This is a genomic window from Chroococcus sp. FPU101, from assembly GCF_017312365.1.
Lineage (GTDB): Bacteria > Cyanobacteriota > Cyanobacteriia > Cyanobacteriales > Microcystaceae > Chroococcus.
The window spans coordinates 57672-172436 of sequence record NZ_BLJI01000004.1 but is presented as its reverse complement, the minus strand read 5'-3'; the positions used below and the strand labels follow the sequence as shown (position 1 = coordinate 172436).

126 protein-coding genes, 4 tRNA genes and 4 pseudogenes (2 of these 134 running past the window's edge) are annotated in these 114765 nt (G+C 38.4%); 72 read left to right on the top strand and 62 right to left on the bottom strand.

All coding sequences use genetic code 11. The features are described 5' to 3' along the window. Positions 1-2030, top strand: partial view of a bifunctional metallophosphatase/5'-nucleotidase gene (locus tag CFPU101_RS06790; RefSeq protein WP_206814565.1) — the 3' portion only. The gene continues 652 nt to the left of window position 1, outside the view; the window shows 2030 of its 2682 coding nt (coding positions 653-2682); its start codon lies beyond the left edge, outside the window; its stop codon occupies positions 2028-2030. A gap of 109 nt (positions 2031-2139) precedes the next feature. Here CFPU101_RS06790 and murD read toward each other — a convergent pair whose 3' ends face one another. Beyond that, positions 2140-3492 (bottom strand): UDP-N-acetylmuramoyl-L-alanine--D-glutamate ligase, encoded by a 1353-nt coding sequence (gene murD, locus CFPU101_RS06785; RefSeq protein WP_206814564.1) that lies wholly within the window; start codon positions 3490-3492, stop codon positions 2140-2142. A 143-nt stretch (positions 3493-3635) separates the two neighbouring features. Further along, positions 3636-4949 carry a bifunctional UDP-N-acetylglucosamine diphosphorylase/glucosamine-1-phosphate N-acetyltransferase GlmU gene (glmU, locus tag CFPU101_RS06780; protein ID WP_242577802.1) on the bottom strand — a complete coding sequence of 438 codons (1314 nt, stop codon included), beginning with the start codon at positions 4947-4949 and terminating at the stop codon, positions 3636-3638. A 218-nt stretch (positions 4950-5167) separates the two neighbouring features. On the opposite strand from glmU, the gene msrA reads away from it, so the two are divergent. Beyond that, entirely contained in the window at positions 5168-5839 is a 672-nt protein-coding gene (gene msrA / locus CFPU101_RS06775) for a peptide-methionine (S)-S-oxide reductase MsrA (RefSeq protein ID WP_206814562.1), read from the top strand. Positions 5840-5879: 40 nt separating this feature from the next. Here the strand turns inward: msrA and CFPU101_RS06770 are convergent, their stop codons facing one another. From CFPU101_RS06770 to CFPU101_RS06755, 4 genes are all read right to left on the bottom strand, one after another. Continuing rightward, positions 5880-6596: a molybdopterin-dependent oxidoreductase gene (locus CFPU101_RS06770; protein WP_206814561.1), complete on the bottom strand. Its 717-nt coding sequence runs from the start codon at positions 6594-6596 to the stop codon at positions 5880-5882. Between the two features lie 9 nt (positions 6597-6605). Beyond that, entirely contained in the window at positions 6606-7199 is a 594-nt protein-coding gene (locus CFPU101_RS06765) for a cytochrome b/b6 domain-containing protein (RefSeq protein ID WP_206814560.1), read from the bottom strand. Positions 7200-7392: 193 nt separating this feature from the next. Next, positions 7393-8715: a dolichyl-phosphate-mannose--protein mannosyltransferase gene (locus CFPU101_RS06760; RefSeq protein WP_206814559.1), complete on the bottom strand. Its 1323-nt coding sequence runs from the start codon at positions 8713-8715 to the stop codon at positions 7393-7395. Between the two features lie 193 nt (positions 8716-8908). After that, positions 8909-10201, bottom strand: coding sequence for a D-alanyl-D-alanine carboxypeptidase (locus CFPU101_RS06755; protein WP_206814558.1), 1293 nt, complete (start codon positions 10199-10201; stop codon positions 8909-8911). Positions 10202-10333: 132 nt separating this feature from the next. Between CFPU101_RS06755 and plsX the strand changes: the two genes are divergently transcribed. The 4 genes from plsX (at position 10334) to CFPU101_RS06735 (ending at position 14162) form a co-directional block, all read left to right on the top strand. Further along, on the top strand, positions 10334-11389 hold the full coding sequence (gene plsX, locus CFPU101_RS06750) for a phosphate acyltransferase PlsX (protein WP_206814557.1): 1056 nt from the start codon (positions 10334-10336) through the stop codon (positions 11387-11389). Positions 11390-11453: 64 nt separating this feature from the next. Further along, complete coding sequence (locus CFPU101_RS06745) at positions 11454-12434, top strand: beta-ketoacyl-ACP synthase 3 (RefSeq protein WP_206814556.1); 981 nt, start codon at positions 11454-11456, stop codon at positions 12432-12434. A gap of 81 nt (positions 12435-12515) precedes the next feature. After that, positions 12516-13397, top strand: a complete 882-nt coding sequence (gene fabD, locus CFPU101_RS06740) for an ACP S-malonyltransferase (protein ID WP_206814555.1) — start codon at positions 12516-12518, stop codon at positions 13395-13397. A 93-nt stretch (positions 13398-13490) separates the two neighbouring features. After that, positions 13491-14162, top strand: coding sequence for a phosphatase PAP2 family protein (locus CFPU101_RS06735; protein ID WP_206814554.1), 672 nt, complete (start codon positions 13491-13493; stop codon positions 14160-14162). Here CFPU101_RS06735 and CFPU101_RS06730 read toward each other — a convergent pair. After that, positions 14109-15122 carry a diacylglycerol kinase family protein gene (locus tag CFPU101_RS06730; protein ID WP_206814553.1) on the bottom strand — a complete coding sequence of 338 codons (1014 nt, stop codon included), beginning with the start codon at positions 15120-15122 and terminating at the stop codon, positions 14109-14111. The genes CFPU101_RS06735 and CFPU101_RS06730 overlap by 54 nt on opposite strands. Positions 15123-15510: 388 nt before the next feature. Between CFPU101_RS06730 and CFPU101_RS06725 the strand changes: the two genes are divergently transcribed. The 3 genes from CFPU101_RS06725 (at position 15511) to CFPU101_RS06715 (ending at position 18055) form a co-directional block, all read left to right on the top strand. After that, on the top strand, positions 15511-16743 hold the full coding sequence (locus CFPU101_RS06725) for a serpin family protein (RefSeq protein ID WP_206814552.1): 1233 nt from the start codon (positions 15511-15513) through the stop codon (positions 16741-16743). Positions 16744-16828: 85 nt separating this feature from the next. Next, complete coding sequence (locus CFPU101_RS06720) at positions 16829-17308, top strand: YbjN domain-containing protein (RefSeq protein WP_206814551.1); 480 nt, start codon at positions 16829-16831, stop codon at positions 17306-17308. 66 nt (positions 17309-17374) lie between these two features. Next, positions 17375-18055 (top strand): lipoate--protein ligase family protein, encoded by a 681-nt coding sequence (locus CFPU101_RS06715; protein WP_206814634.1) that lies wholly within the window; start codon positions 17375-17377, stop codon positions 18053-18055. A gap of 2 nt (positions 18056-18057) precedes the next feature. On the opposite strand, the gene CFPU101_RS06710 is transcribed toward CFPU101_RS06715, so the two are convergent. Beyond that, positions 18058-18528, bottom strand: a complete 471-nt coding sequence (locus tag CFPU101_RS06710; RefSeq protein ID WP_242577801.1) for a hypothetical protein — start codon at positions 18526-18528, stop codon at positions 18058-18060. Between the two features lie 108 nt (positions 18529-18636). Here CFPU101_RS06710 and CFPU101_RS06705 point away from each other — a divergent pair, with 108 nt between their 5' ends. Then, positions 18637-19200 (top strand): Uma2 family endonuclease, encoded by a 564-nt coding sequence (locus tag CFPU101_RS06705; protein WP_206814550.1) that lies wholly within the window; start codon positions 18637-18639, stop codon positions 19198-19200. Positions 19201-19204: 4 nt separating this feature from the next. Here CFPU101_RS06705 and CFPU101_RS06700 read toward each other — a convergent pair whose 3' ends face one another. After that, the gene (locus tag CFPU101_RS06700) at positions 19205-20068 is read right to left on the bottom strand and encodes a dienelactone hydrolase family protein (protein WP_206814549.1); all 864 of its coding nucleotides are present in this window, start codon (positions 20066-20068) and stop codon (positions 19205-19207) included. A 146-nt stretch (positions 20069-20214) separates the two neighbouring features. Between CFPU101_RS06700 and CFPU101_RS06695 the strand changes: the two genes are divergently transcribed. Then, positions 20215-20700, top strand: a complete 486-nt coding sequence (locus tag CFPU101_RS06695) for a glutathione peroxidase (RefSeq protein WP_206814548.1) — start codon at positions 20215-20217, stop codon at positions 20698-20700. Between the two features lie 92 nt (positions 20701-20792). Here the strand turns inward: CFPU101_RS06695 and CFPU101_RS06690 are convergent, their stop codons facing one another. The 3 genes from CFPU101_RS06690 to CFPU101_RS06680 all read right to left on the bottom strand — a co-directional run bounded on the left by CFPU101_RS06690 (position 20793) and on the right by CFPU101_RS06680 (position 23543). Beyond that, a complete protein-coding gene (locus tag CFPU101_RS06690) occupies positions 20793-21305 on the bottom strand; it encodes an inorganic diphosphatase (RefSeq protein ID WP_206814547.1) in 513 nt (170 codons plus the stop codon). Between the two features lie 644 nt (positions 21306-21949). Then, complete coding sequence (locus tag CFPU101_RS06685; RefSeq protein ID WP_206814546.1) at positions 21950-22909, bottom strand: DUF362 domain-containing protein; 960 nt, start codon at positions 22907-22909, stop codon at positions 21950-21952. A 1-nt stretch (position 22910) separates the two neighbouring features. Then, a complete protein-coding gene (locus CFPU101_RS06680; protein WP_206814545.1) occupies positions 22911-23543 on the bottom strand; it encodes a type I restriction enzyme HsdR N-terminal domain-containing protein in 633 nt (210 codons plus the stop codon). Positions 23544-23635: 92 nt separating this feature from the next. Between CFPU101_RS06680 and CFPU101_RS06675 the strand changes: the two genes are divergently transcribed. The 4 genes from CFPU101_RS06675 to ftsY all read left to right on the top strand — a co-directional run bounded on the left by CFPU101_RS06675 (position 23636) and on the right by ftsY (position 27591). Next, positions 23636-24430: an endonuclease/exonuclease/phosphatase family protein gene (locus CFPU101_RS06675; protein WP_206814544.1), complete on the top strand. Its 795-nt coding sequence runs from the start codon at positions 23636-23638 to the stop codon at positions 24428-24430. 13 nt (positions 24431-24443) lie between these two features. After that, entirely contained in the window at positions 24444-24827 is a 384-nt protein-coding gene (locus CFPU101_RS06670; protein WP_206814543.1) for a DUF2358 domain-containing protein, read from the top strand. Positions 24828-24882: 55 nt separating this feature from the next. Beyond that, on the top strand, positions 24883-26073 hold the full coding sequence (locus CFPU101_RS06665; RefSeq protein WP_206814542.1) for a TRC40/GET3/ArsA family transport-energizing ATPase: 1191 nt from the start codon (positions 24883-24885) through the stop codon (positions 26071-26073). Positions 26074-26217: 144 nt separating this feature from the next. Next, a complete protein-coding gene (gene ftsY / locus CFPU101_RS06660) occupies positions 26218-27591 on the top strand; it encodes a signal recognition particle-docking protein FtsY (RefSeq protein WP_206814541.1) in 1374 nt (457 codons plus the stop codon). 44 nt (positions 27592-27635) lie between these two features. Here the strand turns inward: ftsY and CFPU101_RS06655 are convergent, their stop codons facing one another. Next, entirely contained in the window at positions 27636-28826 is a 1191-nt protein-coding gene (locus CFPU101_RS06655) for a bifunctional 2-polyprenyl-6-hydroxyphenol methylase/3-demethylubiquinol 3-O-methyltransferase UbiG (protein ID WP_206814540.1), read from the bottom strand. Between the two features lie 145 nt (positions 28827-28971). Here CFPU101_RS06655 and CFPU101_RS06650 point away from each other — a divergent pair. The 3 genes and pseudogenes from CFPU101_RS06650 (at position 28972) to CFPU101_RS06640 (ending at position 32940) form a co-directional block, all read left to right on the top strand. Next, a pseudogene (locus tag CFPU101_RS06650) lies at positions 28972-29548 on the top strand (Uma2 family endonuclease). A gap of 118 nt (positions 29549-29666) precedes the next feature. Further along, complete coding sequence (locus CFPU101_RS06645; protein ID WP_206814539.1) at positions 29667-29996, top strand: hypothetical protein; 330 nt, start codon at positions 29667-29669, stop codon at positions 29994-29996. A gap of 241 nt (positions 29997-30237) precedes the next feature. Continuing rightward, complete coding sequence (locus CFPU101_RS06640) at positions 30238-32940, top strand: phycobilisome rod-core linker polypeptide (protein WP_206814538.1); 2703 nt, start codon at positions 30238-30240, stop codon at positions 32938-32940. A 92-nt stretch (positions 32941-33032) separates the two neighbouring features. Here the strand turns inward: CFPU101_RS06640 and CFPU101_RS06635 are convergent, their stop codons facing one another. The 3 genes from CFPU101_RS06635 to murA form a co-directional block, all read right to left on the bottom strand. Beyond that, the gene (locus tag CFPU101_RS06635) at positions 33033-33941 is read right to left on the bottom strand and encodes an ROK family protein (RefSeq protein ID WP_206814537.1); all 909 of its coding nucleotides are present in this window, start codon (positions 33939-33941) and stop codon (positions 33033-33035) included. Beyond that, entirely contained in the window at positions 33938-34471 is a 534-nt protein-coding gene (def, locus tag CFPU101_RS06630) for a peptide deformylase (protein ID WP_206814536.1), read from the bottom strand. Before def ends, CFPU101_RS06635 begins: the two co-directional genes overlap by 4 nt. Positions 34472-34568: 97 nt before the next feature. Beyond that, positions 34569-35903, bottom strand: a complete 1335-nt coding sequence (gene murA, locus CFPU101_RS06625; protein WP_206814535.1) for a UDP-N-acetylglucosamine 1-carboxyvinyltransferase — start codon at positions 35901-35903, stop codon at positions 34569-34571. 174 nt (positions 35904-36077) lie between these two features. Between murA and CFPU101_RS06620 the strand changes: the two genes are divergently transcribed. From CFPU101_RS06620 to CFPU101_RS06575, 10 genes are all read left to right on the top strand, one after another. Continuing rightward, positions 36078-36161: transfer RNA gene (locus CFPU101_RS06620), tRNA-Leu, on the top strand. Between the two features lie 11 nt (positions 36162-36172). Next, positions 36173-36958 (top strand): RNA methyltransferase, encoded by a 786-nt coding sequence (locus tag CFPU101_RS06615; RefSeq protein ID WP_206814534.1) that lies wholly within the window; start codon positions 36173-36175, stop codon positions 36956-36958. 53 nt (positions 36959-37011) lie between these two features. Continuing rightward, entirely contained in the window at positions 37012-37359 is a 348-nt protein-coding gene (locus CFPU101_RS06610; protein ID WP_206814533.1) for a rubredoxin, read from the top strand. Positions 37360-37439: 80 nt separating this feature from the next. Then, positions 37440-38447 (top strand): photosynthesis system II assembly factor Ycf48, encoded by a 1008-nt coding sequence (locus CFPU101_RS06605; protein ID WP_206814632.1) that lies wholly within the window; start codon positions 37440-37442, stop codon positions 38445-38447. Positions 38448-38530: 83 nt separating this feature from the next. Then, entirely contained in the window at positions 38531-38776 is a 246-nt protein-coding gene (psbE, locus tag CFPU101_RS06600; RefSeq protein WP_206814532.1) for a cytochrome b559 subunit alpha, read from the top strand. A 30-nt stretch (positions 38777-38806) separates the two neighbouring features. Beyond that, a complete protein-coding gene (gene psbF / locus CFPU101_RS06595) occupies positions 38807-38941 on the top strand; it encodes a cytochrome b559 subunit beta (protein ID WP_106455913.1) in 135 nt (44 codons plus the stop codon). 12 nt (positions 38942-38953) lie between these two features. Then, positions 38954-39073, top strand: coding sequence for a photosystem II reaction center protein L (locus tag CFPU101_RS06590; RefSeq protein WP_013324414.1), 120 nt, complete (start codon positions 38954-38956; stop codon positions 39071-39073). Positions 39074-39120: 47 nt separating this feature from the next. Next, positions 39121-39240, top strand: coding sequence for a photosystem II reaction center protein J (locus CFPU101_RS06585; protein WP_106455915.1), 120 nt, complete (start codon positions 39121-39123; stop codon positions 39238-39240). A 125-nt stretch (positions 39241-39365) separates the two neighbouring features. Then, positions 39366-39980, top strand: a complete 615-nt coding sequence (locus tag CFPU101_RS06580) for an antibiotic biosynthesis monooxygenase (RefSeq protein ID WP_206814531.1) — start codon at positions 39366-39368, stop codon at positions 39978-39980. Positions 39981-40070: 90 nt separating this feature from the next. Beyond that, positions 40071-40517: a cupin domain-containing protein gene (locus CFPU101_RS06575; protein ID WP_206814530.1), complete on the top strand. Its 447-nt coding sequence runs from the start codon at positions 40071-40073 to the stop codon at positions 40515-40517. 36 nt (positions 40518-40553) lie between these two features. Here CFPU101_RS06575 and CFPU101_RS06570 read toward each other — a convergent pair. From CFPU101_RS06570 to hisF, 3 genes and pseudogenes are all read right to left on the bottom strand, one after another. Beyond that, positions 40554-40626: transfer RNA gene (locus CFPU101_RS06570), tRNA-Ala, on the bottom strand. 62 nt (positions 40627-40688) lie between these two features. Beyond that, positions 40689-40889, bottom strand: coding sequence for a hypothetical protein (locus CFPU101_RS06565; protein WP_206814529.1), 201 nt, complete (start codon positions 40887-40889; stop codon positions 40689-40691). A 61-nt stretch (positions 40890-40950) separates the two neighbouring features. Continuing rightward, positions 40951-41732 (bottom strand): annotated as a pseudogene (hisF, locus tag CFPU101_RS06560) (imidazole glycerol phosphate synthase subunit HisF). A gap of 57 nt (positions 41733-41789) precedes the next feature. On the opposite strand from hisF, the gene ruvB reads away from it, so the two are divergent. Both ruvB and CFPU101_RS06550 read left to right on the top strand, forming a co-directional pair. Then, entirely contained in the window at positions 41790-42857 is a 1068-nt protein-coding gene (gene ruvB, locus CFPU101_RS06555) for a Holliday junction branch migration DNA helicase RuvB (protein WP_206814528.1), read from the top strand. Positions 42858-42967: 110 nt separating this feature from the next. Beyond that, positions 42968-43801 carry a choice-of-anchor W domain-containing protein gene (locus tag CFPU101_RS06550; RefSeq protein ID WP_206814527.1) on the top strand — a complete coding sequence of 278 codons (834 nt, stop codon included), beginning with the start codon at positions 42968-42970 and terminating at the stop codon, positions 43799-43801. 65 nt (positions 43802-43866) lie between these two features. Here the strand turns inward: CFPU101_RS06550 and CFPU101_RS06545 are convergent, their stop codons facing one another. The 3 genes from CFPU101_RS06545 to bioD all read right to left on the bottom strand — a co-directional run bounded on the left by CFPU101_RS06545 (position 43867) and on the right by bioD (position 45712). Next, the gene (locus CFPU101_RS06545; protein ID WP_206814526.1) at positions 43867-44607 is read right to left on the bottom strand and encodes a DUF561 domain-containing protein; all 741 of its coding nucleotides are present in this window, start codon (positions 44605-44607) and stop codon (positions 43867-43869) included. A gap of 60 nt (positions 44608-44667) precedes the next feature. Beyond that, positions 44668-44838: a hypothetical protein gene (locus tag CFPU101_RS06540; RefSeq protein WP_206814525.1), complete on the bottom strand. Its 171-nt coding sequence runs from the start codon at positions 44836-44838 to the stop codon at positions 44668-44670. A 190-nt stretch (positions 44839-45028) separates the two neighbouring features. Next, a complete protein-coding gene (gene bioD, locus CFPU101_RS06535) occupies positions 45029-45712 on the bottom strand; it encodes a dethiobiotin synthase (RefSeq protein ID WP_206814524.1) in 684 nt (227 codons plus the stop codon). A 236-nt stretch (positions 45713-45948) separates the two neighbouring features. On the opposite strand from bioD, the gene CFPU101_RS06530 reads away from it, so the two are divergent. From CFPU101_RS06530 to CFPU101_RS06520, 3 genes are all read left to right on the top strand, one after another. Continuing rightward, complete coding sequence (locus CFPU101_RS06530) at positions 45949-46941, top strand: ribose-phosphate pyrophosphokinase (protein WP_206814523.1); 993 nt, start codon at positions 45949-45951, stop codon at positions 46939-46941. A gap of 117 nt (positions 46942-47058) precedes the next feature. Next, positions 47059-48321 carry an FAD-dependent oxidoreductase gene (locus CFPU101_RS06525; RefSeq protein WP_206814522.1) on the top strand — a complete coding sequence of 421 codons (1263 nt, stop codon included), beginning with the start codon at positions 47059-47061 and terminating at the stop codon, positions 48319-48321. Positions 48322-48600: 279 nt separating this feature from the next. Continuing rightward, positions 48601-48855 (top strand): helix-turn-helix domain-containing protein, encoded by a 255-nt coding sequence (locus CFPU101_RS06520; protein ID WP_206814521.1) that lies wholly within the window; start codon positions 48601-48603, stop codon positions 48853-48855. A 58-nt stretch (positions 48856-48913) separates the two neighbouring features. On the opposite strand, the gene CFPU101_RS06515 is transcribed toward CFPU101_RS06520, so the two are convergent. Both CFPU101_RS06515 and CFPU101_RS06510 read right to left on the bottom strand, forming a co-directional pair. Next, positions 48914-49291 (bottom strand): hypothetical protein, encoded by a 378-nt coding sequence (locus tag CFPU101_RS06515; protein WP_206814520.1) that lies wholly within the window; start codon positions 49289-49291, stop codon positions 48914-48916. 111 nt (positions 49292-49402) lie between these two features. Further along, positions 49403-49771, bottom strand: coding sequence for a phasin family protein (locus CFPU101_RS06510; RefSeq protein ID WP_206814519.1), 369 nt, complete (start codon positions 49769-49771; stop codon positions 49403-49405). Between the two features lie 151 nt (positions 49772-49922). Here CFPU101_RS06510 and CFPU101_RS06505 point away from each other — a divergent pair, with 151 nt between their 5' ends. Beyond that, positions 49923-50837 (top strand): tetratricopeptide repeat protein, encoded by a 915-nt coding sequence (locus CFPU101_RS06505; protein ID WP_206814518.1) that lies wholly within the window; start codon positions 49923-49925, stop codon positions 50835-50837. Positions 50838-50840: 3 nt separating this feature from the next. On the opposite strand, the gene CFPU101_RS06500 is transcribed toward CFPU101_RS06505, so the two are convergent. Continuing rightward, positions 50841-51719, bottom strand: a complete 879-nt coding sequence (locus CFPU101_RS06500) for an alpha/beta fold hydrolase (protein ID WP_206814517.1) — start codon at positions 51717-51719, stop codon at positions 50841-50843. Positions 51720-51727: 8 nt separating this feature from the next. Here CFPU101_RS06500 and CFPU101_RS06495 point away from each other — a divergent pair, with 8 nt between their 5' ends. The 3 genes from CFPU101_RS06495 to CFPU101_RS06485 all read left to right on the top strand — a co-directional run bounded on the left by CFPU101_RS06495 (position 51728) and on the right by CFPU101_RS06485 (position 53992). Beyond that, a complete protein-coding gene (locus tag CFPU101_RS06495; RefSeq protein WP_206814516.1) occupies positions 51728-52648 on the top strand; it encodes a histone deacetylase in 921 nt (306 codons plus the stop codon). Next, complete coding sequence (locus CFPU101_RS06490; RefSeq protein ID WP_206814515.1) at positions 52645-53277, top strand: Uma2 family endonuclease; 633 nt, start codon at positions 52645-52647, stop codon at positions 53275-53277. The genes CFPU101_RS06495 and CFPU101_RS06490 overlap by 4 nt, the downstream gene beginning before the upstream one ends. A gap of 130 nt (positions 53278-53407) precedes the next feature. Beyond that, positions 53408-53992, top strand: coding sequence for a general stress protein (locus CFPU101_RS06485; protein ID WP_206814514.1), 585 nt, complete (start codon positions 53408-53410; stop codon positions 53990-53992). A 74-nt stretch (positions 53993-54066) separates the two neighbouring features. On the opposite strand, the gene hisC is transcribed toward CFPU101_RS06485, so the two are convergent. The 5 genes from hisC to CFPU101_RS06460 all read right to left on the bottom strand — a co-directional run bounded on the left by hisC (position 54067) and on the right by CFPU101_RS06460 (position 60445). Then, positions 54067-55107, bottom strand: a complete 1041-nt coding sequence (hisC, locus tag CFPU101_RS06480; protein WP_206814513.1) for a histidinol-phosphate transaminase — start codon at positions 55105-55107, stop codon at positions 54067-54069. A gap of 77 nt (positions 55108-55184) precedes the next feature. Further along, the gene (locus tag CFPU101_RS06475; protein ID WP_206814512.1) at positions 55185-55865 is read right to left on the bottom strand and encodes a TVP38/TMEM64 family protein; all 681 of its coding nucleotides are present in this window, start codon (positions 55863-55865) and stop codon (positions 55185-55187) included. Between the two features lie 130 nt (positions 55866-55995). Further along, positions 55996-57792 (bottom strand): iron uptake porin, encoded by a 1797-nt coding sequence (locus CFPU101_RS06470; RefSeq protein WP_206814511.1) that lies wholly within the window; start codon positions 57790-57792, stop codon positions 55996-55998. Positions 57793-58203: 411 nt separating this feature from the next. Next, a complete protein-coding gene (locus CFPU101_RS06465) occupies positions 58204-59568 on the bottom strand; it encodes a cobyrinate a,c-diamide synthase (protein WP_206814631.1) in 1365 nt (454 codons plus the stop codon). Positions 59569-59806: 238 nt separating this feature from the next. Continuing rightward, complete coding sequence (locus tag CFPU101_RS06460; RefSeq protein ID WP_206814510.1) at positions 59807-60445, bottom strand: histidine phosphatase family protein; 639 nt, start codon at positions 60443-60445, stop codon at positions 59807-59809. 506 nt (positions 60446-60951) lie between these two features. Between CFPU101_RS06460 and CFPU101_RS06455 the strand changes: the two genes are divergently transcribed. The 3 genes from CFPU101_RS06455 to mutY all read left to right on the top strand — a co-directional run bounded on the left by CFPU101_RS06455 (position 60952) and on the right by mutY (position 63530). Continuing rightward, positions 60952-61908 carry an RNA polymerase sigma factor, RpoD/SigA family gene (locus CFPU101_RS06455; RefSeq protein WP_206814509.1) on the top strand — a complete coding sequence of 319 codons (957 nt, stop codon included), beginning with the start codon at positions 60952-60954 and terminating at the stop codon, positions 61906-61908. A gap of 132 nt (positions 61909-62040) precedes the next feature. Further along, on the top strand, positions 62041-62394 hold the full coding sequence (locus tag CFPU101_RS06450) for a DUF760 domain-containing protein (protein ID WP_206814508.1): 354 nt from the start codon (positions 62041-62043) through the stop codon (positions 62392-62394). Positions 62395-62432: 38 nt separating this feature from the next. After that, a complete protein-coding gene (mutY, locus tag CFPU101_RS06445) occupies positions 62433-63530 on the top strand; it encodes an A/G-specific adenine glycosylase (protein WP_206814507.1) in 1098 nt (365 codons plus the stop codon). Between the two features lie 11 nt (positions 63531-63541). Here the strand turns inward: mutY and CFPU101_RS06440 are convergent, their stop codons facing one another. Further along, entirely contained in the window at positions 63542-64366 is an 825-nt protein-coding gene (locus CFPU101_RS06440; RefSeq protein ID WP_206814506.1) for an SDR family oxidoreductase, read from the bottom strand. Positions 64367-64507: 141 nt separating this feature from the next. Here CFPU101_RS06440 and CFPU101_RS06435 point away from each other — a divergent pair, with 141 nt between their 5' ends. The 7 genes from CFPU101_RS06435 to CFPU101_RS06405 all read left to right on the top strand — a co-directional run bounded on the left by CFPU101_RS06435 (position 64508) and on the right by CFPU101_RS06405 (position 68510). Beyond that, entirely contained in the window at positions 64508-65188 is a 681-nt protein-coding gene (locus CFPU101_RS06435) for an SRPBCC family protein (protein ID WP_206814505.1), read from the top strand. 108 nt (positions 65189-65296) lie between these two features. Continuing rightward, positions 65297-65524 (top strand): ferredoxin-thioredoxin reductase variable chain, encoded by a 228-nt coding sequence (locus tag CFPU101_RS06430; RefSeq protein ID WP_206814504.1) that lies wholly within the window; start codon positions 65297-65299, stop codon positions 65522-65524. Positions 65525-65675: 151 nt separating this feature from the next. Next, complete coding sequence (gene psbZ, locus CFPU101_RS06425) at positions 65676-65864, top strand: photosystem II reaction center protein PsbZ (protein ID WP_206814503.1); 189 nt, start codon at positions 65676-65678, stop codon at positions 65862-65864. A gap of 117 nt (positions 65865-65981) precedes the next feature. Beyond that, positions 65982-66566, top strand: coding sequence for a 6,7-dimethyl-8-ribityllumazine synthase (gene ribH, locus CFPU101_RS06420; protein WP_206814502.1), 585 nt, complete (start codon positions 65982-65984; stop codon positions 66564-66566). Positions 66567-66609: 43 nt separating this feature from the next. Beyond that, a tRNA-Gly gene (locus CFPU101_RS06415) sits at positions 66610-66681 on the top strand. Between the two features lie 160 nt (positions 66682-66841). Further along, positions 66842-67249 carry a hypothetical protein gene (locus tag CFPU101_RS06410; protein WP_206814501.1) on the top strand — a complete coding sequence of 136 codons (408 nt, stop codon included), beginning with the start codon at positions 66842-66844 and terminating at the stop codon, positions 67247-67249. Between the two features lie 10 nt (positions 67250-67259). Beyond that, positions 67260-68510: a glutamate-5-semialdehyde dehydrogenase gene (locus CFPU101_RS06405; RefSeq protein WP_206814500.1), complete on the top strand. Its 1251-nt coding sequence runs from the start codon at positions 67260-67262 to the stop codon at positions 68508-68510. Here the strand turns inward: CFPU101_RS06405 and CFPU101_RS06400 are convergent. Then, a complete protein-coding gene (locus CFPU101_RS06400) occupies positions 68501-69271 on the bottom strand; it encodes a YebC/PmpR family DNA-binding transcriptional regulator (RefSeq protein ID WP_206814499.1) in 771 nt (256 codons plus the stop codon). The two genes, CFPU101_RS06405 and CFPU101_RS06400, sit on opposite strands and share 10 nt — an antisense overlap. A gap of 150 nt (positions 69272-69421) precedes the next feature. On the opposite strand from CFPU101_RS06400, the gene CFPU101_RS06395 reads away from it, so the two are divergent. Further along, positions 69422-69769, top strand: coding sequence for a hypothetical protein (locus CFPU101_RS06395; protein ID WP_206814498.1), 348 nt, complete (start codon positions 69422-69424; stop codon positions 69767-69769). Beyond that, positions 69766-69942 (top strand): hypothetical protein, encoded by a 177-nt coding sequence (locus tag CFPU101_RS06390; protein ID WP_206814497.1) that lies wholly within the window; start codon positions 69766-69768, stop codon positions 69940-69942. Before CFPU101_RS06395 ends, CFPU101_RS06390 begins: the two co-directional genes overlap by 4 nt. Positions 69943-69974: 32 nt before the next feature. On the opposite strand, the gene CFPU101_RS06385 is transcribed toward CFPU101_RS06390, so the two are convergent. From CFPU101_RS06385 to CFPU101_RS06365, 5 genes and pseudogenes are all read right to left on the bottom strand, one after another. Then, positions 69975-71261 (bottom strand): glutamyl-tRNA reductase, encoded by a 1287-nt coding sequence (locus tag CFPU101_RS06385; protein WP_206814496.1) that lies wholly within the window; start codon positions 71259-71261, stop codon positions 69975-69977. Between the two features lie 274 nt (positions 71262-71535). Next, positions 71536-72573, bottom strand: coding sequence for a class II fructose-bisphosphatase (gene glpX, locus CFPU101_RS06380; RefSeq protein ID WP_206814495.1), 1038 nt, complete (start codon positions 72571-72573; stop codon positions 71536-71538). A 140-nt stretch (positions 72574-72713) separates the two neighbouring features. Next, positions 72714-73697, bottom strand: coding sequence for a carbohydrate kinase (locus CFPU101_RS06375; RefSeq protein WP_206814494.1), 984 nt, complete (start codon positions 73695-73697; stop codon positions 72714-72716). Positions 73698-73742: 45 nt separating this feature from the next. Further along, the gene (locus CFPU101_RS06370) at positions 73743-73928 is read right to left on the bottom strand and encodes a hypothetical protein (RefSeq protein WP_206814493.1); all 186 of its coding nucleotides are present in this window, start codon (positions 73926-73928) and stop codon (positions 73743-73745) included. Positions 73929-74102: 174 nt separating this feature from the next. Continuing rightward, a pseudogene (locus tag CFPU101_RS06365) lies at positions 74103-75265 on the bottom strand (transaldolase). Between the two features lie 180 nt (positions 75266-75445). Here CFPU101_RS06365 and CFPU101_RS06360 point away from each other — a divergent pair. Further along, positions 75446-76660, top strand: coding sequence for an acetate kinase (locus tag CFPU101_RS06360; protein ID WP_206814492.1), 1215 nt, complete (start codon positions 75446-75448; stop codon positions 76658-76660). A 14-nt stretch (positions 76661-76674) separates the two neighbouring features. Here the strand turns inward: CFPU101_RS06360 and CFPU101_RS06355 are convergent, their stop codons facing one another. From CFPU101_RS06355 to CFPU101_RS06340, 4 genes are all read right to left on the bottom strand, one after another. Continuing rightward, positions 76675-77781 carry a hybrid sensor histidine kinase/response regulator gene (locus CFPU101_RS06355; RefSeq protein ID WP_206814491.1) on the bottom strand — a complete coding sequence of 369 codons (1107 nt, stop codon included), beginning with the start codon at positions 77779-77781 and terminating at the stop codon, positions 76675-76677. A gap of 42 nt (positions 77782-77823) precedes the next feature. After that, positions 77824-78258 carry a response regulator gene (locus tag CFPU101_RS06350; protein WP_206814490.1) on the bottom strand — a complete coding sequence of 145 codons (435 nt, stop codon included), beginning with the start codon at positions 78256-78258 and terminating at the stop codon, positions 77824-77826. Positions 78259-78522: 264 nt separating this feature from the next. Then, a complete protein-coding gene (locus tag CFPU101_RS06345; RefSeq protein ID WP_242577799.1) occupies positions 78523-79896 on the bottom strand; it encodes an ATP-binding protein in 1374 nt (457 codons plus the stop codon). A 43-nt stretch (positions 79897-79939) separates the two neighbouring features. After that, positions 79940-80158, bottom strand: a complete 219-nt coding sequence (locus CFPU101_RS06340) for a DUF433 domain-containing protein (protein ID WP_206814489.1) — start codon at positions 80156-80158, stop codon at positions 79940-79942. A 135-nt stretch (positions 80159-80293) separates the two neighbouring features. On the opposite strand from CFPU101_RS06340, the gene CFPU101_RS06335 reads away from it, so the two are divergent. Further along, the gene (locus CFPU101_RS06335) at positions 80294-80986 is read left to right on the top strand and encodes a response regulator transcription factor (protein ID WP_206814488.1); all 693 of its coding nucleotides are present in this window, start codon (positions 80294-80296) and stop codon (positions 80984-80986) included. Between the two features lie 102 nt (positions 80987-81088). Then, entirely contained in the window at positions 81089-81382 is a 294-nt protein-coding gene (locus CFPU101_RS06330) for a hypothetical protein (RefSeq protein WP_206814487.1), read from the top strand. Here the strand turns inward: CFPU101_RS06330 and CFPU101_RS06325 are convergent. From CFPU101_RS06325 to CFPU101_RS06300, 6 genes are all read right to left on the bottom strand, one after another. Beyond that, positions 81356-82612, bottom strand: a complete 1257-nt coding sequence (locus tag CFPU101_RS06325) for an ATP-binding protein (protein WP_206814486.1) — start codon at positions 82610-82612, stop codon at positions 81356-81358. The genes CFPU101_RS06330 and CFPU101_RS06325 overlap by 27 nt on opposite strands. Further along, entirely contained in the window at positions 82605-83921 is a 1317-nt protein-coding gene (locus CFPU101_RS06320; RefSeq protein ID WP_206814485.1) for a serine/threonine-protein kinase, read from the bottom strand. The genes CFPU101_RS06325 and CFPU101_RS06320 overlap by 8 nt, the downstream gene beginning before the upstream one ends. Positions 83922-83943: 22 nt before the next feature. Continuing rightward, complete coding sequence (locus CFPU101_RS06315) at positions 83944-84372, bottom strand: hypothetical protein (protein ID WP_206814484.1); 429 nt, start codon at positions 84370-84372, stop codon at positions 83944-83946. Positions 84373-84389: 17 nt separating this feature from the next. After that, positions 84390-84863, bottom strand: a complete 474-nt coding sequence (locus CFPU101_RS06310; protein WP_206814483.1) for a hypothetical protein — start codon at positions 84861-84863, stop codon at positions 84390-84392. A 68-nt stretch (positions 84864-84931) separates the two neighbouring features. After that, positions 84932-85249 (bottom strand): hypothetical protein, encoded by a 318-nt coding sequence (locus CFPU101_RS06305; protein ID WP_206814482.1) that lies wholly within the window; start codon positions 85247-85249, stop codon positions 84932-84934. A gap of 113 nt (positions 85250-85362) precedes the next feature. Beyond that, positions 85363-85926 carry a 5-formyltetrahydrofolate cyclo-ligase gene (locus tag CFPU101_RS06300; RefSeq protein ID WP_206814481.1) on the bottom strand — a complete coding sequence of 188 codons (564 nt, stop codon included), beginning with the start codon at positions 85924-85926 and terminating at the stop codon, positions 85363-85365. A gap of 95 nt (positions 85927-86021) precedes the next feature. Between CFPU101_RS06300 and CFPU101_RS06295 the strand changes: the two genes are divergently transcribed. Further along, positions 86022-86312 (top strand): putative quinol monooxygenase, encoded by a 291-nt coding sequence (locus CFPU101_RS06295; protein ID WP_206814480.1) that lies wholly within the window; start codon positions 86022-86024, stop codon positions 86310-86312. Here CFPU101_RS06295 and CFPU101_RS06290 read toward each other — a convergent pair. Next, positions 86309-86602: a hypothetical protein gene (locus CFPU101_RS06290; RefSeq protein WP_206814479.1), complete on the bottom strand. Its 294-nt coding sequence runs from the start codon at positions 86600-86602 to the stop codon at positions 86309-86311. The genes CFPU101_RS06295 and CFPU101_RS06290 overlap by 4 nt on opposite strands. 227 nt (positions 86603-86829) lie before the next feature. Between CFPU101_RS06290 and CFPU101_RS06285 the strand changes: the two genes are divergently transcribed. From CFPU101_RS06285 to CFPU101_RS06235, 11 genes are all read left to right on the top strand, one after another. Beyond that, on the top strand, positions 86830-88221 hold the full coding sequence (locus tag CFPU101_RS06285; RefSeq protein ID WP_206814478.1) for a malic enzyme-like NAD(P)-binding protein: 1392 nt from the start codon (positions 86830-86832) through the stop codon (positions 88219-88221). 69 nt (positions 88222-88290) lie between these two features. After that, positions 88291-89037: a D-alanyl-D-alanine carboxypeptidase family protein gene (locus tag CFPU101_RS06280; protein ID WP_206814477.1), complete on the top strand. Its 747-nt coding sequence runs from the start codon at positions 88291-88293 to the stop codon at positions 89035-89037. Positions 89038-89041: 4 nt separating this feature from the next. Next, positions 89042-89872: an SWIM zinc finger family protein gene (locus CFPU101_RS06275; RefSeq protein ID WP_206814476.1), complete on the top strand. Its 831-nt coding sequence runs from the start codon at positions 89042-89044 to the stop codon at positions 89870-89872. A gap of 46 nt (positions 89873-89918) precedes the next feature. Further along, entirely contained in the window at positions 89919-90314 is a 396-nt protein-coding gene (gene queF, locus CFPU101_RS06270) for a preQ(1) synthase (RefSeq protein WP_206814475.1), read from the top strand. A gap of 245 nt (positions 90315-90559) precedes the next feature. Further along, positions 90560-91399: a septum site-determining protein MinC gene (minC, locus tag CFPU101_RS06265; protein ID WP_206814474.1), complete on the top strand. Its 840-nt coding sequence runs from the start codon at positions 90560-90562 to the stop codon at positions 91397-91399. Positions 91400-91436: 37 nt separating this feature from the next. Next, positions 91437-92237, top strand: a complete 801-nt coding sequence (gene minD, locus CFPU101_RS06260) for a septum site-determining protein MinD (protein WP_206814473.1) — start codon at positions 91437-91439, stop codon at positions 92235-92237. Between the two features lie 39 nt (positions 92238-92276). Beyond that, positions 92277-92561 (top strand): cell division topological specificity factor MinE, encoded by a 285-nt coding sequence (minE, locus tag CFPU101_RS06255; protein ID WP_374191933.1) that lies wholly within the window; start codon positions 92277-92279, stop codon positions 92559-92561. Between the two features lie 6 nt (positions 92562-92567). After that, the gene (locus CFPU101_RS06250) at positions 92568-92765 is read left to right on the top strand and encodes a hypothetical protein (RefSeq protein WP_206814472.1); all 198 of its coding nucleotides are present in this window, start codon (positions 92568-92570) and stop codon (positions 92763-92765) included. An 82-nt stretch (positions 92766-92847) separates the two neighbouring features. Beyond that, complete coding sequence (gene ppc / locus CFPU101_RS06245) at positions 92848-95895, top strand: phosphoenolpyruvate carboxylase (RefSeq protein ID WP_206814471.1); 3048 nt, start codon at positions 92848-92850, stop codon at positions 95893-95895. Positions 95896-96045: 150 nt separating this feature from the next. Next, the gene (locus tag CFPU101_RS06240; protein ID WP_206814470.1) at positions 96046-96369 is read left to right on the top strand and encodes a hypothetical protein; all 324 of its coding nucleotides are present in this window, start codon (positions 96046-96048) and stop codon (positions 96367-96369) included. A 3-nt stretch (positions 96370-96372) separates the two neighbouring features. After that, positions 96373-96900 (top strand): GIY-YIG nuclease family protein, encoded by a 528-nt coding sequence (locus CFPU101_RS06235; RefSeq protein ID WP_206814469.1) that lies wholly within the window; start codon positions 96373-96375, stop codon positions 96898-96900. 1 nt (position 96901) lies between these two features. On the opposite strand, the gene CFPU101_RS06230 is transcribed toward CFPU101_RS06235, so the two are convergent. Further along, the gene (locus CFPU101_RS06230; RefSeq protein ID WP_206814468.1) at positions 96902-97792 is read right to left on the bottom strand and encodes a hypothetical protein; all 891 of its coding nucleotides are present in this window, start codon (positions 97790-97792) and stop codon (positions 96902-96904) included. Positions 97793-98550: 758 nt separating this feature from the next. Here CFPU101_RS06230 and polA point away from each other — a divergent pair. Continuing rightward, positions 98551-101487 carry a DNA polymerase I gene (gene polA, locus CFPU101_RS06225; RefSeq protein WP_206814467.1) on the top strand — a complete coding sequence of 979 codons (2937 nt, stop codon included), beginning with the start codon at positions 98551-98553 and terminating at the stop codon, positions 101485-101487. A 23-nt stretch (positions 101488-101510) separates the two neighbouring features. On the opposite strand, the gene CFPU101_RS06220 is transcribed toward polA, so the two are convergent. Further along, on the bottom strand, positions 101511-102224 hold the full coding sequence (locus tag CFPU101_RS06220) for a hypothetical protein (protein ID WP_206814466.1): 714 nt from the start codon (positions 102222-102224) through the stop codon (positions 101511-101513). Positions 102225-102593: 369 nt separating this feature from the next. Here CFPU101_RS06220 and CFPU101_RS06215 point away from each other — a divergent pair, with 369 nt between their 5' ends. Together CFPU101_RS06215 and CFPU101_RS06210 are read left to right on the top strand one after the other, a co-directional pair. Next, positions 102594-102740 (top strand): hypothetical protein, encoded by a 147-nt coding sequence (locus CFPU101_RS06215; protein WP_206814465.1) that lies wholly within the window; start codon positions 102594-102596, stop codon positions 102738-102740. Positions 102741-102934: 194 nt separating this feature from the next. After that, a tRNA-Leu gene (locus CFPU101_RS06210) sits at positions 102935-103016 on the top strand. 46 nt (positions 103017-103062) lie between these two features. On the opposite strand, the gene CFPU101_RS06205 is transcribed toward CFPU101_RS06210, so the two are convergent. From CFPU101_RS06205 to CFPU101_RS06190, 4 genes are read right to left on the bottom strand one after another with little or no spacing between them, the layout of a single operon-like run. Further along, positions 103063-103674 carry a hypothetical protein gene (locus tag CFPU101_RS06205; RefSeq protein WP_206814464.1) on the bottom strand — a complete coding sequence of 204 codons (612 nt, stop codon included), beginning with the start codon at positions 103672-103674 and terminating at the stop codon, positions 103063-103065. A 20-nt stretch (positions 103675-103694) separates the two neighbouring features. Further along, on the bottom strand, positions 103695-104168 hold the full coding sequence (locus CFPU101_RS06200; protein WP_206814463.1) for a deaminase domain-containing protein: 474 nt from the start codon (positions 104166-104168) through the stop codon (positions 103695-103697). Between the two features lie 8 nt (positions 104169-104176). After that, a complete protein-coding gene (locus tag CFPU101_RS06195) occupies positions 104177-105322 on the bottom strand; it encodes an iron-containing alcohol dehydrogenase family protein (protein ID WP_206814462.1) in 1146 nt (381 codons plus the stop codon). A gap of 24 nt (positions 105323-105346) precedes the next feature. After that, a complete protein-coding gene (locus CFPU101_RS06190) occupies positions 105347-105871 on the bottom strand; it encodes a Ycf51 family protein (protein WP_206814461.1) in 525 nt (174 codons plus the stop codon). 25 nt (positions 105872-105896) lie between these two features. Here CFPU101_RS06190 and CFPU101_RS06185 point away from each other — a divergent pair, with 25 nt between their 5' ends. The 4 genes and pseudogenes from CFPU101_RS06185 to lipA all read left to right on the top strand — a co-directional run bounded on the left by CFPU101_RS06185 (position 105897) and on the right by lipA (position 109712). Then, a complete protein-coding gene (locus CFPU101_RS06185) occupies positions 105897-106514 on the top strand; it encodes a 7-carboxy-7-deazaguanine synthase QueE (protein ID WP_206814460.1) in 618 nt (205 codons plus the stop codon). Beyond that, positions 106515-107188 (top strand): annotated as a pseudogene (gene queC / locus CFPU101_RS06180) (7-cyano-7-deazaguanine synthase QueC); the annotation flags it as partial. 45 nt (positions 107189-107233) lie between these two features. Next, positions 107234-108733 (top strand): glycosyl hydrolase family 57, encoded by a 1500-nt coding sequence (locus tag CFPU101_RS06175; RefSeq protein WP_206814628.1) that lies wholly within the window; start codon positions 107234-107236, stop codon positions 108731-108733. 64 nt (positions 108734-108797) lie between these two features. Beyond that, the gene (gene lipA, locus CFPU101_RS06170) at positions 108798-109712 is read left to right on the top strand and encodes a lipoyl synthase (protein ID WP_206814459.1); all 915 of its coding nucleotides are present in this window, start codon (positions 108798-108800) and stop codon (positions 109710-109712) included. A 14-nt stretch (positions 109713-109726) separates the two neighbouring features. On the opposite strand, the gene CFPU101_RS06165 is transcribed toward lipA, so the two are convergent. The 8 genes from CFPU101_RS06165 to CFPU101_RS06130 all read right to left on the bottom strand — a co-directional run bounded on the left by CFPU101_RS06165 (position 109727) and on the right by CFPU101_RS06130 (position 114010). Then, complete coding sequence (locus CFPU101_RS06165; protein WP_206814458.1) at positions 109727-110113, bottom strand: hypothetical protein; 387 nt, start codon at positions 110111-110113, stop codon at positions 109727-109729. Between the two features lie 180 nt (positions 110114-110293). Further along, on the bottom strand, positions 110294-110455 hold the full coding sequence (locus tag CFPU101_RS26240) for a DUF4365 domain-containing protein (RefSeq protein ID WP_206814457.1): 162 nt from the start codon (positions 110453-110455) through the stop codon (positions 110294-110296). Further along, positions 110442-110744: a DUF4365 domain-containing protein gene (locus CFPU101_RS06155; protein WP_206814456.1), complete on the bottom strand. Its 303-nt coding sequence runs from the start codon at positions 110742-110744 to the stop codon at positions 110442-110444. Before CFPU101_RS06155 ends, CFPU101_RS26240 begins: the two co-directional genes overlap by 14 nt. A 204-nt stretch (positions 110745-110948) precedes the next feature. Beyond that, a complete protein-coding gene (locus tag CFPU101_RS06150; RefSeq protein WP_242577798.1) occupies positions 110949-111104 on the bottom strand; it encodes a hypothetical protein in 156 nt (51 codons plus the stop codon). After that, positions 111105-111368, bottom strand: a complete 264-nt coding sequence (locus tag CFPU101_RS06145) for a hypothetical protein (protein WP_206814455.1) — start codon at positions 111366-111368, stop codon at positions 111105-111107. A gap of 228 nt (positions 111369-111596) precedes the next feature. Beyond that, a complete protein-coding gene (locus CFPU101_RS06140) occupies positions 111597-111917 on the bottom strand; it encodes a hypothetical protein (protein WP_206814454.1) in 321 nt (106 codons plus the stop codon). Between the two features lie 81 nt (positions 111918-111998). Then, positions 111999-112967, bottom strand: a complete 969-nt coding sequence (locus CFPU101_RS06135; RefSeq protein ID WP_206814453.1) for a M48 family metallopeptidase — start codon at positions 112965-112967, stop codon at positions 111999-112001. Positions 112968-112999: 32 nt separating this feature from the next. Then, positions 113000-114010: a LysR family transcriptional regulator gene (locus CFPU101_RS06130; RefSeq protein ID WP_206814452.1), complete on the bottom strand. Its 1011-nt coding sequence runs from the start codon at positions 114008-114010 to the stop codon at positions 113000-113002. Between the two features lie 284 nt (positions 114011-114294). Between CFPU101_RS06130 and CFPU101_RS06125 the strand changes: the two genes are divergently transcribed. Then, positions 114295-114765, top strand: partial view of a four-carbon acid sugar kinase family protein gene (locus CFPU101_RS06125; RefSeq protein ID WP_206814451.1) — the start only. Its footprint extends 855 nt past the window's final position; 471 of the gene's 1326 nt are visible here — the first part of the coding sequence; it begins with the start codon at positions 114295-114297; the stop codon falls past the right edge of the window.

Below are 114765 nucleotides of genomic sequence, written 5' to 3'. Positions count from 1 at the left end.
ATCCCGATTTAGATAAGGTAATTCTGGCGACACATATGCAGCAGTTAAGCATCGAACAAGCATTAGCCCCCTATATGAGAAATGTTGATATTATCGTTGGAGGCGGTTCTAACACTCGTTTACTCGATAGTAACGATCGTTTGAGGGCTGATGATACTAAACAGGGCGATTATCCAATTTTTACCACAGGGGCAGACGGAAACCCAATAGCAATTGTTAATACTGATGGAAACTATAAATATGTTGGGCGGTTAGTCATTGATTTTGATGATAATGGCGTAATCATTCCCAGTAGCTATAATCCCATTATTAGCGGGGCTTATGCTACTGATGATCAAGGAGTTGCCGACTTAGGAGGAACTCCTGATCCAGAAATTGTCGCCATTACTCAAGCTTTACAAACTCAAATTAACGCCCTAGAAAGTCAGACTTTCGGTGTTACTAACTTTTATCTTAATGGGAATCGTGCGGGAACGGGTGTTGATGGTGTCCGAAACCAAGAAACCAATTTAGGTAACTTAACCGCCGATGCTAACCTAGAAATTGCCCAAGACTATGATCCAACAGTAACTATATCGATTAAAAATGGTGGTGGTATTCGGAATAGTATCGGTCAAATTATTGTACCAAGTAACGCTGATCCGATCCGTTTACCCCCTGCAGCCAACACCTTGACAGGTAAACCAGAAGGGGGTGTCTCTCAACTCGATATCGGAAATGCCCTGAGTTTTAATAATGGTTTAACGCTTCTGACTCTCAACGCAGCCCAACTATTACAGATTTTAGAACATGGCGTTGCTGATAGTACTAATGATCAAGCCAGTTCCCAAGGTCGTTTTCCTCAAATTAGTGGTGTATCCTTTAGTTTTGATCTAACTCGTGTGAATGGCGATAGAATTATTTCAGCCGCCATTAAAGACGAAAACGGGAATATGATCGACGTTTTAGCCCGTAATGGAGAATTAGTAGGCGATCCTAACCGAATCTTCCGTATTGTTACATTAGGATTTTTAGCCGATGGTGGCGATAGTTATCCATTTAATACATTTGATCCACAACAGACGAATCGAATTAATCTAAATCAGCCAGAAGAAGCCCCACGTACAGGTGTTGCGACATTTTCCCCCGATGGTTCAGAACAAGATGCTTTAGCCGAATATCTAGCGAGAAACTATGCCACTTCGAGTACAGCCTATCATCAAGACGATGTACCGAGAACCTTAGATACACGCATTCAAAATTTAGCCTTCCGTTCCGATGCTGTATTTAATTCTAATGCCCAAGTGGGTATCTTTAATATCGAACAACTTAGCCGTACTGGATATGTTAGGGATATTTCAATTGATCCTGTTTTCCTAAATAATATCTCTCTAACTCGTCTTTTTGATGAAACTTATTATCTAAGTGAATACCCAGATGTTCAAACTGCCGTTAGTAATGGTCAATATAGTAGTGGTTATGAACATTACATCAATTTGGGTTTAAATGAAGGACGAAATCCGAGTACTCTGTATAACGAAAGTTATTATCTAACTTCTAACCCTGATGTAGCGAATGCCGTTGCTACAGGAATTTTTTCAACGGGTTTCCAACACTATGTTACATTTGGACAATTAGAACGCCGCGATCCGAGTGAGCTTTTTGATGAACTTGATTATCTCATGAATAATCCTGATGTGGTAAGTTCTATAGCCGTTGATGAATTCCAAAGTGGTTTTGAACACTATTTGAGATATGGTCTAGATGAAAACCGTTTACCCCTACTCTCTTTGTATAACGAAGATTATTATCTGACTTTTAACCCTGATGTGGAGAATGCTGTAGCAGCAGGAAGCTTTATTGATGGTTTCGATCATTATCTTCGATTTGGACAAGGTGAAAAACGCAACCCCAGTTCTTTATTCAATGAAAATCAGTATTTGACTACTTACCCCGATGTCGCCAATGCTATTACTGCAGGTTTTTTCCAAAGTGGTTTTCAACACTATATTTTAGCGGGTCGGGCCGAAGAAAGATTAACTTTGGTGTAAACCTCACCCCTAACCCCTCTCCACCTCACCCTAACCCTCTCCTAAAAGGAGAGGGAACTATAAGGAAAACTTTTATATTGGCGAGGGGAATTAAGCTAACGTTGTTGATCTACAACTGTAAACACAACTGCTTAAAATGATCTCCTCGATGTTCAAAACTGCTGTACTGATCGAAACTGGCGCAAGCGGGCGATAATAAAACCACCTTCGCGCCTTTTTCTTTAGCAACTTCTAAACTTCGAGTCACTGCTTGATCCATCGTTTCGACAATTTCGTATGCACAATAATTGATTTCTGTCAAGCGTTTAGCAAAAGTTGAGGCGGCTTCTCCAATAAGTAAAACACTAGCCGCTTTTTCTTGAATTTTGTTTAGCCATCGGGTATCATCTCCCTCTTTCGCTTCACCACCTGCAATTAAGATCACTGGCGCATCGACAGACGCTAAACCTACTTCAGCAGCATCATAGTTCGTTGCTTTACTATCATTGATGAAATGAACACCCGATACCGTACAAACAGACTCAAGACGATGAGGAACCCCTGAAAAAGTTGCCATAGCAGAAACGATCGCACTTTTTTCCACACCCGCTAACCTAGCCACAGCAACCGCCATCAGTAGGTTTTGTTTGTTGTGATCGCCAACCATCTTAAAAAGATTGACGGGTAAAATCAATTCACCAAAAGCAACCACCCAATTATCTTGGATATAAACCCCTCTAGCTGGATCACACAGTAAAGCATCTTTTCCTTTAACCGATGTCCAATAGGCGTTATGCCACTGACTTAAGCCAATATTTCTCAGATAAGGATCATCCCCGTTAAAAACTTGATGACGCGATCGCTGTAAAAGAGAAGCCTTAATATTATAATAATTCTCTAAAGTTTTATGACGGCTGAGGTGATCAGGAGTAAAAGTTGTCCAGAGTCCAATTTGTGGCGCAAGTTCAGAGGATGATTCAATCTGATAGCTACTCACTTCAGCAATGATCCAATCGTAATTGAGTTGATCGACTAAAGCAAGTTCACAAGCTGCATAACCAATATTGCCACAAGCAGGAGCATTTAAACTCGCCGTTTTAAAGATAGCCGCAATTAGTGAGGTTGTCGTGGTTTTGCCATTGGTTCCCGTAATACCAACCCAAGGAAAAGACTTAAGATATCGCCAAGCTAACTCTAATTCTCCGATCATATTAATTCCTTTTTCTCTAGCTTCGACTAAAATCGGCAGATCCCAAGGTACACCTGGACTAACAACAATTAGACTGGGTAGATTTTCAGGATCGAGAGTTAAAGAATGTCCTAGCTGAACGATAATCCCTTCTTGTTGTAAATCTTGTTGAGTGGCTTCTAATGCTGGAGTATTGGAACGATCGTTCAATTTAACGATCCAGCCTTCTCGTTTTAGACATCTTGCTGCTGCGATTCCCGATCGACCTAATCCTATAATCTCTGCTGTCGCCATCAATTTACCTTACCCTGCGCTCAATATGGGGAATTGTATCTTATTGGTTCTCTTTAAGATGTAACTAACTCTAAACGTAGAGACACTTAAAGCTTGCATCTCCACGCCTGTGACGCACTAACTGACGTAATAGTGTCATTAATTTAATCTTTAGTCGCCATGCGCCATCCTTCGACATTACGCTGTTTTTCCCTAGCGATCCCTAAAGCATCATTGGGAACATCCTTTGTAATAACTGATCCAGCAGCAATAGTCACATCTTCACCCAAAGTAACTGGCGCAACTAAAACGCTATTAGCCCCCGTTTTACTACGATTTCCGATTTTCGTCGGATGTTTTTTCACCCCATCGTAGTTAGCTGTGATGGTTCCTGCACCGATATTGACTTTTTCGCCTAATGTTGCATCTCCTAAATAAGATAAATGAGCAGCATTAGACTTGTCACCGATCGCAGACTTTTTAACTTCGACAAAATTTCCAATTCTACAGGCAGATCCGATTTTAGCCTCACCTCGTAAATGGGCATAGGGGCCGACCTTACTTTGATGTCCCACCTCGCTATCGGTGATCACAGAATACATTACTGTTACATTTTCCCCGATCTGACTATTTTCGATTAAAGTCCCAGGCCCGATCCGACTTCCCGAACCAATAACACTATCACCTCTAAGATGGGTTTGCGGTTCAATGATGACATCTGTTCCTAACTTTACCGTGTCATCGATCGTAATGCTATCAGGATCAATGAGGGTCACACCTTCACGCATCCAGTGTTCTTTAATTCTAACCTGTAGGATATCATGAGCAGTGGCGAGTTGTTTACGATCGTTAATCCCGCTAATTTCGAGATAATCATCGACATCTAAAGCCATTACAGGATCAAGAAAATTTACTGCATCCGTTAAATAATATTCTTGTTGATCATTATTAGATTTAAGATTAGGCAGAATTTCTCGCAATTTTGACCAATTAAAACAATAAATGCCGCCATTAATACGACAATTTTTCCGTTGTGCGTCATTACAGTCTCTTTCTTCGACGATCTGAGTGACTAAATTATGACCATCACAGAAAACTCGTCCATAACCTTTCGGGTTGGGTAAGTTTGCTGTTAATAAAGTGGCTGCGTTTTGATGGGTTTTATGAGTTGCTAAAAGTTGTTGAATGGTTTCTTTCCGTAAAAGCGGAACATCACCATTTAAGACCAAAAGATCGCCCTCAAAATCTTGTAGATAAGGAATAAGCTGCTGTATCGCATGACCTGTTCCTAACTGTTCTTTTTGTTCGACATATTCCAAGTTATCTTTATGCTGTAAGGCTTCTTTGACGCGATCGCCTTGATAACCAATAATAATCATACGCCGTAGCGGGTTAATCATCTGACAACTGTCGATGACTCGTTCCACTAACGATTGTCCCCCCAAATAGTGTAATACTTTGGGGAGTTTGGATTTCATGCGAGTTCCACGTCCCGCCGCCAATATTGCTACCGCTACCATTGCTGCTATGTGTTATGTTTCGACGTTCTTCTCGACAAAAGTATAGCGTGTAATGACACCTTGATGATTCAATTGACCTGTTTGAAATCATGAAAAAAATCTCAGGCAGTCCTCAGAAACTCTTCAGGTACAAGATCTAAGCTAAAAGCTAAGTTAGATTAGGATTTATAAGAACCATGTCTGTTCGCTTTTTGCTACACAGTTTATTTATTATTTCCGTATCTTTTGTTACTTTTTCTTGTAATGTTTCCCATGCGTCGTTTCCCGATCCTGTGACGAATATTTCGACTTCGACTCATGGAAATCAAACGGCAGTTTTAGCGGGTGGGTGTTTCTGGGGAATGGAAGCGGTTTTTGAGCATCTTAAAGGTGTTTCTGAGGTTATATCTGGCTTTTCGGGTGGCAATGCTGAAACAGCGAACTATTATAGAGTGAGTTCTGGACAAACCGAACACGCTGAATCAGTGAAAATTACTTACGATCCGTCGGTGATATCCTATGAACAAATTCTGAAGATTTATTTTTCAGTGGCACATGATCCTACACAGTTAAACCGTCAGGGGCCCGACTCTGGTACGCAATATCGTTCAGCCATCTTTTACGCTACTGAGGAACAGAGACAAGCCGCACAAGCTTATATCGATCAGCTTAACAAAGCCGATACTTTTGGTAAACCGATCGCTACTCAATTAGTTCCTTTAAAAGATTTTTATGCAGCAGAAGACTATCATCAAAATTTTATTGATCGTAACCCGAATTATCCTTACGTGGTAGTGCATGACTTACCCAAACTGGTTCAACTACAGAAACAGTATCCCAACCTTTATAAACAAAATAGCGGTTCTTAAATTAATTGGGTTTGGAGACCAAACCCCTACAATTCATCAATTATAATCCTGCAAACCATTCATACCCGCGATCTTCCCAGTAGCCTTTCATCGGTAATAGCCGATCAACTAAAGTAATTTGAGTCACCCATTTACTTTGTTTATAGCCTAACTTAACGGGAGATGCTAAACGAAGCGGCGCACCATTAGCAACGGGTAAAGGTTCTCCATTTTTCTGATAAACCATCAAAGTTTGTGGATGTAGTGCTGAGGCGATATCCCAACTTTCATAGTAGCCATCAGCCGATTTAAAATAAACATAACGAGCGTTTGATCTCGGTTGAGCTAAACTAATTAAGTCTCGTAATCTTACCCCACCCCACTGAACGATCGCTGCCCAACCTTCTACACAAATATGTCGAATAACCATCGAAGTTAATGGAAAATTCTGGATCTCCGTCATACTGAACTGTTTTGGCTGATCGACTTCTCCATCAATTTTGAGGCGAAACTGTGTAAGATCAATTTTTGGGCTAAAGTCAAAAGTATTAATCAATAACTTATCGGGTTCAATAGCACTTATGGGAAATTCAGGAATAGGATGTTGAGTTAATAGCAGTTCTTCCAACTTTTGATTAAGTGGTTCAAATGTTCGACCCATGGTATCTGATAAAAAAGTTGTACCACAGCTATCGAGTAACAAACCCATTCCAGTAAGACCCGATATTTTAAGCAATTGACGACGGGATAACGTGCGCTTAGGAAAAATTAAACTCATAGCCAACTTTTAAACAAACATAGATTTAATTAGTCGAAAACTACCCACATTCAGCGCAAGTAGAGAATGAATCAAGGTAAAAACAACGATCGCAGGAACCGTAAACAAGTGAGCAACTCGTAAAGTCTGCCAGTCACCAAATAAACCAGAAAGCCAGTAAAATTGTGCTGGTTTATACATCGCAAGACCACTTAAGATCGCCAACAGCAGAACGGGAATAATAGCCGTATAAATTAACCGATGCCATGCGTAGTTCTTACGTTTTAGGTTCTCAATCTGGAGAGTTTTTAGGTCACGTGTACTAGCAAACCGAATTCGCCAACGACGAGTAGCAAAAACATAAATTCCGTACCAAAGTAAGTTTAGCCCATAAAACCACATCGCCGCAAAATGCCAGTGTCTCCCACCTGCTAACCAACCACCCAACAGAAAAAAGTCTGGAACTTCCCAACCATCCCGCCCGCCAAAAACTGGATTAGCATTATAGATCTGTAGTCCGCTAGTCATCATGATCATTAGACTAATAATATTTATCCAATGAAAAGTCTTTGCTAGAAAAGCTTGTTTGGGTGTTTGTGGGCTTTTGCTGTTTGAAGAAGTCATAATTAATCATGAAAAACTTAAATCATCTTTCCTATTGGTAGTTGTACCAGAAAAACCTAAACTTTTCCTGACTATTATCTGAGAATTACCTGAGAATGCTAAAAATAGTCTTTTTTAAAGCCACTGTAGGGGTTTGGTTTCCCAACCCAACCTAAAAACAAACTAATCTAAAAACGTCCCAAATCATCATTAACTAAATCCAGTTATTAAATATCATTCTCATCCCAAATTCTTGTTCAGTTAAAGGAAGACCTAAATAAATCGGTAGCCAATAAACAAATGCTACAGCAATCAAGATTAAAGTAATTATTCCTAAAATTTTATAATTTAATAAATCACTGTATAACCAAGTATCAATTAACCACGCTAAAGCCAGTATTGCAAAAACATAAGCCCCTAAGTAATGATAAATGAAAGTACAGCGACTCACTGCTGACCAAGGTAAAAGATTAGTTAGATAATTAGAAATAATGTAAATGAGTAGAAAAAGATAAAAATTACTTTTCTTAAACAAAATTAAGAGAAAAAATCCGAAAAACATGATAATAGATAAAGTAGATAACCACCACAAAAGCGGATTTCCCATTGCATGGACATCATAGATAATCTTTTGATTGTTGATTGTTTCTGTTTGATAAAAATAAGCAATGGGTCGCCACATGACTAACCAACTATACCAAGGTGAGCAATAGGGATGAATATGAGAATCATTTCCTTTAATTTTTTGATGAAATGCTAAAATTTCTTGATGCACTTCCCAAAAATTATATTGAGGATTCATGATTAAATGCGGTATCCAGAGAAGCGAATAAGTGAATAATGGAATAATGACTAAAGATAAGAAAAGTCTTGACCAGTTTAAAAGTCTAAAATATTCTTTAAATAAAATAATGATTAAAAAAATCCCTAATAAAAAGGCTAATCCGTTCCATTTTACGGCAATAGAACAACCAAGAAAAAATCCAGAAAGAATCAAATAACGATTTTTATTGTTAGTTCGGAGAGATAATAAAAAGCAAAGTTGACCTAATAAACCAAATAAAACCAGATAAATATTATTTAAAGCATAGCGAGATTCGACTAAAAATAAGCCATCTAAAACAACTAAAAAAGTAGCAATTAAACTGTAACTACGTCGTTGAGTTAATTGATATGCGAGCGCACCTACTATAATTGGAATAAATGATCCACTAAACGCATTAATCCAACGATAACTAAAGGTTGAACGCATCGAACCTGTTAAGTTATTAATTGTGTCTGGTGAAGCAGGAACATGAGAACCTAACCAAATTCCAATTGCAATAATATATTGACTTAAAGGAGGATGGGAATTAAAAAAATCGGTACTAATCAAATAATCATTAGCATATTTAGCATAATAAACTTCGTCGAAAACAAGACTATTAAATTGACTAATTTTCCAAAAACGAAGGAATAAAGCCACAATAAATAGGCTAATCATTCCTATTCTGTATTGGACTAAAGATACATCTTTTAATTTATAAATAGAATTCATGTAACAAGCCAAAATAATATATCAGGATTAAAAACCCGCACCTTATAGCTACAGTGGGTTAAAACCAACTAATTGTATTCTTTTTAGTCCATTAAAATAGACTTTTGCTTAAGATGCGAGAATTTATTCTCTGGCTGCCTATAATATTGATTCAATTGTTTAAACCCACTAACCTTAATTTTAAAAATATTTTCTATTCTTTAGCCAATATATTTCGACTTGGATCACCCAAAAAAACTTGAATAACTGGCGAAATTGGGGGAAGAATTGGGGTTAATTGCCAATGAGTTGATAATTGTTGTAAAAGTTGATCTTGTTGATTACGAAAACCTTCAATATTACCGCCAGAATTAAGAATAGCAAACCAAACTTGACCCCGTTCTTTTGTAGGAATCATACCCGCTAAAGCACTTACTTGAGCTAAAGTTCCTGTTTTAATTGCTACACCATAAGGAATTTCGCGCCAGTGCATAGTACCATCTTTATCCCGTCCTCCAACAGGAAATAAATCAGTAACACTCATCTGTTTAGCTACTAATTGTTGTTCTAAAGCTTGAAAAATTTGACAGACAGCGCGGGGCGAAATACGATTATCCACACTTAAGCCCGAACCGTTTACTAACTGTATTTCATCTGGAGAAACTTTAGCAGTTTTAATGATAATTTGTCTGACGGCTTCATGTCCCCCGACTAATTCGGCTAACATTTCCGACATCGCATTATTACTATACAAATTCATTTGTTTAAGTAATTCAGCTAAGGTTAAAGATTGATGTTTTAAAAGTAATTTAGCATTTCTTGGAAGTTGATCTGTTTTTTGAACCCGTCCAGCGATCGCAATTTTGGATCGTATGGTTCCATCAGGTAATTTTGCGTATTGACTTTCGACCACGGTTGACCATTGCTCGGAGTTGATGCCTTGTTTAAACAATTCACCTGCTATTAGAGGATCAGTCTTGAAATTCATAGCAAACTGACCCATAATGAATAAATTTCCTTTAATTTGACGGATACCCGCTTGAGTGAGAGACTGGGCGACTGCGATCGCTTCTTCCCAGACAAACATTGGATCGCCTGTTCCTTCGACAATTAAATCCCCATTAACCACTCCGTTAACTAGATTTCCTGTGTGATAAATCCGCGTCTCAAAACGATGATCTAACGGCCAAGTTTCAACAGAGGCTAAAGTGGTAGCAACTTTAGTTAAAGACGCGGCCGAAGTTGGTACCGTTCCGCCTTGATTAGCTAACTCCGCCCATTCTGTTTCGATCCAAACACGCTGATTTTGAGAACCCAAACCAAGCGCCGATAAGTTTTTTAAATAGTTTGTAACCATTGCTGCTACCGTTGGATCATCTTGAGTCGGTAAAGCAAAAATAGCCGAAGACTCCCAAGACATCAAAGGGATCGGTTGTAAGGGCTGTGGTTGTTGCCCCAAAAGATTCATCAAAAACCCTGGTAACATTAAACTGAGAATATTCCGCATCTTCTACCTCAAATGACGCATAATTGTGTAAAGTGATAATAATTGTTTAAACATTCAATCACTAATCCCTAATCCTTCGGCATCTGTCAAGGGCTTTGGTAAAATCTTTGAAGCTTTTATAACTTTTGATCAATGGCATCAACTCGCGCAAAAATTGCAGTAGACGCTATGGGCGGTGATTATGCCCCTAATGAAATTATCTCAGGGGCGATCCGCGCGGCGGCTGAACTCGATGTAGACATTTTACTCGTAGGCGATGCTCAACACATCGAATCCTATTTACAGCAACACCATCACAGCCCGAAAAATCTAGAAATTGTCCCCTCAGAAGGGGTGGTTTCAATGGAAGAGGAGCCACTGGTGGCATTACGACGTAAACCGAAAGCCTCGATTAACGTAGCAATGGATCTCGTTAAACAAAAACGAGCCGATGCGGTAGTTTCAGCAGGACATTCAGGGGCGGCGATGGCAGCAGCATTACTTCGTTTAGGACGAATTAAAGGTATTGATCGTCCCGCGATCGGTGCTGTTTTACCGACTCTACTCGCTGGAAAATCGGTGATCGTTCTCGATGTTGGGGCGAATGTCGATTGTAAGCCTAAATACTTAGAACAGTTCGCCATCATGGGAACGGTTTACAGTAAATTCGTGATGGATGTCCAAAACCCGAAAGTAGGTTTACTCAATATTGGGGAAGAACCAACCAAAGGAAATGACTTGGCAATTAGAACGCATGAACTACTTGAGGCGAATCAGGGGATCGCTTTTGGGGGAAATGCGGAGGGGCGAGATGTCCTCAAAGGCGATTTTGATGTGATTGTTTGTGATGGATTTGTGGGCAATATATTACTAAAGTTTGCCGAAGCAATTGGCGAAGTGATGCTACAAATCCTCAGAGAAGAATTACCTCAAGGTATTAGGGGACAAATCGGAACCGCTTTGTTAAAGCCGAACTTAAAACGGATTAAACAACGAATGGATCATGCTGAACATGGTGGCGCGTTGTTATTCGGAGTCGATGGCGTGTGTATTATTAGTCATGGAAGCTCACAAGCTCCGTCGATTTTTAATGCAATTCGTCTAGCAACAGAAGCGATCGATCATCAGGTGATTGAGCGTATTCGCTCATACAATAAGCAGTCTAGCTTTGAGAAAGCAGAAAAGTTATCTGTGAGCAATGAATCATAATTTCTTTTTTCAAGCCAAACTGATAATGAAGATTGATTAAGGGAGGAAAGCGTTGAGATTTGGGATGACGATAACAGGAAGTGGCTCAGCCACACCAGATCAATTTCTAAGTAATAATGATCTCGCTCTGATGGTTGATACCTCTGACGAATGGATTAAAGCGCGTACAGGCATTGGTAAGCGACATTTAGCGTCTTCCTCTGTTTCTCTTAGTCAACTGTCGGCGCAAGCTGCTTCAAAAGCTCTAGAGATGTCGGGACTGGCACCCAATGACCTCGATTTAATCCTTCTTGCCACCTCTAGCCCTGATGACCTTTTTGGAAGTGCTTGCCAAGTACAAAGCTTGATCGGGGCTTCTAGGGCGGTTGCTTTTGATCTGACAGCCGCTTGTTCTGGCTTTGTTTTTGCTTTGGTGACGGCGGCTCAGTATATCCGTACTGGTAGTTATCGCAATGTGTTAGTCATAGGTGCAGATATACTATCACGTTGGGTGGACTGGAACGATCGCGGAACTTGTATTCTGTTTGGCGATGGTGCGGGGGCTATCGTTTGTCAGGCAACTGAAACAGGCGATCGCTTATTAGGCTTTGAAATGTGTAGCGATGGCAGCCAGAATAGTTCGCTAAATCTCGGCTATCAAGGTTTAGAAAAATCGCTTAACACAAAAGCAGAAATTACGCAAGGAAATTATCAATTTATTACCATGAATGGACGGGAAGTTTATCGTTTTGCCGTGGCAAAAGTTCCCGAAGTCATCGAAAAAGCTTTATATCATGCGGGTTTGAGTGCTGCTGATCTCGATTGGTTATTACTACATCAAGCCAATCAACGGATTATCGATGCAGTAGCCGATCGTTTAAAAATAACAAGTGAAAAAGTCATTAGTAATGTTGCTGAGTACGGTAATACTTCAGCCGCTTCGATTCCCATTGCACTAGATGAAGCAATCCGTCAAAGAAAAGTAAAAGACGGTGATATTATTGCGACATCAGGCTTTGGTGCGGGTTTATCTTGGGGATCTGCGATTATTCAATGGGGAAAATAAGCTCATTTGTTGTTGACAAAGGTGACGGTAAAACTCTTTACTAGGATTCTATGCTTTTAATTGATAGTCAACTTTAATCAAATGAGTAAAATAGCGTGGATTTATCCTGGGCAGGGTTCACAAGCGGTCGGAATGGGAGTCGATTTAAAAGAAACTAAAACCGCAACTGCACTTTTTGAACAAGCCGAAAAAATCTTAGGATGGTCAGTTTTAGAAAAATGTCAAGGGGATGAAGAACAATTATCCCAAACTTTGTATACCCAACCTTGTCTCTTTGTAATTGAAAGCATTTTGACCGATATTCTAGTCGAAAAGGGTCATTTACCCGATTTAGTAGCAGGACATAGTTTAGGTGAGTATTCTGCTCTTTATGCCGCTAGAGTCTTTGATTTTGAAACAGGTTTAAAATTAGTTAAAAAACGCGCCGAATTGATGGATCAAGCCGCAGGGGGCAAAATGGCTGCCGTCATGAAGTTTGATCGCGAAAAGCTAGAAAGCCTGATCATTAATACACCAGATCTAGTGATAGCCAACGACAACAGTAGTGAACAAGTAGTCATTTCTGGAACCCCTGAAGCAGTCGATACCGTTCTTCCTCAAATTACCGCTAAACGGGTTGTCGCGTTGAAAGTTTCGGGGGCGTTTCATTCACCTTTAATGCAAGACGCAGCCGAACAGTTTCAGCAGATTTTAGATTCTGTATCGTTTAATGATGCTAAAGTCCCCGTTTTATCGAATGTTGACCCCACACCAACCACCAACGCGCAAACCCTGAAAACACGACTCATTCAACAGATGACGGGTTCGGTTCGCTGGCGTGAAATTATGCTGCAATTACCGAATGAAGAAATTACCCAAGTAATTGAAGTTGGCCCAGGAAAAGTCTTGACGGGTTTAGTTAAACGGACTTGTCCAGATATTGACTTAAAAAATGTGGGAACACTTGCGGATATTAGCCAATAAATTACTAAATCGTTCTATAGTTCGATTTACAGAGAGTGCGCGACTCAGATACCCTGATAAATGATGTCATAAGCAGGAGATTTAAAAGTGGCAATGGATGAGGTTTACATTCGCTTCTACTGGTTAAGTCAGTCTTTGTTCAGCTTTATCCCCTATTTTATCGGTGGATTGGTGGCAGGATCGATCGTATTAGCAAGTAATGTTTTTCTCGCCCGCTACCTCCTTTGGCAATGGTTATTACCCACTGAAAAAGCGATCTTGTTAACCCTTAAAGCGCGTGGCAATTCTGTAGTCAATACTTGGATGGAAGCGATTACTTTTTTAGCCCAAGGACAAGTGACTATACCTTTATTGATTTTAAGTAGTGGTTTATTAATTGCCCATCAACAGGCAGCCGCCGCTTTAATTTTAGCGATTGATTTGGGTGGTTCTTGGCTACTCAATGGTATTTTTAAATCTTTTTTCCGCCGTCAACGTCCTGATCTTTGGGCATCGCCTAACCGTCCAATGGATTATAGTTATCCTAGTGGTCATTCAATGAGTGCCATTTCTTTTTATGGGCTTTTAGCTTTTTATGCCACTCATTTTTTCAGTATCCCTTTAGCGATTACAGTGGCGATCGCAGTTACATTATCGACCATCATCGGATTTAGCCGCGTTTATTTGGGTGTACATTGGCCAACCGATGTTTTAAGCGGTTGGATGGCGGGTTTAATCTGGTTGGTCGCCTGTATTTACGGTTTGGCCCAAATTGGAGCGACTTAACCCCGTTAATTGATAAGAATTTTTTGGATCACTATTGCTATTCTCTACGGTAAATTCTTCCATTAGTTTAGTTGTTGGAACCAGAATTTTAAGAGCATTGGGGACAACTTCTACAGTAATGGGAGTTTGCCCCATACAAGTACCATCAGCATGAACTTCTAGCGGTGGATAACCATTAACCTCAATTTTGGATACTTGATAATTTCTGAGTCGTTCATGGTCAAAAGTTTGACCGCGCATCGCACTCACAAAATGAAGCAAATGATCCCATTTTGAAGGATAGTCGAGATAAATTACATCCAATTTACCATCATTCATTTTCGCATCGGGAGCTAAGGCAAATTCCACCCCATAGCGCGGACTATTACAAATATTCACTTGTAAAGTACGTGGATGCCGTTTGCGTTTGCCATCAAATCGTAAGACTAAACGGTGATGTCTAAACTCGAAAAAGGTCTTAAGTCCACTGAAAATACTTTTAATTGCAGCAAAATGATTCTTTTTGACCCCCTCTTTAACTCCTTCACCACATGGAAATAAAGATGCTTCTAAACCAACACCAACGACCTCTAAAAAATAGTGTCCGTTGACTTTTCCTAAATCAATTGGGCAGCTTTCGCCTTCTATTAACACTCTTACTGCTTGAATTAAATCGGTTGGAATATTAAGACTAGCAGCTAGATTATTACGAGTCCCAAAAGGAATGATACCTAAAACGGTCTGAGTATGAGCCAGTCCGCGTACAACGGCTTCTATCGTGCCATCTCCTCCAGCAACAATCACTAGGGGGATTCCCGAACTTGCAGCCATAGCCGCTAGATTTTGCCCATCTTCCTCTGGCGTAGTTAACTCGACCTCAACCTCAAGGTTATGTTGCTTAAAAACCTCTAGCAGGTCAGTCAGCCAATCGGGATTTAAAGGGGTTCCAGAAACGGGGTTGACAATCAATAGTGCATTCATTTTTTTTAGTTATGATCGAAGCCTAAAGATCTTAAAATCCTGCTATTTGTTTTTTCTTTTTTTACCTTATCAAACCTAGCTAGTTTTTGCACTCATCCATCAGCTAGATTATTTCAATCTCAATCACATTAGGCATACAATTTGACTTAACTATTGTAGTAAATATGTACTTACTGCTAGAGATTGATCACTATCAGATTAATTTACGATTATTAATGAGAGTAATTAACTATTTTTTTAAACTGATATAATGAGATTTCATACCTTAGTATGATCAACGTCATTGGTTTAATTGCTTGCATCGATGAATGATACTGCTTTCTGAGCAAAAAATAAGCTCTACTTTTTGCATAGAGCCTAGCTTTTCATTAGAATTGATTGAATAATTATGAAACGAACAATTTTTTTATCTTTAACTTTTTTGTTTTTGAGCAGTTTATTTCCTTTGATTCACACTCAAGCCAAGCCAATGACTCCATCAGGTAATGTACCTACTTTTATAACTAATCAAAAATTAACTCAATCTAATACTGAGTTTAGCTTTAAGTTATTTTCTAATCTGGTTCAAAAAAGTCAAAATGAAAATGTTTTTATTTCGCCAGCGAGTATGATTTTAGCCCTTTCTCTGCTCTACAATGGTGCAAGTGGTCAAACTCAACAAGATATGTCTCAAGCATTGGGATTTATTGGCTTAAGTTTAGATGAAATTAATCAGGGAAACCAAGCTTTACAAAATGCTTTACAGAAAAATCAAGAACAAATTCAATTAACGATCGCTAATTCATTATGGACAAGGCAAGAAGTTAAATTTAATGAAACTTTTTTGAAAAACAGTCAGCAGTATTATCAAGCAGAAGTTAGTCGTCTTAATTTTACTGATCTAGGATCAGTGAAAACGATTAATCAATGGGTGAGCGATCATACTCAAGGAAAAATTACTCAAATTATTGACTCGATTCAACCCGAAGATGTTCTATTTTTGATTAATGCAATTTATTTTAAAGGAATGTGGCAAACTCCTTTTGATGCAAAATTAACCACACCTCAGACCTTTTATTTAGCCAATGGAAAAACGAAACAACATTCGATGATGTCTCGTGAAGGCGAATATGCTTATTTAGAAACCGAACAATTTCAAGCCGTTAAATTACCTTATGGTGAGGGACAACTCAATTTTTATTTATTTTTACCGAAAGAAAATAGTCATGTAAATCGTTTGCTTGAACCATTGAATGCCGAACAATGGAAACAATTTACAGGTCAGTTTAGAAGAAGAAATGGATTATTAGCAATGCCTCGTTTTAAATTAGAATACGAGACAAATCTTAATGAAACTCTGAAAACATTAGGGATGAATCGTATCTTTCAAAAGGCTGATTTTTCCAAGATGACTAATGCTTCAGTGGAAGTTAGTGAAGTTAAACACAAAACATTTGTTGAAGTCAACGAAAAAGGAACAGAAGCGGCGGCTGTCACATCGATTGGAATTCGTGCAACATCAGCATTACCCTCTCAAGCACCCTTCACAATGATTGTCAATCGTCCGTTTCTTTGTGTAATTCAAGATCGACAAACTGAAACTATACTATTTATGGGTACAATTGTTAATCCTCAAGAATAAAATGAATTCTTAACGTTAACTTAAAATTCATGAGCAAAACCGCAAAGAGTATAATCATATTACGCTTAATTTAATTGAAAAAACTATGACATCTGAAAACCCAGTAATGAACTCTGAAAGATTAGAAGAAATCACGGATAATTTTGTTGCAGATAATAGCACTCATAAAGAAATTATCGAAACAGTGATTTCAAGTCTGGCACAAAACAATAGTGCAATGGTTAGTCAGTCAGAGAGTGGTAATCTTTGGAAATTTGACTATGGTTCTGTAGAAGTATTTGTACAACTATCGGGAGAAACGGACGAAGATTTATTCACGGTTTGGTCATCGGTTTTAAAATTACCCGCTAAAGATGAAGTGGGACTGATGCGTAAGCTTTTAGAGATGAATTGGACTCAAACGTATGAATCACGCTTTGGGATAATGAATGAACAAGTGGTGGTTCTCTCTCAACGAACAGTAGCAGACTTATCGGCTGAAGAAATTTCCCGCGCTATTACCTTGGTCGCTACAATTGCTGATGATAACGATGAGATGTTAGAAGAAACCTTTGGAGTAAATTAAGTACATTTGAACTTAAAAACGACTTGGCGGTATATTCCTTTACTAGAAGCATCTGGACAGACGCAAATGGCTATTGACCAATGGTTATTAGAAAAACATAGCTCAGGTTTACATCCGCCAACACTCCGTTTTTATACTTGGTCACCCGTTGCTATTTCTCTTGGCTATCATCAACGGCGTTATCCGACTCGATGGCATGAAATCATTTGGCAAGGACAACCCATTGATATTGTGCGTCGTCCCACTGGAGGACGTGCAGTACTGCATCAAGGTGATTTAACCTATATGGTGGTATGTTCTGGTTTTTCTGGTTCTCTGAGCCAAGTTTATCAGCAAATCTGCGAGTTTTTGATTATCGGTTGGCGATCGCTCGGTGTTGAGTTACACTATGGACAGGCGAGTCGTAGTTATTTGGAGCAACCGAATTGTTTTGCTACTTCGACTAATGCAGATTTAGTCGATCAATACAATAATAAACTGATTGGTAGCGCACAATTTCGTCAAGGAAACGCCATTTTACAACATGGTTCAATCCTCTTAAATCCTGATTCTGATTTATTTAAGCAAGTTTTTAATACATCTCCGTCTCTTCAATTATCCTTTACTACTATTAATTCAGCAACAATTTTAATGATTACTAATGTCTTATTACAAGCGGCTTCTCAATGTTTTAATATAGAGTTTATTACTCAACCATTATCAGAAAGGGAATGGCAAGAAATTAAAAGTTTAGATCAGAATTTATAATTTTATCTTCTAGGAATAACCGCATTAATTTGATAAGTATAATTTTGACCTGCTAATTTAATTAGCAAAAAAGCAATGGGTGTACCTTTCATTGCTTCTTTTGTTGAATCAAAACCATAAACATCATAAATTAACCAATATTGTTGATCACGAGAAAGTCTACATTCAAACTTCCCTAAAGAATAAGCGATTTGCACACTTCCTTGATATCCATTGACATGATGACTACGATCAGCAGTTTGACACAAATTATTTAATTCTTGATATAAAGATGGCGGAACTGTATTGACATCTCCTCCTCGTCCTAACCATCTTAAAAATAATTGCCAATGCCAAGGTAAAGCAAATTGAAAACCAGTATAAATCAATCCAGCAAATAAACCTAAAATCATTGTCCATTTTAAAGGTTTAAAAACTGTTTGTTTTTGCTTTTTCTGTAAAATATCAGATAAATTTAGTTTTGATTTATTCACATTTTCCATAAAATAAATTTAAAATTAGTATAATAAACGATTTAACATTTCCTATCCTTCGCTTTTCAATCAAATATATAATTGTAGTATTGATTTCTCGATTCAGCCATGACAACGACAACCCGAAAACAGCTATTTACTTTTGAGGAATACTGTACATATGATGATGGCACAGAAAATCGCTATGAATTAGTTAATGGTAGCCTTGAACAGATGAACCCTCCTACCTACAGACATTTATTGATTGCTAAACTTCTTGAACGGACATTTGATGCAGAAATTAAACGGATGAATTTGCCTTTAATCTGTCTCAGAGAAGCGGGAGTAAGAACAGGTTGGAGTAAATCTCGTCTATTGGATGTCTCAGTTCATGACTCAGAACAAGTTAGAGAATGTTTAGATCAATCAGCTATTGATCAAACTCATCCTATTTTAGCAGTAGAAATAGTGAGTCCCGATTCAATTAAACGCGATTATCGCTATAAACGTTCAGAATATGCAGCTTTAGGAATTCCAGAGTATTGGATTATTGATCCGCTAAAAAATCAAATTTCTATTTTAATTTTAGATGAAGGATTATATGAAGAAACAATTTATCTAGGCGATCAAAAAATTGTTTCTTCCGTTTTTCCCAATTTATCTTTAAGTGTTCAAGATGTTTTATGCGTTTAGACTTTTAATTTTTTAGATGTTTTTCTAAAAATACGGTTGTTTTGTGCCACGCATCCTCAGCCGCTTCAGCGTTATAATTCATTCCTGAAGGATTTGCAAACGCATGATTCACATTAGGATAAATGTAAATTTCAGCAGGTTTACCTAATGTTTTAAGCGTTGTTTCAAATTGTTTTACCGTCGTGACGGGTGGATTTTTATCTAATTGGGCAAAAATTCCTAAAATGGGCATTTGTAGCGTTTTTAGCTTTTCTGGATTAGTTTCCATATTTGCCCCATAATAAATCACCGCTGCATCAAGTTCTTTGGGAAATAATAAAGCTGTGTCTAATGATAACCGTCCACCGAAACACCAGCCAATACTGCCAATTTTAGGGGCTTTTTGTTCTTGTTTTAGATATGTGTAAGCTTGATGGAGATTATTTTTGATCATTTCAGGCGATTTAAGGGCATCTGTGACTAATTTCATCGCCATATCTGGATTATTCGCCACTTTGCCGCCATAGACATCAACTGCTAACGCGGTGTATCCTTGCCCTGCTAAATTTTGAGTCATTTTTTTGATATTGTCATTGAGTCCCCACCATTCATGGATAACGATAATTGCGGGTAATGCTTTTGTTTTTTGGGTTGGTGTAGCAAGATATCCCGTTAGTGGTTTTCCGTTAATTGTGCCATAGGTGACGGTTTCTCCTGTAACTGGAACATCTGGATTGTGTGCAATAATCTGTGTAGGAATAGGATGATCGCTATGATGGGCTGACCATAGTTGTCTAGCAGTTTCCTGTGCTACGGTTGGGGAAAATAGTCCAGATAGTAGCAATATGACTAAAAGACTTACTGTAGCTAGTCCCAGAAATTTACGCATTGTTGAGCCTCAATTCAATTGATATTATGATTTATTTTGGCAGTTATGACTTTTAAAAGTCATCTTTTTAGATTTTAGGAAACTCTTAGACAGTTACTCGACTCGATTCAGATAGAATATTAAGTTATGTTTAGAAAATTAAAGCAATGAGTAACAGTATCACCGATATCACCGTTAAAACCATTGATGGAAAAGATAAACCTTTAAGCGACTATTTAGGTAAAGTTCTATTAATTGTGAATGTTGCGTCCTATTGTGGCTATACATCTCAGTATAGGGGTTTAGAACAACTGAACAAAAAATATCAAAACCAAGGATTAGCGGTTTTAGGGTTTCCTTGCAATGATTTCGGGGCGCAAGAACCAGGGACTAATGATCAAATTGCTAAGTTTTGTGAAACAAGTTATGGCGTAAGCTTTGATCTGTTTGATAAAGTACACGCTATTGGATCACAGAAACATCCTTTGTATCAGCGTTTAACCCAGTCAGTTGAACCAAAGGGCGATGTATCTTGGAATTTTGAGAAATTTTTAGTCAATAAAAACGGCGAAATCGTTGCCCGTTATAAAAGTGGTGTGACACCAGACTCTAATGATTTAGTACAAGCGATTGAAAAAGAATTAAATCAATAGTAAAACTAAGGGTTGAAGACCAAAACCCTACAATTAATCGAGTTTTCGTCTAATTTGTAGGGAATTGGTTTCCGAACCCAACATAAATCAATTTATTCCTTATAAGCTTGAATACATTTTTCAACTAAAGCAGAGACTTCATCAACATCTTTCCATCCCAGAATTTCTGTCACTTTTTTCTCTAGGTTTTTATAGGTTCTAAAGAATTCGGCAATTTCTTCTAAACGATGGGGGGCAAGATCTTTAAGGGATTTAACTTCTGCATAGCGAGGATCTTTTGCGGGTACACAAAGAATTTTTTCATCACGATCGCCACCATCTACCATTTCTAGCATACCGATCGGACGCGCTGCAATCACACAACCAGGAAAAGTCGGTTGATCCATAATTACCATACCATCAAGCGGATCGCCATCATCAGCAAGGGTATTGGGAATAAAACCATAGTCATAAGGATATTGTACCGAAGCATACAGCACACGATCCAAAGCAAAGGCGTTTAAATCTTTATCAAATTCGTATTTATTTTTGCTGCCGGCAGGAATTTCGATTAAAACATTAATTAAACCAGATTTAGGTTGAGCAGGAATACGAGATAAATCCACAATTCTCTCCAAAGGCTAGACAGTATTATATGTGGGCAAGCGTAATATCTTGCCCATCAAAAAGCATTCTACCCACAAGTGGGATAATCTGAACAGGTGAAAATAACTGTTTATTCCTTGAGATGAGATTGAGACACTAGAGATGAACTGTTTTGCTGTAAATTGTTATCGGGTGAAGAGTTGTAACTAATGGCTAATAAAGGAATAGTAAAGGTTAAAAGTGCAATAGTCGTTCCTATGAAGCTTGCCCACCTATGACCAGAAGGATCGGAAACTTTGGAAGAAGAACTACTAGATATCATAAAAATTTTTTTGAACTCAATATCGAGAAGGCGTTTTTTGAAAGGATTTCCCAAAATGAACTTTCTCTTATTTTTATTGTACCCAATTTTTATCAAAAACACTAATTAAATTTTTTAACATACCTAAAGAAATAAGTGAAATTACCCTGTAGATTAAACACAGCAAAAATCATTCAACTAAATAAGAAGAATAGCTGGGATGACTACGCAGTCGAAGCCTCAGCCATTCTTTTTTTTGCAATCGGAGGGTGATATTGACTTTATGTCTTTATATAAATGAGATTACGATAGAAAGCTTGATCTTGATGTAGCCAATTTAACCGAACCATCGATAAATGACTGTTATTTGTTGGAATATGTAGTTAAAGGTTCCTTAATTAATCGGATGTAAAGATGTTTAAATGTAGAACGAACCACACGAGGGAAGCCAAAATCAATAGGGACTAAAGCTTCTGGTAATTTCCAATTCTTAATTCTTAACTGTGAAGGACTTAGCAGAGGAAAATCAATTTCAGATTCTGCACAACAATAACCTAGACGAATTTGTGCTGCAATAGTGGGGACTAGATGAGGTTCTACGCCTATAATCTCAATCATCGCACGATCTAAGGCAAATACATCCGCCGAAGCCCCTAAAATTCCTAAAAATTTGGGTTCGCCTCCACTCGGGCCATTACCTTCATGTCCGATAATGCCGTCTATAATGGTTAAATCTGGATTAATGGCTTTTGCGGTTTCTACTAGCATCTCTCCAAAACGGTTAGCATCTTTGCCCGCTTCCATGTGCCACCAAGCTTTCATTTTTCCTGGTACACAACCAAAAAGATTTTTCACTCCCATCGTTAAAGTCAGTTGCACGTGGGATTTAAGTTTCGGTAAATTAATGACGACATCTGCATCCATTGTTTCTTTAGATAAACGCAAATGATTAAACTCATTACTTTCAGTTTCGTAGCGTTTGCCCTTAAACTCAATAATAGGAATATCTAATTCTTTCATTAAAGGTAGATAACCATTGGTTTTAGCCACTCCCATCGCACTCCCAAACGCGGGGCTATCTCCTAAAAATGGTTTGCCCCCTGCTTCAGTGACTAATTTAGCAACACAGTAAACTAATTCGGGGCGGGTGATACATTCTTTTCCTGGGCGACTCCCTGTCAATAAATTAGGTTTTAGTAATACTCTATCTCCCGGTTTAACAAAAGCGGTTATTCCTCCCAGGGGTTCTAGTAAAGTAGTAAGAGAAGAATATAACGCTGAAAGTTCATAGGAATTAGCACGATTTAAACTAACTGTGTACATATTAAGAATTAATCACGATTTGTGTTAAATGTTTGAGAACTCTAAGCACATCATACAATTCATTCCCAGGATTGCGAGTAATGTAAACACGTGAAGTGGCATATTGAGGAATCGTTCCTTGTACCAGTTTAATAAACATAAAACTACCCCCATTTGTAATCATGCCATAATTGGGTTTTTCGGGTTGAGGATTGGCTAACATATAAGCTAGAATTTGAGCTACTCCTTCTTCTACAGAATAAGATAATTTTTTGGCTTCAATCACCATTACCCAAAATTGTTCTTTTAAAATTAATGTATCCATCCTCCCTTTGATTACTATTCCTTCGTCTTCTGTAACAATTTCTACAGGTTCTTCAGAGCGAAGATAAAAAGGCTTTAGATAAAAATCTCCAATAAACAAAATCGGATCTAAAATCGTCATTCTCACTATATCTTCTAAAACAGGAGGATAATCCAGTAAATTCCAATACCCAGCTTTAACCTTATCTAATTGCTGCTTTTCAAAATCAGAGATATCGGGTAAGCTCTCTTGCCATTCATAAAAAAAATCTTGCTCCTCAACTCGCTTGAGATTAAAGTTTCTAATTAAGTCATCCAAGCCAATTGATTGAGCGAATAGGGTTTGTGTCATAATAAAATAAAATAAGTCTGCTCTAAAATCAGGTTAGTTCTAATTATAATTAAAAAATAGTCAAAACGTTAAATCATTAATATCCTTTAACAATGCAACTCAAAATTATTAGTCTCAATATTCGTTATGATAAACCCGATCCTGATGATAAAAATTGGCGATTCAGAAGAAAAGCGATCGCCTCTTTAATTACTCATTATAAACCTGATTTAATTGGTACCCAAGAAGGAAAAGCTCATCAATTATTAGACTTACATCGGATGTTACCAAATTATCAAAGTATTGGACGCGACAGAACAGGAAATGATACGGGTGAACGTTGTACAATTTTTTATAATACTGAGCGTTTAAAGTGTCTAGCAGCAGGTGATTTTTCTCTCAGTGAAACACCAGAAATTCCTGGTAGTGTGACACATCATTGGAAAAATAGTTACCCACGTATGGTGACTTGGGGCCAGTTTCAAACCTTAGAGGAAGACATTAATATTACTCACTACAACACCCACTTAGATCACAATAGTGAAATAGCGAGAAAACTGGGTGCTAAGTTAATTATGGAGCGTTTAAGTGAGTTAGATTTTAAAAATAGCTATTTATTCTTGACAGGAGATTTTAATTCAACACCCGATACAATAGAAAGACAAACCTTTTTACAACCGTTACCAAATGATCTTTTTTTAAAAGATGCCATGTCTGATGTTGAAATTTCTAAACAACTCAGTTTTCATGATTTTACAGACAAACCGTTTTTAGCCATTGATACTATTTATTATGATGGACGAGTCACCTTACAAGAGATTAAAGTTGATCAAGGAAAATGGGATGATCTATTCCCTTCCGATCATTGTCCTGTAATTGGCAAGTTTTTAGTCAACAATTCACATTAATTAAATTGGAATTATGAATATTGTAGAAATCTTACAAGAGGATTATCAACGATTTCCTGTTGATCAACATTACGATCTGTATGCTGATAAAGTTTATTTTAAAGATCCTTTAAATGAATTTCGTGGAATCAATAAATATAAAGCAATGATTCGATTTATGGGAACTTTTTTTCAAAATATCAAAATGGATCTCCATGAAATTTATCGAGAACAAAACATAATTCACCTGAAATGGACACTCAATTGGACAACACCTTTACCTTGGCAACCTCGAATCGCAATTCCAGGGCGAACTGAGTTAACCTTAGACGAAAATCAGAAAATTATTTCTCATGTCGATTATTGGAATTGTTCACGATGGGACGTCGTTAAACAGCATATATTCCCTAAACGCTGATTTTCTCGTCATAATAAAGATAAGTATTGTAAATTTTTCTCAGAAATAGGGACTCATGCGTGTAATTCTGATGACAGGTAAAGGGGGTGTCGGTAAAACCTCCGTCGCGGCGGCTACAGGACTTCAATGTGCAGAACTCGGTTACAAAACCCTTGTTTTAAGTACCGATCCAGCGCATTCTTTAGCCGATAGTTTTGATTTAGAATTAGGACATGAGCCGAAACAAGTTCAACCTAATTTGTGGGGGGCTGAACTTGATGCACTGATGGAACTAGAACAAAACTGGGGGGCTGTCAAACGCTACATTACCCAAGTTTTGCAAGCAAGAGGTTTAGAAGGAGTCCAAGCCGAAGAATTAGCCATTTTGCCCGGAATGGATGAAATTTTTGGCTTAGTACGGATGAAACGACACTACGATGAGGGAACCTATGATGTTCTCATTATCGATTCTGCACCCACTGGAACCGCCCTACGCCTACTCAGTTTACCCGAAGTGAGTGGCTGGTATATGAGAAGATTTTACAAGCCGTTACAAGGAATGTCAGCCGCCTTAAGACCCCTTGTAGAACCAATTTTTAGACCGATCGCTGGTTTTTCACTTCCCGACAAAGAAGTAATGGATGCACCCTACGAATTTTATGAACAAATCGAAGCATTAGAAAAAGTTTTAACCGATAATACTCAAACATCGGTACGTTTGGTTACTAACCCCGAAAAAATGGTGATCAAAGAGTCTTTACGCGCTCATGCTTATCTTAGTTTATACAATGTAGCAACGGATCTCATTGTGGCTAACCGCATTATACCCAATCAAGTCACAGATCCTTTTTTTCAAAAATGGAAAGAAAACCAGCAATTTTATAAACAAGAGATTTACGATAATTTCCACCCCTTACCCGTCAAGGAAGTACCCCTATACTCTGAGGAAATGTGCGGTTTAGAAGCCCTAGAACGCCTCAAAAATACGCTTTTCTCATCAGGAGAAGATCCAACACAAGTTTATTACAAAGAAAATACAATTCGCGTTGTTCAAGACAAAAATAACTACAGCCTAGAATTGTATTTACCTGGAATACCTAAAGAACAAGTCCAACTCAATAAAACAGGAGATGAACTAAATATCCGTATCGGTAATCATCGTCGTAATTTAGTTTTACCGCAAGCCTTAGCCGCCCTAAAACCCTCTGGGGCAAAAATGGAAGATGATTATCTGAAAATTCGGTTTACTGGTGCAGTTGCCGCTTAAAATTGGCAATCAAACCCCTATTAAATTTCTAATCTAATTGTAGTAGGGGTTTAGTCTCCAAACCCAATCTTGAACACTCATAAGTATTTCTCTTTTTTCAGTAAGATAGACATACACCCCTTATATTCTTACCATCGTCCTTGAATGTTTAACTGGTTTCGTCGTCAGCATAGTTCCTCTAATCAACCCCAAGAACAGGAACAAGAACAAGAACAAGAACAACAGCCTATCGTAGTAGAAGATCAAGATACAACCGTTGAGTCAAGCGAAGAAGTAACCGAGAAAAATCAACTCAACTGGGCAAAAGCTGCATTTAAAAATATTCAACAACGCAAAGCACAAGAGACGACAGAAGTCAACCCAACCGAGGCAGAAACTAGCGAGACAGCAGAAGAAACAGTAACCGCATCAGGCCCCGCTTGGATGCAAAAATCAGCCCGACTCGAACAACTCAAAGAAACGGCAATTACATCACCAGCAGACGAACCAGAAACAACGACCCAAACCGATGATATCGATGAAGAATTTGTTTGGTCAGCCAATGTTTTAGCTAAACAAGGACGAAAAGCGGAAGATGTTTCCGAAGAAGAAATCAACTGGCTTAAACGGCTTCGCCGAGGACTTGGTAAAACTAGACGAGGATTAGTTAATCAGCTTAAATCCATTGTAGGACAGGGGCCACTCAATCAAGATGCGGTTTCTGATATTGAATCTTTATTACTACAAGCCGATGTCGGAGTAGAGGCAACTGATCAGATTATAGATGCACTACAAACAAAACTACGTCAAGAGTCTTTACCGTCTAACCAAGCTTTAGAATACCTCAAAGAAATTTTACAAGAAATCCTTGATAGTCCTCTCAAAGATGTAGAAGATATCGGTTTTGAACCCGAAAAAGGTAAGCTGAATATTTGGTTACTGACGGGAGTCAATGGCGTAGGTAAAACCACTACTATCGGTAAACTCGCCAATCTAGCCCAAAAATCGGGTTATAGTTGTATGATTGCCGCAGCAGATACCTTTCGGGCCGCCGCAGTGGAACAGGTCAAAGTCTGGGGCGATCGCAGTGGCACAGAAGTCATCGCTAACCCTGGTAAAAATACTGACCCCGCCGCCGTCGTCTTTGATGGCATCGCAGCAGCACAAGCAAGAAATACTGAACTCTTATTAGTGGATACCGCAGGACGTTTACAGAACAAGAAAAATTTAATGGACGAATTGACTAAAATTCGCCGTATTGTCGATAAAAAAGCCAGTAACGCTCATGTAGAGTCATTATTGGTCTTAGATGCTACCTTGGGGCAAAATGGTCTCCGTCAAGCGCAGGTATTCGCCGAAGCAGCACAACTCAGTGGCGTAGTTTTAACTAAATTAGATGGAACCGCTAAAGGTGGAGTCGCTTTAGCAGTCGTACAAGAATTAAACCTACCCATTCGCTTTATTGGTGCAGGTGAAGGAATTGAGGATCTAAGACCCTTTTCGAGTTATGAGTTTGTCGAAGCTCTTTTAAATGGCTAAATTTAGGGTAAAAAAAGTTGAGGGATCGCCCTTAACCCTTCAAACTATGTCGATAGAATAATTAACTGTTTTTGTTGGAGCGATCGCACTCCGTCTAAACTGAGATCGGTTTCTGGGATGATCTCACCGACAGTTTTTCCATCACACAACTGCATAAACCTAAATTCTTCTGGGGCTAATGTAATCGGTTGATAATCTAAATTAAGCAGTGTTGGACTCGGCCAACCGTGCATACAGGGATGAATTTCAGGAACAGCAGCCAGTAAAAACTGATCATTTGACCAGTCGGTTTTTAGGATAGGTGGTTTACCCAAGAAAAACTCATAGTGAGTAATTTCAGGATCTAAAAGTTCTATCAAACGATATTTTTCTCGCTCGCTTAAATGTTTAGTGCGTTCCAGTAAGTCGGGTGATTTGCCCAATAAACGCTCTAATTGCCAGTATTGGGGATTAGAAAAACCAATAAACTCTAAACCTGAAGCGTCAATCAATTCAAATAGAGTATTAATGTTGTAATCCACTTCTTGAGGATGAACATACATATCAGCAAAAGATTCATCTCTGTGGTTTTCTAATGACCATCGTTCTTTTTCTCGCTTGACAATTCGATTATTTTCTGGCAATGAATTAAAAATCTGACGACCAACAAAAACACCATCTTTGTAATCGCCTTTTCTCTCCCCTTGAAGAAGTGCGATCGCTTGTTGCATTAGTTGAATTTCCCAACGTCCCAACTCAGCATAAACAAAAATATGAAACAACCCACCAGGGGCTAATTTTTTGGCTAAAGCTTGAATTCCTTTAATCGGATCAGGCAAATGATGTAAAACCCCGACACAATTAATTAAATCGAATTCTCCAGAGATTTGATCAGCATTTTCGATATTGATATGATGAAATGAAACAGAAGCATTGTGAGAAGCGATAACCCCTGATCTTTGGCATCTTTCTTGAGCAATTTCTAACGCTTTTTCGCTCAGATCTATCCCGACAATTTCCGCATCAGGATTAAGGAAAATTAGATACTCTGTTCCAACACCAGTACCGCAACCAGCATCTAAAATTCGGACATCGAAGCGGGTTGGTTTTTGTCCAGTACAGAAACTATAAGCAGCAGTCCAATTCCATCGCCAATTATAGCCGGGTGGTGGTTCATCCAGTAAAGGTTCAGGAGGAAAAGGATAAGTATTATAAAGGCGTTGTACCGCTTCTCTACGGGATGTATCGTTGGTCATGAGCTTAATCAATTTTTAGGCGCGTCTTTACTTAGTTTGCCATAGAACGAGCCAGAGAAATGAATGGTAGAAAGCTTTTTGTTGAACATAAAATAAATAATGTAACGACGCATCTTGTTTTATTCTTATCTAAGCTGGATTTTATATGGTTGCTCTATCTGATGAGATCTTTTTAACCGTCGAAGAATATCTTAAGCTCGAAGAAGAAAGCCCGATTAAGCACGAATATATAGACGGTCAAGTTTACGCAATGTCGGGAACGACTGACACTCATAACACCATTGCCTTAAATTTCGCCTCATTAATTCGTAACCATCTACGCGGGACAAACGGTCGGGTTTATTTTGCTGATGTTAAAGCTCAAATCGAAAAAAGAAACCGTTTTTTATTATCCCGATTTGCTTGTTACCTGTAACCCACAAGATCGAGAAACATCGACCTATAAACGCTTTCCAAAACTGATTGTAGAAGTTCTTTCTAACTCTACTGAAGCCTTTGATCGAGGTGACAAATTTAACGATTATCAAACGCTTGATAGTCTAGAAGAATACGTGATTGTTAACACTAAACACCGAAGAGTCGAAATCTTTCGGCGCAATGAGCAGAATTTATGGGTATTACAGACGTATACTCCCATTGACCAAACTTTTACCCTTCAAAGCATCAACTTAACCGCTTCTTTTCTCGAACTTTATGAAGATGCAGAACTGGAATTAATGTAATTTCTGGTTTTGAAATGTTTAAATCAGAGAAAAAAGCAACACTAACGTCACTAAAAAAGCCATATCATACTTAAACCACTATTATTCAGTAAAATAATCAAGAAATTGAGCGAAGACAATGACAGTTCAACGGTGGACAGATGAAATGTTAAATGATTTAGCTGTAAGTGTGATTGAACTTCGAGAGAGTGTCAATACATTAAGAGATAGTGTCCTTAACACGCGAAAGGGTTTAGATACTGTGGGCGATAGTGTAGATGGATTAAGAATCACAGCACAAGCCCTGCTACAAGTTGCGGCTCAACATCAGCGAGACATGGAGTTACATAAACAAGAAATGGAATTATTTAAACAACGACAAGCAAAATCGGATCAGAGGTTTAATATTTTGCTTAAAGAGGTACGATATTTAAGGAGAGCGAGTCAGGGAGATGATTCAATACCATAATCAAGGCGTTTAGTCTACTGTAAAGATTACCTAGGCAATCATCCTTCATCAATTCAAACTCAAAGTTTTGATAAATAATTCTATACAATTTTTAACAAACGTCCTCAGAAAGCACGAAACAGTTTAATCTAGATGCTGACTGAAATTTTAAACATCTGGTTTTAAACAAGATGTTGCGGATCTCATCACTCCAGAAGGAGTAGAAACGCAATCATTGTCAATGGGAGATAGTTAAAATCCAATGAGTGTTAAGGCAAGTGGTGGAAGCTCGTTAGCACGTCCCCAACTTTATCAAACAGTCCCTGTATCAGCGATTATCCAAGCTGAACAGCAAGATCGCTATTTAGCTAAAGCTGAATTAAACGAATTAGTTGCTTACTTTAGCTCTGGTAGCCAACGTCTGGCAATTGCCCAAACGTTAACCAGAAACTCTGATCTCATCGTGTCTCGCGCCGCTAATCGGATCTTTACTGGGGGATCTCCTATGGCTTATCTTGAAAAGCCCCCCGTCGAGCCGATTATGGTTGGTGCAGTCGCCAAAAAAACGGAAAATGTGCGAGAAGGGATGAAACTCGGCACCGTCACTTACGCTGAAGGAGGTAATGGTGGTGGTGGTCGTTTAGGTGGTTTCCGTGCCATCTTCAACTCATCTGGCCCGATCCCCCCAGGGTTCCGTCCTATTAACATTTCTCGTTATGGACCGGCAAATATGCAAAAGTCGTTACGGGACTTATCATGGTTCCTACGCTACACGACTTATGCGATCGTTGCAGGTGATCCCAATATTCTCGTCGTTAATACTCGTGGTCTACGGGAAGTAATCGAGAACGCCTGTTCAACCGATGCCACCATTGTAGCTCTACAAGAAATGCGGGCGGCTTCATTGGAATATTTCCAAAGAGATCTAGAAGGCGCAGAGATTATCAGCGACTACTTTAACATCCTAATTAACGAATTTAAAGCCCCCACACCGTCGAATAAACTGCGTCAGCGTCCTTCCTCGGATCAACAAGGATTGACCCTACCTCAGAGTTATTTCAACGCGGCAGAGAAACGACAAAAATTCGTGATGAAGACGGGTTTATCCGATACTGAAAAAATCTCAGTGATCAAAGCGGCCTATCGTCAAATTTTTGAAAGAGATATTACTCGTGCTTATAGCCAGTCGATTTCCAATCTGGAATCACAGGTGAAAAACGGTACTATTACAATGAAAGAATTTGTCCGCCGTTTAGGAAAATCACCCCTGTATCGCCAACAATTCTTTGAGCCGTTTATTAATAGCCGCGCTCTTGAATTAGCCTTCCGTCACTTCCTCGGTCGTGGGCCAAGCTCTAGAGAAGAAGTACAGAAATACTTCTCGATCGTCTCTGAAGGTGGTTTAGCTGCTCTCGTTGATGCTTTAGTCGATTCTCAAGAGTATTCCGATTACTTTGGTGAAGAAACCGTTCCTTATCTGCGAGGACTGGGAACAGAAGCGCAAGAGTGTCGTAACTGGGGAATGCAGCAAGATCTGTTTAACTACAGCGCACCTTTCCGCAAAGTCCCGCAATTTGTCACCACTTTTGCTAAATACGATCGCCCTCTACCCGATCAACACGTTTATGGTGCTGGAAACGATCCCCTAGAAATCCAATTCGGCGCGATTTTCCCGAAAGAAACCCGTAACCCGAATACAAGTCCTGCACCTTTTAGCAAAGATACCAAACGGATTCTGATTCACCAAGGGCCTGCAATTAATAACCAAAATAGCAACCCCGAAGCTAGAGGAGAATTCCCAGGTACATTAGGGCCCAAAGTCTTCCGTCTCAACAATGAGTTACCCGGTAGCAGTAACGGTGCTAGCGTTAAATTTGGCGAAAGCTCAACGCAAAAAGTCATCAATGCTGCTTATCGTCAGGTCTTTGGACGAATGCCCTACGAAGGACAACGCCTCAGTGTTGCAGAAATTAAACTCGAAAACGGCGATATTAGCCTACGCGAGTTTATCAAAACCTTGGCGAAATCTGAAGCCTTCCGTAAGATCTACTGGACACCATTGTATGTGGTTAAAGCGATCGAATACATTCACCGTCGTCTATTAGGTCGTCCGACTTATGGTCGTCAGGAAATGAATCAGTATTTCGATATTTGTGCCAAAAAAGGGTTCTATGCTTTAATTGACGCAATTATTGATAGTCCAGAATATAACGAAGCTTTTGGCGAGGATACCGTTCCTTATGAGCGTTATCTAACCCCTGGTGGTCTACAACTACGCGGTGCAAGAGTCGGAGCGATCAAAGAAGATATCGGACAACGAGTTGATAAAGAAGAAACTCCACGCTTTATCGAGTTAGGTCAAGTGAGTGCAATTCGTAGTGAACCCGAAATTAAACTCCGTGTTAATCAAGGGGTTAGTACACAGCGCGAACAAACGAAGACCTTTAAACTGACCTCTTTAGCAGATAAAGTAGGCGTGAAAACTGTCATTCGTGCGGCCTATCGTCAAATCTTTGAACGGGATCTCGAACCCTATATCATCCAAGCTGAATTTACCGCACTTGAAAGTAAGTTAAGCAATGGCGAGATTACGGTTAAAGAGTTCATTGAAGGTTTAGGAAATTCTGATCTCTACATCAAAGAGTTCTACACTCCCTATCCCAACACTAAAGTGATTGAATTGGGTACGAAGCATTTCTTAGGACGTGCGCCACTCAATCAAAAAGAGATCCAGAAATATAACCAAATTCTGGCTACTCAAGGGATTCGTGGGTTTATTCGCTCGATGGTAAACAGTATGGAATATCTCCAACTCTTTAGCGAAGATACTGTCCCCTATCGTCGTTTCCCCACCTTACCTGCTGCTAACTTCCCCAACACTGAAAAACTGTATAACAAACTCACCAAGCAAGATAGCGAGGTAGTTGTTCCCAGTTTTAAACCAGTAGTGAAAGTCGGTGGTTAATCACTTTCAAATAAAAAGTCGTTAATGAACAAGAGGTGTAAATCATACGCCTCTTTTTTTTATAGTGGCAGAAAGGGTTTAAAGCTTATTGTTTATGCAGATTTTTGGCTCACCATTTGCCATGCTAATTTTGCCGCCCCGACCATTCCCGCATTATTCCCTAATTGGGCGGTTAGTAATTTTAATCCCACACGCGAAATCGGTAAAACCCGTCTTTCAATTTCTTTTTCTGCTGCACCTAAAAAATATTTAGCACTAGCACTGATTCCACCACCAATAATAATAACTTCTGGCGTTAAAACATAAATTAAACTCGCTAACCCTGCTCCTAACAGCCTGCCGTACTGATGCCAAAATTCGATCGCTTCAAGTTCTCCTTTTTCGGCGGCTAATCCTAATTCGATAGGTTCTTTTCCAGTCAGACGGCGAATCGCACCGATTGAAATATATTGTTCTAAAGAGCCTAGATTTCCGCTATTACAGGGCGGGCCATCTAAATTAATGGTAATCAGTCCTAACTCGGCAGCGGCTCCCTGATGACCTGTAAATAGCTTCTCATCGAGAATAACTGCTCCTCCGACACCTGTCCCTAATGTCAAAAGGATTAAATTTTTATAGTTTTGTCCTGCACCTAGCCATGCTTCCCCCAAACCTGCACAATTAGCATCATTAGCGAGAATAGTCGGTAAATGGGTTGCTGTTTCTAACCATTCTGCTAAAGGGACATCAAACCATCCTGTTAAGTTAATCGCCACTTTAGCAATTCTTCCGGTTGCGTCGGCGGGGCCTGGTGTTCCGAGTCCGATGGCTACACACGTTCCATCAGCATTAATTTGTTGAACGGCTGTAGCAAGTGCTTCTGTAACGGCTTCTGGTGTAGCGGGTTGAGGCGTGGGAATGGTTAAAGAATCTAAACAGGTTCCATCCGCTAAAAAGCGTCCTAACTTAATCGCGGTTCCCCCTAAATCAATTCCAATAACCGTCGATGGCTGATTGCTCATGATGCTTCTTTTAAGATTTGCTCATACTCTTGCTCAGTATAAAGGTCTTGCGTACTTTCTAAACGGTCTAAAAAAACTAAACCATCTAAATGATCTAATTCATGTTGAATAATTCTCGCCACAAAATCACTAAAAACTTGACTGTGTAATTTTCCCTCTCGATCTTGATATTCAACTTTAATCGTCTGATAACGCGGCACTAAACCCCGAAAACCAGATACACTTAAACAACCTTCCCAACCTTTGACCTGTTCATTATAAACATCAACGATTACAGGGTTAATCATGGCGGTAGGTTCCATTTCTGGCGCGTCAGGATACCGAGAATTTGGACGAGAGGCAACAATAAACAAACGATAGGACTGGGCGACTTGTGGGGCAGCTATCCCGACTCCATTCGCCGTTTTCGCCGTATGAATGAGCGCATCAATTAATTTTTGAAGTGTTGGATCACTAATATTTTCGACAGGAGAAGCGATACTTCTTAAAATTTCGTGTCCCAATTGGACAATCTGTAAAACTTCAGTCATGAATGTTTAAGTGATTTATGATGAATAGTTAATTGTTTAAATCAATTAATTCATCTTAATTTTAAAAAAATTAGGTGAGCTTAGCCCACCTAAATACTTAAGACATTACTTCAGTCTTTGTGAGCAAAACGTTAGAAGACTGATCTACTAAAGGATTGACGCGCCGTAAAGAAGCCCCTAATCTTTGTAATTTGGCTTCAATATTGTCGTAACCGCGATCGAGATGATGTAATCCTTGGATAATTGTTGTACCTTGTGCTGCTAAACCCGCTACTACTAAAGCCGCAGAAGCGCGTAAATCAGTCGCCATAACGGGCGCACCAGATAGGAACGGAACACCTTGTACTAAAGCCACATTTCCTTTAACTTTAATATCGGCTCCCATCCGTTTTAATTCAGCCACATGACGCAGACGGTTTTCAAAAACAGTTTCAGTAACGACGCTACTTCCTTCACTGAGGGTTAATAATGCCATGAACTGAGCCTGCATATCTGTCGGGAAACCAGGATGGGGTAAGGTTTCGATATCAGCCGCTTTTAGTTCCCTTGGAATGACACGTAAACGATTAGTGTCTTCAATAACGATTTTTGTGCCAATTTCCTTTAATTTCGCAATCACAGGGACTAAATGTTCGCTTAAGACGGGATAAAGACTAATTTCAGAATGAGTGATCGCACCTGCAATTAAAAAGGTACCTGCTTCAATGCGATCGCTAATAATTGGATAATCAGTCGTGCCTAAACGTTTTACCCCTTCGATAACAATCGTATCGGTTCCTGCGCCTTGAATTTTTGCCCCCATTGAATTACAGAAATTCGCTAAGTCCGATACTTCAGGTTCTTTGGCTGCATTTTCGATGATGGTGATCCCGTCTGCTAGGGTTGCTGCCATCATAATCGTTTCGGTGGCTCCCACACTCGGATAATCTAGATAGATCTTAGCTCCCGTTAAACGTTTCCGACTGCCTTTAACACTGGCGTGGACAATTCCATGCTCAATATAAACATCCGCCCCCATCGCCTGAAGTCCTCTGACATGAAGATCGACAGGTCTAGCACCGATCGCACACCCACCAGGTAGTGGTACTTTGGCCTCACCTAAACGGGTTAATAAAGGCCCAATGACGAAAAAACTCGCCCGCATTTGAGAAACTAGATCATAAGGCGCGTGAGATTGAACCAAATGACGCGCATCAATGTCTAAAGTATTACCGTGTTGAGTAATTTTGATCCCCAAAGCTGATAAAATTTGTCCCATACGAGCAATGTCCGCAAGAGATGGAACGTTACTAATTCGGCATTCATCGGAACACAATAAGGCTCCTGCCATAATCGCTAGGGCTGAGTTCTTGGCACCACTGATGATGACTTCTCCTGATAAAGGAGTCCGTCCCACAATTTCAAGATAGGGTTGATTGTCTTCGATGAGCATGGAATTATCCGTTATTCTAAGTGAGTATTTTATGATTAAATCCTCCAGAACCTAGAGAATCATATCGGATTTTTCGACAATTTTGTCTGATATTCTTTCTAAAAATAGTCATCCTTAAGAAAGATTGACTTATCTTTTTAGATTGATTATAATGATTGTTTGTGTGTAGATACTGCGGAACTGGCGGAATTGGTAGACGCGCTAGATTCAGGTTCTAGTGTTCGCAAGGACTTTCGGGTTCAAGTCCCGAGTTCCGCATCGCCAAAAAGATGATTAGCAGTTTACAGAATCCCCTTGTTAAACAGATCCGTTTATTACACCGTCCTAAAGGAAGACGAGAACTTCATCTATTCTTAATAGAAGGAACACATCTGCTTGAGACGGCCTGCGCGGTGGATAGTTCCATTCTTACCGTTTGCTTTACTCTACAATGGCAAGAACAGCACTTACAATTATCTGAAAAACTCGTAAAAAAAGCGAAAAGAGTTGAAATCGTTACGCCCGAGGTTTTGGAGGCACTAGCAACCACTGTTCATCCTGATGGTGTTATTGCTACAGTCGAACGAAAATCATTTTCTAGCAGTCCACCGTCAACACTTCAATTAGGCTTAATGATTGAACGTATCCAAGATCCAGGGAATTTAGGAACAATTATCCGTACAGCAGCAGCGACAGAAGTTGATCACATTTTTTTAAGTCAAGATAGTGTAGATTTAGACAATCCTAAAGTGATTCGTTCCTCGGCGGGTGAATGGTTTCGTTTACCGATGATGGTGAGTGAAAATTTAGAAGAGTTGATCCAAAATTATCGAGTTCAAGGTGTCCAAATTATCGCTACATTACCTAGTGCCACTAAACTCCATTGGGAAATCGATTACACTCAACCAACTTTAATCTTATTGGGTAATGAAGGAGCAGGATTATCAGATACTTTAACCGCATTAGCCGATCAAACCATTAAAATACCTTTGGGCGGTCAAGTAGAATCCTTAAATGTAGCGATCGCCACTGCCGTCATTTTATACGAAGCCTTACGACAAAAGATGAAAGTGTAACTTTGTGCGATAATTTGTAACAGAGTTTAAAGATTTGCTTAATTTTTAAAGCCATGAGCGAGCGACCCAAAGAACTCACACTGGCAGAACTTGCCTCACCAAATTACGAATGTCGTGCCTGCGGCTACGTCTACGAACCCGATAAAGGGGATAGTAAAGCTGGGATTGAGGCAGGGACTCCATTTGAAGAGTTACCGATTAATTGGAAATGCCCTGTATGTGGTGTTCCTCGTTCCCAATTTACCAATGTTGGGGCGACTAATGCACCATCGGGTTTTCAGGAAAACCTACAGTACGGTCTAGGAGTCAATAACTTGACACCAGGTCAAAAAAGTCTTCTGATTTATGGAGGACTCGTTTTAGCGTTTCTCTTCTTTCTCAGTTTATATACATTAAACTAAGCTGCCATGCGATAAATTTTTCTTTAAATTCAGGGCATCCGAAAAACCCTGCTTTTCTTTAACGGTCTATGAATTTATTAATGAGAAAACTAAAACAAATTGTAATATTACTGATCGTTTGTGTATTGTGTATCAGTTGTAGTCGCCTACCCTCGATTAGCTATAATCCTTGGAAAGTAGTGAACTTACAAACAGATGCCACCTTTTCCGATGTCGCCTTTACCTCAGATAGTCGTCATGGTTGGTTAGTCGGTACCAAAAATGCTCTTTTTGAAACGACTGACGGGGGAGACACTTGGCAAGATAGAAAGCTAGACCTTGGAGACGAAAAAGTTAGCTTTAATGCAGTTAGCTTTAACGGTCAAGAAGGCTGGATCACGGGTAAACCTGCTATCCTATTACATACAGAGGATGGTGGGAAAAATTGGTCACGGATTCCCCTAAGTGACAAATTACCCGGCGCACCCGATGGCATTATTGCCCTAGGCCCGAAAACGGCTGAAATGGTCACTGATTTAGGAGCGATTTACCGTACTACAAACGGTGGTCGCACTTGGCAAGCCTTAGTAGAAGGTGCAGTCGGCGTAGCCCGCACGATTGAACGTTCATCCGATGGTAAATATGTGGCTGTGTCGGCTAGAGGAAATTTCTACTCAACTTGGGCCCCTGGGGATTCAGAGTGGAAACCCTATAATCGTAATTCATCACGTCGTTTGCAGCGCATGGGTTACAGTGAAGATGGTCGTCTTTGGTTAATTGCTAGAGGTGGACAACTTCAATTTAGCAACCCTGACGCAACTAGCCTCGATGATGAAAACGCATGGGATGAAGTAATTTATCCCGAACCTGGCACCAGTTGGGGATTACTCGATATCACTAATCGCACTCCCGAAGAACTTTGGGTTGCAGGTGGTAGCGGTAATTTACTGGTTAGCTTCGATGGCGGGAAAACTTGGCAAAAAGATCGAGAAGTAGAAAGCGTACCCACTAATTTCTATAAAATCGATTTTATCAATTCAGATCAAGGCTTTATTCTTGGCCAAGATGGGATAGTACTCAAGTATACGCCCAAAGCCGAAGCAGCCTAAATCTTGTGTAGAGACAAGATAATTCTCTATTATAGACATTGGATTTTTTTTTCATCTATCACCCTTGTAGGAGAGAACAGATTATGTCAGGTAGTACTGGAGAACGCCCGTTTGGTGACATTATTACCAGTGTTCGTTACTGGATTATTCACAGCATCACCATTCCTATGTTATTTATCGCGGGTTGGTTATTTGTCAGCACAGGTCTAGCTTATGATGCTTTTGGTACCCCTCGTCCTGATGAATACTTTACCCAAGATCGTCAAGAATTACCCATTATTACTGACCGCTATAAAGCGAGTCAAGAAATTAAAGAGTTTAATCAGTAAATCTTAAATCAAATCAGGAGCATTCAGACGATGGCGACCCAAAATCCCAATCAACCCATTACTTACCCAATTTTTACCGTCAGATGGTTAGCGGTTCATACGTTAGCTGTTCCTAGCGTCTTTTTCATTGGCGCAATCACCGCAATGCAATTTATTCAGCGATAGGAGAAGCGAAAAATGGACAGAAATACTAACCCTAACAGACAGCCAGTTGAATTAAACCGTACTTCTTTATACCTCGGTTTACTACTGATTGCTGTTCTAGGTATTCTATTCTCCAGTTATTTCTTTAACTAGACGAATCCGTTCAATCATTTTTATCAAGCAATTAGGAGGATAAAATCATGTTCGCACAAGGCAGAATTCCCCTTTGGATCGTAGCAACGATCGCTGGTATGGGTATTATCACTGTTGTCGGAATTTTCTTCTATGGAGCCTACGCAGGTTTAGGTTCTTCAATGTAATTTCGTTTTTTATTAGGCATAAAACCGCTAAGATTAATCAAAAATCTGGCGGTTTTTCGTATGTGAAAATGACAATGAGCATAAAAGATCGACTAGAGTAAAATAGCAGTTTTCTAAAATTTCAAATGACGATTATTAGTAAAGCTAACGGGTTACTAGCTGAGTTTGCGGTATTTCCTGTAGAACCTGACAATCAATCTAGTCTTGTAGAACACGCCATCCAAAACCTTGAATCTAACCTGAAGCATCATGAGGGTTTTATTTCTGGTGCAGTTCTTCAAAGTCGTGATGGACTAAGAGTAACCAGTTATGTCCAATGGAACAATCAAAAAGCTTATATTCCTACCCAACCCTTCACAGATTTTAATTCTCCAGATGTTCACCTATTTGAAATCTTTGCCGCAGAACCCGAAGAAAGCGTATTGCGTTTATCTTCTGGTATGGATGGATTGATTAACTTTGGAATTTTTAAGATGAAACACCCCTCAAATCAACCTCGATTTATTGAGTTATTTCGTCAAGCTCTTAAAATGGTATCAGGACAAGCAGGACTCATCTCGACTCATGCTCACCGTAGTCTTGATGGATGGCGTTGTATTAATTTCGGTCATTGGAAATCATTAGAAGATTTTACAGCAATGGATACAAACCGCCCTTTTTCTCCTCTTTTTGGGGAAATGCTTGATTTAGCAGACAACGAATATCAGAAAACATTACATGAAGTCGTATTTACTACCTAATAATAGACTTTTCTAGCAAATCACTGATGAAATTTATTTGATATGTTATCAATGACATATTGAAACTGAGATTACAAAGGAAGGTATGTCATGACCGTAAACAACGATTCATTTTCCCAAACTTCTGAAACACTAGATCACAATTCAACCGAGGTTGTGACGATACGTCCTGATACTGAAACGATGACGCGCCAACAATTGCCGTATTTTGTTGGTATCTCGCAAAAAACAGCAGGTGCTAAAGGAATATCAATGAATTTTGTCATTATTCCCCCAAATGGTACAGCGAAACCTCATTATCACCGTGACTATGAAACTGCAATTTATCTGATTAAAGGTCGCGTTGAAACTCGTTATGGTAAAGGTTTAAAAAAATCAGTGATTAATGAGGCGGGTGATTTTATTTTCATTCCTCCAGGTGTACCCCATCAACCCTATAATCTAAGTGCTACCGAACCTGCTCATGCGCTGGTATCTCGCAATGATCCAAATGAGCAAGAAAATGTCGTACTCTACGAGCTAAATCATGAGCATTAGCCTTAAATAGATTCCAAAAAACAAATCTTATAGATATGGAGATAAGCGGACTCGAACCGCTGACTTTCACAATGCCATTGTGACACTCTACCAACTGAGTTATATCCCCTTACAGTCCGTTGATTATTATAAACTCATTTATTAAACTTTGTCAAGTTCCTTAAGCAAAGATTAGCCATGATAAGGAATCTGAGTCAAGTAAGCCAGACAATGACCCATCAGAAAATAGACTACTAACATCGCTGCTGCGGATAGAGCTACCAAAGTTCCAGCCAGCATTAAAGAGAATTCTTGCTGTGTGATCGCTTCTTGCATTAAGTGGAGTGACCACGCCACCAAAGCAACGTCAAATATTAGAATTGGTATCAACATATTTTAAAAAGTGTAAACTTTTTTCTATTCTAATACAGAAATCTAGTAGTCATCTGAGATTTTATAAAGTTTTTGCAACAGGTCGAATCGGGACTTGGTGTTGGGCTAGATAGGATTTCACCTGTTCTATCGTCAATTGACCGTAATGTAACAAAGATGCTAACAAAGCGGCTTCGGCCCGTCCTTCTGTGAGAGCTTGATATATATGTTCACAATTACCCGCACCACCCGAGGCAATGACTGGAATTTCTACTTGTTGCGCGATCTGACTTGTTAACTCTAAGTCATACCCTGCTTGGGTTCCATCTGCGTCCATACTGGTAATTAACAATTCACCCGCTCCTCGTTCGGTCACTTCAACTGCCCATGCGATCGCATCAATTCCCGTATTCTCCCGACCGCCTTTTACATAAACATCCCAGCCTGGATGATCAGGATTTTTTCGCCTTCTTGCGTCAATTGCAACGACAATACACTGTTTTCCAAAGCGATCGCTTGCTTGATTAATAAAATCTGGATTGCGTACTGCCGTCGAATTAATACTGACTTTATCTGCTCCTGCACGTAACAAATTTTTAATATTTTCTAAGGATTGAATTCCTCCGCCAACCTCAAAGGAATAAACACCTGTTCTGCGGTACGATAGACAACATCTATGATCGTATCTCGATCTTCATAGCTTGCGGTAATATCGAGAAAGACCAACTCATCCGCACCCGCTTCGTTATAAAGTCGAGCCAATTCTACTGGATCTCCAGCATCTTTGAGATCTACAAAATTAACTCCTTTCACCACTCGACCTTTATTAACATCCAGACAAGGTAAAATGCGCTTGGCTAACATAAACTTACTCTCTGCCTCTTTTGGTAGCATAAAAACGAGTCGTATCCTCAATCTATTATGGCGATTAAAAGTTTATCCGATTCTTCATCTCATGCCCCGCAACGCAAAGAAGCCAATTTATTATCAGCGAGTCCTGCCATTGAAGAAACAGAAAGCATCGAAGAATCAATTCGTCCGACTACACTAGACGATTATATCGGACAACAAGACCTGAAAAACAGCCTAAAAATCACAATTCAAGCAGCAATTGCCCGAAAAGAAGCACTTGATCACTTGTTGTTGTACGGGCCCCCAGGACTGGGAAAAACTACAATGTCTTTAATTTTAGCAGCCGAGATGGGAGTCAATTGTAAAATTACGGCCGCACCCGCCCTAGAACGTCCGAGGGACATTATGGGACTATTAATCAATCTTAAACTAGGTGACATTCTATTTATCGATGAAATCCATCGTCTTAATCGTGTTACAGAAGAATTACTTTATCCTGCGATGGAGGATTATCGTTTAGATCTCACTACAGGAAAAGGAAAAACCGCCAAAATACAAAGTATTGCATTACCTCGCTTTACCCTGATTGGCGCAACCACAAAAATCGGAGCCTTAACCTCACCATTACGTGATCGCTTTGGACTGATTCAACGGTTACGCTTTTATGAACCCGAAGAACTCACCTTAATTATTTTAAGAACGGCAAAAATACTTAATACAATAATTGACGAAACAGGGGCTAAAGAAATTGCCAGACGTTCACGTGGTACCCCACGAATTGCTAATCGTTTATTAAAGCGAGTTAGAGACTATGTTCAAGTCAAACAAGAAAATTGTATTACTCAACACTTAGCGGCTGAAGCTCTCGAACAATTAAATGTCGATCAAAAAGGACTTGATTGGACAGATCGACTTGTTTTAAATACCATTATTAAACAATTTAAAGGCGGCCCCGTTGGACTAGAAGCGGTTGCCGCCGCGACTGGAGAAGATGCGAGAACGATTGAAGATGTTTACGAACCGTATCTTTTACAAATTGGCTATCTCAATCGTACACCACGAGGTCGAGTCGCTACAGAAGACGCTTATCAACATTTAGGAATCGCAAAAAGTACATCGCAATTACCGCTATTTTAATTATTAAAAAAAAAACGATGATTAATTTACAGTAAATTAACGCATTCTATATAAAAAAATCAGGTTATTATCTTAGTCGTAATTCATATTTTAGAAAACTATACTTAGGTATGAATAATAAGATTTTAACCATCCCTGCAACAATAGGAATTGTGATCGCGGGTGTTTCTGTGCTATCTATTCCCGCTCAAGCTTATGTGTTAAACACAATCGCAGAAGGCACCAATCCAGCAAATCCCTTTATTAACTTACCAAAACTATTCGAGGTAGAATGGCGGGCTGGCACACATGGTTTAGGAGACTATGAAGCAGCGATCGGGCCCAATGGAGCCAATGTAGGAGCCGCTAACCCAACCATCCAAGTTGATTGGCAGCGTAATATGGCGATTTCGTGGTCAATTACCTACAATCAGGCAACAGGACAAGCGACCTTTAACTTTAATAATCAGACTTCGATCTATACATTACCCAGTAATTTAGTGGGTTTACCTTGGGACAGAATGGGTTTATTTGCTAACGTTAAATCTAAAACGGGACAAGTTGTAGCGAATTCTAGAACAACCCTCAACATTAGTACCATTAATGGTGAAACGGTACTGGTAGAAAATTCCCCGACTAATGTTGCTAGTATTAACGCTCGTCTTGGCACTCGGCCGACTTTTAGCAGATATTTTGAAGGAGTAGATGAGGACGACTTTACAACATTAGTACCCATTACATCGGTGACAGGTACGGTTAGTATTGGCTGGAACGCAAATGCTCCTAATCCACAGCCTTTGGGTGTTCGGGGTGCAGGAAGTCATATTGCTATTAAACTCAAAGCCTATGACTCACCTCTAGGCGAAGATGTAGGCGTGGCTTCTGTTCCTGAACCCCATACTTTAATAGGCTTATTATCCGTAGGACTATTAGGGGCTTCTTTGAAATTAAAACGTCAACTTTAAAGCAAAAACGAGACAAAAAAGGTGAGCGATCGCACTTGCCCACCTTCTTTAGTATTTTGGAAAATTTAGCCTCGAACCGTAACAGAACTGTTTTCTAAAGCTTCTACTAAACTCCGAACGCTTGCCATCATGGCAACTGGATCGTTTAGTTGATTAATTGCAGAACCAACCCCAACACCAGACGCGCCAGATGCGATCGCCATAGGAATTGTAACACTCGATAAACCAGAAGCACACAATACTGGAACAGATACAGCACGAGAGATACTGTAAGCTGCCGCTAGAGTGGGTGCCGCTTTTTCGATTAAGCCTAGAGTTCCTGCATTTTTTGGCTGACTGCTGGTACCGCCTTCTGTTTGAATCAAGTTTGCACCAGAAGCTACTAAAGCTTCAGCGAGTTCAACCTGTTCATCTAAGGGCAAAATATGAGGGACTGTAACTGAAAGGGTAATCTCTGGCATCAAGGCGCGAGTTTGCTGAGTTAACGCTAAAACTTCTTGCGCTTCAAACCGTCTGCCTTGAGCATAAAAACTATCAAAATTACCGATTTCCACTAAATCTGCGCCAGCTTCAACAGCTTTTAGCAATAATTCGGGTTCAACGGCTGAAACACAAATCGGAAGACTAATGATTTGACGAACCAAATGTACTAAATCTGGATCAGCAGCAATATCGACAAATGTAGCTCCGCCGATTTCAGCCGCTTTAACAACATTCGTCACGTTCTCAATATTAAAATTGTTCAAGCCGCTAATGACTTTAAGAGCCTTTCTTTGCGCTATAGCTTGTTGTAATTTCAATTGCATGGTTATTCTGATTCTTTTGCTGATAATAGAACCATTGTCCCATTTTATATTCGTTTGCGGTTAAACTTGTGCGAGTGTTTTTTCTTGTTGCTTTTGCTGTCCTACTGTTTTGAGATGTTGTAGTAAAACTTCGATTTCAGCTTGTAGGTGTAGATATTTAACCTGCTGATCGGCTTGATACACTTGCATTACTTTAGTTAGGGAGGGATCTTCTGTAGTAGTTGTTAGCATTGTTCGATCTAAATTGAACTATTATTTTTTAAGTTTGTTCAGAATCTATGATGTACATAGAAAAGAACCAATAGTTATAATTACTTATTGATCTTGGTTTACTTATTGTATCTTAACGAGATCTAATTTTAATCGGGAAAAAGACTAGACAGTTATTTATCTGTCTAATGAGATAGGTCTAATTTCATTATCAAATCTTGTTGAACAAGACTTCTAAATCGTACTGAGCCGCGACTTGTGTCAGTTTAGCCAAATCGTGAGGCTCACTAAAATGAGGAACAACACCTAACACGGGGATATGTGTTAAAGATTGAATCAAATCAATTGGCGTTAAATCGGTAATTTCTTCTGCTGTCGTTGGTTGAACGCAATTAAGAACGATTCCTTTTAGATTAATTTTAGCTTGACGGGCTAAAGCGACATTAGCCACCGCAGCACCGATCGCACCCAATTGCACTGGAACCACTAATACTGTATTTAATCGCCATTCTCCAGCCAGATCCGCTACCGTTAATTCATCAGTGACGGGTGATCCTAATCCTCCTAAAGCTTCAACAATCATAAAATCTTTGTTTTGAATTAAGGAACAAAACGCCTGCCAAACCGTCTTTAAATCGACTATTTTTCCTTCTTTTTGAGCAGCAATTGGCGGAGCAAGAGGAGCAGTAAACTTTAAAGGCGTAACAATTTCAATCGATTGATGAGTGCCAAATAAATCATTATACAATTCACGATCGCCAAAACCCGTCTGCATTAGTTTCATCAAACCCAGAGGTTGATTAGGATAATAATTCAACCAATAGGCAATTAAAGTCGAAGTAAATACAGTTTTCCCTACATTTGTATCAGTTCCAGTCACTAATAAAGCCTTCATAAAAAAACAATTCCTTAAATTTTTGGAGTCAGTGAAAGAGGAAAGCGATCAACCGTATTAACGCTGTGATTTAAGTCACAGTCGTCAGAAAAAAAACAGTTAAAAAAGTTGAACATATATTACACCAGATAAAAAATTAATTAGTTATGATTTAGATGAGATAATTCATTCTCAGAATCGTCTAAAACCTGAGATGATAGAAAAAACTGCCGTAAGTTGAGGGTAAATAGTCTGCTGTGAGCTATTCTGCTACTTTAACACTTCAACCGATGGTTCAACCCCTATCGGATAATCATCGTTTGCGTCTGTTTTCGGGATCAGCAAACGTACCTTTAGCCCAAGAGATCGCCCGTTATTTGGGAATGGATGTCGGGCCAATGATTCGTAAGCACTTTGCTGACGGTGAATTATACATCCAGATTCAAGAGTCGATTCGCGGGTGTGATGTTTATCTGATTCAACCCTGTTGCAAACCAGTTAATGATCACTTGATGGAATTGTTGATCATGGTTGATGCTTGTCGTAGGGCCTCAGCGAGACAAATTACCGCCGTCATTCCCTATTATGGCTATGCACGGGCTGATCGCAAAACGGCTGGCCGTGAATCGATCGCTGCTAAACTGATGGCTAATCTGATCACTGAAGCAGGGGCTAATCGAGTCTTAGCAATGGATCTGCACTCAGCCCAAATTCAAGGTTATTTCGATATTCCTTGTGATCATGTATATGGTACTCCTGTATTAATTGACTATATTAATAGTAAACAGCTAGAAGACTTAGTGGTTGTTTCTCCAGATGTGGGGGGTGTTGCCAGAGCGAGAGCCTTTGCGAAAAAACTCAATGAAGCACCATTAGCCATTATTGACAAACGCCGACAAAGCCATAATGTAGCAGAAGTCATGAATGTGATTGGCGATGTTCAAGGAAAAACAGCCGTTTTAGTCGATGATATGATTGATACGGCTGGAACCATCCTAGAAGGAGCTAAACTGCTGCGGGAAAAAGGCGCAAGACAAGTATATGCTTGTGCGACTCATGCGGTTTTTAGTGGCCCTGCTATTTCACGGCTTTCAAGCGGTATCCTAGAAGAAGTCATGGTAACTAATACGATTCCGCTTGCTTCTGAACAACGATTCGATCAGCTTACAATTCTATCGGTTGCGAATATATTGGGCGAGGCAATTTGGCGGATTCATGAAGATAGTTCCGTGAGTAGTATGTTTCGCTAGTCAATAACCTTCAAAGCATAAATAAATTATAAAATTGATGCTTTGAAGTCTTATCTTTGTAAGTCTTCCGATTTTAGGGTTTTGCTTAATGAAAGCAAATTAATCAGGAGGTGACAAATGATTCTTCAATCCTCATTTCTTTCTACTCATCAAATTATTGATACACAGCAAACCGATTGTTGTATCGTAGGTGGCGGCCCTGCTGGCGTTCTGTTATCATTGCTTTTGGCACGACAAGGCATCTCAGTTACGTTGCTAGAAACACATAAAGATTTTGATCGAGACTTTCGAGGCGATACCATCCATCCGCTAACGATGGAAATTATGGAACAATTAGGATTAGCCGATCGTTTGTTACAATTGCCTCATACAAAAATTGACCAACTGACCTTACGGACAACTGAGCAAGATATTTCTTTTACTGCCGATTTTAGTCATCTTAAAACCCATTATCCTTATGTCACCATCATGCCGCAAGCGCGGTTCTTAGAGTTTTTAATCGAAGAAGCGAAACAATATCCTCATTTTCGGCTGGTTCTTGGGGCTAATGTGCAGGAATTAATAGAAGAAGATGATAGCATTGCTGGTGTACGTTATCGAGGTCAGGGAGGATGGCACGAAGTCAAGGCACTGCTCACAATTGGTGCAGATGGTCGTCATTCTCGTGTTAGGGAACTCGCAGGATTAAAACCCGTTCAATCTTCGGCACCGATGGATGTGTTGTGGTTCCGTATTCCTCGTCTACCTGAAGATGGGTCTGGATTAAATGGACGGGTTGGTAAAGGAAAAATGTTAGCACTTTTAGATCGCTCTGAGCAATGGCAGGTCGCTTATATTATTCCTAAAGGTGGCTATCAGCAAGTCAGAACCGAGGGATTAGCGAAATTTCGTCAAAATTTGGTTGAAGTCATGCCAGAATTCAAAGACAGAGCCGATACTTTACAAGACTGGCATCAAATCGCTTTTCTATCCGTAGAATCAAGTTTTGTACCCTGTTGGTATCGTTCTGGACTACTATTAATTGGTGATGCGGCTCATGTGATGTCTCCTGTCGGTGGTGTCGGGATTAACTATGCGATCCAAGATGCAGTCACAACCGCTAATATTCTCACTCAGCCTTTAAAAAATAAACAGATACAAGACAAGGATTTAGCCGCAGTACAACGACGACGGGAAATCCCAACACGATTTATTCAAGCTTTTCAATCTTTATTACAGCAACGTCTCATTAAAAGTGCTTTAGATGAGCAACAAACTTTTAAAGCTCCAGCATTTTTAAGGCTTCCCTTGTTTCGGAATCTTTTCCCTAGAATTATCGGCTTTGGGCTATTTCCTGTCCATTTAAAGGATGAGTTTTCAGGACTCAAGAACAACATCTAATTAGAAAAATTATGCTAAAAATTCTAGTATTTTATTAGTTTTGTCTACATCGACAAAGCAATATTTTTCGATTAAACTATACCATTTTTCCTTCATTTATGCAAGAAACTGGATGAGGAAAAAATATCTTTAACGAAAAAAAAGCAAATATAGGAAAAATTGATAGCTCAAAGGTTTTCAAGTAAACTTCATATTTGTATACTAATTGAATAATTATCCTACCTTGATTGTTCGTCCGATTATTGTTCCCTAACCTATAGGATAATCACTAGCGAAGATATGAAACGTTTGCGTAAACATCTAACCATGAGTGAAATTGAGCAACATTATCAAGATTGCCAAGATCCGATCGAATGTCGTCGCTGGCAATTATTATTACAAGTTGCTCACTCACCGAACATTCGACAAGCTGCCGAAACGCTAAATATAGATTATGATTACGCGCTAGGCATTATTCGACGATATAATCAACACGGGCCAAAAACTTTAAAGGATCATCGTAAAATTCCTTGGAAGCAACGAGCTAAATGTTGAGTGATGCTAGGAAAGTAATAATAAAAGGTGGGTAGACTCACCTTTTATTATTTTTGTATTATTTAGTTTCTTTATCTGGACAATGATCATCTTGCCATCCGTAGGGGTGCATCGCACAAACCAGTAAATTTCCCCCATAAATCCGACCATGATAGTTTTGACAACCGACACAAGCAGGGTGTGTTGTTGGATCTGGATCTACTCTAGGATTAACTAGCCAATCACTAAGTTCCCCCCAATGATCGGGAAATAAATCATTTTCATCGATCCGCAATTCTAATTCAATTGAAAAAACCTCCTCGATAAATTGTTCGATATCGGTGGCAATTTCGTTATGTATTTCTTCTACTGCGTTTTGGACTTCTTGCACAAACTGTTCAATTCCTTGCGCTACCGAGTCTACAACATCCCAAAATTCTTTTTGCCAGTCGTCCATTGCTGTGATCCTATTAATCTGTAATATAGTTGCCAAAAAAAGCAAGTCAAGAAGCATTCATGCCTAGTATCAGGAAAAAATTAGCTTAATTCCAAATACCCTACAATTGCCTTACTCTCTTTTTAAATTACGGAGTTCATCTTGTAACGATTCTACCTGTTTTCTGAGGTGATCTACGTCATCTGTTGCTGTAGATGGTGATTCTTCATCATCTGAAATGATTTCAATCGGACGCGGTTCTTTACGTTCATTAGTTTCAGGAGATGCGTTAACTTGTTGCTGTGCCTGTTGTACCATCTCATCAACATAACGACGCGCTTCTTCTGCGGTCATTTCTCCGCGTGCTACCATTTCATCAGCAATTTTTTGTGTTTGTGTTTTTAATTCCTGTAGGGTAACTCCTGCTTTTTCCATGCCATACGAAGCAATACCTACTCCTAAGTACACCGCTTTTTGTACCCAATCACCAAGACCTGCCATAATCGTTGATCCTTCTATCACAATTAGCTTACATTTACTAGGATACGAAATCTTGATGGTAAACTGGTATGGCTTTGTTTGACCAATGGTCGTTTGACACCTCTTGAAAAATTTTTCCATAATGAAAAGGAAGATTGAGGCGTGAGTTAAATTGGTCACTTTATTTCAATTCTTAAAGCGAAAAGTCATTCAGGTATCTTGCTTAATTGTCTTCTGCTTCATCTCTTGTCTTTTCAATTCAAAAATTGCCTATGCTCATCCAACAGTCTCGAATGAATTTGAGCAAGGAATTGTCCAAATGCAACAGGGACACTATCAAAAAGCATTACAAAACTTCACAGAAGCTATTGAACAAGGAAAACAGATAGATGCTGCTTATAGCAATCGTTGTGTGGTGTGGCTGAGTCTGGAGCAATACCAACACGCTGATCAAGATTGTACTCTAGCCATACAACACAAGACGAATAATCCTACGGTTTATATTAATCGGGGTTTAGCCTTGTATCGATTGGGACAATATCAAAAAGCAATCACAGACTTTACCACAGCCATACAATTAGATCATGAGGCTTATTTGGCTTATTATAATCGTGGTTTGGCTTATACGGCACTTGGACAACCCTTACAGGCGATCGCCGATTATGATCAAGCTACCCAACAAATGGATCATGCGACTCAAGATCAATTATCGATTGTTTATAACGATCGCGGTTTAGCTTATTTAAACTTGGGTAATTTTACAACTGCGATGTTGAATTTTAACCAAGCGATACAGTTAGATGATCATAATTCACTTGCTTTGTATAATCGAGGTTGCGCGTGTTCTAGGAATAAAAACTATCAACAAGCGATCGCCGATTTTTCCGCAGTGTTGAAACATAATCCTCGTCACGGAGAAGCCTATATCAATCGTGGCATGATTCATCAACGATTAGGCTCTCTTCAAGCTGCCTTAGATGATTTTCGCTTAGGGATACAATATTTGCCGCACCAAGATCATCAAGTTTACAAAATGATCCAAAAACTACGGAAAGTTTTGTCAGAATTTGATACGACAATTGGGTAATGATTAATTTTTCTCTAAAAATTGCTGTATAGCTTGATAGGTTTCATGGGGTGCTTCTTCGGCTAAAAAATGACCGCAATTGATGGCTTTGGCAGTAACATTGATTGCTCGTTGCTGCCAAAGTTCTAAAACATGGTATTTTTTCGCTAAAAATCCTTGTTTTCCCCATAAAACCAACAATGGACATTCGATCTTTTGTTGTCCTATAGATTGATCGTGTTCTAAATCAATGGTAGCCGCAGCCCGATAATCTGAACAGGTGCCATGAATCATCATCGGATCTTGGAAACATCGCTGATATTCGGCTAATGCTTCGGGGGTAAATGCTGTAAAATCACGTCCCCAACTTTTTAAACAATGCTCTAAAAAATAATGAGGATTTGCACCGATTAACGTTTCTGGAAAGGGATGTGGCTGTATGAGAAAAAACCAGTGATAATAAGCTGTCGCCATCTCTTGATCAGCGAGTCGAAAAACGTCATCGGTTGGCACAATATCTAATAAAGCTAATTTTTTGACTTTTTTGGGATAATCTAAAGTCAGACGATGGGCAACTCTAGCACCGCGATCGTGTCCCACCAAATAAAATTTCTTAAAACCTAACATAGACATTAAATTAACCTGATCACTTGCCATCACTCGTTTAGAATAGTTGCTATGATCACCATTGTCTAAGGGCTTATAACTGTCACCATACCCTCTTAAATCTGGTGCAATGACTGTAAACTGTTGGGCAAAAAGAGGGGCGATTTTATGCCACATGACATGAGTTTGTGGATAGCCGTGTAATAACAATAATGGAAAGCCTTGACCCCCCATGACGAAATGAATCGGGATACCATTAACATCTAGGATATGTCTGGTAAAGTGTTCAAATAGCATCTAATACTATGATTTCTGTTATTTATTCTGATGAGTTCCTTCAACATGATACGGGATTATTTCACCCCGAAAAACCAGCGCGTTTAACAGCGATCACTACAGCACTCCATCAAGCAGCATGGGCGGATCAATTACAATGGAATTTACCAATATCTATTGACAAAAGAGACGTTATACCGTACATAGAAAAGTGTCATACCCTAGCGCATATCGATAGAATACGACAGATTGCCGAAAAGGGTGGCGGAATGCTCGACGGTGATACCCCTGTTTCTGCAAAAAGTTATGAAATAGCTTTACTGGCTGTTAGTGCTTGGTTAGATGGTGTTGATCAAGTTCTAACGACACATGAACCCGCTTTTATTTTAGCCCGTCCCCCTGGTCATCATGCGACACAAAAAACAGGGATGGGATTTTGTTTGTTTTCTAATGCTGCGATCGCGGCGCAATATGCTTTAGAAAAACCTAATATTAATCGAGTTGCTATTCTAGACTGGGATGTGCATCACGGCAACGGTACCGAAAATATTGTCGAAAATCACCCGAATATTGCTTATTGTTCCCTCCATCAATTTCCTTGTTATCCTGGTACAGGGCGTGCGAGTGACAAAGGAAAATTTGATAATGTGTTAAATATTCCCATGTTGAGCGAAAGTACGTTGAGTGATTATCAAGTGGCTTTTGAAAAACAAGTTTTACCCTTTTTACTCAAATTCTCTCCAGATTTATTGATTATTAGTGCAGGATATGATGCGAATGAAGCTGATCCCCTGGCATCGATTAATCTTAAACCCAGTGATTATGGCGTATTTACTCAATATCTATTAACTCTCAATTGTCCGATCCTTTTTGGCTTAGAAGGCGGTTACGATTTAGAAGCGTTAGCACAATCTGTTGTCGCAACATTAGAACCATTTGTGAAAAGATGACGATCGCAATTCCGATTAAAGCTATTCAACTAACTGCTGGAAGTGTGATTAGTATCCATCATCTAACTTGGGACGACTATGAAACTATTCTGACGGAACTTGGTGAAAGTCGTTGTTTGCGCCTAACTTATTACCAAGGTACGTTAGAAATTATGTCACCTTTAGCGATTCATGAACGCCCACATCGTATTATTGCTGATATAGTCAAAACGCTTCTTGATATGGAGGGACGAGACTGGGATGATTTTGGTTCGACAACCTTCAAACGCCCCAAAATAGCAGGAGTTGAACCAGATACCTGTTTTTATATCCAAAATGCTGCTCAAATCAGAGGCTGTATCCATATGGATTTAGAAATTTATCCGCCTCCAGATTTAGTAATTGAGTCTGATGTTACATCCTTAACTAATTTTGATGCTTATACAGCCATTGGTGTCCCCGAAATCTGGATTTATAATAATAACCAACTGAAAATATATATTTTTGAAAATGGTAATTACAAAGAAGTATTAAATAGTCCGACTTTTCCCAATCTATCTTTAGTTGACATGATTCCAGTGTGGGTACAACAGGCAATAGAACGGGGAGCCAGTAAAATGCTAAAAGAATTAAGAAACCAAATTAGCTAGTTATTATTTTAACAACACCATCCTGATGATAGAGATCTTGAAACAACTTCGGGTAGAGGGGGTTTTAGGCAAATTGAGGCGAAACTAGAACAAAACGAACTCAATTTGTATTACAAGAGGGGATATGACTATGCAACAATCTTTACGGGCTGTAGGAACCTTTTCTAGTAGACGTGACGCTGAAGCAGCACTGAATGATCTTCGAGATTCTGGCTTTAATATGGATCATGTTTCTGTATTAGGAAAGAATGCAGAAACTGGCGATAATTTAGGTGGAGCGCAGATCAACGAAACCAGCAAGGGAGAAGCAAAAGAGGGCGCGGGTGTCGGTGCCGTTACAGGTACTGTTTTAGGCGGTGTTGGTGGTTTACTCGTTGGTTTAGAAGCTTTACTGATACCAGGGGTTGGGCCTTTCTTGGCTGCTGGAACCTTGGCCGCGACTTTAGCGGGTGCAGGTATTGGTGCTGCTGCTGGTGGTTTGGTAGGTGCTTTGGCGAATTTAGGAATTCCTGAAGATGAAGCAAAGGACTACAATGAACACATCTCTCAGGGTAGATATTTAGTGACAGTAGAAGGAACACTGGATAATATTGATCGAGCAGGTTCAATTTTCCAACGTCATGGTATTAGAGACTGGAATATCTATGATGTAGGCAATAGACGACGTTATGATCGTGGAACAGTAATCCCCGAGAAAATTAATCCAGAAATCTAGATAACATTTGTTGGTAATTTAGTCAAGTCATTAATACGTCAGGGAATCAAATCTCTGGCGTATTAATTATTTAGTTAATCCATAATCTCTTTAATCGCTTCTAATAAACGATCGCATTCTTCATCAGTTCCAATGGAAATCCGAACATAATCGGTAATTCTCGGATGATTAAAATATCGGACTAATACTTTACGGTCTTTGAGATGATTATATAATTCTTTGGCGGACATCCATTGGGGTGAAGCCAGAACAAAATTAGACTCAGAATCAAAAACAATGAAACCCAATTCTCTTAAAGCAGTAATCAAACGACTACGGGAATTTCTAACTTTTTGCCAAATTTCTTGAAAATAAGCATTGTGTTCAAAGGCTGCCGTTCCCAAAGTTTGAGCAATCCGATCTAAATTATAAGAATCCCGTACTTTGTCCATTTGTTCGATAATGGCAGGTGAAGCAACCCCAAACCCAATCCGCATCCCAGCTAAACTATAACTTTTAGACATGGTGCGACTGATAATCACATTGTCGTATTTTTCGAGGAAATCCCAGTGATTCTCGTCACTAAAATCTACATAAGCTTCATCGATTAAAACGATACCGCTTGCTTTTTCACAGGTTTCTTCTAAATACTGACGGTTAAGGTGTAACCCCAATGGAGGGTTAGGAGACGCGAGAAAAATTAATTTAGCGTCACTACAAATAATCGGGGAATCTAATTCAAATTTATCATTAGTGGCAAATTTTGTAATCTTTGCTCCATGTACCTCAGCAATGGTTTCATACAAAGAATACGTTAAATCCAAAAAGGCAACCGTTTCACCCGGATTAACAAAGGTTCGTACTGCAATATTTAGAATATCATCAGAACCATTTCCCGCTAGGATTTGTTTAACGGATACCCCAAAAACCTTAGCCGCCGCTTGACGCAATTTTTGAGAGACTGGATCAGGATACAATCTTACAAGAGCGAGTTCTGTAGAGAGCGATCGAAAGATTTCTTCTGGTGGTGGGTAAGGATTTTCGTTTGTATTCAGTTTAATAAAATCTAAGCTAAGGGGTTGTTCTCCTGGTGTATATCCAGGGGTTTGACTCACACAATCTCGTATCGGTAACATCGGGTTTAGTTTTGATCTACGCAATAAGAACAGTATATCGTTACAAGGTGGCTCAACGTTAGACTAATACAAAAGTATTAATGATTAGATGAATTATTTTCGCTTTGAGAAATCATTTGATTGTCTAAAGCTTTCTTAGCAATGTTTGTTACATATAGTGTAACTGCGACGGTTGCCAATAATCCAATAATATATAAAGACCATTCTAACGGTGTTTTTTCTCGTCCTTGGGTTCCTAGTGTGGCAATATCTCCGACTAAAGAACCGAGATAAACATACATAATCGTACCAGGTAACATTCCGATACAAGAAGCAAGACAATAATCTTTTAGAGAAATTTGCGTTAACCCAAAAGCATAATTGAGAAATACAAAAGGGAATAAGGGGGAAAGGCGCGTTAATCCCACAATTTTCCATCCTTCTTTAGCTACTGCTTCATCAATTGCTTTAAAGCTAGGTTTTTGATTAACCAGGTTGTTTACCCATCCTCTAGCCAAATAACGACCTGCTAAAAAAGAGGCGATCGCTGCTAAATTAGAAGCTACAATGACTAATACTGAGCCTTTGACTACGCCATAAATTGCCCCTGCACCCAAGGTTAAAATTGCCCCTGAAAGCAGTAAAATACTGGCTACAATATAGACCAAAGTGAAGGCAAAGTATCCCCCTACACCTAAACTATCAATCCATTCTAGAAGACGCTGTAATTCATTCTGAATCGGCAAAATGATACTTAAATAATTGACTTCGATGAGCATAAAATTTGTTTTTATCTAATTTTAGATTAAGGTAAATTCAATACAATCACCCAGGTTTGAATCAGGAAACTAAAAAACTCTGCCATTTTCTGACAGAGTTTGGGTGAAAATAAATTATTTGGGTTTGTTCTTAGAACGTAAATGTTCCACGAAGTGTACCAATGAATACATCTTGGTTCTCTCCTAAGAAACGTGCTTGTGAAGGATTTTTAATCCAAATCACACCAGGAGTTAAAGAAATATTATCGGTGACTTGATATTTGTAGAAGACTTCTACGTGAATGGGCGCATCGTAACGGAATTTGACGGGTGTTCCTCTTGAATCTAAACCAGCAACATAAGGAGGTACACCAGCAAAAATACCTAATATGTTGCCAGATTTGAATAAATCAGGGAAGGAAACACCAGCACCGTAACTCCAGACATCGGCATTGCCCCGACCCAACAGAGTAACATTAGAGTACATCCCAAATCCGCTAATACTGAGCCAATCTGTTAATTTGAGAGCCGCTTGTATACCATAGCTATTGACGACCTTTTGTCGAAAATCAAAGGGAATTAAACCCTCAATATAGTCGTCATCAGGAATAGGAGAGCTAAGACTACTATTTAAGTCTGCTGTTGCAAAGTTAGAAAGTTCTGTACCAACTACATTGCCATAAATAGCACTATCAGTACCATGATAGGAGTGTACATAGGTTGCACCAAGAGCTAATCTGTCAAACAAGTTGAAGTTTAACTGACCATAGGCTGCATAATCACCATTGTATAAACCAGCACCTTCTCTGGGATCATTGGCATTGGGAGCTAAATAACCTGCACTAATCGCTGCATTCGGGCCAAGAATACCACCACCAATGGGAAGACTGATACTACCACCAGTACCTGCACCAATTCGGAAGATGGGACTTTCTGAGGCGAAGGTCGATAACGCACCATTACCACCGTCGTAGTCTTCAAAGAATGGATTGGTAGTCGGTAAAAAGTCGCTCGGAATACCACCCCAAGCAGCAACATACAAATTAACTGGGCCAAGAGGTGTATAGTACGCTAACCAGTCAACTGCAACATTATTGTCGGTACTAGGAGCTAAGTTAAAGGTTTGGGTTAAAGTTGGACTAGCAACATTATTAAAATCGACTCGAGCAGCACCACCTTCATTATCAAATCCAACGCTTTGATAGTTTAGTCTGAACCGATCACCAGAACCTGCTGCTAAACGAGTGACTAAACGGTCTTTTCCAGTGAAACTTGTATTAAAGGCTAAACGAACTCTGCTTTGGAAAGCAGTTTGCACTGATTGATCAGATTCACCAAAAACATCAGTGAGCGCGAAAATGACTTCACCGCCTAATTTGGTTGTTGTCGAAAACTGATGATCTTCTAAGAATGAAGTTCTAGCTTCTAAGTTATCAACTCTGGCACCAAGAGCCGCGAGTTCTGCTTGAAACTCTTCCATTAATCTTTTGAGCTTGTCGATGTCCTCACGAAGAACGCTAACACCATCTTGGATTAAACGTTCCATGACGTTCATACAAGCGTTTAAACCTGCGGCAAATTCCCAACGGGTTAGCGCACGATTACCGCGAAAGGTTCGATCGGGATAACCAACAATACATCCATAGCGTTCGACTAAGCTTCTGAGTGCTTCAAACGCCCAGGCTGTCGGTTCTACATCCCGCAATTGATTGACGCTGGTTACTTGATCTAGTGAACCTAACGATCCTTCTGTACTGTAATCTTCGAGTTGATTGACTACAGGGTCAGATGTTGGTTGAACCTCAGTCGTATTGGAGTTGGTCAAACCTGTCTGACTCTCCTCGATCACGTTCAACATATCATCCGCTTGAGCCGGAGACGCAACTGCTAAGGCTATTCCCAAAAGGGTTGGACTTATTAGCAAAGACTTCCAAGTCAGCTTAAACATTTCTAATTGTCCTCACACCATTACACCATAATTAGACTATATAACATTTCTATTCATAGTCTCACTGTTCATTTTATTATATAAAAATAAATTGCGAGTAAAAAAGTAGACAGTTTTGCAGCTTTTCTTAAAATTCGCCTATAAAAAAACTATCCGCCCTTACCCTTGATGTTACTCAATGATTAGTAACACAAGGCTAAAGGCGGTCTAGCGGGTCTCCTAGTTAACGTCTGACTGCCGAGAGAATCTCGAGATCAGTCTTAAAAGGTTTAAGTCTGAGGACTAAAGACTAGCCCCGGCGCACAGCCGACTTTTGTTAACTAGGTGACCCATGGTTTTACTACTTTCTATCATGGGCATCACCTCCTTATTCCCTAAACGGCTTTTACTTAAAGTTCTATATTTATTAGTCTAACGAAGGTGTTTGGAAAATGCAAGGCAATAATCGAGAAATTTTTGAGCAACTGCGGGATATCCCCCAAAATGAATATGTAAGTAAGAAGCATGAAGATTTTGTGTCGTCCATCCCTCTACTGTAGTAATCGCTTTACTTGACAATCCTTGAAGCTCAAACAACGGAAATTCAGGTACATGGGTAACTTGGGAATAGTGAAACTCATGTCCCTTTACGCGATCGCCATAATTAAACATTAATCCCTCTCGCTGTGCGGTTGCTTGACGATAGCCGAGGGTTAATTTTTTTTCCATCCGCGTTACCGTGGGTAAGCTCCCAACCATATCCCAGATTTTGCCATCAAAGTCAATGAGTTGTTCACATAAATACATCATACCGCCACATTCAGCATAGGTGGCTAAACCTTGGGCGATCGCATTTTTGATGTCTTGTCTTAAAATTCGATTTTCGGCTAACTCTTGAGCAAATACTTCGGGAAATCCCCCCCCAAAGTACAATCCATCAATACCTTTTGGTAAACTTGACTCGCTCATCGGACTCCAAAAAATCAGTTCTGCTCCTAGTTTCTCTAAAATATCTAAATTGTCTTGATAGTAAAAACTAAATGCCTTGTCCTGAGCAACCGCTATTTTAACTGGGATAGAAGCGGATGTTATTGAAATCGTTTTTCCACGTTGATTAGCTGTCGCACTTAGTAAAGGTAAAAATTGCTCCCAGTCGAAACTCGTTTGCGCTAATATGGCGAGTTGTTCAAATAATTGATTTGAATTAGATAATTCTAAAGTTGGGATTAACCCTAAATGTCGATCCCGTAGTGCAATTAAATCATGACGACGCAAAACGCCCAAGATCGGAATATTTAAGGGTGATAATGCTTCTTGTAATAGTTCCAAGTGTCGATCGCTTCCAACTTTATTTAAGATCACACCTGCTATTTTTATTTTAGGATCAAGGGAAGAATAACCTTGAGCGATCGCAGCTACCGAACCTGAGAGACGACTACAATCAATAACCAGAATAACGGGAATATTTAAGATACGGGCAATATGAGCCGTACTCGCATAATCTATAAATTGATCATAGCGAACCCCATCAAATAAGCCCATGACCCCTTCAATTAAGGCATAATCTATATTTTGTGAATATTGCCCAAAGCAAGATAGTACATAGTTTTCTGAGGTTAAAATCGGGTCTAAATTGCGACAGGGAAGACTTGTAATCGCTGTATGGAACATCGGATCGATATAATCTGGCCCAACTTTAAATGATTGGACAGAATAACCTTTTTGTGTTAAAAAAGCTAAAATTGCTAAAGTTATTGTTGTTTTTCCTACGCCACTTCGTTCACCTGCAATAATCAAAGCCATTATTTTTTCCAGGGGTTTTTAGTTCCCATCTCTGTCCATGCAGAAAAGAATAAATATAAAATTAATATGGCAATACCTAAGAAAAAAAGCATTACATCTTGATTCATTTAATTTGTTTCAACCTTGATTTTAAAAATTTAATCCTGTCAAGAAACTTTTTTAGATACTGGTAGTCTTTAGCAGTAGTCAAAATGCTTAATCTTGTTCTGCTCCTTTGGTTGTTCAAAAAGAATTAACTAAAACGTATCTTTGTTTCTTTTTGGCTTAAGTGAGAAGTGTCGCCGTTTAATTCCATGCTCCATTGCTCACCACTACGAACAATTTTAATCAAAGCACAGAAAGAAGCATTAATTTTAATCTCACCGCCAATTAATCCGACAGTCGTACCTAGGATAGATGGCCCATGCCCAATTAATAAGATATTCTCATTGAATCGTGAAACTAATTGTCTAGCAGTTTCGGCTGTACGGTATAGCATGGTTTTTTCACTTTCTGGGTAAAGAGGAATAATACAAGATGTATAACTCCAATCAATGCGAGGATAATTTTTTTCTAGCATTTCTTGTGAGTGAAGCTGCGGGTTATTGCTCATCCATGCTGGATTTAACCATTCACTTAAACCTGCTTCTAATTTAATTGGAAGATTGCTCATCTTTGCCACTTGATTAGCTGTTTGAATTGTTCTTAAAAAAGGAGAAGAAAAAATGTGAGAAATTTTTTCATTACTTAGTCTTTTTCCAAGTTCTTGGGCTTGAATCAGTCCATCATCTGAAAGAGGCGGATCATAAGGTAAAGATGCTGTATTAAACCATTCAAGATTTACAAAATCGTGACGGTTACCATGTCTTGCTATCCAAATTGTTTGAGGCATTTAAAATTAGCGTAGTGTTAACTGTTTTTTATTTTGATAAACAAATTTTAGAGGTAAGTGTTCAGTTCTCAAATAGACTTTTAAACATTTCTGTTGTCTATGATGCACTAATTCTTACTGAATCCGATTAATCTATATGTACCGTTTCGAGGTCGATCCCTGTTCGAGTCGCTGTTTAAATTAACTTGAATATCAGACTAAAGGAACATTTATTTAAAATCTTTACAAAACTTTACAGTTTGTGTATTATTATTAAGGTTACATAACTATACTGGATTGACAAAGGAGCCAACAAGTTTAAACTATCTAAACAAAAAAAAACTTTTGGTGTAGGTTCAGCATAGTTTTGAGTTACTTTCTTGACTTAGTTTACTGTCTTCATCCTACTATCCCCCCTTCTTCTCTCTTTAAAAAATCTATAGATAACTCTCATAATGTTTACTCTATAATCTGATTCCTTTTAACCTTTTGTTTGTCTAACTATCTATCAGAGCGATGCACTCGTCATGAAAACTCCTAAAAATCCTACTGATCCAGTCCGCGCCTATCTTAGAGAAATTGGTCGAGTTCCTTTGCTCACCCACGAAGAGGAAATCGTCTTCGCCAAGCAGGTTCAAAGACTAATGGACTTAGAAAGAGTCAAAGAGTCATTAGCAACAAAATTAGGCTCCGAACCAACAGAGAGTCAATGGGCTGAAGCGGCTCAGATTAGCATAGAACAGTTACGCCGTGAAGTCGGTGCGGGAGATTTAGCTAAACGTAAAATGGTAGAAGCAAATCTACGTTTAGTTGTTTCCGTAGCGAAAAAGTATCTTAAACGTAATCTAGATTTATTAGATTTAATTCAAGAAGGTACAATCGGGATGCAGCGAGGTGTAGAGAAATTTGACCCAACTAAAGGATATCGCTTTTCAACCTATGCTTATTGGTGGATTCGTCAAGCAATTACTCGTGCGATCGCCGAAAAAAGCCGTACCATTCGTCTACCCATCCACATCACCGAAAAACTCAACAAAATTAAAAAGGCACAACGCTACTTAGCACAACAAAATGGTCATGCTGCCAGTGTAACCGAATTAGCAGAAGAACTTGAACTTTCTCCCAAACAAGTCAGAGACTATTTAGAAAGAGCGCGTCAGCCCCTTTCATTAGATCTCAGAGTTGGGGATAATCAAGATACAGAATTAGGTGAACTCCTAGAAGACACAGGCCCATCTCCCGAAGATTTTGCCACTCATTCATCCCTACAGATTGATTTAGAAAAGCTAATGGAAGATCTAACCCCCCAACAACGGGAAGTTCTTTCTTTACGCTTCGGTCTTTCTGATGGTCAACCCCTAACATTAGCTAAAATTGGTCATCGCCTCAATATTAGCCGAGAACGGGTCAGACAAATCGAACGAGAAGCCCTTGCCAAACTGAGAAAACGCAAAGGAAATATAAAAGAATATTTGGCAAGCTAAATAAAAGTCGGTGAACTAGATACTAAAGTTCGGTTCTACCGACTTTGAACATCTCAAAAAACTGTTAAATTAAAGAAACAATTCATTAATAATTGTTTCGTTTAATCACTCAAAAGTCCACAGGAGGCCAACGTGAACAATGAATTAAATCGTTCCCAGGGTTTTTTCAATCAAGATGGAGAGAGTAGCGAAAGTTTGTGGCAATATGTACAGTCGCTAAGTCCAGACACGATTACGCAACTTTCTAAACCCGAATCATCTGAAGTGTTTCAGGTGATGGAACGCAATATCATCGGTTTACTCGGTAATCTTCCTTCGGAGCATTTTGGGGTGACCGTAAATACCAGTAGAGAAAATTTAGGTCGTTTACTCGCTTCTGCAATGATGAGTGGTTATTTTCTCCGCAACGCCGAACAACGCATGAACTTTGAAAAATCTCTGTTTAGCATTCAGAGTCATGTAAAAGATGATAGTTCCGAACATTAATTTTCCTTGATGTCTAAAGCTGATTCGATACCGAACCCATGCAGGATCAAACATCAGTTTTAGATATTGTCAAATTAAGACGAGATCTTTTATCTTGGTATGCTCAGTCGGGTCGGAAATTACCTTGGCGTGAAAATCTTGATCCCTATTCCATTTGGGTTTCGGAGATCATGTTACAGCAAACCCAAGTTAAAACCGTTATTTCCTATTACCATCGTTGGTTAAATCTTTTTCCCACAATAGAAGCCCTCGCCACATCAGATTTACAACAAGTCTTAAAAGCTTGGGAAGGATTGGGCTATTATGCTCGTGCGCGTAATTTACATCAAGCAGCACAAATTATAGTTAGAAATTATCAAAAGAACGTCCCTCAAGACTTAAATACTATTTTAAAATTACCTGGAATTGGTCGAACCACAGCAGGCGGAATTCTAAGTGCTGCGTTTAACCAGCCCGTTTCTATTTTAGACGGTAATGTTAAGCGTGTTTTATCTCGGTTGATTGCTTTACCTGTTCCCCCAAAACAAGCTCTTGAAAAACTTTGGCATTTATCAGATCATTTAATTGATCCAGATTCGCCAAGAGACTTTAATCAAGCTTTAATGGACTTGGGGGCAACTGTATGCACGCCAAAAAATCCAGTATGTTTATTATGTCCTTGGCAGCCCTTTTGTCAAGCCAATCATCAAGGAATCCAAAATCAAATCCCTATGACTGAAACTGCCGCGCCCATCCCTCATAAAAAAATCGGTGTCGCCGTCATCTATAATGAGCAAGGACAAATCTTAATTGATCGTCGTCCCGCAAAAGGTTTACTTGGCGGACTTTGGGAGTTTCCAGGTGGTAAAATTGAAGAAAACGAAACTGTCGAAGAATGTATTAAACGAGAAATTAAAGAAGAAATTGATCTTGAGATTGAGGTTAATGATTTACTAATGACAGTTGATCATGCTTATACTCATTTTCGCGTTACCTTATATGTCTACAATTGTCGTTATCTTGCAGGTGAAGCGCGTCCCATTGAATGTGACGAAATTCGGTGGGTGACAATTGATGAACTTGAACAATTTCCGTTTCCTAAAGCTAATCTTAAAATTATTAAAGCTTTAAAAGAAAGACATTCAAAAATGCTCTAAATTTAAGCAAGCTATTGATTTTTATTGGCTCTAACTTTGGCAACAGTTTTATCAAAATATTGGTTCAGCAAAGGTAAAAATAGACTATGGATTTTAGCTAAAATACTCATCTCGGAACCTGGTGTAATAATAAACGAATTACGTTTAATTCCTTGAAGAATTGCTTGTCCTACCTCTTCAGCACTCCAAATTTTAGCAGTAGCAGTAATGGCTTTAGTTTCGGGGGGTTTCGTTTTATTTTCTTGTTTAAGTTGCGGTGTATCTGTATCGGGTGGATAAACAATCGAAAGATTAATACCTGATAGTTTTAATTCACCTCTTAAAGATTCTGCTAACCCTCGAATGGCAAATTTACTAGGACTATAAGCACTGTAACCATATATACCAATTAAACCCGCACCTGAAGATAAAACAATAATATGACCTTTTTTACGTTTTTCCATTTCTGGCAAGACGGCTTTAAGGCAATAAAGTGTACCGAAATAATTAACCGCCATGGTTTTTTCAAAAACATCAATAGAGAGGTTTTGAAAATAATCTGGATGAGCAATTCCCGCAGAAGTTACTAAAATATCAGGGAGGCCAATTTGTGCAATAGCCTTAGTAATTGCTTGTTCAATCGAGATGCGATCGCTCACATCTGCTGCTAAAGCTAGTATTTTTTGTTCGGGTGATTTACACAATTTTTTCAATTCATGTTTTGCTGCTTCTAGTTTTTTTGGATCTCGTGCAATAATTGTTATATTGCTTCCTTCTTTTGCTAATAATTGTGCTGTGGCTTGTCCAATTCCACTAGAGCCACCTGTAATGATTGAATGTAGGTGCTGAAAATACATAAAATTTTCTCCAAAGAATTATTTAAAGTTTAATAATATATTTTCTATTTTTTTGACAAATAAAAAAAATAAATGTATAATTAATTTTTAGAAATTATAATATTTTTAAAATAAATAACCTGTATTGTTAAATAATTTTTGATGAATCAGTCCTTTGCAATCCAGACAACAAAAAAGAGAAATCAATTATTTATCGGTTTAGTGTCAGTACTAACTTTCGTCACATTTTTAACTAACGCTAAGATGAACCCTCATTTTTCGGCTTTAGCAGTAGAACCATTGTCGAATCAAAAACAAATTAGCCAAAAACAAAGGGGTGTACGCGAAGGACAAGTAACGCTGACAGGTGAACAAGGACAATATACAGGAAAAATGATCGTTAGAGCTAGTCCTGCGATCGCCTGGGCGGTTTTAACCGATTATGATAATTATGAAAAATTTCTCCCAGATGTAGCCGAAAGTAAAATAATCGAAAACAATGGTAATAATAAGATTTTTGAACAAATCAAAATTATTCAGGCGGCTATTTTTAGTAGAAGATCAAAAATTCGCATCGCCGTCACTGAAACCTACCCGAAAAAAATTGCTTTTAGAATGACATCGGGTGAAATCAAATCCTTAGAGGGATCTTGGACAATTCAACCGCTTTCTAAACCGAATGGTAATACGCCAATCCAACTTTTGATCACGCATCAAGTGGAAGTCGATCCAGGAGGTGTATCATGGCGAGGTATTTTTTATGGTATTTACGAAGACAGCCTAGAAGAAACCTTACAAGCGATTTCTAAAGAAATTAATCGAAGAGCGCAGATGAATCAATAGTTAAGCCCCATCAGTGAGCAGGGGTCACTCCTATGTAACAATAATAAGGTTGTTTCAAAAGATTTCAGGACTGTTGTGCTTTCAGAAGTAGCAGAAAAGAGGGAAGTTATGAAAGTCGGTGATCGCGTCCGTGTCAGTCAATCTGTCGTGGTTTATCACCATCCGCAACACAAAAAGGAACCATTCGACATCATAGGAATGGAAGGGACGATCATTAGTATCATTACCACATGGGAAGGTAGACCAATTAGTGCTAACTTGCCCATCGTCGTTGAGTTTAGTCCAAAGTTTAAAAGTCATTTTCGTGACTCGGAACTTGAAGCGATCACCAATTGAACAACGTCGATGATCTTTTCACTTTTTTTAAAATAGGCTTCTCATAAGGGGTCAATTTTTGATACCGTACTAATCAGAACAAAGATTAGATCACCATCTTAAAAAAGGGATCATATACAATCTTGTCATTGTCAAACGGAGAACTATAAAAATGTCTATTATCTTTCAAATCGCGCTAACTGCATTGGTTCTGTTTTCTTTTCTCATGGTTGTTGGGGTACCTGTGGCTTATGCTTCACCTCAAAACTGGGATCAAGCTAAACCCCTACTTTATATCGGATCTGGTGTTTGGATAGCCTTAGTACTTCTAGTCGGTGGTCTTAGCTTCTTTGTCATCTAACTCAACAATTAGAGTACTTTGTTTTTTAGGGAAAAGGGTTAAAGGTTAAAAAATTTCCCTTGACCCTTAATCCTTGATCTTATTTAATTAGTTCACTACTCACTGCTTCATTAGCATATGACCGTTTTTGAGGGAACATTTCAAGATTCAGCCTCTTTTCGTTTTGCGATCGTAATTGGTCGTTTTAATGATCTAGTGACTGATAAGCTTTTGTCGGGATGTCAAGACTGTCTCAAACGTCACGGCGTTGATGTTGACCCAAATGGTACACAGGTTGATTATGTCTGGGTACCTGGAAGTTTTGAAGTACCGATGATGGCTCGTCAGTTAGCATTAACTCATCGTTATGATGCCATTATCTGTTTAGGAGCGATTATCAAAGGACAAACGCCCCATTTTGATTTTGTGGCAGCAGAAGCCGCTAAAGGAATTGCGGCGGTGGGCTGGCAAACTGGAGTTCCCGTTGTGTTTGGGATTCTCACTACCGATACCATGCAACAAGCTTTAGAACGAGCAGGCATTAAGAGTAATTTGGGTTGGAATTATGCCCTTAATGCCCTAGAAATGGCGAGTTTAATGCGTCAAGTCCAAAAACTGGATCACGCCGAAGCGGGAACCATTTCAGTTTTACCCGTATCAGCACCCACACAGCTAAATGCGGCTAATCTAAAAGAAACGGAAAATTTAGACTCTAATACTTGACAAACACCCTAAAGTTTGAGATGATAATTAAAGTCTGAAATTTGCGGGCATAGCTCAGTGGTAGAGCGTCACCTTGCCAAGGTGAATGTCGCGCGTTCGAATCGCGTTGCCCGCTTAGTGAAAAAAGTTTATTCAAAAAAATTAAAAAAAGCTTTAATGATCGATTCATCGAGCTTTTAATTAAGGTTTAAATTAAGGGATCAAACCACCTATTGATGACACAGCATATACTAGAGAGTACGAAGTATAATTAACCTAATTTTTCTACTGATCTTGTGCGACCACAAAAGTTTCAAAAAATAGAATTAAATCAAGATTATCCGTGTCCTTGTCGTCGGCGAGGTCATTTAAGCCCAATTATTTTGACAGAAGCATTAGGCTGTGAGAGGTGTCAGCAAATTTTTGTCGTTCAAGACAATGGTCATGTAATTGAACAACTTTCCTCAACTTATCCTTATAAGCGTTCTTGGCGTTGGACGGGACATCGTTGGTTAGCGGCCAATCCTCGATTAGGAGAGGGCTACTTACCCGTTATACTAGGCATAATTTTACTTTTACTGATTGTTTGGCTTCCTTTAGTCCTGAATGCGCCGTCTAGTGTGGGGATGATTCTTTGGGCAATCCTAGCAATGCTACTGATTATTTTACCTGCTCTGATCTTTTGGTTAGCCTATCGGCGTTAGAGATGTATTTATGAGTGCAGAAATTATATCTGATCCAATCCTGACGACTGTTAAACAGAGTTATCAAGCGTTTCTAGACCTAGGAACTTGTACAGGGACTCAACGCAGTCGAGCCGTAAAAGCCATGTCTCAAGGCATCAAATTAGCCTTTGACGAGATTTTACAAGCTAATACCCTAGATTTAGAAACGAGTCGGGAATTAGCGGTGTCTGAACAGATCTTAAGATGGCTGAAATTAACTCCACTCCGTCTCGAAGTCGCAGTAGAAGTTCTAGAGCAACTTGCAGAAGCAGCCGATCCGATTTTACAAGTCAGCAACGCCTCCTATCAACTCAATCCCTCACAAACCTATTGTCAAAGAATGCCTTTAGGGGTGGTTGCTTTAATTTATGAAGCTTTTCCCGAATTAGGTGCGATCGCGGCTGGATTTACCATTAAAACTGGTAATAGTTTAATCTTACGAGGTTGTGGCACGTCGAGTCATTCTAGTAGAATTATTGCCAATATTCTGCACTCTGCCTTAGAAGATACTGGACTGCCCGTTAATTGTGTGCAATTGATTGATTCTGATGACACTTATGGCATTGATCAATTAGTCAACAAAGATCAGTATATTAATCTTGTCATTCCCTATGGTCGTCCGAGTTTAATTAGTCGAGTTAGTCAACTAGCCACCGTTCCCGTTTTAAGATCAGCGATGGGAAATTGTTATTTATATTGGTCACCGAGTGGGGAGCTAGAACTGACTCGCCATATCATTATCGATAGTCATACGAGTATTCCTGATCCCGTTAATAGTATTGAAAAAGTTTTAATTAGTACTAAGCACAATCCGTCATTATTGGGAAGATTATTTAACAATTTGAAAGAAAAGGGCTTTATCCTCAAAGGGGATATTGATTTAGTCGCAAATTTTCCCGATTATTTGATTAAAGCATCCGATACAGAATGGAGTAAACCGTATTTAGATAAAGTTGTTGCCTTTAAAATTGTCGAAGATTTATCTAGCGCGATCGCATGGATCAATAGTAATAGTAGTGGTCATGCCGATTGTATTGTTACAGAATCTTATCGAGAAAGCCGACAATTTGCCATGAATAGTGATTGTGCTTTGGTTTATATTAATTCATCACCTCGTTTTTCTCGCAATCCCAAACAGGGAGAATCGGTTTTTTTAGGCGTTTCTAATCAAAAAGGTCAACGCAGAGGTTTAATTAGTTTAGAGACGTTTACGACGCTTAAACAAGTCGTTCAGGGATAACTTACACTGCTTGTCATTAATGCTTCACTCATTTCAAAGTTAGAAGTGACATTTTGGACATCATCTAAGGATTCTAAAGTATCGATGAGTTTAAGGAGCGATCGAGCTTGTTCTGGATCACTGACTTCAATCATATTACTTGAAATCCAGCGTAATTCGATTTCTGCTACAAGTAGTCCTTTAAATTGTAAAGTTTGTTGTAAGTGATCTAGATTAACAACTTCTGTAAAAACTTCTACCCCTTTCCCATCTTCATCATCAAAATATTCATAACTATCTGCACCACCTTCTACGGATGCTTCTAGAAGTAAATCTTCTTCTATTTCTCCGTCTAGCAAAATCACACCTTTTTGATTAAACATCCAACTGACGCAACCTGTTTCACCTAAGTTACCGCCATTTTTACTAAAAGCCACTCTTAAATCAGCAGCCGTTCGGTTACGATTATTGGTTAAAGCTTGAATAATAATAGCTACTCCACCAGGGCCATAGCCTTCGTAGCGAATTTCCTCTAAAATGGTGCCATCGTTGTATTTGCCTGAACCAATAGCGATCGCGCGTTCGATATTATCATTGGGAATACCTGCGGTTTTGGCTTTTTCGATAGCGGTTCTGAGTTGAAAATTTCCTGCAGGGTCTGGTATCCCGTTACGTGCTGCTACAATAATTGCGCGGGATAATTGAGTAAATGTCTTTCCTTTTTTTTGATCGACTCGCTCTTTTTGACGTTTAATATTCGCCCACTTACTATGTCCTGCCATCAAGAGTATCAGTAGTAATGTTTTTTTCTAGATTACTATAAATTGGAAAATACAGCATATCTAAAGGATGTACTTTACTCTAAAAATCAATAAAATAAATTACAATCAAAGGCTACTATAAAAAAATTATTTATTACATTTAGCTGAAGAATGGCAAAATTAACTGATGAAACATTAACTTTAATTTTTCAATTACTAAGACAACTTGCAGAAGGAATAGAAGATGCCTCAGCGACAGAATGGTTACTTTTTGAACGCTACGGAGAAACAGAGAGAACAATTACTGAATTAGATGAGTTGCAAAGTGCAAGAGAAAGACAGAGAATTTCATATTCTCGCTTAAATTCAATTCTGTTAACTGTATTAGAAGCTCAACCTGTTGCCTCTAATGCTATGCTAGACTTGTTAGCGCAAGCAATTGAGCAAGCCTCAGCTAATCTAGCAGGTTCTAATGCCAGTATTAGAGAAATTAAAGAAGTTTGGAATTTATCGTCATGAATTCATCTTATCCTTATCCTGATGAACTATCTCGTCAACGAGCCTTAGAACGCTTAAGAGAAACTAATCGTCAATTAGAATTACATAACTTACAGCTAGAGGAAATCTTGGCAAAGCTTGAAGCAGAAGTACGTCAGCAAAAACGCGAACGTTTACTAAAAAGCAAAAAATAGAGACGCATCGTAACACGTCCCTATCGATTCATTTAGGTTAATTGTTCGCTGACATCAAGATCAAATAGCATTTGTAAGGATTGTAAACAACGTTTTCGCGCTTCTATATCTTGTTGCGCCCGTAGTTGTACCATCGGTTCATGTAATATTTTATTAACAATACCTCTAGTCATGGCTTCGATGACTTCTTGATGCTTTTCAGCGAATTCTGTTCCAAGACGTGATAAAGCTTTTTCGAGTTCTTGTTCTCTAATCGTTTCGATTTTGGTTCGTAGACAACTAATGGTAGGAACCGTATCAAGGGAACGCCACCATAATTCAAAAGAGGCGACTTCTTCTTCTAATAATTCTTCGGCTTCTTGGGCCATTTTGCGACGACTTTCTTGGTTTGCAGCAACGACGGCTTTTAAATCATCTACATTAAAGGCTCGCACATTCTCCAGATCATATACATCGGCGTGTACGTTGCGCGGAACTGAAATATCAATCAGCATTAATGACTGTTGTTCGCTTAAAACTCCGTTTAACTTTGCTTTATCGACAATGGGTTCGGTTGCCCCAGTGCTAGTAAAAACGATATCAGAAGTAGCGATCGCATTCATCATTTCTTCGAGGGGACAAAGCTTAAGGGTTGCTTCGGGAAACTGACTGGCTAATTCTTCGGAACGACGCTGCGATCTATTGACAATTGTAATCTGATATGTATTCTTAGCGATGAGGTGCTGTACGAGGAGACGAGACATTTTACCCGCTCCAATAATTGTTACTTTTTGGATGGCGAGATTTTCTACCTTCGCATAGGCTAATTCTACGGCGGCCGAACTGATAGAAACTGCACCAGTACCAATGCTGGTTTCAGTGCGTACTCGTTTGCCTGCGGTCATTGCTTGTTTAAACAGACGATCCAATAAGCGTCCGAGTGCCTCATATTTCTGGGCTAATTTATGGGTATTTTTAACTTGGGCTAGGATTTGACCTTCACCAAGGACAAGACTTTCTAAACCTGCTGCTACACGCATCAGATGGCGTACTGCGTCTTGGTGTAACAAAATAAAGAGATAGCGTCGTAGTTGTGGGATGGAGATATGACCAATTTCGGATAAGAACTGAATTATTTCGACCACTCCTTTTTCAGTATCGGTAATCACGCTATAAATTTCTAGACGGTTACAGGTACTAATGATTGCGACTTCTTCAATGTGAGGATAACTCTTGAGGTGAGTCAAGGTTTCTTCGAGTTTGGTTTCTTGAATGCTGAGTTTCTCCCGAATTTCGACAGGGGCTGTTTTATGACTTAAGCCCACCACGACAATATTCATGTGTTCTCCTTTTTAATCTTCTGGCTGCTAAGTAAGGTGAAATACTATGGATAGATGATAAAAATTTCTCTGTAGAATGCAATTTAGACTTAATATGGGCCTGATTAAAAGCATTTGAAAACAAACTTTATAAAATTTTATGATAATCGGTTCAAGTTCTGACCCAGATTGAGTGTTGATCCCTCGGCTGTCTTTTCTGAGTCGAAAAAAACATCTAACCTAGTTACATCAACGGTTTTTTTGAGGGATCGACAACACTTATCTATTGCTCAGGTTAACGCAATTGTAGATTTTTTGGCTCATCGAACAGGTGAACGGTATCAACAAAACGAGCCGTTTTTGACTGAGTGGAAATAACTAAGCTTTGGGTTCTTGCGCCACCATGAAAGAAGCGAACGCCGTCCATGAGTGTTCCAGGAGTGATTCCACAAGCCGCAAAGAGAACCGTATTACCACTAGCTAGTTCATCAGTATCATAAACGCGATCGGGATCGGTGATACCCATGTCGTTGAGACGTGCGAGGTTACTTTCTCTGCTTTCTCCGATCAAACCTGTTTTGACAATGGCTGGATCATAGATCAATTGCCCTTGGAAGTGACCACCTAAACAGCGCATCGCCGCCGCAGAAATTACACCTTCAGGTGCAGCACCAATCCCCATTAGAGCATGAATATTCGTTCCAGAAAAGGCGCAGGAAATAGCCGCCGAAACGTCACCATCGCTGATCAGACGAACTCTAGCACCTGCATCACGAATTTCTTGGATCAATTCTTTGTGACGTGGACGATCCATGACGACAACGACCAATTCTTCGATCGCACGACTCATACACTCAGAAAGAATTTTCAGGTTTTCGGTAGCAGATTTATTAATATCTACATGACCTTTAGCAACTGGGGGGGCTGCCAGTTTTTTCATATAAAAGTCGGGTGCAGCAAATAATCCACCTCTTTCAGAAATTGCTAAAACAGCCATTGAACCGTTTTGACCGTAGGCAACTAAGTTAGTTCCCTCGCAAGGGTCAACCGCGATATCAATTTCAACTAATTCATCAGGGTTGCAAAAAGTTTTGGCATCAGGTTGGGTACAGATCCCGACTTCCTCACCAATATAGAGCATTGGTGCATCATCTCTTTCACCTTCTCCAATAACGATCCGTCCTCGCATATAGATTTTATTCATGCGTTCGCGCATTGCTTCTACAGCAACTTGATCGGCGATGTTTTTTTCGCCTTTGCCCATCCATTTAGATGATGCGATCGCAGCTTGTTCTACAACTTCAATAATTTCTAGACCGAGCGTATTTTCCACAGGAATGATCCTCCCAACTGCTGTTATATGAATCTATAGGTGGTTTGATTACTCCTAATAGAGTACATCCAAAGGGTGACAGTTCAGTACTAGATCACGGTTTTTTGACCGCGGCTGGGCGGTGGCAGCTTTTCTCCCCCTTACAGGGCGGAGTACCTGCCACTCTCTAAAAACGCTTGTACTTCTTCTGTGGTGGGTTGGGAGGCGATCGCACCAGGTTTTGTGGTGATTAATGCGCCGACTGCACTCGCATAAATCACCGCTTTACGTGCTATTTCTGCATTCTGAAAAATAGCCTCACCCTGTTCTCTATATTGATGTAAAAATCCTGCTAAAAAGCCATCTCCCGCACCAGTGGTATCAATTGAAGTGACTTTAAAACTATCTACTTGACCCTGATGAGTTCCGATACAATATTGACATCCTTTTTCACCTGCTGTTACTAAAACCCCTCGAACGGTTTTCAGTTGTTGTTGTATTGCTGTGGGATCTTCTGTCTTAAATAACCATTGAGCCTCATCATCAGAACATTTAATCGTATCGGCAGATTGCAGAAAATCTAAAATCAAGGGTGGTGCTTCGTCTACATTTTCCCAAAATACAGGTCGCCAGTTCACATCAATGACGATTTTTACTTGATATTTTGTGGCGAGTTGGCTCGCTCGATACATGGCTTGTCGAGTTTCAGGATAAGCTAAACCAAGAGTTCCCATCACCAAAAATTCGGCTTGACTCCATAAAATTTTGGGTAGGTCATTACTCACCAAACGAGTATCAGCAAAATCAGTCGTTGGTGTTTCGCCAAACCCTGCAAAATGACGTTCTCCATTCCCTGAACGAGTGACATAAACCTGTCGAGTGGGTGCGCTTCGATGACGTTGTATTCCTGCGGTATTAACTTCTGTCGTTTGGAGAAGTTGAACTAAAGCATTTCCTGCTTTGTCTTCTCCCACACACCCAATAAACGCCGATGGGGTTCCCAATTTGACTAATGCAGTTGCTACATTTGCTGGTGCGCCACCAGGATAGGATGTCCACGAGGTGACTTGGTTTAAATTTTGATCGCTTTGATCGGCTAATAAATCAAACAGAATTTCACCTAAACACAAAATTTGAGGAGTCATAGGAATAGCTGGAAAAAACTACTAATACTAGACTCGCACAAAAAATTATTCACCTAATAGAACTTGACCTTGCCAAACTTTTTCTTGTAGTTTCCGAAAAAGTTCTACGTGTTCGGCTATAGGATGTCCCTTGGCATATATTGCCGTTTTAATGATGTCGCTTTCGGCTCTAGAAAGCATTCCATCGGCTAAAGCTCGGTCAATAATTTCTTTGATTTTGTCAGTTTCCATCGATTCATACCTTTCTCAATTTCTTATACGTTAAGTAATTTGATTTGAGAAAAAAATTAAGTATAGCTTAAATGTTTTGATTTCTTTATATATTAATTATTTTGTATCAATGAATACAGACGCAATATAAAAAAGGTGAGCAATTGCCCACCCTATCAAAAAATTATTTAAGAATTAACAGACTAAAGCTCCCAAACCTGCTACCATTTCTTCGGCTGTAATTTTGCCATCATGATTAATGTCTAAAGCATCGAAAACAGCATCCGTTCCTAGCCATTCTTCACGAGTAATTAAACCATCGCCATCAAGATCATAGGATTTGAAGATATCACCGCAGCATTACAAACAAGGGCTGTTCCTTCGATTTGTGCTAGTCGCTCGGCCAATAATTTCTCTAGTGTTTCTAGGGCTTTCGTAAAACCTTGAATCCCTTCGGAGAGTTTTTCGGAAGCCATCCGATCCGCTTCGTGCATCTGATTAAAAGTGGCTTGATCAATCGTCAGTTTTTCGATGTCCAAAGATGACGCGATCGCTGGATCAAGTTTCCGAGGTAAATCAGCCTCAGTTAATTTTAACGTCTCTAACAGTTTGGGAGAAATGGTTAAGAGATCACAGCCCGCTAGTTCACAAATTTCGCCAACGTTACGGAAACTAGCCCCCATCACCTCAGTTTTATAACCAAACTTCTTGTAATAATTATAGATTTCGGTGACAGACTGAACCCCTGGATCTTCAGTGCTACTGTATTCTTTGCCTGTTTCTTTAACATACCAATCTAAGATCCGTCCAACAAAGGGCGAGATCAAAGTTACTCCCGCATCAGCACAGGCGATCGCTTGATGTAAGCCAAACAGCAGAGTTAAATTACAGTGAATGCCTTCTTTCTCCAAAACTTCAGCCGCTTTGATCCCTTCCCAAGTGGAGGCAATTTTAATCAAAACGCGATCGCGGGAAATGCCAGCCGCTTCATACTCAGAAATCAGATAGCGACCTTTTTCGAGCGTTGCTTCAGTATCATAAGATAAACGAGCATCTACTTCAGTTGAAACACGTCCTGGAACAATTTTCAGAATTTGTAGACCAAACGCAACCGCTAAACGATCAAATGCTAGTTTAGCCACCTCAACCGCAGGGGCATCTTTACCTAATTTCTCTCTAGCCGTTCTTAGAGTAGTATCAACAATCTCTTGATACTGGGGCATTTGTGCCGCAGCCGTGATCAAAGAAGGATTGGTTGTCGCGTCTTGTGGTGTGAAGGTTTCAATAGATTGAATATCTCCTGTATCAGCTACAATAACCGTGACTTCTTTCAGTTGATCAAGTAGGGTTTTAGCCATAAATGCTACCTAAAAAATTTATCGCAATACCCCTAATATAACGAGATAATCCTAGTACATTGTTAACAAAAAGCTAAAGTTTTAAGATTTGATGATGAAAAATTCTATAAGAGCAATTTATACCCTCTTAACCTAGAGTCGCTATCATGACAAATAATTATGCGTGTATCTTAACTGACGATGAAAATTCTGATTCTCAATGCGGGTTCTAGCAGTCAAAAAAGCTGTTTGTATGAGTTAAGCGATGAACAACTCCCTGAACATCCTCCTCAACCTTTGTGGAAAGCGGATATCGATTGGACAGCATCTTCTGATTTTGGCATTCTAACGGTTAATGCCAATGGAGTCAAACAAGAAATTGAATTACGAGGCGATCAACATCTTGAAGGTATTGCCAAACTATTAAATACATTAGTAGAAGGCGATACCAAAGTCATCGAAAGTTTATCAGAAATCAATTGTGTTGGACATCGGATCGTACATGGTGGTAAAAAATATTCCGCCGCTACTTTGATTACACCTGAAGTTGAAGCAGAAATCTCTAATTTAATTCCATTAGCCCCTGCCCACAACCCCGCACATTTAGAGGGTATAACAGCGATCAAAAAGGTATTAGGAGTTGCCCAAGTAGCAGTATTTGATACAGCGTTTCATACCTCGATACCCGATGAAAACTCGATTTATCCACTTCCCTATGAATGGTCACAAAAAGGAATACGACGTTATGGCTTTCACGGAACCAGTCATCAATATTGTGCTAACCGCGCTGCCCAAATTTTAGGAAAACCGATCGCCTCACTAAAAATTATTGCTTGTCATCTGGGCAATGGTTGTTCTTTGACGGCAATTAAAGACGGAAAAAGTATCGATACGACAATGGGATTTACGCCCTTAGAAGGATTGATGATGGGAACACGTAGTGGTTCTTTTGATCCAGCAATTTTAATTTATCTTATGAAAGAACATCTTTATGATATTGATCAGTTAAATCATTTATTAAATAAAGAGTCTGGTTTAAAGGGGATTTCGGGGATTTCTGGCGATTTACGCCCTATCTTAGAAGCTATAGATGAAGGGAATGAACGAGCAAAATTAGCTTTTAAGATGTATATTCATCTGATTAAAAAAGGCATCGGCGAAATGTTATCTACTCTAGAAGGGGCGGATCTGATTTTATTTACCGCAGGAGTCGGCGAAAATGCACCCATCGTCAGAGAAAAAGTCTGTCATGGCTTTGGCTTTTTGGGTTGGAAAATCGATCAAGATAAAAATAATTCCCATCCAGTCGATACGGATATTGCTACACCTGATTCAACTATCCGAATTATGGTCATTCATACTGAGGAAGATTGGGCGATCGCTCAAGAATGTTGGCATCAGCTTAAGTCAGATTAATAGAACAATATCATTTATTCTTGTGATGCCTGTAACTGAACTCTAAAAATACTACCTTTTCCGACTTCAGATTGTACCGTGATCGTGCCTTGATGAACTTCGATAATTCGACGAGATAAATATAATCCTAAGCCACTGGTTGAACGTTTATGATTACCTTGTCGGAAACGTTCAAATAAAACAGCTTGGTCTTCTGGTCTAATTCCAGAACCTGTATCTTGAACGTGGACTGTTACTAAAGAATCATGTTCGGTTAGCTCAATTTTAATATAACCTTCGTCTGTAAATTTAATAGCATTACTCACTAAATTAATAAAAACTCGTCGTAATTCTACACGATCACCCATCACAACACTATTAGCGTTGTCGTCAATGTATGCCGTTAAGGCGATGTGTTTTTGTTCTGCTAATGGGTTTAATTCTTGTACAACTTCGGAAATAACTTCTTCTAGATCAACATTTGTAAAATTAAGTTGTTTATAGCCTGCCTCATGACAATATACTTCTAGCAGATTATTAACCATTTCTAATAAATTATGATTACTGCGAATAATCACTGCGATCGCTTTATCCATTTCTGGCGTAATATCGCCATACACTTCTTCTTGAAACAGTTGTAGCATTCGGTTAGCAGCGATCAAAGGGGTTCTGAGATCGTGAGTCATCCGCGAGACAAAATCTTCTCTTTGTTTGGCTAATTCTTCTTTTTGCTGTGTTGCTAGTGCTGCTTCTTGTTCAGCTTGATGAAGACGCATCACGCTTTGAAGTGTTTGAACTAATCTTCCTGAATTGATCCGAGATTTAGATAAATAATCCGACGCTCCAGCTTTCATTAATTCTACAGCGATTTGATCATCCCCTTGACCCGTCAGGGCAATCAAGGGAATTGTTAGCCCTTGACTACGAAATTGTTTAACCAGTGCCAAACCATCACTATCGGGTAAGCGGTAATCAACGAAAATACAATCAAAAGGATGTTGATCTACTTGGGCGATCGCTGTGGCACAGTCTCCTGCTTCAGAAATCTTTAAACTTAGTCCATCGACTTTCAACGCCCGACGAACCGCCATACGATCAACTTCATCGTCATCTACTATTAGAATTCTCAGCGTTTGATTCATAGTCTATGTTATAGAGTTAGCTTACGGTCTGACGTGAGACACTTAAATTAGTTGACATAATGTCCAATAATTGTTTAACGTTGCCATTGTTTCGACAAAGTTAGAAAATGTGACAGGTTTGAGAATATAGCCAGCAACATTAAGTTGATATGCTTCTACTCTATCTTGATCTTGATTAGAAGTCGTTAAAACAACCACTGGAATGCTTTTTAAGTCTGGATCGGAACGAAGTGATTGTAAAAATTCAATCCCGCCCATTCTCGGCATATTCAAATCTAACAAAATTAAGCGACGATTTGCGGGAACCATAGGGGGGTTTCCATCACCACTACTTTTTAGCATTTTCAGGGCCTCTAGACCGTTTGAAGCCACAAATAACGGATTAGTAATGTTATTTTTTTTAAATGCCCTTTTTACATTCATTACATCAACTTCGTCATCTTCTACCAGCAGGACGTTAATCATTGTATCTTCCATAGTTGCTAGTTACAATTCAAAAATCCGCATTCTGTACGGATTATTCAAAAGTTATTTTCGTTACAATTATAAACAAAAAAAGCTCTTATATACTTCGGTCATTAGTGAAAGACTTGTAAGCTTAAACAATCTATCTATAGACATAAATTTTAAAAGTAGATGTAAATATCTAATCCTAATATGAAGCCTTGATGAAGCAATTTACATCTATCCTAATACAGAAAAACTAATGAGCCTTTTAGCAGATTGAAAATCTACGTGATTTTAGCCTCTGGGTAGGTGGGGTATCGTAATTGTAAATTGAGTACCTTTGTACACATTGCTTTCAACCTCAATTGTTCCATGATAGAGTTCAAGGCATTTTTGAACAACAGCCAACCCTAATCCTGTTCCAACAATTTGCTCTACATTCTGTCCACGATAGAAAGGTTGATAAATTTTTGGCAGGTCGTCCACTAAAATACCTATACCTTGATCCTTAATCTGAAACACTGTTTTTTCGGCTTCACATTTTAAAATAAAATCAATACTACCTCCTTCAGGTGAATATTTGATCGCATTAAGTAAAACATTACTTAAGATAGAATATAATAATTTTTCATCGAGATAAATTCGCTGACATACGACTTCACTGCTCATTTTTATCTGATGTTTCTCAGTCGCTATTAATTGCATATTTTCAACTAAATTTAAACAAAAAGCTTCTAGATCAACTGATACTAAATTAAATTCTAAGTTTCCTGATTCTGCTCTTGATAATGTTAATAAATCTGTTAAAAATTGATTCATTAGTTTGACAGAAGATTGAATTCTATAAATATTTTTAAATAATTTTGGTTCTACCTCTTTGGTCAGAGAGTTTTCTAATAATTGCGATGAAGAGAGAATCACACTTAAAGGGGTACGAAACTCATGAGATATCATTGAAAAAAGTTTGTTTTTTAATTCAATTATTTCTTTTTCTTGTTTTAACTCCTGTTGAATTCTACTCATTTCTTGCTCTTGCTTCCATTGATAATACAGAATTAGAAAAATCCCATCAATAACAACAAAACTTAAAATAGTTCCCACAAAACTTAAAAGGACTCTAGATTGAATATGAGAACGCGAGCGAGTTAACCAGCTTTGCAGTAGTTGCTCCTCATCTGCTTTCATCTGAGCCAGAATCACTAAAATTTTCTCTCGTAATTTAATGCTTTCTACGGTAATAGCCTTTTGTGTAACACTATCTAATGAATTACGTTGATACAAATCAATTGATTGTTTGAGTAATGCTAATCGTTGATTGACTAAGCGTTGTAATGCTGCTAATTGTTGCTGTTGAGATGGTGCTGCGTATTGCAACTGTTTTTGTAATAAATTCAGTTCAGCCTGGATTTCTCTAACCGCTTTACGATATCGTTCTAATTCGGCGATATCTCCACTAGCAACATAACCTCTTCTTCCTGATTCTGCAACCGTCATACTCGCATGAAAATCACTCAAATTATTAATAATTTCATAAGTAGTTTGTACTTTATCTGAATTTTCTCTAATCGCAGTAATATTTTTATAAGAAGCAAAACTGACTAAACCCATTAGTAATAGTGTTAGACTAAAACCACCGATTATCCACTTATTTTGATTCGCTCCAGCCATTAATAATAAATGTTAAATGTTTTTGGTTAAAAAAATTTTCATGCTATGCTACTGTATCGACAAGCTGTTGATGAGCCTCAAAAAGCAAAGCGATGACTTGCTCTCTGGTTACAGTTGGAAAACCATCTAAAAAATCATCAATTGACTTTCCTGCTTTCAAATAATCAAAAAGTGTCTGTACTGGAACTCTTGTATTAGTAAATACTGGAGTGCCGCCCATAATTTCAGAAGATGTATTAATAATTAAAGAATTTCTAAGCATTTGTTTTTAAGCTTGTAGTGTACATTTACATTTTACCCATCATTTTCAAGCAAAATAAAATATAGGGATCGCTCTAAAAGACAATTGTTGACACATCATTACTTACACTCTAACTTTTTATCGGATCTATAAACAATGCGTATTTTAGTCGTTGAAGATGATATCCAGTTAGCCGACATCTTAACTGAAGCTTTAACGAACTGTCAGTACGTCGTTGATTTAGCGAAAGATGGGATAACTGCGTGGAATTGGGTAGAACTGTTGAAATATGATTTAGTTGTTTTAGATGTTACTTTACCTAAACTCGATGGAATACGGTTTTGTCAACGTTTACGACAGAGTAACACCAATAGTCCCTCTTACCAAAATGCTACCGTGCCTGTCTTAATGCTGACGGCTCGTGATACAGTAACTGATAAGATAGCAGGACTTGATGCGGGTGCGGATGATTATGTCACCAAACCTTTTGATTTAGGGGAATTGATGGCACGAGTTCGAGCAAATTTAAGACGTGGAAGTTCGACGGCAAATCTAACATTAAGTTGGGGTAATCTACACTTAAATCCGAGTACCTTTGAAGCGACTTATAATCAACAACCCTTAACTCTAACACCTAAAGAATATGCTTTGTTAGAATTATTGGTGACGAATGGTCGGCGTGTTCTCAGTCGTTCTGGTATCATTGAGCAAGTTTGGTCACTCGATAATTCTCCAGTCGAAGAAACGGTTAACTCTCATATTCGGGGATTACGACAAAAACTTAAAGCGTTAGGTGCGCCAGATGATTTTATTGAAACGGTTCATGGTTTAGGTTATCGTCTCAAATGAAAATTTCTGCACGAATTCTGCACAATTCATACATGGTGACTGCATTTAGATAAATTAAGCTTATAGATTAGACACATCACAGAAATTATTTTCCCTCACGGCATGAATGTTAAAGAAAGATATCATGGATGGTTAATTGATTTGATATCTGAGCCAACTGGCTATACTTTTCGGTGTTGGCTTTCAGAACAAACAGTCTGGCTGAGTGATTGTAAAGTTTATCCGACTCCTCAACAAGCTTTAGCAGTTGCTCGTCATCGTGCTGATTTAGAGTCCGCGTGTTTGTCTTTAATTTGTTTTTTGAACGAAATTAAAGGACATTGTTACTATCTTAGTTCTGATGAGCATCAAGCTTTGACTAACTCGATTTTAGAATTTGCTAAATCCGTTAGTTAGTTTAAGTTCTCCTTGGAGGTAATCAATAAATTGTCTGGCAGTGCGTCCAGAACGTCCATTATGACGAGTAGCCCATTGTTTAGCTTTAAATTCGAGTTCATCGGAGGTTAAGGGGATTTGGGCAATTTCGGCTAAATGATGGACGATTTTTAAATAGGTGTCTTGGTTGGCTGGTTCAAAGGTGAGGGTTAAACCAAAACGATCGCTAAATGAGAGTTTTTCTTGTTGGGTATCCCACCCATGCACCTCGTCTGCTTCACTGGGACGCGGGCGATCGCTAAAATATTCTTTAACTAAATGTCGTCGATTCGATGTAGCATAAACAACTACATTTGTAGCTTTTGCGATAATACTTCCTTCTAAAACGACTTTTAACGCTTTAAAGGTTTCATCATCTTCTTCAAAGGATAAGTCATCAACAAAAATAATAAACTTTTGCGGCTGTTCTCTAACTCGTTCTAAAATTAGTGGTAAGTCTTTGAAAGAGTCTTTTGGAACTTCAATTAATCTTAAACCCTGTTCACTATATTGGTTTAGTAAAGCTTTGACTAATGATGATTTACCACTCCCTCGACTGCCATACAATAAGACATGAAGGGCTGGTTTTCCCATAAGAAGACATTCTGTATTTTTAATAAGGGTTTCTTTGGGCAGTTCATAACCGACGATTTCATCAATTTGGATCGGATCAAAGTATTTAATTCCTAATAAATTTCCGTTAGTCCACTGCAACGCTTGGTATTGTGCAAAAATTCCCATACCATATTGTTGATAATAATTAGCTAATGGTTCTATCAATTCTGTCCAGTTTTGAGATTGATGTAAAAAGTTATTCAAAGTATGATCTATTTGCCAAGAAGGTAGAGTATTAAATGTTTTTTGCGGATTCCAGTTATAAATTCCTTCTAATATTTCTAAATCATGTTTAACTGCGTTTAATAAAGATGAAGGTAATTCCGCTAAAGTTTGTTTCTGTACTTGTTGACTAAAAGGATTATCATCTAAAAGAATTTGCTGAACTAAATAATCTTGCCAACTTTGATTACATTTAGCTAGTGATCTAAACCAAATTCCATAGGCTTGTAAACAATTAATTTTATAGTTTTGATTGGATTCAACTAAATTCAATTGTTGTAGGAGATTCAAAAAAGCTTCGCCAACTTCATTTTCAAAAACCGATTGAAAAAGCAGTAAGGAACAAACTTTAATATAAATTTGATGTTCAGTCATGGTTTATTTTTTCATCTTCTACAGACATTAACCAAGCTTTTATTTCTTGCACTATCCAACTACACTCAGACTCAGTTAAACCACCACCTAAAAGATAATGACCGTCTGAAGTTCTAATTTTAATTTGATAATAATCTCGATTGCTATTATTATAGAGAAATATTCCAGAGATATCATTATTATAAGCTTCTTTCTTCCAAATAATCCAATCAAATATACTATAAATAATTTTAAATTTATGATGATCAAATTCAATTCTAGACTTTTTGACTAATGAGGCAAAAACTCCCACAAAAATCATTAGTAAAAGTGGACTAATACTCCAAACAATAATACTACTCAAAAAAGTGAAAAACATGATTCTCGATGATGGTAGTATTTTCAGTTTAGGAGGAAATTTAATTTCTAAACTCTGTTCTGAGCTTTCTAACTGAATTTTGCTATAACTCGGTGGTAATAATCTCCTAAAATTAAAATCTTTATTAACTAAATCATATTGCATTCCCGACTCTAAAGAAAGTAGCGCATCTCTGGCATTTTTAAAACGTCGCTCTACGGTAATTTCCGTTAGTTTTTCTAACCAAAGAATTAAATCTTTTTTGAGACTTACTTTATCTGAAAACTTAATTTTGGCATCTTGATGTGGCAAATCTGCGGGAGTACACCCCGTTAATAAATGGATTAAAGTAGCACCTAACGCATAAAGATCAGATGCAGGAACCGCTTTACCCCAAAATTGTTCTAAAGGGGAATAACCGCTTGTCCCAACGACTGTAAAAGTAACACCTGTCACACTTGCTTGTGCTTGAACTGCCCCAAAATCAACTAAATAAATATGTTGATCTTCACCTAATATTAAATTACTTGGTTTAAGATCTCGATGTAAAACTGGTGGGCTTAATTCATGGAGATAAATTAAAATTTCTAAAATTTCTTTGGCTAAAGCTCTAATTTCTGTTTCACTAAAATGTTGACCTTGCTCTAGTAAGTCTTGTAGAGAAAAACCCGCAATATAATCTTGAACTAAAACAAACCAAGGGACTCCACCACCAATGTTTTTATCAATGTCAAAATAGGCACGATATCGCGGAATTTTAGGATGTTCTAATGCGCCTAAAACTTGTGCTTCCCTTTCAAACAACTTTAATTCTTCCCACGACAATTGTGGGTTAAACGCTAATAATTTGATTGTTACTTTTTCTTGAGCTAAACTATCAATGGCTAACCAAGTTTGACGACCCATTGCAGTTCGTCCTAACTTTTGTTGTAATTGATATCGATCCGCTAAAATATCTCCAACTTGAAACATAATAATGAGGAGAAATTGAGTTTTAAAGCGATATTTGAGCCATTTTTTGCTCAAGTTGTGCAATTAAACTATCTAAATCTTGGTTAATTTGTTTAAAACACTCAGGCGGCGGTACTTCGGGTTTAAAATAAATTAACTTAACTTGTCCATTGCCTATCCCAATAATAGCAACTTCTTCGTTAGGATCATAACCGTCTAAAATACCTAAAATTTCTTGAATTTTCCGATTGACTTTTTTATTAAGGGTTTCTAGAGACTCTCGTGAACAACAAACAAAATGAGGAGTAGGTTTTAGATCGATTCCTAATGTTTCTTTCGTATCACCCCATTCCTGATGTAGTCCCCAAAATGCAGCCGCTAATAGTTCTTGATTTTCTTCAACAAATTGATCTAATTTATATCGCCATTGATTTTCTACATCGTTAAGTTGGGAATTATTAAATTGAATCATGTTTGACCTCAATAAATTCAGCGTCGATACTCATCACCACAATCACCAATTAATTGAAATAAATCACGGGACTGATTGAAAACAGACTCTAATCTTTCGTAATCTTCTGAGTCTAACTTAAACTGAAAGACTCTGGCATTGTTCTTAATATGTTCCGTTACACCCAATCTGCTCCCGATAATGTTTTTTTTAACCAATGAGCGCGTCATTTTCTCTAGTCGCGGCACCCACTTTGTAAAGGCTTGTAACTGTATATATGCTTCTTGCCCTTTGGTTTGTAGTAGACGACGAAATCCGATGAACTCTTCTGCGGGGCCATCATGATCGACTAAGTTCCAAGTCCTTAACCCCACATCCCAATATTTAAATATACTTGCCAGTGCGCTTTTATGATCAATTCGCCCGTGTGCGCTAAAGACTTGCCACATTCCATTTAAAAGGCGATTAATCTGTAAATCTGGCGTAAATTGAAATCTATTTTCTAGCATCATGCAGTTAGTTAGCTAAGGAAATAAGCACTTTTACTTCCTAAAGCAATTGTAGCGTCTAATCATCTGACTTAATATTCGACTTCTAACTGTGCTGCTGTAACGGCATCAAAAGCAAATGCTAATACTAGAGGCATCGGACACATCATCAAATATCCTAGAATTAAGCCCATTACGGTTAAAGCAGTCGCTAAACCGATCCAAGTTTTTTCTTCAGATGATAAGCCTCTTTCTGTTTTAATCACTCGTAAGACTGTCGAGGGGATCGGTTCGGGCATCACTGCATTCGGAGGAAAAGCCCAGTAATGATTTCGTCTTTCTATAAATAGCTCTGTCCAGCCATTATTATCGCACCATTCTTGAACCCATTGATCGCAGTAATGTCTCATCCTGTCTACCTTATCTCTCTAGCAGTTGCTCGTTTTTTTATCTTAGCCAAAGCCTTTTATTGACATCTCTAGTGTCAATAATTCTTAATAAAACAATTGAGTATAAATGCTTATTATAAAAATTGAACGAATTGAGTTTCTGTACAAATTGCAGTTAATGATTGATCCCAATCTTCTCTAGGCAAAGAGGGTAAATAAGCCAAATCAAAAAGAATACCCACTGTCGGAATAGAAGACCATTGAGGAGAACTTAACAGGCGATCATAATAACCACCACCATAGCCTAGACGATATCCCTTTTGGTCACAAGCCACTGAAGGAACTAAAATTAAATCGACTTCAGTAGGATGAATGATTAAAGCATTACTCAGTGGTTCAAGTATACCATAAGCCCCAGTTTCTAGACTTTCTCCAACCTGCCACCGATGCCACACTAAAGATTGACCAACACAACGCGGAAACCCCCATTTTTTTGAGGAATTAAAGAGACTACTTAAATCAGGTTCTTGACGAATACTAAAATAAGCTAGAATCGTCTTCGCGGATTGAAATAAAGAAGATGTTTGCAGATTTTGACAAATTTGAAGGCTTTTTTCTTGCCCTACTGTAGAAGGAAGCGATCGCCTTTGATTTAAAATTTGTTTTCGCAATTGTATTTTAGATTTTTGTAAAGACATTATTGACAATAAAACTTAAATAATCACTATGGCTTAATCAGTCTCAACATCTTATATTCTAAAAGTTTAGATTCACTACTCATATAGGATTAACAATGACGATTCGAGTCATAGCTAAAGTCATATCTCTACCGAATACACTCGATGAAACAAAAACGTTACTCATCTCTCTAGTCGAACCCACACGTCAAGAAAAAGGGTGTTTAAACTACGAACTTTGGCAAAATCAAGAAAATCCTACAGAATTTAGCTTTGTCGAAGAATGGGAAGATCAAGCCGCTTTAGAAGCACATTTTCTAACCCCTCATTTTATAGAAGCCAGAAAAAAAATAGATGAATTATTAGTGATTCAACCCCAAATTCATCGCTATACCCTCATTATTTAGATTGGGAAAAAGGGGACAACCGTTTTAATGACTTTTCGGATGCGGAGTAAAAAGATTAGATGGCGAATTTTAGGATCAATCGTTGGTGCATAGGGACTTTGTGCTAATTGTTCTTCTAGCAAAGCATATTCAGCCGCACTGAGGGGCTTACCATCAATAGGCGATCGTCCTTCTATAATAATTTCTGTCCGTAACACTTCTTCAGGGATATCGTCAGCCGGTGGTAGAGCTAAAACGCTGGGTACAGTTTGTACAGTAATGAGAAAAAATAGAAAAAAGGGTTTAATCACTCTTTTATAAAAAATCAATAATTTTTTTGTATTCTACCGTCCAACTTATCCATCAGTTATTTTTTTGATATTCTTTTTACTTTCAGAGCAAATCAAAAAATTTACTTAAAATCAGATGAAACGCTGCATATGATACTCCAGACAGACGCAAATCAAGGATAATCAATAGTTATCGGTATTTATCGATCGTCTTGAATGCTGTAACGCGACTCAATTTATTAACAAAAATGGTCAATTTAACTCCAAATCCTAGCTATAGCTTAACCCTTCGTCTAGAATTGCCCAACCGAGCAGGAACATTAGCGGCTGTAACTCAAGCTATTGCTAGTGTGGGTGGAAATTTAGGACAAATCAGCTTAATTGAACGAACCCTCAAGATTTCGCGTCGAGAAATCACCGTAGATGCTTCGAGTACCGAACACGCCCAACACATTGTCGAAGCTGTTAAAACCATACCCGATATAAAAATCCTCAAAGTTTCAGATCGAACATTTGATCTACACCGCAAAGGCAAAATCACCATCGAAAGTCGGCTACCTCTAACCTCACAATCCGATCTCGCAATGGCTTATACTCCAGGTGTGGGTAGAATTTGTCAAGCGATCGCCCAAAATCCCGAACAAGTCTTTTCTCTGACTATCAAAAGTAATATGGTAGCGGTTGTCACCGATGGTAGCGCGGTGTTAGGACTCGGAAATCTTGGCCCCGAAGCCGCTTTACCCGTCATGGAAGGGAAAGCCATGTTATTTAAAGAATTTGCGGGTGTCGATGCGTTTCCCATTTGTCTAGCCACCCAAGACACCGAAGAAATTATCAAAGCCGTTAAATATATTGCGCCCGTTTTTGGGGGAGTTAACTTAGAGGATATTAGTGCGCCGCGTTGTTTTGAAATTGAGAAACGGTTACGGCAAGAATTAGATATCCCCATTTTTCACGATGATCAACATGGTACAGCGATCGTCAGTTTAGCAGCTTTAATTAATGCCCTCAAACTGGTGAATAAATCCCTCGAAAACATCAGAATTGTGATTAATGGCGCGGGGGCGGCGGGAATTGCGATCGCACTCCTCTTGAAAAAAGCAGGGGCAAAATCGATATGGATGTGTGACTCTAAAGGCATTCTATCCCTCAAACGAAACGATCTAAACCCAGAAAAACAGGCTTTTGCAGTCGAAGCGAGTGGAACTCTAGCAGGGGCAATGCAAGGGGCTGATGTTTTCCTCGGAGTGAGTGCGCCTGGTGTTGTCACAAAAGAAATGGTTAAATCAATGGCTAAAGATCCGATCGTTTTTGCGATGGCTAACCCAATTCCAGAAATTCAACCCGAACTCATCCAAGAGGATGCCGCAGTAATAGCCACAGGAAGAAGTGACTACCCAAATCAGATCAATAATGTTTTAGCATTTCCAGGGGTGTTTCGTGGCGCGTTAGACTGTCGAGCGAAAACGATTACTGAGAATATGTACTTAGAAGCCGCTAAAGCGATCGCCTCATTAATCACGGCATCGGATCTAGATCGAGAACACATTGTACCCTCTGTCTTCGATCCTCGTGTGGCAACGGCTGTCGCTGCTGCGGTGCAACACGCCGCCCGAACTGATGGAGTCGCTAGAGAATAGATTAAGTAGGTTTTTCTCTAATCCTAGAGTAAATTAAAAAAAGACATTCTCAGAGGAGAGGAAATAGTAATGGATGACATTCCAGAGGCGTTGCGAGATCAAGCGACTTCTAGGAAAACTTCAAGTTTATCTGGTGGATTTCCCCTACCTCTGTTGGGTCTAGGATTAGTATTATTAAGTATTGTCGGTGGATTTAGTGCCGCTTTGTTGATGCGTCCAATCCCTAAACCAACAGCCACTCCCTCACCCCAAATTACACCGACTCCCGTTGCTACACCTACTCCCTCACCTGTCGAAAATGTTTTAGGACATTTACCCTACAAGCAAGCCCTAACATCAGAATTAGTCCCCATTAGTGCCGATGGTAGAATCCGCTTACGATCTTCAGCCGCCCAAAAATATCTCCAAATGCAAAGGGCAGCCAGACAAGCGGGAGTTATTTTAATGCCTCTTTCGGGTTTTCGTACTGTCAGTGAACAAGAATATTTGTTTTTTAAAGTCAAAGAAAAACGTAATCAAGAAGCGAAAAAACGGGCCGAAGTCAGTGCGCCACCAGGATATAGTGAACATCATACGGGATATGCGATCGATATCGGTGATGGTCGTACTCCTGCCACTAATCTGAGTCCCACGTTTGATCAAACGGCGGCTTTTCGTTGGTTACAAAATCATGCCCCTAAATATAGTTTTGAATTATCCTTTCCTCCTAATAACGCCCAAGGGGTTAATTATGAGCCTTGGCATTGGCGTTTTGTGGGAGATACTCAGAGTTTAGAAACTTTTTACAAAGCACAACAATTGAAAAAAGTCAAGTAAAATTATGACAAACTATCAAGTCGAAAATCGGGAATGGTGGGTAGAACGTTGGTTAGAGTTACTCGATTCCTACCGCTTCAAAAAACGTTTAGAACGGGCGAGAATTTATGCCAGGGAAGGAAATGTACTGAGTATTGAGTTTGTTGGGGCGCAAGTATTAGCCAAAGTTCAAGGAAGTGAACCCGAACCCTATCAAGTTTCTTTGTGGTTAGATCCGTTTAGTGATGAAGATTGGGATTATGTGGTGGCTACCTTGTCCCAAAAAGCGATTTTTTCAGCCCAATTATTAAGCGGACAAATGCCTGATGAAATTGAATCTGCTTTTATTAGTAATGGTTTAAGTTTATTTCCATTTAGTTTGACTGATGTGCGATCGCGTTGTAGTTGTCCCGATAAAGCCAATCCTTGTAAGCATATTGGTGCGGTATATTATCAGTTAGGCGATCGTTTTAGTGAAGATCCCTTTGTCTTATTTCAACTCAGGGGACGGACTAAAACTCACATTCTAGAAGCTTTGCGACAAAAACGAAGCCAGAATACGACACCCATTCAACCTAGTTTACCTGTAAGCGAAACAGAAACAACTAAAAAGAAACGCGCTACTAAAGCTTCTTCTGATTTAGATTTGGCTAGTTTTTGGCAATACGATCAACCAATAGAATCTTCTTTAGTAGTGATTTCTCCTCCAGTGGATAATAAAACAATCGTTGATCTTTTGGGTAAATTTCCTCTCTCCTATGATGATGCCCAAGCAGTAAAACAATTTTTAGATACTGTTTATCCGACGGTTAGTCAACAAGCAGTGATGTCGGCTTTGAATGCGACTGGAACTTAACTTTGGTAAGCTAATAGAAGATATGTAAAACTGAATTGTATTAGTAATGAGTCAAACATCACCCGAAACAACGGAACTGAAATACGGTGAACGAAATATTTTAGAAGGCGAACTGATTACCTTCCCTAATCCTCGAATCGGGCGACGCTACGATGTTCAGATCACCTTACCCGAATTTACCTGTAAATGTCCTTTTTCAGGTCATCCAGATTTTGCCACGATTTATATCACTTATATTCCCAATGAAAAAATCGTTGAGCTAAAATCCTTAAAACTTTATATTAATAGCTACCGCGATCGTTATATTTCTCACGAAGAAGTCATTAACGTGATTTTAGATGATTTTGTGGCTGTTTGTGATCCTCTAGATGTCAAGATTAAAGGAGATTTTAACCCTAGAGGCAATGTACATATGGCTATTGATATTCATTACCAAAAATAAAAATTTGAGATGATTAACTTTATCTAAATACGGCTCAATGATTTAATGATCTTGTCTGACAGATAGCATTGACAGCAATTGAGCATAGCTAAAAGTTAATGACTCGAAATTTGCTGCATTTTTCTCTAATTTTTCATTAACGCCAAACATAACTCTAACAAGAAACTATCTTGCTAGATCAACACGTCAGTTAAAAAGGTAACCTTTATTCTAAAATCGAACCTATTAAGTATTGTGAGTAGCCAATGGATTCTTCTCCTCTGACATCTTTAAGTGATCCTGAGTCTATAGAACCTCTTGAATTGCCTCAATCCGAAGAAGCATTTACCCCTGTGATTGAACGTTATGTACACGTTCATCTGAAGACAGAGGGCGAACAGCTTCATTTAATTTTACCCAAACCTCAACCAACAGCAACGGGAAATGATTGGGCGCAAGTTTGCTCTGGATTAAAATATTGTTTAAAAAATTACGACAAAACTTGGACTAACCAAACAGTCGTTACTTTGGTCTCACAAGACCGCTTACTAGATGCAAGACAGTTACAAAACTTATCAGAAATCTTACAAGAAGCCGATCTGATTCTCAAGTGGGTTCATACCAGTCGTCGTCAAACGGCAGTAGCGGCAATAACAGCAGGATATTCAGTAGAACAAATCTACGCGACTCCTACCCTATTTTCAGAACCCGATGTCATTAAAGCTCCGTTAGCCGATCCACTATATTTAAAAACTACAGTTCGTTCAGGTGTTGAAATTAAACATCCAGGAAGCATTATTATTGTCGGTGATGTGAATCCAGGCGGTGATGTCATAGCAGATGGCGATATCATTATTTGGGGAACCTTGCGAGGAGTCGCCCACGCAGGAGCAAAAGGAAATACCAACAGCCGTATTATGGCTTTACGGATGGAACCCACTCAGTTACGTATTGCGGATCGAGTAGCGCGATCGCCAAGCTCATCTCCAAATCATTATGAACCCGAAATTGCTTATATTAGTCCAGAAGGAATTCGCATCACACAGGCTTATAATTTTTCTAAAACGTTTTTAATGAATCCAGTAATGGGAACGTCAGAAAAATAACATTAAAATTTCATAAACTCAATTAAAGTATAGTCTTATGAGTCGAGTCATCGTTATTACCTCCGGTAAAGGGGGAGTTGGGAAAACGACTACCACCGCGAATTTAGGATCTGCCCTCACTCAACTCGGTTGTAAAGTAGCCTTAGTTGATGCAGATTTTGGTCTGAGAAATTTAGATTTACTATTGGGATTAGAACAGCGTATTGTTTATACAGCGCTCGATGTCATCTCTGGAGAGTGTTCATTAGAAAAAGCCTTAGTCAGAGATAAACGTCAACCCAATTTAGTTCTATTACCCGCCGCCCAAAGTCGTAATAAAGAAGCCATTACGCCAGAGCAAATGAAAGAGATCGTCGATCAACTCTCGAAAGCCCATGATTATGTTTTAATCGATAGCCCTGCTGGAATTGAAATGGGATTTAGAAACGCGATCGCAGCAGCCGAAGAAGCTATCATTGTGACAACACCCGAAATGGCAGCCGTTAGAGATGCCGATCGAGTTGTTGGGTTACTAGAAAATGAAGCCGTTAAAAAAATTCATTTAATTGTGAATCGACTACGACCCGAAATGATTCAACTCAATCAAATGATTAGTGTCGAAGATATTTTAGATTTATTAGTTATTCCCTTACTGGGTATTATTCCTGATGATCAACGTATTATTATTTCAACCAATCGAGGTGAACCTTTAGTATTAGAAGAAAAAATCTCTTTACCTGGTTTAGCCTATAAAAATATTGCCAGACGTTTAGAAGGAGATCTTGTTCCATTTTTAGACTTAATGGCAGCCCATGACTCCCTCTTAACCCGTCTTCGTCGTCGTTTCTTTGGCCCCTAAAGAATGAAAGATTAACCCTATGAGCCACTTACATTTACAATGATTAGTGAACTGCTAGAACGATTGTTTGCTTGGCGTAGCCCCAATAAAAGCGGGGACATGGCTAAAAAGCGTCTAAAATTGGTCATCGCTCATGATCGGGCGGGCATTAGTCCAGAAATGCTAGAATCGATGCGACGCGACATCTTAGAAGTGGTCAATCGCTACGTTGAGATCGATCCAGGCGAAACTGAACTCTCTCTAGAAAGCGATCAGCGAGTAACAGCCCTAATCGCTAACTTACCTATTCGTAGTATTAAACGAGTCAATCCCGAAGAAACCTAAAAAAAGATGAAAAAATCCACCACAACTTTATGGCTGAGTTTAGCAACCAGTCCTTTTCTGATGGCCTGTTTAGGGTTACGATCAGTCACGGAATGGTTGACAGAAGCGGGAAAAATGAGCGAAGAAGTTTTTCGAGGCGATCGTTTGCCCCTTCTCAACTTTCCCTCAGCAGAACCTCAAAACTCATCTGAATCACAAAACTGATTAAAGAATTGTGATAACAATAACTAACATGAGTTTCCCTTGTCGATACTATGATTAAATCGATAAGCGTCTTGAGGTTTCTATGAATGTTCTCGTCCCATCCCCTGAAACTGCAATGAATTATTTTTCGACTTCTGTTTTATTTCTCCAACAACGGCTGAAATTAGTCGAAGACTTGTGGCAAGCAGTTTTACAGGTAGAATGCGGACAGGATCTTGTTGATTTACTCAACCAACTGCGCTCAATTTGTTCTGTAGATGAACAGGCTAATGAAAATCTAGCATCTTCGATTAGTGAACTGATTGAACAATTAGATTTAGAAGATGCCGTTAAAGCATCTCGCGCCTTTGCCCTCTATTTTCAGTTGGTTAACATCGTTGAACAGCACTACGAACAACGAGATCAACAACTGTCCCGTCGGGCTACCTACCAAGAAGAAAAACAAAATAGTAAAACTTATTCGCAAGCAGAAGATACATTAGTCGCTGAAACAGTAGGCAAAGACTGGCTAGAAAAAAACTGGTCAGATTTTGATGTGTTTAAAAAAGCAGGCCTTTTCCACTGGCTTTTCCCTCATCTTAAACAGCTTAATGTTCCACCTCAACAAATTCAGCGTTTACTCGATGAACTCGATGTTTGTTTAGTTTTTACGGCCCATCCGACCGAAATTGTGCGTCATACGATTCGTCGCAAACAAAGACGCATCGCTAATATTCTCCGCAAACTTGATCAAGCCGAAGAATCCTTTCGCGGTATGGGTTTAAGCAATTCTTGGGAATCGGTGGCCGCTAAAGAGCAGTTAATGGAAGAAATTCGCCTTTGGTGGCGAACAGACGAACTACATCAATTTAAACCCACTGTTTTAGATGAAGTAGACTACGCTCTTCATTATTTTGAAGAAGTTTTGTTTGAAGCAATTCCCCAACTTGCGGCCCGTCTTAAACAAAGTTTACAAAGCTCATTCCCAACCTTGCGCCCACCCAAAAATAATTTCTGTCGCTTTGGTTCTTGGGTTGGTGGCGATCGCGATGGAAACCCCTTTGTCACACCCGAAGTGACTTGGGATACAGCCTGTTACCAAAGAGGTAAGGTACTCGAAAAATATTTACACTCGATCATTGAATTATCGGCGGTTTTGAGTCCGTCTCGCCATTGGTGTAGCATTTTAACCGATTTGATTGATTCATTGGAACAAGATAAACAGGATATGCCAGAAATCTACGATTCTCTAGCCCTGCGTTATCGCCAAGAACCCTATCGTCTTAAATTAGCCTATATTCAAACTAGGTTAGAAAATACTCTAAAGCGCAATCAACGCCTGACCAACCCTGAAGAAAGACAACTTTTAAGCCGACAAAAAGACTCGAATTACTATAAGACGGGACATGATTTCCTCAGTGATCTCTGTATGATTCAGCGTAGTTTAGAGACAACGGGTTTGACTTGTATCGAGTTAAGCAATTTGATCGCTCAAGTGGAAATTTTTGGCTTTAACCTCGCTCAACTTGATTTTAGACAAGAATCAACTCGTCATGCAGAAGCGATCGCAGAAATCGCCGAATACATTCAAGCTTTACCAAAGCCTTACATCGAACTGCCAGAAGAAGATCGCATTGCTTGGTTAGTGGCTGAACTCAAAAGTCGTCGCCCTTTAATCACTCAGGATATGCCGTTTAGCGATCGAACTCGTGAGACGATCGATACCCTGAAAATGCTCAAACAGCTACAAATTGAGTTTGGTTTGGACATTTGTCAGACTTACATCATCAGTATGACTAATGAAGCAAGCGACGTTCTAGAAGTTCTGTTACTTGCCCAAGAAGCGGGACTTTATGACCCCGCCACCAGTATCTCAACGGTTCGCATTGCTCCACTTTTTGAAACCGTCGATGACTTAAAGAATGCCCCAGCGATTATGAAAACGCTGTTTGAAATTCCGCTATATCGGGCAACCTTAGCGGGAGGATATGACCACCTCGAACAGCTAAAAGGATCTAATACAGAATTACCACCCCCGCCCCTCCAACCTGCAAATTTACAAGAGATCATGGTGGGTTATTCCGACAGTAACAAAGATTCGGGATTTTTGAGTAGTAACTGGGAAATTCACAAAGCCCAAAAAGCTTTACATAAAGTAGCCCAAGATTATCGGGTTAATCTGCGACTCTTTCACGGACGAGGCGGCTCAGTTGGTCGTGGGGGTGGGCCTGCCTATGAAGCGATTCTAGCGCAACCGAGAGCTACCGTTAATGGACGGATCAAGATTACTGAACAAGGGGAAGTTTTAGCTTCTAAGTATTCTCTACCCGAATTGGCTTTGTATAACCTAGAAACGATGGTAACGGCGGTTATTCAATCGAGTTTACTAGGAAGTGGCTTTGATGATATTGAACCTTGGAATCGTATTATGGAATCGTTAGCGAGTTCCGCGAGAAAGGTTTATCGTCAGTTGGTTTATGAAGATCCAGATTTTCTCGATTTCTTCCTCTCGGTTACACCCATCCCCGAAATTAGCCAATTACAGATCAGTTCACGTCCTGCCCGACGCAAAAGTGGAAAACAAGATTTAAGTACCCTGCGGGCGATTCCTTGGGTCTTTAGTTGGACACAAAGCCGCTTTTTATTACCTGCTTGGTACGGTGTCGGAACTGCCTTAGAACTGTTTTTAGTGCAAGATCCTGAAGAAAATCTAAAACTGTTACGTTACTACTATTTCAAATGGCCGTTTTTTAAAGTGGTCATTTCTAAAGTTGAGATGACACTATCTAAAGTTGATTTACAGATGGCGCGTCACTACGTCGATGAGTTATCGAAACCAGAAGACAAAGAACGGTTTGAACGGCTATATGATCGTATTTCCGAAGAATACCATCTAACTCGTACTTTGATCCAAGCGATTACAGGACATGGACGTTTACTCGATGGTGATCCGAATTTACAGCGTTCTGTCGATTTACGAAATCGTTCTATTCTTCCGTTAGGCTTTTTACAAGTCTCGCTGATTAAACGGTTACGTCAGTTCCAAGCCCAGTCAGCCATTATTCATTATCGTTATAACAAAGAAGATCTCCTACGAGGTGCGATGTTGACGATTAATGGAATTGCTGCGGGAATGCGTAATACAGGTTGATTTCAGTTAACAGTTAAATTTTGTTAATGATAAACGATTCATTTTTTGTGAAGCGATTAGCGTTGATATGATCAGTTGAAGGTGGGATTTAGTGACTAAATCCCTAAAATTAATCAGTAGGGGTTTGGCAAGCAAACCTAAGATTATTTTATGAAGCTAAAAATTGTTGAAAATTATGATCCAAGTTTTACACTTGAATCTAAGGCTAAAGAAACATTATTTAATTTGCTAAAAGATGAATCGTTTCTAGAACAAGTCAGACAACAAGTTCAATGCAAAAACTTAGAATTTACTGAATTATTATTTCAACCCGTTCCCTATAGTCTAAAAACGCCGAAAGGAATGCCTTCAGAGTTTGAAAAATATCATCATTCTGAGGATTATTTAATTATTAATGTACCGCCTCATTTCATGTTCAAAGCAAAGATTTTTCAGCCAAGTCGTCTTTGTGCTATTTATCGTAAGGTTTCTTAATCCATGACTTTTCAAACAGAAATTGTATCCCTTAACAGTCTTGATTATCTTCCTTTTTTAGATGAAAATGGAATAATTGATGAAAGTTTACAGGGAAAAATTGGCGTATATGCTATTTTTAATCAAGACAAAATTTTACAATTTGTTGGTTATTCTAGAGATATTTATCTGAGTTTAAAACAACATTTAGTCCGTCAACCCAATCAATGTTATTGGTTTAAAATACAGACTATTACTCGTCCAAGTCGAACGATATTAGAAGAAATTCGTCAAGCTTGGATGAGTGAAAATGGTTTAGTTCAAAATGATGAAAAATGGACACAACCAATTGATGCCAAATTAGCTATGAGTGAAACCGATAAGCAAGAGTATAAAAATCTTGATGAAATCGGTCAAATTAAATTCTTAAAAAAGGTTTCTCGACGAATTGAAGAAACTATTCAAGAACAGCTAAAAGAACGGGGTGTCCATATGGAAATTCGTTTTAATCCTAAATTAAAAGAAGAGGGATTATTGGACTTAAAACCCTAAATTAAGGATTATCAAATTTACCGAAAGATCTAGGATGTCCCGCCGTTTGTTCGCATAGGAAATAACGAGCGGGTTCATAATGATTTTCTGCATTATACGGTGCCAGAAAATGCTCATTAACTAAATCATCACGGACAAAAAAAGCATTGACACCTGTAAAACTACAACCTACTAATTTATAACCTTTAAGAGTTCCTAATTTTTCTAAAGCTAATAAACTGGCTCCCATATAATTACTATAATCCCAACGATGATTAGGATTATACTGAATTGTCCAACTTACATAAGGTGGATAAACAGCGTTATATTCCATAATAACGACTCTGGGGCGATAATTATTAATTGCTTTCCAAATCCAGTAATCATTACCATCAATATCAATCGATAATAAATCTAATTCTTGCGGAACATTAGCTTGTTTAAATAATGTTTCGATATTATCTGCATCGACAAAATTATTAATTAGAGTTAACTGGCGATTTTCAATAACACTGCCAAACTTTTCTTTAATTCGTTTACAATATTTATCACTACCCTCAATCCATAACCCTTGCCATCCTAAAGTAAGAAGAAAAGCGGAATTATTTTCAAGTCCAAAACCAACACCAAATTCTACAAAATATTGATTTGTGGTACCAATCCGCCGAAAAATCTCATAAATAATCCCATCTTCTCCCCCTTGGGAATAGGCTTTAAACTCATATTGGTTTAATTTTTTCGGATCACTGTATTTAGAATTATTTTTTAAATGATTGTTGAGATAATCTTCAATCATTAAATTTTTTAGTGAGGATTGCGTTGCTAGTAAAGACTTATTTGTGCTTTGTATTTGTTTTAAATCGTTTTGAATAGCCTGAATTCTTGTCGAAAATTTCTTCAAAAAATTAAACATTAAAAATTACTCCTCACTACACAAAGAATGTCAAAAACAAAATAACACAAGTTTAGCGAGGTTTGGTGAGTTTTTGCTAAGACACAAATCTAGAACCGATGAACTGTATAGGTTGCTACATTTTATGAGGTGTTTAACGATCGCCTGATGAATGTAGAGAAATAAAGCTACCTATAAGATTACCCGCCTACGGAGGCGGGTTAATAACTGTACAAAACGATATGGACTCCTAAAAAAAGAAAAACGAAAAAGCAACTAAGGTTTACTAATGAACATACAACAGCCTTTGACACACTCTAAAATATTTCTTTACCTGTTTCAGGTCTTAGATTATGATTTCATCTTTCGCAGTTCATTTGTAGAAAAGTTTGTAGAACGCACGCAAGGCTAAAACCATTTTATGATGAGAAGAAATAAACTTAGACGGGGGGTTGTTGTTTGAGTCAGAGCAGGTAGCACAGGCTCTAATCTCTTTACCTTGAATGGAAGTTGAGTCGCTTCCTTTGTGCATATTTTTAGAATAACACTGTTCTCAAAGTGTGGGTGATTTTTTTCAACAATGTAATAGTTTGTTGGTCTTCTCAATATTTTCGTAACAAAACTAAATAAAAAATGGCTCAAAGCTGAGGATCTATCTGCACTACGTCCCTCTAAAATGCCGCCTACAGGTGACGACATCGGGGACTCACGTGTGGGCGCAGCTTGTAAGCTCCATTTTGATTACAATATAGATCGATTGAACTAATTTGCAATTCCCTATGACTAGCCAGAGTGACTTATTAATCTTGATTGACGGACATTCATTAGCCTTTCGTGCCTATTATGCTTTTGCAAACTCCCGTCAAGGTACACTGCGTACAACGAAGGGTATTCCAACGAGTGTCACTTTTGGGTTTATTAATTCTTTAGTACAAGTCATTGAGTTGCAACGTCCTAAGTATTTAGCGGTAGCATTTGATTTACAAACACCGTCTTTCCGTCATCAAGCAGAGGAAACATACAAAGCAACCCGCAAAGAGACACCAGAAGAATTTATACCTGACTTAGAAAACCTGAAAAGTCTTCTAAGTGCCTTTAATTTACAAATTATTACTGCTGTTGGCTATGAAGCAGATGATGTTTTAGGGACTTTGGCAAAAAAAGCAAGTCAAGAAGGATACCAAGTTAAAATATTGACAGGCGATCGAGATTTATTTCAATTGGTTGATACTCAGCAAAAGATTAGTGTTTTGTATCTATCTAGGAATTTTCGCAATCCTTTAGACGGTTATATAGAATTTGATGAATTAGCGGTTGAAGAAAAATTAGGAGTTAAACCCACTCAAGTTGTTGATTATAAGGCTTTGTGCGGTGATAGTTCTGACAATATTTCAGGAGTCAGAGGAATTGGCGAAAAAACTGCAGTTAAATTATTACAAGAATACAAAACATTAGATAATATTTATCAAAATTTAGAACAAATTCAAGGTGCTGTAAAAACCAAGTTAGCCACTGGCAAAGCCGATGCAGACCAATCTCGCTTTTTAGCACAGTTAGTGACCGAGATTCCAATAGAGATTAATTTAAAAGACTGTTATTTAAAAGGTTTTGATTCAGAGCAAGTTAAACCAATCCTAGAAGAATTAGAATTAAAATCTATTTTGAAGAAAATTGAGCAATTGCAAACCTCGTTTGGTGGAAAAAAAGAACTACCGACAACCGAAACATCAATACAACAGTTATCTATTTTTTCTCAACCCTCGGCTACAACCATTTATCAAGATGAACATAATTTAACAGTTTTAAAAACAGATGACTTGTTTGATGAGGAAGATGATGAAGAAATAGATGAAATTGAAAAGATTACTATTCAACCTCAAATTATTGATACGTCGGAAAAATTACAAACATTAATTAATCATCTAAAAACTTTTAAAAATTATCAACAACCTGTCGCTTGGGATACTGAAACAACTGCCTTAAATCCGAGAGAAGCTAAGTTAGTTGGAATAGGATGTTGTTGGGGTATAGAAGTTACAGACATAGCATATATTCCCATCAATCATAGTCAAGGAAATAACTTAGATCAAGATGAGGTTTTAGCTGGATTACGATTTATTCTAGAAAGCAATGATGATCCAAAAGTTTTTCAAAATGCAAAATTTGATCGTCTTGTTTTAAAACATCAAGGAATTAAACTTGCTGGTGTTGTTTTTGATACCATGCTTGCCAGTTATGTTTTACATCCAGAAAATAGTCATAATCTTAAAGAACTCTGTAAAAGATATCTCCCTCAAATTGAAGCAAAAAGTTATAAACAGTTATTTATTCCAAAAGTAAAAACAATAGGTGATTTAGATATTGTTACAATTGCTGACTATTGTGGAACAGATGCCTATGCAACTTATCTTCTTGTTTCAAAATTAAAAGCAGAATTAGAAGAAATTCCAGAATTATATAAACTGTTATTAGAAATAGAACAACCCTTAGAGCCTGTTTTAGCTGAAATGGAAGATCAAGGCGTACGTCTAGATGTTTCGTATCTTAAAGAATTTTCTCAGCAACTCGAAAAAGACTTAGAAGAAATTGAAAAGAAAGCTTATGAAGCGGCTGGAGAAATTTTTAATTTAGCCTCTCCCAAAAAATTAAGTGAAATACTGTTTAATAAATTACAACTAAACACGAAAAAGTCTCGAAAAATCCAAACAGGTTATTCTACAGATCACGCAACCTTAGAAAAATTACAAGGTGATCATCCACTAATTGATTATATTTTAGAACATCGCACTTTAGCTAAATTAAAATCTACCTATGTTGATGCTTTACCTGCATTAATTGAATCTAAAACCAATCGAGTTCACACAGATTTTAATCAAACCATTACTACAACAGGAAGACTATCATCGTCTAATCCTAATTTACAAAATATCCCAATTAGAAGTGAATTTTCTCGTCGCATCAGACAAGCTTTTATTCCAGATGATGGTTATTTGTTGGTTTCAGCAGACTATTCTCAAATTGAACTCAGAATTTTAGCGCATTTGAGTCAAGAACCTGTCTTAGTCGAAGCATATCAAAAAGGGGAGGATGTACACGCAGTTACAGCAAAACTGATATTTGAAAAAGAGCAAGTTACACCCTATGAAAGAAATTTAGGAAAAACGATTAACTTTGGTGTAATTTATGGCATGGGAGCGCAAAGATTTGCTAGAGAGACGGGTTTACCAGCAGCACAAGGAAAAGAATTTATCGATAAATATCAAAAACGCTATGCTAAAGTATTTGAGTATTTGGAAAGAATGAAAAAAGAAGCGATCGCACATGGTTATGTTCAGACTATTTTCGGTAGAAGACGCTATTTTGATTTTAATAATTTAAGATATCTCAAAGGTCGTCCTGTAGAAAAAATTGACTTAGTTAAATTAAAAACAAATCAAGAAGATGCACAATTATTACGTGCAGCCGCTAATGCTCCAATTCAGGGTTCAAGTGCTGATATTATTAAAATAGCGATGATTAAACTTCATGAGATTTTACAAGAATATCAGGCTAAATTACTCTTACAAGTCCATGATGAATTAGTTTTTGAAGTCCCTTCTGACGAATGGCAAGAATTAGAACCTAAAATCAAATCAGCGATGGAAAATGCAGTAACACTCAGTGTTCCTCTTGTTGTTGAAATCAATGTAGGTCAAAATTGGATGGAAGCAAAGTAATGGTTATTATAAATATTTCTTACTCATGATCTATCTAATAAATATATACATTTTTGATAAACTTTAGTCGGTATATTTTCAAAGAAATTCAGTAAAAATAAAATTGTAATAGGAGTAAAAATACAAAAGACCTTTAACCTAAGGTAAAAAGGAAGGAAACGCTGATTTTTTTGTATTCTTATTTGAAGTTCTTGAGCAATCTTTCTTCTTAAATAGTTTCTTTCATCTGCTGGAATTAACATTCTTAAAGCATTAATTATAATGTCTTCTTGAGATTGGATGTCTTTCTCTAAAGATAACCGTGTATTAACTTCTTCTAAGTAATCATTATTTCTTTGCGATTTAATCGTTGAATAACCTAGTTTTTCCTGTAGTTTCCAAAGACTTTTACATTCCCAGATATATTTTGGTGTTTTCCTATTTGTTGTTATTTGCATATATAAACTTATAAATAGGATAGCATCAAAAGATACTAGCATTAAAATTGAAAGAAAAATAAAATATACATATATTTTGAGCAAGCTTAAAGATATTAAAAATATGAAACTTGAAATAATACTACATTGATTCGTGAGTCTTATTATTTTTCTTTCTTGTTGCTCATACTGCTTGATATGAGTATCATTATGTAAAATTTGCTCTCTTCCACCTTCTCTATTAAAAATATTATGTTTTGAGTCTCGATAAATAAAATAAGCTCTTAAAATATCAAATACTGTGGAATCATAATTTTTCATAAAAAAACGACCGATATTTTCTTATTTTTTCTTAAAGATTATAACTCAACAATAGACAATTAGTACAAGAAAACTTAATTATATATTTAGGTTAACATTATTCATATATTACTTGACTAGAACATATCTAGTTACTAATCTATAATTTAGTGCATTATGCTAAAAAAATGCTGTATTAACCTCTGTTCGGGTTAAACGAATTTTGACATTAATCTGAGAATAAATAAGATTTTTAATAATATATTACCCTAAACGGTGGTGCTAAAGTTACAAAGACCGCCTTCGCGGCCTAGCCCTAAGCTTTAGCTTACAGGCAGAGCATCTTGACTATAAAAGAATAATGATAAATTTAGCTTTGCGAGAACTTTTATGAAACAGCTTCCTGATGATAAAATTTTGATAGAATTGCTAGAAATGGCTAGAGAGGCTGAAGAAGAAGCAAAATCTTTATGTAATTTGGCAACGGAAATAGATGAAAAATGGTGTATTCATCTTAAAGATAAAAGACAACGGTAAATTAAACACATTCAACTTTAGATCAAAATATTTTTAAAAGTTCATATATAGCCTAACTTTATGGCTACTCTCAAACTTTGGGGTTACATACAATGTCACATCGTGAATTTGTCGCTAAATTGAAAAACTACATTGATTGATCTTGCATCTTTGCTCAATCTTATGCTAGTATAGTTAAGCTATAAAAAAACCTTGCGGATGTGGCGGAATTGGTATACGCGCACGCTTGAGGTGCGTGTGACTCACGTCTTGGGAGTTCGAGTCTCCCCATCCGCATTCTAAAAGTCTTAACGGTATAAAGTAAATTAGTCGTCTCGAATTCTCAAACTTTATTAATTGTGTAAATAAATTTAGGATATTCTAAACACCAACTAGCAGGAACAACTTCCAGTAACCACCAATTAAATAGATCTCGTCTTCCTTCTGAACCTGGAAAGATAGCGTAACCTTCTAAACAATCATCTAACATTGCTAATAAAGCATTTTTAGCTTTTTCTGGTTCAAAAATATATAAAATTTGCTGAAATACGTCCATTGCTTCATCAAACGCTTGATAACTAATGTCTTCTTGAGTGAACAGTGATTTTATCAAATTATTTGAGACATTTTTCTGCTCTAATTTTTGATTAATATACTTAAAAACTTCCTGAGGTATAGAATTATTAGGTTTATATGCTAAAATCGTTGGCTCAACAGCTTTTGCTAAGATAATAGCCATAATGATATAGCGTTGATGACCCAACTTATCACTATTTAAAGCTTCAAGAATCTGATTTAAAATTTCTTCTAATGAAATTGTGTTTTTTTCCTTTTCTTCATAGAGTTCTTCATATTGAAATTGCCACGCTGTATAAAGTATCTCACGCAGTGATTGAGGAATTTCGTAAGTAGGAGAAATCTTGAAATCAGTATAGTGAGTTGCAAAAGATATCATAGATACTGGTTTAAGTTAAATTATGGAGGGTAAGGCTCATCCCAAAACACCTCTATTTCAATATTATGAAATTTTTCCTTAAACTGTTCGATAACTCCTAAACAACTTTCACAAGGTTGTCTTTCTGTATATAAACAAAGTGTACCTTCTACTGAGCGACTATAAAAATTATCTAGAGTATCCGCAATAGCTGAAAGTGCTTTGTATTCAGCATCAGTATCCATTAAACGTCCTGAATAACTATCGACTATTGGCTCAAATTGCCCCCCCATAGACTTTGCTAGAGGTATAGGGGAGGGACTTTTTGCTCTAGAAGTAGCCCCAACTTCAATTACATCATTTTTATCTTTAAGATATAGTTCAATAACAGCAACATTAGCTTTGGGAAAGGGTAGTTTTAAATAATTTTCTCTTACTGAAATAGCTTTTTTTCTCAGATGCTGTTTGTAAGCATTCCGCAAGATAGGTACACTTAGAGAATCTTTAAAATCCATCCTTAAATTTAAACTTCTGCTTTCACCTTCACCAACACGGTAGTCGAAACCATTGCAGCTAATAATTGTTCGGGTGTTACAGCAAAGGGTAAACGGTGAATATCAGAATGAGGAAGACAGGTAATTTCAGCAGCATGACGCAACTCAGCAAGAGTTACATCTTTTAACCCCAAGTCTTCTAAGGTTTTCGGTAAACCAATTTCATCATAAAATTTCAGTAACTGTTGTCTGGATGTAACCGCTAATTGATTTCCTTGGATTAATTCTTCGAGACGTAATTGTACTAAAATACCATATGCCACTTTTTCGCCGTGTAGGGCATCATGAGCCTTTAGAATGTGGGTTAATCCATTATGGACTGCATGGGCGGCCACTGTACGACAATTTGCACCACCTAACCCACCGATGACACCCGCGAGTAAGACAGTCGCATCTACAACTTCTTTCCAGTCTTCTCCCCCTAGGTTTTGTAATGCAGTAGCCGATTTTTGGAATAATATATCTCTTAGGACTCTTGCTTGTTGGACGGCTGCAATTGTCAGAGTTGCGGTAGAATGACCACTACTAACTGATGCTTCATACCATTTTGCGATCGCATCACCAATACCTGCAACTAGCATCCGTTGGGGTGAGGTTTTTAGTAACTCGTAATCTAGAATTAGTAAATCTGGACATTTATTTAAAGACACATCGTACTGAAACGCACCTTCATTAGTATAAATGTTCGATAAGGCTGTCCATGCAGCACAAGTTGCAGCAGATGTAGGAATTGTAACAACAGGTAAGTTACACTTCTTCGCAATGAGTTTCGATAAATCTAACGCTTTACCACCACCGACACCGATAATTAAATCAGCTTGATGTTCTGCTACGATATTTTTTAGGGTAGTTAGAGAAGATTCTGAACAGTCGGGGTGATAGTTTCCGAATCTTGCAGTCAGTTGATATTGCTCAAAAATAGCTTCAAGATCAGGTTTGACTACATTTAAAGTTTGCTCTCCTCCAATAATAAGCGGACGAGTGCCTAAATGTGCAATCTTATTTCCTGCATTTTTTAAAATTCCTTCCCCTTTGATGACTTGAGCAGGAGACATCAAAAGTGGCACAATAGTAGTAGCTTGTTGAGTAGATGCTTGAGCAATTTTACGAGTCATGAGTTTTAAAATACTCCAAATTTTTTAAACAGAAGCTTTTTTCGGTAATTGGGCTAATGCTTTCGGGAAAATCTCGATTTTAACCTCTTTCTCGTCTCTTTCCCCTAAAGGACGTGTAGCTTGTCCGAGATAAACTGGAATAGTTACCCCTTCTTTGGGATGGAGTAAAGTTCTAGCGCGGATCATAAATTCATTAGTTCCACCGATACCCACTCTTCCATAGGAAAATAAATTACTAGCAGCTTGACGTAGCGTTGCATCTAATTCTGTTTCAGTAATTTCTGTAGGAACTGTAATCACGACCTGCGTTCCTCCGTTATCATAGACACGGGTATATTTTATAGCCCCAGGTATTTCGTTTTTAGTGAGTAATCCTAATCCTAAACCAAAAATGCTAAGGGTGATCACAGCCATAAAGCTAGTGACTCCAACTAAGCGAAAACGAATACCCCACTTTAGAACAAAAGCGAGTAGAGTCAAACCCAAAAAGACAAGGGTGGCTATTGCTGAGTATTGAACGTAGGGTGAAAAATCAGTGGGGAAGTTCATTCTTTTATTTTAATCCTATAAATCGATGAAAACAATTAACCGAGACACGTTAACCTATCCTATTGTAGAAACCTTTCATTCAGTACAAGGTGAAGGATTTTGGACAGGTGTAAATGCTTATTTTATCCGTTTAGGGGGCTGTGATGTTTATTGTCCTTGGTGTGATCAAAAAGAGTCATGGAATGCAAAACGTCATCCGCAACTGTCTGTAAGTGATTTAGTTCAACAAGCCAAAAACGCTAACCCTGCTATTGTTATTATTACAGGCGGTGAACCTTTGCTGCACGATCTAACTTCTCTAACTCGACAGCTAAAGGAATACAGGTTAAGAACGCATTTAGAAACCTCTGGTACACATCCGTTTAGTGGAGTGTTTGACTGGGTGACTTTTTCGCCAAAACAATACAAAAGTCCTGACTGTAGTATTTATCCGCAGGTACAAGAATTAAAGGTTGTTATAGCCGATGAAGATGATCTAAGATGGGCTGAAAAACAAGCCTCTTTAATTCCGTCTCATGCGTTAAAGTATCTCCAAAGCGAATGGAATACCCCCCAAAGTCAGCAACTCATTTTTGATTATGTGCTAAAACATCCCGAATGGCGCATCAGTCTACAAAGTCATAAGTTTTTGGGAGTACGCTAGATGAAAAAAAAAGCGGTTGTCTTACTTTCAGGTGGTTTAGATTCGGCAACAACAGCAGCAATAGCCCTTAAAGACGGTTATGATGTAATGGCTCTTTCTTTTAATTATGGACAACGCCACAATAAAGAGTTACAAGCATCGGTCAAAATAGCCCAAGCATTAGGAATTAAAGAACACTATACGATCGATGTTAATCTATCTGGGTGGGGTGGTTCCGCTTTAACCGATAGTGCGATCGCTCTTCCCGAAGATGGCGTAAAATCAGATATTATCCCTATTACCTATGTTCCTGGCAGAAATACAGTATTTATTGCTATTGCGCTTTCATTAGCTGAAGCAAAAGGGTGTAACGCGATTTTCTTGGGCATTAATGCGGTAGACTATTCGGGATATCCTGATTGTCGTCCAGATTATCTAGCAGCATATCAAAATTTAGCCAATCTATCCTCTAAAGTTGGAGTCGAAGGAAAAGCCCCGCAACTCATCGCACCTTTAATCCATGATCTAAAGTAGATATCGTACATCGGGCTATTGAGTCGGGAATTCCCATTACAGATACATGGTCATGCTATCTTGGGGAAAATGATTCCTGTGGTTTGTGTGACTCCTGTCGCATTCGAGATAAAGCTTTAATTGAAGCGGGTTATCCAGAATACGCAACCCCCGTCGGAAAAGAATTATATTTAACGCATAATATTAGCGCAAAAGCTATTCCTACTATGTCTACTCTCACATCCGCCAAGTTCCCGATTATAGAAGACACCCGCGCTGGTTTACCGAATATTTGTGGTTTTGAATCACAGATTAGTGAAATTGTCAAGCAATCCGAGCCAGTTTTTTTGCGCTCGACAAATTTACGTTTAGAAGACATTAATGCTGGTTTTAGTTGCGCCCTTCATATGCACCAACCGACACTCCCTGCGGGGTTTGAAGGGGCTTTAATTAGTAATTTACAATATATGTTTGAGCATCCAGCACAAGGAGATAACCACAATGCGGGCGTATTTGCGTGGTGTTATGGACGAATGGGTGATTTTATCCCAGATCTGATTAATTCTGGCTGTAATCCTCGGATTATGTTGGATTATTCAGGTAATTTATTATGGGGTTTGCGTCAGATGGGACGCGATGATATTATTAATAATCTTAAACGTATTACCTGTGATCCTCAATATCAGCCCTATGTCGAGTGGTTGGGTACGATGTGGAGTCATGCGGTGATACCTTCTACTCCTATTCCAGACATTAAACTTCATATCCAAGCGTGGCAACATTATTTCGCATCTATCTTCGGTTATGATGCCCTGAAACGGGTTAAAGGTTTTTCACCTCCAGAAATGCACCTACCCAACCATCCAGATACTTTGTATGAATATATCAAAGCACTCAAAGAATGTGGCTATCGTTGGTTAATGGTACAGGAACATACTATCGAAACTTTAGATGGTGCGGGAATACCACAGGATCAAAAATATATTCCTAACCGTTTGGTTGCAAGAAATTCCAAAGGTGAGGTAATTAGTATTACAGCATTAATTAAAACACAAGGATCGGATACTAAACTTGTTGCCCAAATGCAGCCTTATTTTGAAGCGAAAGGACGCGGTAAACAGACTATCGGTTCTCAATCTATTCCTTCATTAGTAACACAAATTGCGGATGGAGAAAACGGCGGCGTGATGATGAATGAATTTCCCCGTGATTTTTTCCGAATATATCACGAAATCCGTGACCAAAATGGTAATCATCAAGGAACGGTGGCAGTCAATGGTACAGAATATTTAGAATTAATTGAGGATGCGGGTGTAAATCCTGATGATTATCCCACGTGTCAAGCCGTCCATCAACACAAAGTATGGCAACGTATTAATCTAGATGCAGTAACCCCAGAAGCGGTAGAAAATGCGATCGCAGAATTAAAAGCAAATGATCACGGTTTTAACATGGATGGTGCATCATGGACAAATGATCTCAGTTGGGTCAAAGGATACGAAAATGTTTTAGGGCCCATGAATCAATTTAGTGCATTATTCCATCAAAAATTCGATCATATTGTCGCGCAAGATCCCTCAGTTACTCAACATCTCGACTATCATCAAGCGTTATTACATAATTTACTCTTGCAAACCAGTTGTTTTCGTTATTGGGGACAAGGCATCTGGACAGACTACGCACGGAAAATATACGATCGTGGTGTAGCCGTTATTAAGCTAACATAAGTTAGAAAAAAGCCCTCACTTTGTAGGGGTTTGGTTGCCAAACCCTTTAAATATAGTTATTCTCATGGTTGATACCTTCAAATCTTCTAACTCAGCAAAACAAGAATGGCGAGATGAAATAACAGCCCTTCCACCTTGGTTAAAACGTTCTATTGGAAAAGCAAGCGATATTTCAACCGTTCAACGTATCATCAAACAACGTAATATTCATACTATTTGCGAAGAGGGCAGATGTCCGAACCGAGGCGAATGTTACTCAAATCAAACCGCTACATTTTTATTGATGGGGCCAGTATGTACACGATCATGTGCATTTTGTCAAGTAGATAAAGGTCATGCCCCAATGCCGTTAGATGCCGATGAACCCCGAAAAGTCGCCGAAGCAGTACAGTTATTATGTTTGCGATATGTAGTTTTAACTTCCGTTGCTAGGGATGATCTCGTTGATGGGGGTGCCAGTGTTTTTGTCCAAACTATGCAAGCAATACGTCAAATGAACCCAGAAACCTTGATCGAAGTTTTAACCCCTGATTTTTGGGGAGGAAAAGGAGGCGAAATAACCCAGAAAGAACGAGTAAAAATCGTAACAACAGCTAAACCTGCTTGTTATAACCACAATATCGAAACCGTCCGACGCTTACAAGATCCTGTTAGACGTGGCGCAAAATACGATCGCACTCTTAATGTACTACGATGGGTCAAAGAATTTGATGCCACTATTCCCACTAAATCAGGTTTAATGTTAGGGCATGGGGAAACAGAAGACGAAGTTATTGAAACGATGCGAGATTTAAGAAAAATAGAATGCGATCGTCTTACACTCGGTCAATATATGCGGCCTTCTCTCGACCATTTACCAGTACAAAAATATTGGACACCCGAAGAGTTTGATCAACTTGGAGAAATTGCCCAATCATTAGGATTTTATCAGGTTCGTTCTGGGCCTTTAGTTCGCAGTTCTTATCATGCAGGAGAATAGTGGCTATTTATGGATTAAAATCCTATCAAGTTTTTTTTCAGCCAATCAAATATTGACTCTGATATTTCCTTATTTATTTCTTCAGGAATATCATTTGAATCAATAAATGAATTTAAATTATGAAAATTCATTGTTAACCAATAAGAGATTTGTTCTTTCTGTCTTATTTCAAGTAAATGTTTTTCATCTTCAACATTTAGAAGTTGTACATCACAGGTACAAGAAAAAAGCAATTTAAGTGAAATTGATGGTTCTTCAAAATTCAGAAAATAAAACCAAGGAATACCTTTAATCATACTTGTAGTAAACCGATTTCTAATTTCTGATATTTCATACATTTCTTGATAATCTAATTGATATTCAGGAAAATATATTTCAATAGTATTTCTTTTTTTAATCATAAGCTCATAATTCTTAGTAAGCTTTTTAATAATTTTTTCAATGTATTCTGTATTGGCAGCTATAACATCTTCCTTTGGTATTGTGAAATAAGTAATATCCGCGTCACTTATTGCATCATCTACAACCCAATTAAGTCTTATTTTGTCTGAATAATCCTCTACTAAACCAACTATTTCTAATCACTTAACTATAATTTTCTGATCAAGTGTATTACTTTTTGGTATTTCTTGCCACCAGCCATTTTTACTTGAGCTAGTTTTTTCTATATCAAACCTTACCCAATATGCTTGACTAAAATCATTATTGCAGACTATAAGTATTATCGGATTAGTTTGGTTCATATAATATATAATAATTTAAGTGGCGATTCTCGCCATCATATCTAAAGCCACCAGCAGTGAGCTTTGATATATATGAATCACCACATTTAATCTGAACAGCTATGCTTTTTCCAGTTACACTACCATTAATTACGATATCAACAAAGCCATCAATACCAAAATCAGATTCTTGAGGAACAGTTCTATAAATCCAACCAAGCACTGTTGTTACATAGTGAGAAAAGTATACTTCACCTTTCCGACCTATTTCTTGACTTTTGTTCTGTTTAGGAAAACCAAAATCGTTCATTGATAAATTACGTTTGCTAACTTTACGAATTAAAAATAAAATAGAAACATATCATTTGAAAATTAATTAAAATAATTTGTTATCTAGATTATTATTTTTAAAGTATATTATAGACCAAAAGTTATGTATATTGTAATCATATTTTACGGATGATTATTTGGATTTTCAACGATTAATCCTTCAATAGATGTGGCTATATTTAATTCATTGTCTGCACAGATAAACATTAGATCCTGTGATTGAAGCTATAAAAACCTCATTATTGAGTGAAGGATTAAAGATTTCTAAAACATAGGCTGAACCAATCTCGTTGACATATCGTTTGACTAATGCGCTACTATCAATAAAATAGACTGCCATCTAACGTCGTTCCTCGATAATTGTCTCAGAGATGGGTTTTTCTTCTAGGTTAATAAGTTGTTCCTGAGACGTTTGACGATAAATGGGACGTTTAATCTGTTTAACTAAACCTGAAGTTAACAATGCTTGATGAAAAGTAGTTTTTTTCAAATACTCTTCTTTAGTAGCCAGATATTGCTCGATAATTTGATGTAATTCCTCTAACTCATTAACTTCAAGTTCTTCAAGTTGATTAAGAATATCTTGAAAAACAATACGTGTCATAATTTTTTAGCCTACACAAAAAAAGCCGCCGTATTCTAATGATCATAAAGTATGTTTGTAAACTTGGTACAGAACAAACCTTTTATTGAGATCATCAAGGAATACAAATCTTAGACGCTTCTTGAAGAAATAGCACGTTCTTTAGGATTTTCTCAAGTGCGATCGGGGCCTTTGGTTCGCAGTTCCTATCATGCAGGGGAAGAATAAGCCGTAATTTTCAAATCTAAATTACTTTTGATTTTCTGGTAAAGATCGCTCTGGATTTACATATTCTGGATTTGCCATATTTTCTAAGTTCTCTTTTGCCGTTTCTCTAGCTTTATCAATCAATTCATTACTTTCTTCATATTGACCATAAGTATCTTTTGTTGCTTCTTTTTCCTCTTCTTTATCAATTGTATTAGCCGCTTTATCTAATTTCTGTACATTTTCTTTAAAGTTTGGAGAAGCTAGGGCTTGTTGAGGTAGGCTAAAATTAGTAAATAAAATACTTAAAACAAGTACCAAAGTTAATCTAATACGGAAAATCATTAATTTTAAACTTTTCATAAAAACTGATTCACATCTAAATTGTTTTTAATAGTTTAAAAAATTAATATAATAACCGCATCTATCTAACGAAAGGGATTTCTAAGTATCTTTTTGTGACTTAATTCTATCTATTTCTGCTTGTAGATCAGCAATTTTTTTCTTCAAATCTTCAGACTCTTGTTTTTGGGGTGTGGCATTAACATTAATCGAGCCTTCTTTGCGGACTTTAGGATAGTTTCCTTGTCGAATTTGGCTGTATTGTGTAGAGGTAGACCATTCTTGTATATAACGAACTCGTTCTACTGTAAAAGGATGAGCTAGAAAAGTATCATTGGCACCGTTATAAATTAAAACTTTATAAAATTGATTTAAACTATCTTCATCCATCCGATAATAGTCATCCGACTGTTTGAGAAACTCTGATAAACTGCATTCATGTACATATTTCTGACTTCCTCCCGCTAATTTCATCATTGTTTTATAAATTGGAGTCACATCATCTAGCACTAACAATGAGGCTCGATCGGACGATAATTCTGCTTTTCTACGCCATTCATAAAAAGCATAAATCAAGCCCGTTGTCATAATTTTTCCAATACCTAATGTTAAATCGCCCAGAAATGTAGCCGTATTTCTGACCCATAAAAACATCTGGATTAAAATACTGTGGTCACATTTAAGATGACCTAATTCATGAGCGATAACTGTTCTAAGTTCATTTTCTTCTAATAAATCAAGTAAACCTGTATTGATGACAATATAAGGATGTTCTCGCCCTAATGAATACGCATTAACAAAAGGTTCTTGACTAACATATAACGTTGGTTCTGGAGAGATATCTAATGCTTGAAGACACTCTCGATAAATGCCATAAAGTGTCGAATATTGTCGCGGCCCGACTTTCAGATTATTTCCCATTAGATAAATCTGTTGAGGACGCTCATAAATATATTCTGAAAAACGAGTAGCTAAGAGATCAAAACCAGGAACACTTCTTAATGCTTGTTCAGCTTGTTGATCTAAAGGATGTTTAAACGCTTGGCTTGAAATACCTGGATAACTTGGCATAAGATCAATTTATAAAACGACTTATTACTATCTTAAAAACCATTACCATTAGTTGAAATCTCGGTATGAATGGGATGGGTTGTGGGAGTAGTAATAAATTCCGCTTGAGCAAGATATTCTGGATAGGTAGAAAATTCGGGTAAAATTTCTCGTACAAACGCTTCTGCTGCTTTGGAACGATAGCGACTCGGATTTATAATAACTGATAAAGTGCGTCTAACTTCAACATCTTTGATCGGTGCCATATGGAGTACATTCATATGTAATTCTTTTTCGATCGCTGTTACTGAAACAAAAGCCGCCCCTAAACCTGATTGGACTGCATTTTTGATCGCTTCGATCGAATTGAGTTCCATTTCAACTTTAAGACGTTTAGTATCAATATCGCAACGACTTAAGACTTTATCAATGACTTTACGAATCGTAGACTGTGAATCGAGGGTAATAAATTTAAGTCTATATAAATCTTCTTTTTGGATCATTTCAACTTTAGCCAAAGGATGAGCAACAGGCAAAATTAACGCCAATTCATCATCAGCATAGGGAATAATTCGTAAAGTTTCTTGTAGTTCGGCGGGAACTTCACCCCCAATAATGGCGAGATCAACTTGTCCATTAGCAACCCCCCAAGAAGTGCGACGGGTGGAGTGAACCTGTAATTGTACGCTCACTTCTGGATATTTGCTGCGAAAATAGCCAATCATGCGCGGTAGTAAATAGGTACCTGTGGTTTGGGAAGCACCGACAATTAAAGTACCACCTTGTAAGTTTTGTAAATCTTCGATCGCACGACAGGTTTCTTGACACAGAGTAATAATTTTTTCCCCATAACTCAACAATAGATGTCCTGCTTCGGTGAGTTGTGCTTTACGTCCCCCGCGATCAAATAAGGGTACATTTAGTTGCTTTTCTAGGTTCTGTACTTGTAAACTAACAGCAGGTTGAGAAACATATAGAGTATCGGCGGCTCGTTTAAAACTTCCTTCAGCAGCGATCGCCTTAAGAATTCTGAGTTGATCTAGAGTGAAAGGAATATCTGACATAGGCTTGGCTCATGGAATGTGTAAGGAAGTAGGACGAGCAGCAACAATTCTTCGCTTTCTTTTTTCAAATGACGAGGGCAGCAACTTAAATGTTACATCGACTCATACTGACATTGACAGTACCATAACACGGGGATCAAATGGCTAAGAAAGTAAAAGTTTTAAGCAAAATCACTCATCATTTTTTTAGAGAATGAAAAGAAACGGATCACGACGCGCCGCATCAAGAGAAAATAATAATTACTCTGATTGAACCGACTAGCCAAAATTCAGACAGCACAAAAATGCCAAATAGTCAACCTAAAATTATTGTTCTTGATGATGATCCAACGGGTTCTCAAACCGTTCACAGTTGCTTACTCCTCATGCAGTGGGATGTTGAGACACTTCGTTTAGGATTAGCCGATCGGGTCAATATCTTTTTTATCTTAACCAATACTCGCGCTTTAACGCCAGATAAAGCAGCCGAGGTCACAAGAGAAGTTTGTCAGAATCTAAAATTGGCACTAGAAGCCGAAAATATTCAAGATTTCTTGGTAGTTAGTCGTTCCGATTCTACATTACGAGGACATTACCCAATTGAAACCGATGTCATTGCTGAAGAATTGGGTAAATTTGATGCACATTTTCTGATTCCTGCCTTTTTTGAAGGTGGTAGAGTTACCCGCGATAGTATTCATTATTTATATATTGATGGTGTTCCAATTCCTGTTCACGAGACAGAATTTGCTAAAGATTCGGTCTTTGGCTACCAT

Coding starts and splice junctions, on each gene's coding strand:
- CFPU101_RS06515 (WP_206814520.1), bottom strand. CDS start 49,291: ATGGACGACTGGCAAAAAGAATTTTGGGATGTTGTAGACTCGGTAGCG.
- CFPU101_RS06315 (WP_206814484.1), bottom strand. CDS start 84,372: ATGATTCAATTTAATAATTCCCAACTTAACGATGTAGAAAATCAATGG.
- CFPU101_RS06525 (WP_206814522.1), top strand. CDS start 47,059: ATGATTCTTCAATCCTCATTTCTTTCTACTCATCAAATTATTGATACA.
- CFPU101_RS06390 (WP_206814497.1), top strand. CDS start 69,766: ATGAATTCATCTTATCCTTATCCTGATGAACTATCTCGTCAACGAGCC.
- polA (WP_206814467.1), top strand. CDS start 98,551: ATGACTAGCCAGAGTGACTTATTAATCTTGATTGACGGACATTCATTA.
- CFPU101_RS06470 (WP_206814511.1), bottom strand. CDS start 57,792: ATGTTTAAGCTGACTTGGAAGTCTTTGCTAATAAGTCCAACCCTTTTG.
- CFPU101_RS06185 (WP_206814460.1), top strand. CDS start 105,897: ATGAAAACAATTAACCGAGACACGTTAACCTATCCTATTGTAGAAACC.
- CFPU101_RS06215 (WP_206814465.1), top strand. CDS start 102,594: ATGAAACAGCTTCCTGATGATAAAATTTTGATAGAATTGCTAGAAATG.
- CFPU101_RS06280 (WP_206814477.1), top strand. CDS start 88,291: ATGGATGACATTCCAGAGGCGTTGCGAGATCAAGCGACTTCTAGGAAA.
- CFPU101_RS06460 (WP_206814510.1), bottom strand. CDS start 60,445: ATGCCTCAAACAATTTGGATAGCAAGACATGGTAACCGTCACGATTTT.
- CFPU101_RS06540 (WP_206814525.1), bottom strand. CDS start 44,838: ATGCTAACAACTACTACAGAAGATCCCTCCCTAACTAAAGTAATGCAA.
- mutY (WP_206814507.1), top strand. CDS start 62,433: ATGCAGGATCAAACATCAGTTTTAGATATTGTCAAATTAAGACGAGAT.
- psbZ (WP_206814503.1), top strand. CDS start 65,676: ATGTCTATTATCTTTCAAATCGCGCTAACTGCATTGGTTCTGTTTTCT.
- CFPU101_RS06720 (WP_206814551.1), top strand. CDS start 16,829: ATGACATCTGAAAACCCAGTAATGAACTCTGAAAGATTAGAAGAAATC.
- CFPU101_RS06405 (WP_206814500.1), top strand. CDS start 67,260: ATGAGTGCAGAAATTATATCTGATCCAATCCTGACGACTGTTAAACAG.
- CFPU101_RS06150 (WP_242577798.1), bottom strand. CDS start 111,104: ATGGCAGTCTATTTTATTGATAGTAGCGCATTAGTCAAACGATATGTC.
- minC (WP_206814474.1), top strand. CDS start 90,560: ATGGATTCTTCTCCTCTGACATCTTTAAGTGATCCTGAGTCTATAGAA.
- CFPU101_RS06135 (WP_206814453.1), bottom strand. CDS start 112,967: ATGCCAAGTTATCCAGGTATTTCAAGCCAAGCGTTTAAACATCCTTTA.
- CFPU101_RS06430 (WP_206814504.1), top strand. CDS start 65,297: ATGAAAGTCGGTGATCGCGTCCGTGTCAGTCAATCTGTCGTGGTTTAT.
- def (WP_206814536.1), bottom strand. CDS start 34,471: ATGACTGAAGTTTTACAGATTGTCCAATTGGGACACGAAATTTTAAGA.
- ribH (WP_206814502.1), top strand. CDS start 65,982: ATGACCGTTTTTGAGGGAACATTTCAAGATTCAGCCTCTTTTCGTTTT.
- CFPU101_RS06140 (WP_206814454.1), bottom strand. CDS start 111,917: ATGAAAAGTTTAAAATTAATGATTTTCCGTATTAGATTAACTTTGGTA.
- CFPU101_RS06310 (WP_206814483.1), bottom strand. CDS start 84,863: ATGATGCTAGAAAATAGATTTCAATTTACGCCAGATTTACAGATTAAT.
- lipA (WP_206814459.1), top strand. CDS start 108,798: ATGGTTGATACCTTCAAATCTTCTAACTCAGCAAAACAAGAATGGCGA.
- bioD (WP_206814524.1), bottom strand. CDS start 45,712: ATGAAGGCTTTATTAGTGACTGGAACTGATACAAATGTAGGGAAAACT.
- CFPU101_RS06275 (WP_206814476.1), top strand. CDS start 89,042: ATGACAAACTATCAAGTCGAAAATCGGGAATGGTGGGTAGAACGTTGG.
- CFPU101_RS06335 (WP_206814488.1), top strand. CDS start 80,294: ATGCGTATTTTAGTCGTTGAAGATGATATCCAGTTAGCCGACATCTTA.
- CFPU101_RS06395 (WP_206814498.1), top strand. CDS start 69,422: ATGGCAAAATTAACTGATGAAACATTAACTTTAATTTTTCAATTACTA.
- minD (WP_206814473.1), top strand. CDS start 91,437: ATGAGTCGAGTCATCGTTATTACCTCCGGTAAAGGGGGAGTTGGGAAA.
- fabD (WP_206814555.1), top strand. CDS start 12,516: ATGAGTAAAATAGCGTGGATTTATCCTGGGCAGGGTTCACAAGCGGTC.
- CFPU101_RS06695 (WP_206814548.1), top strand. CDS start 20,215: ATGAGTAACAGTATCACCGATATCACCGTTAAAACCATTGATGGAAAA.
- CFPU101_RS06385 (WP_206814496.1), bottom strand. CDS start 71,261: ATGAATATTGTCGTGGTGGGCTTAAGTCATAAAACAGCCCCTGTCGAA.
- CFPU101_RS06770 (WP_206814561.1), bottom strand. CDS start 6,596: ATGAGTTTAATTTTTCCTAAGCGCACGTTATCCCGTCGTCAATTGCTT.
- CFPU101_RS06645 (WP_206814539.1), top strand. CDS start 29,667: ATGACAGTTCAACGGTGGACAGATGAAATGTTAAATGATTTAGCTGTA.
- ruvB (WP_206814528.1), top strand. CDS start 41,790: ATGGCGATTAAAAGTTTATCCGATTCTTCATCTCATGCCCCGCAACGC.
- CFPU101_RS06285 (WP_206814478.1), top strand. CDS start 86,830: ATGGTCAATTTAACTCCAAATCCTAGCTATAGCTTAACCCTTCGTCTA.
- CFPU101_RS06205 (WP_206814464.1), bottom strand. CDS start 103,674: ATGATATCTTTTGCAACTCACTATACTGATTTCAAGATTTCTCCTACT.
- CFPU101_RS06130 (WP_206814452.1), bottom strand. CDS start 114,010: ATGTCAGATATTCCTTTCACTCTAGATCAACTCAGAATTCTTAAGGCG.
- queF (WP_206814475.1), top strand. CDS start 89,919: ATGAGTCAAACATCACCCGAAACAACGGAACTGAAATACGGTGAACGA.
- CFPU101_RS06590 (WP_013324414.1), top strand. CDS start 38,954: ATGGACAGAAATACTAACCCTAACAGACAGCCAGTTGAATTAAACCGT.
- ppc (WP_206814471.1), top strand. CDS start 92,848: ATGAATGTTCTCGTCCCATCCCCTGAAACTGCAATGAATTATTTTTCG.
- minE (WP_374191933.1), top strand. CDS start 92,277: ATGATTAGTGAACTGCTAGAACGATTGTTTGCTTGGCGTAGCCCCAAT.
- CFPU101_RS06680 (WP_206814545.1), bottom strand. CDS start 23,543: ATGACACAAACCCTATTCGCTCAATCAATTGGCTTGGATGACTTAATT.
- CFPU101_RS06670 (WP_206814543.1), top strand. CDS start 24,444: ATGAATATTGTAGAAATCTTACAAGAGGATTATCAACGATTTCCTGTT.
- CFPU101_RS06580 (WP_206814531.1), top strand. CDS start 39,366: ATGACGATTATTAGTAAAGCTAACGGGTTACTAGCTGAGTTTGCGGTA.
- CFPU101_RS06200 (WP_206814463.1), bottom strand. CDS start 104,168: ATGGATTTTAAAGATTCTCTAAGTGTACCTATCTTGCGGAATGCTTAC.
- CFPU101_RS06520 (WP_206814521.1), top strand. CDS start 48,601: ATGAAACGTTTGCGTAAACATCTAACCATGAGTGAAATTGAGCAACAT.
- CFPU101_RS06610 (WP_206814533.1), top strand. CDS start 37,012: ATGAGCGAGCGACCCAAAGAACTCACACTGGCAGAACTTGCCTCACCA.
- CFPU101_RS06755 (WP_206814558.1), bottom strand. CDS start 10,201: ATGCGGAATATTCTCAGTTTAATGTTACCAGGGTTTTTGATGAATCTT.
- psbE (WP_206814532.1), top strand. CDS start 38,531: ATGTCAGGTAGTACTGGAGAACGCCCGTTTGGTGACATTATTACCAGT.
- CFPU101_RS06325 (WP_206814486.1), bottom strand. CDS start 82,612: ATGACTGAACATCAAATTTATATTAAAGTTTGTTCCTTACTGCTTTTT.
- murA (WP_206814535.1), bottom strand. CDS start 35,903: ATGCTCATCGAAGACAATCAACCCTATCTTGAAATTGTGGGACGGACT.
- CFPU101_RS06605 (WP_206814632.1), top strand. CDS start 37,440: ATGAGAAAACTAAAACAAATTGTAATATTACTGATCGTTTGTGTATTG.
- CFPU101_RS06320 (WP_206814485.1), bottom strand. CDS start 83,921: ATGTTTCAAGTTGGAGATATTTTAGCGGATCGATATCAATTACAACAA.
- CFPU101_RS06175 (WP_206814628.1), top strand. CDS start 107,234: ATGTCTACTCTCACATCCGCCAAGTTCCCGATTATAGAAGACACCCGC.
- CFPU101_RS06165 (WP_206814458.1), bottom strand. CDS start 110,113: ATGATTAAAAAAAGAAATACTATTGAAATATATTTTCCTGAATATCAA.
- CFPU101_RS06655 (WP_206814540.1), bottom strand. CDS start 28,826: ATGACCAACGATACATCCCGTAGAGAAGCGGTACAACGCCTTTATAAT.
- CFPU101_RS06700 (WP_206814549.1), bottom strand. CDS start 20,068: ATGCGTAAATTTCTGGGACTAGCTACAGTAAGTCTTTTAGTCATATTG.
- CFPU101_RS06665 (WP_206814542.1), top strand. CDS start 24,883: ATGCGTGTAATTCTGATGACAGGTAAAGGGGGTGTCGGTAAAACCTCC.
- msrA (WP_206814562.1), top strand. CDS start 5,168: ATGTCTGTTCGCTTTTTGCTACACAGTTTATTTATTATTTCCGTATCT.
- CFPU101_RS06305 (WP_206814482.1), bottom strand. CDS start 85,249: ATGAGACATTACTGCGATCAATGGGTTCAAGAATGGTGCGATAATAAT.
- CFPU101_RS06400 (WP_206814499.1), bottom strand. CDS start 69,271: ATGGCAGGACATAGTAAGTGGGCGAATATTAAACGTCAAAAAGAGCGA.
- CFPU101_RS06370 (WP_206814493.1), bottom strand. CDS start 73,928: ATGGAAACTGACAAAATCAAAGAAATTATTGACCGAGCTTTAGCCGAT.
- CFPU101_RS06220 (WP_206814466.1), bottom strand. CDS start 102,224: ATGAAAAATTATGATTCCACAGTATTTGATATTTTAAGAGCTTATTTT.
- CFPU101_RS06550 (WP_206814527.1), top strand. CDS start 42,968: ATGAATAATAAGATTTTAACCATCCCTGCAACAATAGGAATTGTGATC.
- hisC (WP_206814513.1), bottom strand. CDS start 55,107: ATGTTACCGATACGAGATTGTGTGAGTCAAACCCCTGGATATACACCA.
- CFPU101_RS06440 (WP_206814506.1), bottom strand. CDS start 64,366: ATGTATTTTCAGCACCTACATTCAATCATTACAGGTGGCTCTAGTGGA.
- ftsY (WP_206814541.1), top strand. CDS start 26,218: ATGTTTAACTGGTTTCGTCGTCAGCATAGTTCCTCTAATCAACCCCAA.
- CFPU101_RS06745 (WP_206814556.1), top strand. CDS start 11,454: ATGACGATAACAGGAAGTGGCTCAGCCACACCAGATCAATTTCTAAGT.
- CFPU101_RS06735 (WP_206814554.1), top strand. CDS start 13,491: ATGGATGAGGTTTACATTCGCTTCTACTGGTTAAGTCAGTCTTTGTTC.
- CFPU101_RS06725 (WP_206814552.1), top strand. CDS start 15,511: ATGAAACGAACAATTTTTTTATCTTTAACTTTTTTGTTTTTGAGCAGT.
- psbF (WP_106455913.1), top strand. CDS start 38,807: ATGGCGACCCAAAATCCCAATCAACCCATTACTTACCCAATTTTTACC.
- CFPU101_RS06350 (WP_206814490.1), bottom strand. CDS start 78,258: ATGGAAGATACAATGATTAACGTCCTGCTGGTAGAAGATGACGAAGTT.
- CFPU101_RS06240 (WP_206814470.1), top strand. CDS start 96,046: ATGAAGCTAAAAATTGTTGAAAATTATGATCCAAGTTTTACACTTGAA.
- CFPU101_RS06510 (WP_206814519.1), bottom strand. CDS start 49,771: ATGGCAGGTCTTGGTGATTGGGTACAAAAAGCGGTGTACTTAGGAGTA.
- CFPU101_RS06675 (WP_206814544.1), top strand. CDS start 23,636: ATGCAACTCAAAATTATTAGTCTCAATATTCGTTATGATAAACCCGAT.
- CFPU101_RS06375 (WP_206814494.1), bottom strand. CDS start 73,697: ATGACTCCTCAAATTTTGTGTTTAGGTGAAATTCTGTTTGATTTATTA.
- CFPU101_RS06730 (WP_206814553.1), bottom strand. CDS start 15,122: ATGAATGCACTATTGATTGTCAACCCCGTTTCTGGAACCCCTTTAAAT.
- CFPU101_RS06195 (WP_206814462.1), bottom strand. CDS start 105,322: ATGACTCGTAAAATTGCTCAAGCATCTACTCAACAAGCTACTACTATT.
- CFPU101_RS06575 (WP_206814530.1), top strand. CDS start 40,071: ATGACCGTAAACAACGATTCATTTTCCCAAACTTCTGAAACACTAGAT.
- CFPU101_RS06250 (WP_206814472.1), top strand. CDS start 92,568: ATGAAAAAATCCACCACAACTTTATGGCTGAGTTTAGCAACCAGTCCT.
- CFPU101_RS06490 (WP_206814515.1), top strand. CDS start 52,645: ATGACGATCGCAATTCCGATTAAAGCTATTCAACTAACTGCTGGAAGT.
- CFPU101_RS06300 (WP_206814481.1), bottom strand. CDS start 85,926: ATGTCTTTACAAAAATCTAAAATACAATTGCGAAAACAAATTTTAAAT.
- CFPU101_RS06355 (WP_206814491.1), bottom strand. CDS start 77,781: ATGAATCAAACGCTGAGAATTCTAATAGTAGATGACGATGAAGTTGAT.
- glmU (WP_242577802.1), bottom strand. CDS start 4,949: ATGAAATCCAAACTCCCCAAAGTATTACACTATTTGGGGGGACAATCG.
- CFPU101_RS06760 (WP_206814559.1), bottom strand. CDS start 8,715: ATGAATTCTATTTATAAATTAAAAGATGTATCTTTAGTCCAATACAGA.
- CFPU101_RS06360 (WP_206814492.1), top strand. CDS start 75,446: ATGAAAATTCTGATTCTCAATGCGGGTTCTAGCAGTCAAAAAAGCTGT.
- CFPU101_RS06705 (WP_206814550.1), top strand. CDS start 18,637: ATGACAACGACAACCCGAAAACAGCTATTTACTTTTGAGGAATACTGT.
- CFPU101_RS06585 (WP_106455915.1), top strand. CDS start 39,121: ATGTTCGCACAAGGCAGAATTCCCCTTTGGATCGTAGCAACGATCGCT.
- CFPU101_RS06190 (WP_206814461.1), bottom strand. CDS start 105,871: ATGAACTTCCCCACTGATTTTTCACCCTACGTTCAATACTCAGCAATA.
- CFPU101_RS06340 (WP_206814489.1), bottom strand. CDS start 80,158: ATGCTTAGAAATTCTTTAATTATTAATACATCTTCTGAAATTATGGGC.
- CFPU101_RS06295 (WP_206814480.1), top strand. CDS start 86,022: ATGACGATTCGAGTCATAGCTAAAGTCATATCTCTACCGAATACACTC.
- CFPU101_RS06635 (WP_206814537.1), bottom strand. CDS start 33,941: ATGAGCAATCAGCCATCGACGGTTATTGGAATTGATTTAGGGGGAACC.
- CFPU101_RS06495 (WP_206814516.1), top strand. CDS start 51,728: ATGATTTCTGTTATTTATTCTGATGAGTTCCTTCAACATGATACGGGA.
- CFPU101_RS06715 (WP_206814634.1), top strand. CDS start 17,375: ATGGCTATTGACCAATGGTTATTAGAAAAACATAGCTCAGGTTTACAT.
- CFPU101_RS06685 (WP_206814546.1), bottom strand. CDS start 22,909: ATGTACACAGTTAGTTTAAATCGTGCTAATTCCTATGAACTTTCAGCG.
- CFPU101_RS06235 (WP_206814469.1), top strand. CDS start 96,373: ATGACTTTTCAAACAGAAATTGTATCCCTTAACAGTCTTGATTATCTT.
- CFPU101_RS06545 (WP_206814526.1), bottom strand. CDS start 44,607: ATGCAATTGAAATTACAACAAGCTATAGCGCAAAGAAAGGCTCTTAAA.
- plsX (WP_206814557.1), top strand. CDS start 10,334: ATGGCATCAACTCGCGCAAAAATTGCAGTAGACGCTATGGGCGGTGAT.
- CFPU101_RS06565 (WP_206814529.1), bottom strand. CDS start 40,889: ATGTTGATACCAATTCTAATATTTGACGTTGCTTTGGTGGCGTGGTCA.
- CFPU101_RS06155 (WP_206814456.1), bottom strand. CDS start 110,744: ATGAACGATTTTGGTTTTCCTAAACAGAACAAAAGTCAAGAAATAGGT.
- CFPU101_RS06615 (WP_206814534.1), top strand. CDS start 36,173: ATGATTAGCAGTTTACAGAATCCCCTTGTTAAACAGATCCGTTTATTA.
- CFPU101_RS06435 (WP_206814505.1), top strand. CDS start 64,508: ATGAATCAGTCCTTTGCAATCCAGACAACAAAAAAGAGAAATCAATTA.
- CFPU101_RS06485 (WP_206814514.1), top strand. CDS start 53,408: ATGCAACAATCTTTACGGGCTGTAGGAACCTTTTCTAGTAGACGTGAC.
- CFPU101_RS06145 (WP_206814455.1), bottom strand. CDS start 111,368: ATGACACGTATTGTTTTTCAAGATATTCTTAATCAACTTGAAGAACTT.
- CFPU101_RS06345 (WP_242577799.1), bottom strand. CDS start 79,896: ATGGCTGGAGCGAATCAAAATAAGTGGATAATCGGTGGTTTTAGTCTA.
- CFPU101_RS06230 (WP_206814468.1), bottom strand. CDS start 97,792: ATGTTTAATTTTTTGAAGAAATTTTCGACAAGAATTCAGGCTATTCAA.
- CFPU101_RS26240 (WP_206814457.1), bottom strand. CDS start 110,455: ATGAACCAAACTAATCCGATAATACTTATAGTCTGCAATAATGATTTT.
- CFPU101_RS06640 (WP_206814538.1), top strand. CDS start 30,238: ATGAGTGTTAAGGCAAGTGGTGGAAGCTCGTTAGCACGTCCCCAACTT.
- CFPU101_RS06765 (WP_206814560.1), bottom strand. CDS start 7,199: ATGACTTCTTCAAACAGCAAAAGCCCACAAACACCCAAACAAGCTTTT.
- CFPU101_RS06455 (WP_206814509.1), top strand. CDS start 60,952: ATGAAAACTCCTAAAAATCCTACTGATCCAGTCCGCGCCTATCTTAGA.
- CFPU101_RS06330 (WP_206814487.1), top strand. CDS start 81,089: ATGAATGTTAAAGAAAGATATCATGGATGGTTAATTGATTTGATATCT.
- CFPU101_RS06475 (WP_206814512.1), bottom strand. CDS start 55,865: ATGCTCATCGAAGTCAATTATTTAAGTATCATTTTGCCGATTCAGAAT.
- murD (WP_206814564.1), bottom strand. CDS start 3,492: ATGGCGACAGCAGAGATTATAGGATTAGGTCGATCGGGAATCGCAGCA.
- CFPU101_RS06500 (WP_206814517.1), bottom strand. CDS start 51,719: ATGCTATTTGAACACTTTACCAGACATATCCTAGATGTTAATGGTATC.